This window comes from Enterobacter sp. DNB-S2 (assembly GCF_019443845.1).
Taxonomy (GTDB): domain Bacteria; phylum Pseudomonadota; class Gammaproteobacteria; order Enterobacterales; family Enterobacteriaceae; genus Enterobacter; species Enterobacter asburiae_B.
This window is the reverse complement of sequence record NZ_CP050520.1, coordinates 3025355-3140697: the sequence shown is the minus strand read 5'-3', so window position 1 is coordinate 3140697 and position 115343 is coordinate 3025355. Positions and strand designations below refer to the sequence as shown.

Here is a 115343-nt window from a genome sequence, read left to right as displayed (position 1 = left end):
CCTGCACCAGCATGGGCGCGGTGGCCAGCTCATCCAGAAACAGCGTCCCGCCGTCGGCGCGCTCAAAGCGTCCGGGATGGCGTTTCTGGGCACCGGTAAACGCCCCCGCTTCATGGCCGAAGAGCTCGGTGTCGAGCAGGTTTTCATTCAGCGCCGCGCAGTTAAGGGAAATGAAGGGGCCATCCCAGCGCCCGGAGAGGTAATGCAGACGGTTGGCTATCAGCTCTTTCCCCGTTCCGCGTTCACCGACGATCAGCACCGGTTTATTGAGCGGCGCCAGGCGAGAGACCTGTTCCAGCACTTCGAGAAAGCTGTTTGCTTCGCCGAGTAAATTGTCTTTGTATCCGGGCATGATGAAATTAACCACTCCTTAGCGATATTCACCAGGGAAGAATAGTCTGTTGCTGCGCAAAAATCAATCAGACTCTGTAAAATCAACAAGATAAAAACCTGGCATGATGTTTGTATTATCCGTACAGCAGGGCATAGCCCGATAACAGAACTATGAGGATTTGATTATGGGTATTTTTTCTCGTTTTGCCGACATCGTGAACGCCAACATCAACTCACTGCTTGAGAAAGCGGAAGATCCGCAGAAGCTGGTACGTCTGATGATTCAGGAGATGGAAGACACGCTGGTTGAAGTGCGTTCAACCTCCGCCCGCGCGCTGGCGGAGAAAAAACAGCTTACGCGTCGTATTGAACAGGCAACCGCTCAGCTGAACGAATGGCAGGAAAAAGCGGAGCTGGCGCTGCGTAAAGACAAAGAGGATCTGGCCCGTGCGGCGCTGATCGAAAAACAGAAGCTGGCTGATATGGTCGCGACGCTCGAGCATGAAGTGACGCTGGTGGACGACACGCTCACCCGTATGAAGAAAGAGATTGGTGAGCTTGAAAACAAACTGAGCGAAACCCGCGCGCGTCAGCAGGCGCTGACCCTGCGTCACCAGGCGGCAAGCTCCTCCCGCGACGTGCGTCGTCAGCTGGACAGCGGTAAGCTCGATGAAGCGATGGCGCGTTTTGAATCGTTTGAACGTCGTATCGACCACATGGAAGCGGAAGCCGAAAGCCACGGCATCGGCAAGCAGAAGTCGCTGGATCAACAGTTCGCCGATCTGAAGGCTGATGATGAAATCAGCGAGCAGCTGGCGGCACTGAAAGCCAAAATGAAGCAAGACAACCAATAATAATTCCTGCGGCACCTGAGCGTGCCGCATCATAAGACAAGGAGTACACATGAGCGCGCTTTTTCTGGCCATTCCCCTGACAATTTTCGTGCTGTTCGTTTTGCCGATTTGGCTATGGCTGCACTACAGCAACCGTTCTTCTCGGGGCGAACTCTCCCAGAGTGAACAACAGCGTCTGGTACAGCTCTCCGACGAGGCGAACAAAATGCGCGAACGCATTCAGGCGCTGGAAGCCATCCTGGATGCTGAGCATCCAAACTGGAGGGACCGTTAATGTCTGGACTGAATCTGAACAAAAAGCTGTGGCGTATTCCACAGCAGGGCATGGTGCGCGGCGTTTGTGCCGGGCTGGCTCACTATCTTGATGTCCCGGTCAAGCTGGTCCGCGTGGTCGCGGTGCTATCGATCTTCTTTGGCCTGGCGTTTATTACCCTGGTGGCATATATCGTCCTGTCGTTTGTTCTTGACCCGATGCCCGAAGGAGAACTGGCTGCGGAGGGAGCCCCGACCAGCAGCGATCTTCTCAATGCCGTTGATGAGCAACTCGCCGCCGGTGAGAAGCGGCTACGGGAAATGGAACGCTATGTCACGTCGGATACCTTTACGCTGAGAAGTCGCTTTCGTCAGCTTTAAGAGAGAGATGAGATGAAACAACACTGGCAACAGGCCGGTCAGAAGGTAAAACCCGGCCTGAAAATCGCAGGTAAACTGGTCCTGCTGACCGCGTTACGGTTCGGCCCGGCAGGTGTGGCGGGTTGGGCGATCAAATCCGTTGCCCGCAAACCGGTCAGAATGGTGCTGGCCGTGGCGCTCGAACCACTGCTGCAAAAGGTGGCAAAACGGCTTTCTCGCCGTTACTTATCCCAATAATTCCTGCTGGCGTTAGCCCTTTCCCTGACGGGGGAGGGACTGGCGACGGTTAACCGCATTTCCTCTTTTCCCGGTTCTTTCTTTGCGGCAGCTCACAATATTGCGCTGAGCTGCTTTGCAATCACCTTTTTCTCCTTTCTGGTCCGTTGACAGATATTTTTCATGGGAGTAGATTGCCACTCCGTGGGACCGCTACCATGGAAAATGAAATGAATACAAAAATTAAAGAACTCATTAATCTTGTTTACGGGGAAACGTTTTCTGACGCCCATCTTAATGTGCTGCTGGAAAATATTGGAAATGCCGCTTCTGTTATTACGGAAAAACGTAAAACGGGTTGGGATGAAAAAGACGTTGTCCTGATTACCTATGCCGATCAGTTTTCAGCGAAAGGGGAGAAGGCGCTACCGGTGTTTACACGTTTTTATAACAGGTGGCTTTCTCGTTCTTTTTCTCATGTTCATCTCTTGCCTTTTTATCCATGGTCTTCGGACGACGGGTTTTCGGTTATCGATTATCACGAAGTTGCACCGGAAACCGGAACGTGGCGAGACGTTGCCGAATTAAAACAGTCAGCCAGTTTAATGTTCGATTTCGTATGCAACCATATGTCAGCCAAAAGCAAATGGTTCGCTAATTACCTGAAGCAAATGCCAGGATATGAAGATTTCTTTATTTCTGTCGATCCTGAAACAGACTTATCCGCGGTGACGCGTCCGCGTGCCTTACCGCTTCTTACGCCTTTCACGCTGCATGACGGCAGCGTGCGACACCTGTGGACCACCTTCAGCGAGGACCAGGTCGATCTCAATTTCGCCTCTCCGCAGGTGCTGATCGCGATGGTTGACGTGCTGCTGCATTACCTGATTGAAGGGGCGCGATACATTCGTCTGGATGCGGTGGGATTCATGTGGAAAATACCCGGAACAAACTGCATCCACCTTGAGCAAACTCACCAGCTCATCCAGCTTTTCCGCGCGATTACCGAGGCTGTCGCCCCTGGAACGGTGATTATTACCGAGACGAACGTTCCGCATAAAGATAACGTTGCTTACTTCGGTGACGGCGAAAATGAAGCGCAGATGGTTTATCAGTTCTCTTTGCCCCCGCTGGTGCTGCATGCGGTGCATTCTCAGGACGTCCGGACGCTGAGCCAGTGGGCAGCGTCGCTGACGTTGCCTTCCACGAAAACCACCTGGTTTAACTTCCTGGCCTCGCATGACGGGATTGGTCTGAATCCGTTACGCGGAATTTTACCCGAGTCGGAAATCCTCTCGCTTGTGGAAAAACTTCAGGCTGAAGGGGCGTTGGTTAACTGGAAAAATAACCCGGATGGTACACGCAGTCCTTATGAAATTAATGTGACCTATCTGGATGCTTTAAGTACGCGTGACGGTCTTGATAGCGATCGGATTGCCCGGTTTATTCTGGCGCATGCCGTCCTTTTAAGCTTCCCCGGCGTGCCTGCGGTTTATATCCAGAGCATTCTCGGTTCCCGTAATGATTATGCAGGTGTTGAACGCCTGGGATATAACCGTGCGATTAATCGTGAGAAATACACGGCAGGGCAAATTGATAGCCTGCTTGAAGATAAAAATAGCCTGCGTTCTCAGATCTATTGCTCGTTAAGCCAGTTAATCGCGCTGCGTCGGGCGGAGAAAGCATTCCATCCTGACAGTGAAGCTTATTTCAGTACGTTAGGTAGACATGTTTTAAAAATCGTTCGCGTGGCGGATTGTGGTGAGAAAGTAACGGCGCTGTTTAATTTCAGTGATGGCATTCAAACGGTGGAATCCGATATTCATTCCGGAACGGAGTTGATTTCCGGGAAAGATATTACAGATAAAACGCTGACCCTATATCCATGGCAGGTGTTGTGGATTAAAGAAAACTAAAAAGGACCTTAAAAATGAAAATGCCCAGAATTGTGCTGATTTCAGCACTGGTTTCGTGCGCCTTGTTATCAGGGTGCAAGGACGACAAAAAGTCTGCTGTCACCATTGAGTTTATGCACTCGTCAGTCGAGCAGGAGCGCCAGGCGGTTATCACGAAGCTTATCGAAAAGTTCGAGAAAGAGAACCCCGGCATCACGGTGAAACAGGTGCCGGTAGAAGAGGATGCCTACAACACCAAGGTCATTACGCTCGCCAGAACTGGCGCGCTGCCAGAGGTGATTGAGGTCAGCCATGACTACGCGAAAGTTATGGACAAGGAACAGCTCCTGGATCGCAAAGCTATCGGCGAAGCCATTAAAGCGGTAGGCGAGGACACCTTCTATGACGGCATTTTGCGTGTTGTTCGTACGGAAGACGGTTCTGCCTGGACGGGAGTGCCAGTCAGCGCCTGGCTATCCGGCGTCTGGTATCACAAAGATGCGCTTGCTGCGGCAGGTATCCAGGAGCCGCATAACTGGGAACAGCTGCTGAAAGCCAGCCAGAGGCTCAATGACCCGACCAAAAAACATTACGGCATTGCGCTGCCCACCGCCGAAAGCGTGATGACGGAGCAGGCATTCTCCCAGTTTGCGCTTTCCGGCGGCGCGAACGTTTTTGATGCCAAAGGGAACGTTGACATCGATACCCCTGAAATGGCAAAAGCCCTGGCGTTTTATAAAGATCTGGCCGCGACCACCATGCCGGGTTCAAACGACGTCATGGAGATCAAAGATGCCTTCATGAACGGTTCTGCGCCGATAGCGGTTTACTCCACCTACATCCTTCCGGCGGTATTCCAGGACGGAAACCCTGCCAACCTGGGCTTCGTCGTCCCAACAGAAACCTCTTCTGCCGTTTACGGCATGGTCACGTCGCTGACGATCACCACCGGTCAAACCGAAGATGAGACTCAGGCGGCTGAAAAGTTTGTGACCTGGATGGAGCAGGCTCAAAACGCAACCGACTGGGTCATGATGTCGCCCGGCGCGGCACTGCCGGTGAACAAGCTGGTGGTGGGTACCGATACCTGGAAAAACAACGATGTGATCAAAGCGTTTGGACAACTGCCTTACGAACTGATTGCGCAGTTCCCGAATGTGCAGGTGTTTGGCGCGGTGGGGGACAAAAACTTCACACGCATGGGCGATGTTACCGGGTCCGGCATCATCAGTTCCATGGTGCATAACGTCACGGTGGGGAAAAAAGATCTCAGCAACACGCTTAGTAACAGCCAGAAGCGTCTGACCGATCTGATTTCACAACGATAGGAGCGCTCTGCGGAAGGAAATTATGAAGACGTTGTTTTCTGGTCGTTCAGATATGCCTTTCGCCATGCTGCTGTTGGCCCCCAGCCTGATTTTGCTGGGGGGCCTGGTGGCCTGGCCAATGATTTCCAATATTGAAATCAGTTTCTTACGTCTGCCGCTTAACCCGCGCATTAGCGCTGTGTTTGTCGGGCTGGATAATTACATTCGCATTCTCAGTGATGCAGCATTCTGGCACTCGCTGTGGATGACGTTCTGGTACACCGCGCTGGTGGTGATCGGCAGCACGGGGTTGGGGCTGGCGGTGGCGATCTTCTTTAACCGTGAATTCCGTCTGCGGAAAACGGCACGTTCACTGGTGATTTTGTCCTACGTCACCCCGTCCATTTCGCTGGTTTTTGCATGGAAATACATGTTCAACAACGGCTACGGCATTGTGAACTATCTGGGCGTTGACCTGCTGCATCTGTATGACCAGGCGCCGCTGTGGTTCGACAATCCAGGCAGCAGCTTTGTACTGGTGGTGCTGTTCGCCATCTGGCGCTACTTCCCGTACGCGTTCATTTCGTTCCTCGCGATTTTGCAGACCATTGATAAGTCGCTGTATGAAGCGGCGGAAATGGACGGCGCGAATGCCTGGCAACGTTTTCGAATCGTTACGCTGCCCGCGATTATGCCGGTGCTGGCAACGGTGGTGACGCTCCGCACTATCTGGATGTTCTACATGTTTGCGGATGTCTACCTGTTGACGACCAAGGTCGATATTTTGGGCGTCTACCTCTACAAAACCGCATTCGCTTTCAACGATTTGGGTAAGGCTGCGGCGATCTCTGTCGTGCTGTTCGTGATCATCTTCGCGGTGATTCTGCTGACCAGAAAAAGGGTAAACCTCAATGGCAACAAATAAACGCGTACTGAGCCGTATTGGTTTTTATCTCGGGCTGGCGGTGTTTCTGGTCATCACGCTGTTCCCGTTCTTCGTGATGCTGATGACGTCGTTTAAGAGTGCGAAAGAGGCGATATCGCTTAACCCGACCATTTTGCCTCAGGCGTGGACGCTGCAGCATTACGTCGACATCTTTAACCCGCTGATTTTCCCGTTCGTGGACTATTTCAAAAACAGCATGATGGTGTCGCTGACCTCCTCGGTGATTGCCGTATTTCTCGGCACGCTGGGGGCTTACGCCTTGTCCAAACTGCGTTTTAAGGGCCGCACGACGATCAATGCGAGTTTCTACACCGTCTACATGTTCTCCGGGATATTGCTGGTGGTGCCGCTGTTCAAAATCATCACTGCCCTTGGGATCTACGACACCGAGCTGGCGCTGATTATCACCATGGTGACCCAAACGTTACCGACAGCGGTGTTCATGCTGCGCAGCTATTTCGACACCATCCCGGACGAAATCGAAGAAGCCGCGATGATGGACGGCCTTAACCGCCTGCAAATCATCTTTCGCATCACCGTGCCGCTGGCGATTTCCGGGCTCGTGTCGGTGTTTGTCTACTGCTTCATGGTGGCGTGGAACGACTATCTGTTTGCGTCCATTTTCCTGTCCAGCGCCAGCCATTTCACCTTGCCGGTTGGGCTGAACACGCTCTTTAGCACGCCAGATTATATCTGGGGTCGCATGATGGCGGCATCGCTGGTGACGGCGCTTCCGGTTGTCATCATGTACGCCCTGTCTGAACGTTTTATTAAAAGTGGTTTGACCGCCGGTGGCGTGAAGGGCTGAGGCGGCCAATTTTAACAAGGAGTCAGTCATGAAAAAATTAGTTGCGACAGCGCCTCGTGTAGCGGCGCTGGTGGAATATGAAGATCGTCCGGTTGCCGTCCATGAAGTGAAAATTCGCGCCCGCTTTGGCGCGCCGAAACACGGTACCGAAGTGGTGGATTTCCGCGCCGCCAGTCCGTTTATTGACGAAGAGTTCAACGCGGAGTGGCAGATGTTTACCCCGCGTGAAGAGGGGGCGGCCCGCGGGATCGAATTCGGTAAGTTCCAGCTGGGCAATATGATTGTTGGCGAGATTATCGAATGCGGTGCTGACGTCACGGAATACCAGATCGGCGACAGCGTCTGCTGCTACGCACCGCTGCAGGAAACGGTGATCGTTAACGCGGTAAATAACTATAAGCTGCGCAAAATGCCGCAGGGCGCCTCCTGGAAAAACGCCGTTTGCTACGATCCGGCGCAGTTCGCCATGAGCGGCGTGCGTGATGCCAACGTCCGCGTGGGCGACTTTGTTGTCGTGGTCGGTCTGGGAGCCATTGGGCAAATTGCGATCCAGCTGGCGAAAAAAGCCGGTGCGTCAATCGTCATCGGCGTCGACCCTATCGAACACCGCTGTGAGATTGCCCGCCGTCATGGGGCAGACCACTGTCTGAACCCAATCGGCACCGATGTCGGTCTGGAAATCAAAAAGCTGACCGGGAAGCAGGGCGCGGACGCGATCATCGAAACCAGCGGCTTTGCAGATGCGCTGCAGTCCGCGCTGCGCGGGCTCGCCTATGGCGGCACTATCTCCTACGTAGCCTTCGCGAAACCGTTCGCGGAAGGCTTTAACCTCGGCCGCGAAGCGCATTTCAATAACGCGAAGATTGTCTTCTCCCGCGCCTGTAGCGAACCCAACCCGGATTACCCGCGCTGGAACCGTAAACGTATTGAAGAGACCTGCTGGGAACTGCTGATGAACGGCTATCTAAATTGTGAAGATCTCATCGACCCGGTCGTCACCTTCACCACCAGCCCGGAAAGCTACATGAAGTATGTCGATCAGCACCCGGAACTGAGCATCAAAATGGGCGTCACTTTTTAAGCTAAGGAAAGCAAAACATGAAAATCGCAACACAAAATCAGGCCTTTTTCCCGGTCAATATCATGGAGAAATTCCAGTACATCAAAGCGATGGGTTTTGATGGCTACGAAATTGACGGCAAGCTGCTGGTGGAAAACCTCGCCGAGGTAAAAGCGGCGATTAAGGCCACCGGTCTGCCGGTGACGACGGCCTGTGGCGGATACGATGGCTGGATTGGCGACTTCATCGAAGAACGTCGTCTGAACGGGTTACAGGAGATTGAACGTATCCTGGAAGCGCTGGCTGAAGTGGGCGGCAAGGGCATTATCGTGCCTGCTGCCTGGGGAATGTTTACCTTCCGTCTGCCGCCAATGACCTCTCCACGCAGCCTGGACGGTGACCGCAAAGCCGTAAGCGCCTCCCTGCGCTGGCTGGATGAGGTAGCGGCGCGCACCGGAACGACCGTCTACCTGGAACCGCTGAACCGCTATCAGGATCATATGATCAACACCCTGGCTGATGCGCGTCGCTATATCGAAGAGAACGGCCTGAAGCACGTGCAGATCATCGGCGATTTCTATCATATGAACATCGAAGAAGACTCGCTGACGGATGCGCTGTATCAGCACCGCGATCTGCTGGGCCATGTGCACATCGCAGATAACCACCGCTACCAGCCGGGCAGCGGCAGCCTCGATTTTGCCAGCCTATTCGATCGGCTGCGTGCGGATAACTACCGGGGTTACGTGGTGTATGAGTGCCGTGTTCGCGCCGAGGATCCGGCTCAGGCATACCGGGATTCGCTCACTTACTTGCGTAAATGCTAAGGATGACGAGCGTGATGAGTGCTTCTACACCTTCGCCTCTGCGCGTCGCCATCATTGGCGCCGGGCAGGTCGCGGATAAAGTGCATGCCTCGTATTACGCCACGCGCAGGGATGTTCAGATGGTGGCTGTCATGGACAGCCACCCTGAACAGGCTCGGGCGTTTGCGGAACGTCATGGTATTCCCTCGGCATGGCAGGATGCGCGAGAGATGCTCGAGGCGGTTAAGCCGGATGTGGTGAGCGTCTGTTCGCCTAACCGGTTCCATTTCGGGCACGTCATGGCAGCGCTGGAAGCAGGCTGCCACGTGATGTGTGAAAAACCGCCTGCTATGACGCCGCAGGAGGCAGATCGGATGCGCATGGCCGCGCGCAAGGCAGGAAAAGTGCTGGCGTATGATTTTCACCATCGTTTTGCTCTTGATACGCAACTGCTGCGTGAAGCTGTGATAAAGGGGGAACTGGGCGAAATTTATTACACTACGGCGCAGGCGCTACGCCGCTGCGGGGTTCCCGGCTGGGGCGTCTTTACCAACAAAACGCTTCAGGGCGGTGGGCCGCTGATTGATATCGGCATCCATATGCTCGATGCCGCGATGTACGTGCTGGGGTTCCCGGCGGTAAAAAAGGTGACGGCACACAGCTTCCAGAGGCTGGGAAATCGTAAAAGCAGCGGCCAGTTTGGCGAGTGGGATCCCACGCAGTTTACCGTTGAAGATGCCCTGTTTGGCACCATTGAATTTTGCAACGGCGGCATTCTGCGTCTGGACACGTCGTTTGCGCTCAATATCCGTGAACAATCCATCATGAACGTCGCATTCTGCGGCGAAAAGGCTGGCGCCATGCTGTTCCCGGCGCACATCTACAACGACGAAGCCGGTACTTTAGTCACCCTCACGCAGCGTGAAGAGGCTGACGATCGGCGTCATATGCGCAGTATGGATGCCTTCGTACGGCATGTGCAGGGAGAACCCGTCATGATCGCTGATGCGGAGCAGGGGCTGGTTATCCAGCAGCTCGTCGCCGCGCTGTATGAATCAGCAGAAACAGGGGAAAGCGTGACGTTATGCTAAACGTGTCTGTATTAACCGACCCGGGCTTTTGTCCACACAGCCTGAATAAATACGCCTCCATCATGGCCTGCGGTAATGGCTACATGGGGATCCGCGCTGCGCACGAAGAAGATTACACCCAGCAAACCAGAGGCATGTATCTTGCGGGCCTCTATCATCGTGCTGGTCGCAACGAGACCACTGAGCTGATCAATCTGCCGGATATCATCGGTATCGATGTTGAGCTGGATGGCTTCAATTTCACGCTCCTGTCAGGCGAAATCCTCGAGTGGCAGCGCGAGCTGGCGTTTGCTAATGGCGAGCTTCGTCGCAGCGTCGTCTGGCGCTCGCCTGACGGGAAACGCTATCGTCTGGAGAGCCGTCGTTTTGTGTCGCTGGACCAGTTGCCCTTAGTGGCCATGCAGCTTTCGATTACACCGCTCGATACCGCCACGCAGGCCGTGGTGCAAACCGGCATTGACGCAACGCAAACGAACAGCGGCAGACAGCATCTGGATGAAATGTCGGTCAGAGTGTTCGACCAGCAATATATGCAGGGCGTGTATGAAACGCAGGACCGCGCGTCTGAGATTGTTGTTTCAGCATATTGTCAGCTCTCCGCGAAGAGCGATAGCTGTTTCACCGCCAAAAATCGTCGTCTCAGCGTTCATCATTCGCTGACGATTGCTAAGGGTGACACTGTCACGCTTGAAAAAATCGTCTGGGTGGCACATCGCAGTGATAAAGCACTGTCGCAGGCCTCGTTCGCCCGAAACGCGCTGGCCGATCTTAAGGTCTGTGCGGCAAGAGGCTACGACGCCTTGCTTGAGAGTTCGGCGTGTGCCTGGCAAGAGGTCTGGTGCGATGCTCGGGTGGAGGTGGAGTCTACGGAACATCAGGATCAGATGGCGCTGGATTACGCCGTCTGGCATTTGACGACCATGACGCCAGCCCATGATGAGCGAAGCAGTATCGCCGCCAAAGGGCTGACGGGCGAGGGGTATAAAGGCCACGTCTTCTGGGATACCGAAATTTTCCTGCTGCCTTTCCATCTCTTCACGCGACCTCAAATCGCCCGTAGCCTGCTGCGCTATCGTTGGCTCAACCTGGCCGGGGCGCGGGAAAAAGCCCGTCGCAACGGCTGGCCCGGCGCGTTGTTCCCATGGGAAAGCGCCGCCAGCGGGCTGGAAGAGACGCCGGAGTTCGCGGCTATCAACATCCGAACCGGCACGCGCCAGAAGGTGGCCTCCGCGCTGGCGGAACACCACATCGTGGCGGACATTGCCTGGGCCGTCGTCGCTTACTGGCAGGCGACGCAGGATGAGACCTTTATGCGAAACGAAGGCCTGACGCTGCTGATGGAAACCGCCGCGTTCTGGATGGGCCGCGCGACGGAAATTAATGGTCGTCTCGAAATCCATGATGTTATCGGACCGGACGAATACACCGAGCATGTGAACAACAACGCGTATACCAACTATCTGGCCTGGCACAACGTTGCCTGCGCTCGCCAGTTTATGGCGATATTTGGGCGCGAGGATGAAGGTTTTACGCACAAAGCGACACGGTTCCTGACGTGCTTATGGCTGCCGGAGGCCAATCCAGACGGTGTGATCCCGCAGGATGATACCTTCATGGCCAAACCGGCCATTGATCTCAGCCGCTACAAAGCCAAAGCGGGTAAGCAGACCATTCTGCTCGATTATTCCCGCGCGGAAGTCAACGACATGCAGATCCTTAAGCAGGCTGATGTGGTGATGCTTACCTACCTGTTGCCGGAGCGGTTTACCCCTCAGGAGTGTGCCGCCAATCTGGCGTTCTACGAGCCCCGCACGATCCATGACTCTTCGCTGAGCAAGGCCATTCACGGCATTGTGACTGCCCGCTGTGGTGACGTCGAAGGTGCCTACGCCTTCTGGCGCGATGGCGTCGCCATCGATCTTGGGGACGACCCGCACAGCTGCGATGACGGAATTCACGCCGCTGCGACCGGCGCTATCTGGTCCGGCGTCATTCAGGGCTTTGCCGGTATGCAGATAGTGGATGGGGAGCTGCATCTTTCGCCCAGGTTGCCGGCCCACTGGCGAAGACTGGCATTCCCGCTGCGCTGGCGAAATGCAACGCTGCACTTCACCTGTGAAAACGAGGTGTTAACCATTGAAGCTTCGGCACCTTCCATGCTGACGCTGTGGGGCAAGACGCTACACGTATCGGGGCGGACAGTTTGCGCTTATAAGGATTTTCTTGCACCTGTTAATGGGACCGCTACCACGGAGGGGCGCCATGACGCTTAAGGCGGTTGTATTCGATCTGGACGGTGTGATCACCGATACCGCACACCTCCATTTTCTGGCCTGGCGTGCAGTGGCGGATGAAATCGGCATCACCTTCGACGAAGTATTTAACGAACAGCTGAAGGGCATTAGCCGCATGGATTCCCTGCAGCGCATCCTGAAGCATGGCGGGAAAGAGGGAATGTTCAGCCATGAGCAGTGCCTCGCGCTGGCGACGAAAAAGAACGCGCTCTATGTCCAGTCTCTGGCGTCGCTGACGGAGGATTCACTGCTTCCCGGTATTCGCGACGTGCTGGCGGATATCCGTGCGGCGAAGGTCAAAATTGGGCTAGCCTCCGTTTCCCTGAATGCCCCGGGGATCCTGCACGCGCTGGGCATTCATCAGGCCTTCGATTTTTGTGCCGATGCTTCCCGTATTCGCCGTTCAAAGCCAGACCCGAAGATCTTCCTTGCTGCCTGTGCAGGCCTGAATGTGCGTCCTGACGCGGCTATAGGTATCGAAGATGCACCTGCAGGCGTTGAGGCGATCAACGCGGCGGGAATGCTATCGGTTGGGATTGGATCTGGCCTGAACCATGCGGGTTTACAACTTCATTCAACGCGGGAACTGACCTGGAAATGCCTGATGGAGTTTTGGGCATCCCGGACGTATTGATAAGGAATTAACAATGGCTCAACTGTCCCTGAAACACATTCAGAAAATCTATGATAACCAGGTCCACGTGGTTAAGGATTTCAGTCTCGAAATCGAAGACAAGGAGTTCATCGTCTTCGTCGGGCCTTCGGGCTGCGGTAAATCCACGACGCTGCGCATGATTGCCGGTCTGGAGGAGATCAGCGCGGGTGAACTGATTATTGACGGGGTGTGCATGAATGACGTGCCCGCCAAGTCACGCGATATCGCGATGGTGTTCCAGAACTATGCGCTTTATCCGCATATGACGGTCTACGACAACATGGCGTTCGGCCTGAAGATGCAAAAAATTGCGCCTGTGGTTATCGACGAGCGCGTTAACTGGGCGGCACAGATCCTCGGATTACGCGAGTACCTCAAGCGTAAACCGGGCGCGCTGTCCGGCGGCCAGCGACAGCGCGTGGCGTTGGGCAGGGCGATCGTGCGCGAAGCGGGTGTGTTCCTGATGGATGAACCGCTCTCCAACCTTGATGCCAAGCTTCGCGTGCAGATGCGGGCTGAAATCAGCAAGCTGCACCAGAAGCTCAACACCACGATGATTTACGTGACCCACGACCAGACGGAAGCCATGACGATGGCGACCCGCATCGTGATCTTAAAAGACGGAATTATTCAGCAGGTCGGCGCTCCGAAGCAGGTGTACAACGAACCGGCAAATATGTTTGTTGCAGGGTTTATTGGATCGCCAGCCATGAATTTCATTCGCGGCGCTATCGACGATCGCTATTTCGTCACGGAAACGCTGCGTCTGGCGATCCCGGAAGACAAGCTCGCTTCACTGAATGCCGCAGGGTATCAGCGCAAAGCGGTGGTGTTTGGGATCCGCCCGGAAGATATTCTCACTCTGCAGAGCAGTGGTAAAAATATCGCGGCGAAAGTCAGCGTAGCCGAACTGACCGGCGCAGAATTTATGCTTTACGCCACCGTTGGCGGTCATGAGCTGGTGGTTCGCGCTGGCGCGGCGAATGATTATGCCGCAGGGGATAATATCAATATCCAGTTCGATATGAATAAGTGCCATTTCTTCGACGCTGAAACCGAAGCGGCTATTAGATAAGAAAGGTGTTCGCCGGAAATGCAAATTTCCGGTTTTTTTGTTTGTTACTTATAAAGGGAAAATTAAATGAGTACTCTACTAAGAAGTGCTGCGCTCGTTCTGTGCGCAGGAGTTAGCTGTGCACAAGCATCAGAAGCAGCTAAACAGTGGGAATTTAATATTGGCGCAATGTATGAAATCGAAAACGTTGAGGGGCAGGGCGACGATAAAGATGGATTATATGAACCTTCCGTATGGTTTAATGCAACCTGGGATGCGTGGACTATTTCGCTGGCGATGTATCAGGAGGGGCCGGTTGATTACAGCAGTATGACCCGTGGAACCTATTTCGATCGTCCTGAATTTCAATTACGCTATCGCTTTATCGGAACCGATAATTTCACCTTCGGTCTGACCGGCGGTTTCCGTAATTATGGTTATCACTTTAAAGATGAGCACGGTGCCAAAGACGGCAGCGCTAATATGCAGCGCTACAAAGTTCAGCCTGACTGGGATATTAAATTAACCGACGACTGGCGTTTTGGCGGCTGGTTTGCCATGTATCAGTTTGCTAACGATCTGCAAAAAACCGGCTATGCTGACAGCCGCGTTGAAACCGAAACGGGTTTTACCTGGACCATTAACGAAACCTTTGCGGCTAAAGTGAATTATTATTTAGAGCGCGGCTTCAATATGGACAGTTCCCGTAATAACGGCGAATTTTCTACTCAGGAAATTCGTGCCTATCTGCCCATTTCGTTAGGCCAGACCACCTTAACGCCTTATACCCGCCTGGGGCTCGATCGCTGGTCTAACTGGGACTGGCAGGACGATCCTGAGCGTGAAGGACACGATTTCAACCGACTCGGTCTCCTCTACGCTTACGATTTCAACAATGGTTTATCCATGACGCTGGAATACGCCTATGAGTGGGAAAACCACGATGAAGGCGAAAGCGACCGCTTCCACTATGCGGGGGTTGGCGTAAACTACGCTTTCTGACCGACTGCAGGCCAGGGGCTCTACGCCCCTGGTTTTAGCGAAGGGAAGCAGCCAACAAAAAGTGAGTATCAACCAGCACTTTTTGCGGAGCGGGATGACCCGCAATACGCCTGAAAAGAAGATCGCAGCTCTCTTCCCCCAGCTTTCGGGTGGGGATATCAAAGCCGCCAGGCGAGGGCGTTAAAATGAGAGACAGCATCGGGTCACTGTATCCGGCTATCACCACCTGCTCCGGGATCATCAGGTTCAACTCATCCGCCGCGCGATAGAGGCTAAGTAACTTCATGCTGTCGGTAGCGAATACTGCATCAGGCGGCGTGGGTGAAGACAACAATTCCAGCGCTGCCGTAAGCGCACTCTCATGGGTATAACCGCCATCCCTGATCCAGTCCGGGTTAAGGGCAATATGGTGCTTTTCCAGACTGGCTTTATAGCCCGCAAGGCGATCGATCGAAACATGATAATCAAGCGGGGCATGCAGACAGGCAATTTTACGGCGTCCGTTTTTAATAAAGGTTTCGGTCAGCGTGGCGCTGTCATGGAAATTATCCGTGTCGACGGAATAGATATTTTGATACTCACCTTCCACTTTACCGATAACCACTACCGGTACGCCATACGCATCCAGAGTGGTGAAAAAGGATTCATTTGCCGGTGAGCTCAGCATAATGATCCCTTTGATCATCTTCTGTTTTATTTTACTCACGCATTTCAGCAGATCGTCTTCGCTGCTTTTTGACGTTTGTAAAATAACGTCAAATCCTTCTTCTTCCGCTTTTGCCGTAATGGCATGCAGGACATCGGAGAAAAAAGGATTACCGGCAGTGGTTTTGGTTGAACGGGTCGAAATAACCATAATGGCATCGAAGCCTGAAGAGGTCAGGGCGCGGGCCAGTTTGTTGGGCTGATAATTTAATTCGTCAATCGCCTTCAGCACTTTTTCACGCGCTTCGGGAGAAATATTCGTTTGTTTATTCAGAACGCGGGAAACGGTTGATTTCGATACGCCCGCAACCCGTGCGATATCATAGATGGTGGGTGACATACACCTTACTCACTCCGGACTGACAGCAATACCGTTCATCTTACTGGAGAGAAAACGGCAATAGCAATAAATAAGAATTGATAATCAACGATCTGCCCCCATTTATTGTATTCTGAAGCCATGCATTCAAGGCTTCCAGGCAAAGAAGGACGGCGATGAAGCGACTTAAAAACGAAATCAATTCACTGGTGAACCGCGGCGTTGACCGTCATCTGCGTCTGGCCGTGACGGGGCTGAGCCGCAGCGGTAAGACGGCGTTTATCACCGCGATGGTGAACCAGCTCCTGAACCTGCACGCCGGGGCGCGTCTGCCGCTGCTCAGCGCGGTGCGGGAAGAACGCCTGCTGGGCGTGAAGCGCGTTCCTCAGCGTGATTTTGGGATTCCACGTTTTACCTATGACGAAGGGCTGGCGCAGCTCTATGGCGATCCGCCCATGTGGCCGACGCCGACGCGAGGGGTGAGTGAAATTCGCCTCGCGCTCCGCTTTCGCTCCAATGAATCCCTGATGCGCCACTTCAAGGATACTTCTACGCTGTACCTTGAAATCGTCGATTACCCCGGTGAATGGTTGCTCGACCTGCCGATGCTGGCGCAGGATTACCTCAGCTGGTCCCGCCAGATGACGGGCTTGTTACAGGGGCAGCGCGCCGGGTGGTCGGCCAAATGGCGACAGCTGTGCGAAGGCCTGGACCCGCTTGCGCCGGCCGATGAAAACCGTCTGGCGGCCATTGCCGAATCCTGGACGGCGTATCTGCACCAGTGCAAACAGGAAGGGTTGCACTTCATTCAGCCGGGTCGCTTTGTCCTGCCGGGTGATTTAGCGGGCGCGCCTGCGCTTCAGTTCTTCCCCTGGCCGGACGTGGACGGGGTGGGCGAGTCGAAGCTGGCGCAGGCCGACAGGCACACTAACGCCGGGATGCTGCGCGAGCGTTACAATTACTACTGTGAAAAAGTGGTCAAGGGATTCTATAAAAACCATTTCTTGCGATTTGACCGCCAGATTGTGCTGGTGGATTGTCTGCAGCCGCTCAACAGCGGGCCGCAGGCCTTCAACGATATGCGCCTGGCGCTGACGCAGCTGATGCAAAGTTTTCACTACGGGCAGCGGACGCTGTTTCGCCGTCTATTCTCACCGGTGATCGATAAACTGCTCTTTGCGGCCACCAAGGCCGATCACGTCACGGTCGACCAGCATGCCAATATGGTATCGCTTCTGCAGCAGCTGGTGCAGGACGCCTGGCAAAACGCCGCCTTCGAAGGGATCGGCATGGATTGCCTTGGGCTTGCGTCCGTACAGGCAACGCAAAGCGGGCTGATTGATCTTAACGGCGAGAAAATACCGGCATTACGCGGGAACCGGCTCAGCGACGGTGAACCGCTTACCGTGTATCCGGGCGAAGTGCCTGCGCGGCTGCCGGGCCAGGCCTTCTGGCAGAATCAGGGCTTCCAGTTTGAAGCCTTCCGCCCGCAGGCAATGAGAGTCGATCGGCCATTGCCACACATCCGTCTGGATGCGGCGCTGGAGTTTTTGATTGGAGATAAATTGCGATGACGGAACCGTTAAAACCGCGCATAGACTTTACCGGAACGCTTGAGCAGGATCCTCAGGAGGCGTTCAAAACCGCGCAGACGTTCAGCGGCACGCAGGCTGATAACTTTGCTCCGGCCCTGACAGAGGAGCCCGGCGTCGAGGAAGGTCCGGCAGAGGCGGTTGTCGAAGCCGCCCTGCGTCCAAAACGCAGCCTGTGGCGCAGGATGGTCACCGCCGGTCTGGCGCTGTTTGGCGTAAGCGTGGTTGGGCAGGGCGTGCAGTGGACGATGAATGCCTGGCAAACTCAGGACTGGGTCGCGCTGGGCGGATGTGCCGCGGGCGCGCTGATTGTGGGAGCGGGTATCGGGTCGGTTGCCACCGAGTGGCGGCGGCTCTGGCGTTTACGCCAGCGCGCGCACGAGCGTGATGAGGCGCGGGATCTGCTCCACAGTCACGGCACCGGTAAAGGCCGCGCGTTCTGTGAAAAGCTGGCCAGCCAGGCGGGAATCGATCAGTCGCATCCGGCGCTTCAGCGCTGGTATGCCGCCATCCATGAAACACAGAATGACCGGGAAGTGGTGACGCTCTACTCCCATATGGTTCAGCCGGTACTGGATGCCCAGGCGCGACGCGAGATCAGCCGTTCTGCGGCGGAATCCACCCTGATGATTGCCGTCAGCCCGCTGGCGCTGGTCGATATGGCTTTTATCGCCTGGCGTAACCTGCGCCTGATCAACCGTATCGCGAACCTTTACGGCATAGAGCTGGGTTACTACAGTCGACTCCGGCTGTTCAAGCTGGTCCTGCTCAATATCGCGTTTGCCGGGGCGAGTGAACTGGTGCGCGAAGTCGGAATGGACTGGATGTCGCAGGATCTGGCGGCGCGTCTTTCCGCTCGTGCCGCGCAGGGTATCGGCGCGGGATTATTGACCGCGCGTTTGGGGATTAAAGCGATGGAAGTCTGCCGTCCGCTGCCGTGGATTGATGGCGATAAGCCCCGGCTGGGGGATTTCAGGCGCGAGCTGATCGGCCAGCTTAAAGAGACGCTCAATAAAAAACCGGCTCCGTGAGGTTTTGTTCACTTATCGTGCTGGCTGTCAATATTTGTTGACAGCCATCTTCCCGATCACCGTGTTCTGACATATCATTTTACTGTTATTGGCTTAAAACGGTGAATTTCCCATGCGTCTTGAAGTCTTCTGTGAAGACCGTCTCGGTCTGACCCGCGAATTACTCGATCTTCTTGTTTTACGTAGCATTGATTTACGTGGCATTGAGATCGATCCTGTCGGGCGAATTTACCTCAATTTTGCCGAAATTGAATTTAATACCTTCAGCAGCCTGATGGCGGAAATCCGCCGTATCGCTGGCGTTACGGATGTACGCACCATTCCCTGGATGCCCTCTGAGCGTGAGCACCTGGCGCTGAGCGCGCTGCTGGAAGCGATGCCTGAGCCGTTCCTCTCCCTGGATTTGAAAAGCAAAGTTGAGCGCGTTAACCACGCGAGCTGCCAGCTTTTCGCGCAGAGCCAGGAGAAGCTCAGCAATCATAACGCCGCGCAGCTGATCCCCGGCTTTAACTTCCAGCGCTGGCTGGACAGCAATCCGCAGAACACGCTTAGCGAGCATGTGGTGATTAACGGGCAGAATTTCCTGATGGAGATCACGCCGGTCTATCTGAAAGGGGAAGGGAATACCCGCGTGTTGACCGGGGCGGTGATCATGCTGCGCTCGACGTTACGCATGGGGCGCCAGCTGCAAAACCTCTCCAGTCAGGACGTTGGCGCGTTCAGCCAGATTATTGCCGTCAGCCCGAAAATGCGCCATGTGGTTGACCAGGCGCGCAAGCTTGCAAGCCTGACCGCGCCGCTGCTGATTACCGGGGATACCGGCACCGGGAAAGACCTGCTGGCTCATGCGGTGCATCTGGCGAGCCCGCGTGCGGCTAAGCCTTATCTGGCACTTAACTGCGCCTCTATTCCGGAAGATGCCGTTGAAAGCGAGCTGTTTGGTCACGCGCCGGAAGGCAAGAAGGGGTTCTTCGAGCAGGCTAACGGTGGCTCCGTGCTGCTGGACGAAATCGGCGAAATGTCGCCGCGCATGCAGGCTAAGCTTCTGCGTTTCCTGAACGACGGAACCTTCCGCCGCGTCGGTGAGGATCACGAAGTGCATGTGGACGTGCGCGTCATTTGCGCCACCCAGAAAAACCTGGTGGAACTGGTGCAAAAGGGGATCTTCCGCGAAGATCTCTATTACCGCCTCAACGTCCTGACGCTGAATATTCCCCCGCTGCGCGATTGCCCGCAGGACATCATGCCGCTAACGGAGCTGTTCGTCGCCCGCTTTGCCGACGAGCAGGGGGTGCCGCGTCCGAAGCTGTCTGCCGATCTCGGCACGGTGCTCATGCGCTACGGCTGGCCGGGCAACATTCGCCAGCTTAAAAACGCCGTTTATCGTGCGCTGACCCAGCTGGAAGGCTATGAACTGCGTCCGCAGGATATTCTGTTGCCTGATTACGACGCGGGGACGGTATCGGTTGGCGAAGAGGCGATGGAAGGTTCGCTGGACGATATCACCAGCCGTTTTGAGCGTTCAGTGCTGACGCAGCTGTACCGCAGCTATCCCAGCACCCGCAAGCTGGCAAAACGCCTTGGCGTCTCGCATACCGCGATCGCGAACAAGCTGCGTGAGTACGGTTTGAATCATAAGAAAGGCGACGAATAACAAAAAGCCTCTGTAAAGAGGCTTTTTACTTTGCGTTTATTCCTTCGCCATCGGCGTGTTAACGATTTCTGTTTTTGTCTCTCCCTGAATCGATGCAATCCTGTTTTCGACCTCTTTCACCTGCTGCGGGCTGTGCAGCAGGGTATAGGTCAGGTCAAACTGCGCGCTGGCACCGGGCTGCAGCTGCTTAACCCGCTTCTGCTCGCGTTCAATCGTAACGGGGTAGGCGTAGCTGGTGCCCGGCTCAATGCCCGTGACGTAGCCCTGCTTCAGCGTATCGGTGTTCTTCCATAAGGTCAGCACGGGCAGCTGGCGGGTATCAAACTGGATTGACGCGCCTTTATCTCCGGCTTTATTGACCACCGCCGCAAGCGTTTCGTGGTTATTGTCCGAGAGCGGTTTAATGTTAAAGACCATCTCATCAAAGCCTTTTGTCGGCCCGGCATAGGTTTGCCAGTCGTTAACCCCCGCTTTGGCGTAGTCATTGAACGGGCTCACGCTTGCCGCCGGCGCAAGGAAACGGGCGCCTTCTTCAAGGATCGGCGTGCCGAAGTTGCTGTGATAGATGATTTGGTAATCATGAGGGTAATCCGCATGGTTGGTCAGAACATCGTGCAGGCTGAACTGGTTGGTTCCGGGAACGTAGCGCAGTTCGGTCATGGTTTGCAGATCCGATTTTTTAAACGTGCTCTCTTTGATCAAACCCCGAACGCGGATCTCATGCGGGGCGGCATCGGCGATGTCAACCTCGACCTGCGAAACGGGGGTATTACCGGCCCTGCCGTGCAGGGTGTAAATTTGCCCGTCAGCGGTGACCGGATGTCCTGTCCACTCATAGCCACAGCGCACCATCATCTCGTTGAAACCATCCAGCCAGCCGAGACCGTTGCGGCTCTCAAGATTGATATATGCCGGATTAACGACCTCTTTAACGGGCGAATTCCACCCCAGTCGGGTGCCAAAGCCATCTACATGCAGAAGGTTCATCCCGCGGGTCGGGCTCAGGGTAATCGTCAGGCCGTCTTTACTGCTGATTATGATGACTTTGCTGCCTTCCTGTTTACCACCGTGCAAGACTTTTTGCTCAATGCTGAACGTTTGATCTTTAACTTTCAGCTCATCACTGGAAATCTTCCAGTTTCCTTTCTCTACGCTGCTTTCAGCGCTTGTCAGCACCCAGGTTTTGGCCGCTGCATGGCCAGAAATCAGTACCGCAAGGAGCGTAAAAGCGAATTTAATTTTCATATTTTATCCTTTTTGCTGAAACGATTATTTTCTTTCGTAAGCAAATCTAATGTTTAGGCAAAAAGGGAAATGTGATGTGCTTCACTGCGGTCGAAAATAGAGAATTTTAACGATTATTATGCGTTATTGATCACGTTAATGTTACGCGTCGACGTTTTTATTGCATGACTAATGTGATTTGTGAGCATTTATGCTTTAACGATTCAGCTTTATTATAATAAAAAACCCCGCCGCGGCGAGGTTGAGAATAAGTTGTATAGAATGCTAAGTACTTATTATGCTTTCAGCACGTCCAGCGCGGCAGTGTAATCCGGCTCGGTGGTGATTTCGTTAACCAGTTCGCTGAAGACAACGGTGTCGTTTTCATCCAGAACCAGTACGGCACGTGCCGCCAGACCTTTCAGTGGGCCTTCCGCGATGCTGACGCCGTATTTCTCGAGGAAATCTGCGCTGCGCAGGGTGGAGAGGGTGATAACGTTGCTCAGGCCTTCGGCACCGCAGAAACGGGACTGGGCAAACGGCAGGTCAGCGGAAATGCACAGCACAACGGTGTTGTCCATTTCAGTCGCCAGTTGGTTGAATTTACGCACGGACGCGGCACAAACGCCGGTATCAATGCTTGGGAAAATGTTCAGTACTTTGCGTTTGCCCGCAAACTGAGCCAGTGTGACGTCAGACAGATCTTTAGCCACCAGAGTAAAAGCCTGCGCTTTGCTGCCAGCCTGCGGAATGGAACCTGCAACAGCAACCGGGTTGCCCTGGAAATGAACGAGTTGTGACATAGATATCTTCCTGTTTACATATAGTTAACGTCGGGGCTAGTGTATGCCATCAGCGGATAACACGGCAAACCAAATTTTTCGCCTTTCCGGGCCGCAAGGAGTCAGTGATGAGAAGCGTTAAGGTCTATGAAGAAGCCTGGCCATTGCATACCCCGTTTGTGATCTCCCGCGGCAGTCGAAGTGAAGCCAGCGTGGTCGTGGTTGAAATTGAAGAAGAGGGGGTTAAAGGCGTTGGGGAATGTACGCCTTACCCGCGCTATGGAGAAAGTCCTGCGTCGGTGATGGCGCATATCATGACCCTGGTGCCTGACCTGCAAAAAGGGCTCACGCGCGAGGCGTTACAGCAGCGTTTACCCGCCGGGGCTGCGCGCAACGCCATCGACTGTGCGCTCTGGAGCCTTGAGGCCGCCAGGCAGCAACAATCGCTGACGTCCTTGCTGGGGGTATCGCTGCCGGAGTCCGTCGTGACGGCGCAAACGGTCGTGATTGGTGAGCCGGAGCAGATGGCTGCCAGCGCAAAAGCGCTCTATGACGCAGGGGCCACGCTGTTAAAAGTGAAGCTCGACGATCGCCTGATCAGCGAGCGGATGGTCGCCATTCGCTCGGCGGTTCCCTCGGCCACGCTGATTGTTGATGCCAACGAGTCGTGGCATCCCGAGGGGCTTGCCGCGCGATGCCAGCTGCTGGCTGACCTGGGCGTGGCGATGCTGGAACAGCCTCTGCCAGCGAAGGATGATGCGGCGCTGAAGAATTTTATCCATCCGCTGCCCGTCTGTGCGGATGAAAGCTGCCATACCCGCGAGAATTTGAGCGCGCTTAAGGGCAGCTATGAGATGGTCAATATCAAGCTCGACAAGACCGGCGGGCTGACAGAAGCGCTGGCCCTGGCGGCGGAAGCGCAGGCGCAGGGCTTTTCCCTGATGCTGGGATGCATGCTCTGCACATCCCGGGCGATCGGCGCGGCGCTGCCGCTGGTCAATCAGGTCCGTTTCGCCGATCTGGACGGCCCGACGTGGCTGGCGGTTGACGTTTCGCCGGCGCTTAATTTTACCAGCGGCGTGCTTCATCTTTGAGGCTGCCAGCGCAGTAGCTCCATCATCGCGTTTAAGTATTTTTCGCTGGCTTCGTCGGAGGAAATTGGCGGAAATTCAGCGGTGATGCAGGGCAGGCTCAAATCGGCGCACCAGCTACCGAACGATCCGGGTGTTTCATAGCCGACGCTGGTGACGAGCGGCAGGGCGAAAGCCTGCGCCAGCCACGCGCCCAGTTCGGAGTGACGCGGATCTTCAATGCAGGCCAGCGGATCGTGGAAGGAGACAACCCAGGCGGGGTGGATCTTATGGATAAGCTGGCACAGCGCCTGCGTTTCCGGCTCCGAGCCAGGCTTGTCTCCCGTCAGCAGCACCACGTCTCGCTCCTCGGCGGAGCTGTTCCAGCGATAAACCGTTTCTCCTGCGCGCCAGTTTGCCGCCGGGAAATTACGGTTCAGGTCAACGCCCCTCGCATTCGCCCGTAATCCAAGCTGACAGCCGTCCGGATTGACGGCAAGAATCACGTGGTGACGGCGCAATGAAGGCGTCAGCGTCCGCAGCGCGCAGGAAAGCGTGACGATGGACGAGTTCTCGTCTCCGTGCGTGCCGGCAATGATCAAACCGCTGCTGCGATCGGCATCGGGCGCCGGGAACCAGATCAGCGATGCGCCTAAAAATGAGCGGCCATATTGCTCAGCGCCCGGCGGAAAGGCCCCGCGCTCCGCTCGTGGTCGGGTGATTGCCATACGAAATCCTGATAAAGAAGTCTCTACTGGCAGTGTTGTGCAAAACCCGCTGTTAATCAAATAGTTTCCGTAACGCTTGAGAATTGCCTTAAATCACTATTCAGGCGTAAGGTATTTGCATTTCTCTGTTTCGAAACAAATAATTACGCATCTGCTTGTTACCTGAATTCATCAAAGGGGATCTTATGAAGCATCCTGTTTCGCGTCTTTGCGCTGCACTGTACCTGTGCGGACTCTCTACACTCTCGTACGCTGCTGATGTGCCCCAGGGCACGGTACTGGCGCAAAAACAGGAGCTGGTCAGGCATATTAAAGACGAGCCGGCTTCACTCGATCCGGCAAAAGCGGTGGGATTACCCGAGATTCAGGTAATTCGCGATCTTTTCGAAGGGCTGGTGAATCAGAACGAGAAAGGGGAGCTGACCCCCGGCGTGGCGACGCGCTGGCAGAGCAACGATAACCGTATCTGGACGTTCACCCTGCGCGATAACGCCAAATGGTCTGACGGTACGCCCGTCACCGCGCAGGATTTTGTCTACAGCTGGCAGCGTCTGGTTGACCCGAAAACCACGTCTCCGTTTGCCTGGTTTGCGGCGCTGGCGGGCATCAATAACGCGCAGGCCATTATCGATGGCAAAGCGGCGCCAGATACCCTGGGCGTGACGGCGGTGGATGCCAGAACCTTACGCGTCCAGCTGGACAAACCGCTCCCGTGGTTTAGCAACCTGACGGCAAACTTCGCCTTCTATCCGGTGCAAAAAGCGAACGTTGAAAGCGGGAAAGAGTGGACGCGTCCGGGCGCTCTGGTGGGTAACGGCGCGTACGTCCTGAACGACCGCGTGGTGAATGAAAAACTGGTTGTCGTGCCAAATACGCACTACTGGGACAACGCGAAAACTGTCCTGCAAAAAGTGACCTTCATTCCGATTAATCAGGAATCGTCCGCCACTAAGCGCTATCTGGCGGGGGATATTGATATCACCGAATCGTTCCCGAAAAACATGTATCAGAAGCTCCTGAAGGACATTCCGGGACAGGTGTATACACCGCCTCAGCTCGGGACCTATTACTATGCGTTTAACACGCAAAAGGGCCCGACGGCCGATGCCCGGGTTCGTCTTGCGCTGAGCATGACTATCGATCGCCGCATTATGGCGGAAAAGGTATTAGGTACAGGCGAGAAGCCGGCCTGGCATTTCACCCCAGACGTGACGGCGGGCTTCACCCCTGAGCCTTCACCGTTCGAGCAGATGTCCCAGCAGGAGCTGAACGCTCAGGCGAAAACTTTGCTCCAGGCCGCAGGTTACGGCCCGCAGCGTCCGCTGAAGTTGACCCTGCTGTACAACACCTCGGAAAACCATCAGAAAATCGCCATTGCGGTGGCGTCCATGTGGAAGAAAAATCTCGGTGTGGACGTCAAACTGCAAAACCAGGAGTGGAAAACCTATATCGACAGCCGTAATACCGGCAATTTTGATGTGATCCGCGCGTCATGGGTAGGCGATTACAATGAGCCGTCGACCTTCCTGTCCCTGCTGACCTCCACCCACAGCGGCAATATCTCGCGTTTCAACGACCCGGCCTACGATAAAATTATCCACCAGGCGACGCTGGAAACCACGGCGAAAGCGCGTAATACGGACTACAACATGGCGGAGAAAATCCTCCTGGAGAAAGCGCCTATCGCGCCCATTTACCAGTACACCAATGGTCGCCTGATTAAGCCCTGGGTGAAAGGCTACCCCATCAATAACCCGGAAGACGTGGCGTATAGCCGGACCATGTATATCGAGAAGCACTGATGTTTTATGAGGCCTGGCGCATTCTCGCGCCAGACCTGCAATTCGCGGTACCGCTTCATTCGCTATGCGTGGCCCGATACCTGGTCTCTGTTATTCTAACAGCGCATTAAACTTCGCCAGCCACTGCGGATGCGCGGGCCAGGCGGGAGCCGTCACCAGGTTACCGTCTACATGGGCCTGATCGATGCCGATAGCGGCGTAGTGTCCGCCGCTGAGACGGACTTCAGGCGCGCAGGCCGGGTAGGCGCTACAGGTTCGTCCTTTCAGAATGCCCGCGGCAGCAAGCAGCTGTGGGCCGTGGCACACCGCGGCAATCGGCTTACGCGCGGCGTCAAATGCCTGTACCAGCTTTAAGACGTCCTCATTTAACCGCAGATACTCGGGGGCTCTCCCGCCGGGGATGAGCAGCGCGTCGTAGTCCTGCTCCTTTACGGCTGAAAAATCGGCGTTGAGGGTAAAGCGGTGACCGGGCTTTTCGCTGTAGGTCTGGGCGCCGTCAAAGTCATGAATTGCCGTCATGATGTAGTCGCCCTTCGGTTTGTCGGGGCAGACCGCATCCACCTGATGACCAATCATCTGCAACGCCTGAAAAGGCACCATGGTTTCGTAATCTTCGGCGTAATCGCCAACCAGCATCAGGATCTTCTTGCTCATCTTTCCTCACCTCTATCAATAAAGATGATTAAGATATAGCCTGGCGTGGCTGAATTGCCGGAAATAAAAAAGCCCGTCAGAGCACGGGCAACATAAGCAAATGAATAAGTGATTCGTTATCAACGTTGTTGGAGGATAACGCCGCGTATTTTACGCGGCTGTAACGGAAGCAGATACCTGACATATTCGGTAGGTGAAACAAGCGATTAAACGTGCGTTACGGTGCGTCGAAGGTCGGGTAAAGGCTATTTTCCAGGAACTCGACGAGATACCAGATCTCACCGCTAAAAATAAACCAGAAGCCAAATATAATAAGGAGTAAAATAATTAAGGTGAGTATTATTTCTGTTTTTCCCATTGCGGCTTTTACCCACCTGACGCTAATTGATTCGAGGTGGGCATTGTAGCGGGGCTTTTCCGGATACTCCAGTTTCATGCCGCAAGGACTTTATTGCGTCCGTCATTTTTAGCGCGATACAGCGCATCGTCCACACGCTTAAACAGCTCGTCAATACTCTCTCCCTGATTGTGCCGCGCTACGCCGATGCTGACGGTAAACCGCGGCAAGCCTGGAATCGTAATGCGGGCAACGGCTGCACGGACTGACTCGGCAATCTGCATCGCGGTGTCGAGAGAGGTGCGCGGCAGCAGGATAACGAACTCTTCGCCACCCCAGCGGAACACCATATCGCCCTCCCGACTACAGTCTTCCAGCGTCCGGGAAAGGGCGATAAGCACCTCATCGCCTTTCAGATGGCCGAACAGGTCATTAATGTTTTTGAAATGGTCGGTATCCACCAGCAGCAGGCTAAATTGCTGCTGCGAGGGAAGTTTATTCAGATTGCTTTGATCGGTAATCGCGTAGAACTGGCGCCGGTTGAGTAACCCCGTCATTGAGTCACGTAACGCCGCATGTTCCAGCTCCTGCTCCAGCCTTTTTTGCTCGGTGATATCGTGGATGATGCACAGCATCAGCTTGTCACCGTAAATCTCAATGGGCCCGGCATACGTCTGAACGTGGCGGGTGGATCCATCGGCAAGGCGGTGAACAAAATTGAGCGGCTTGTGACCACCGGGCAGAGCGGCAATCGCAGTCATAATGGGCATCACATCTCGCCCCAGCGTATTGATTTCCCAGGTATGCTTACTGCACATGTCATCATGTGAATAACCATAAAAATTGAGCGCGGCCAGATTCGCATCGACGATTTGACCGTCGCGGGCCGGATCGATTAACAGCATTGGGGCGCTGTTGGTCAGAAAAAAGCGCGCATAAAAACCCTGTTTTTTCCGCCGGTAGGTAGCGGAACGGCTGGCCTTCAATCCTGAGAGTATTTGTTGGGAGATGCCCTCGAAAACAATCACATCGCCCCAGGGCGCGTAGTGGGCAAGCGAGAGGCGACAGCTTAACGGCGTATCCTGTCCATCCCGTCTTGTTGTCCAGATTTCGACGATCTCCTGCTCTGTTTTCAGTTCAGATACATACATCGACAGGACGGTTTGCGCACTGGCTGAATAGATCCCTTTGCGCAGGTCATCGAGCGTTTTATCCCCCATGATCTGCGTTGCGGCCACATTCGCAAAAATGATCTTTTCCGACACGGGTGAAACGAGCCACACGGGTGTTTTAATTACATTCAACGCATCAAAACAAGGTTGCGACATAGGCGTTTCCTGTTCATCGACAACATGTGCCTGACAATTATGACAGAATTGACTCGCGTGTACTCCCTTGAAACATACTCCACTTAACCCCGTCAGGCATGATTTTTTTGAGAAATAAATGCGGGGTCCGTTTGAATTTTATTAATGGGTATAATCTGTTTGTCTGAGTTTATCTGCAGCAGTAGCCACGGTACCTGTTCGGCAGGTAAGGGGCGGGAGAAAAGATATCCCTGCAGGTAATCGCAGCCGAGACGGGTGAGAACCGCCTGCTGTTCTTCCGTCTCGATCCCTTCTGCCACCACATTCATCTCCATGGTCCGGGCGATACTGATAATGGTTTCAACCAGCTTGTAGCTTTTTTCATTTTCCAGCATCGACGTGACAAAGCTTCTGTCGATCTTGAGTTCTTTGGCCGGAAGCACGCTCAGCATCAAAAGGTTGGAATAGCCCGTCCCAAAATCATCAATCGAGACAACGATCCCCGCGTGATTAAACGCATTGAGCAACTCAATGCTGCGGTCCAGATTTTTAAGCGCGGTGCTTTCCGTTACCTCCAGAATCAGCCGGGACGGAGACAAGTTATATTTTTCCAGCTTCGACGAGACGATCTGGAAAATATCAGGCTGTTCAAACTGGATGGGGGATAGGTTGAGAGACAGCGTCCACTGGCTGAAACCTTGCTCAGTCCAGAAATGAAGCTGTCGGCACGCCGCTTCAATGGCCCAGTTACCTACCGGAATAATTAAGCCCGTTTGTTCCAGGGAGGGGATAAACAGATTAGGCAGCACAACCCCTTGCTCAGGATGTCGCCAGCGCAGAAGGGCTTCAAAACCGTGAATGGTTTTCTCTCCCGCATGCCAGGTTGGCTGGTACCACAGCTCAAACTGATCGCGCTCAAGCGCCTGCGAAAGCTCCTGCAGGAAACCGGGTTTCGCCGGGATCGCCGTTGACATCTCGGCCCGATAAATCCCCCAGCCGTTGCGGCCATCTTCCTTGACGCGATGTAATGCTGCATCCGCCTTGAGCTTCAGCTCGTGCAGCGTTTCGCCGTCCTGAGGATAGAGGCTGACGCCCGCGCTGATAGTCGTGCTTAACGTATGCCCGCAGACAGAAAGAGGGCGTCGCACGTCTTCGAGCAGCGCGGTGACCAGGGCGTTGAGCCTGTCATCGTCACATTCCGGCACCAGCAGGATAAAGGCGTCGCCTCCCAGCCTTGCCAGGGTCATCTCGCGCGTGAGCCGGGCCGTGATGCGCTGCGCGACCGCGATCAATAGCTCATCACCGACGCTGTGACCCCACGTATCGTTAACGCGTTTGAAGTGATCGACGTTCAGGAAAATAACCGCAAATGGCTTCTTGCTCAGCAGCGCGCTGCGCAGACAATCCTGCATGCGGAGATCCATCTGGTGGCGGTTTGCGAGCCCGGTGAGCGCGTCAAAACGCGCCTGTAGCTCAAGCTGGCGGTTGAGCTGATGCAGATTATCCGTCAGCCGGTTGGTGCGCCGGTGGGAATCGATCAGTGAAATGATTAACATCACGCCGAGCAGGCAGAGCGTGGTGACCGAAACCCAGATGGATAACCCCAGCTCGCCGATCCCGCCCGGGAGGGTATGCGCCATTTCCTGAAACTGCGCGGCACTCATGCCGGTATAGTGCATCGCACAAATGGCGGCACCCATGATGAAGGCCGCGAGAATGCGATTGATAAAGACGCCTTTGTGTTTATCCCGCAGTCGGAAAGCCAGCCACAGCGCCGTGCCGGAGGCAACAACCGCAATAACCACGGACAACCCCACGAGGCGGCGATCCCAGATGATGCTGCCATCCAGCATCAGGGCCGCCATACCGATGTAGTGCATCGACACCACGCCAGCGCTCAGGATCGCCGTGGCAAAGATCAGTCGAAAGGGAGAAAGTTTTTTGCCCGCGACGGCAATATTAAGTGCCGTGGCCGATGCAACCACCGCGACGCCCAGTGACGCAAGGGTTAACCAGAGGTCGTAGCTCATCATCATGGGCATTTGCATCGACAGCATGCCGATAAAGTGCATCGACCAAATGCCAATGCCCAGCGTGACCCCACCGGCAATGCGCCAGAACAGGGCAGCCTTTCGGCTGGAGAGGGGGATCTTTCCGGCGCTGTCCAGCGCCACAAAGGAGGCGATAAACGCCACCAGATAAGAGATAGCGATTAACACAGGGTCCCACGATATATTGAGCATTATGCAATCCCACGCCTGAGAGGGTTACCGATTTCGCCTGCCGGATACATCTTTATCGGGCAACGAACATGCGCATTCAAACCATATTAGTTATTTATCGTGAAAAATGACCAGTCATATTAATACTCTAAAACTTATTAAGAATATAAAATATATTCTCTCGTTAATATATTAAGCATTGCTAAACAAGAACGAATAACAGTAGCAAAGCTCCTTAAATATGAGGGCGATCGTGTCGTCTCACCGCGGGCGATACTATCGCTTAACATGGCTGGAGACCAGTATCACAGCATGCTGAGCAAAACATTTTCACTAATACGCTCTTTTTATCTGACTTAACGTAAATCTCAGGATGCTAACGGCGAAACAAAAAACAAGCGTTGTTTGCGATGAAAAACTTCTGGGCCAATGCTATAAGTCTAAGTGCCGACCAAAATATAAAACGTGGGTATTATCATGCTAAAAAATATTAGTGTAAGGACCTTTATTATCGGGTTCCTTTTCTCTCTTTTTTTGGTAAGTGCAGGTGTCGTTGTTCTAATTTCCAGCAATACGTCTCTCTTTATTTCGCTTAATGTCATCAATTTCGTTGCGCTATTTTTGCTCTGGGTCTATATGACGAAGTATCTTGTGACGCCGATCAATACGGTGAAGAGAAGTATTGAGGAGGTGACCGCAGGTAACCTTGGCGTATCTATCCCTGAATTTGGCAATAACTGCGCGGGCCGACTCATCCCCGGCATAAACAGCCTTTCCGGCAATATTGCGACGCTGGTGCGTGAGATCAGGGCATCATCGCAAACCGCCATGACCTTATCGGATCAACTCTCGGCACGTAGCGCTCAGCTTTCGGTGAAAACCGAACAGCAGTCCGCGTCTTTGGTGCAAACCGCAGCCAGCATGGAGCAAATGGCCGCGAGCACCAAAAACAATGCCGATAACACCCGCCTGGCGAGCGAGCAGGCAAATGTGGCGACGTTACAGGCGCGCAAGGGCGGCGAGCTGATGGGGCAGGTCGCCAGCAATATGCAGTCCATTACCGAATGCGCGCAACAGATGACGGAGATTATTTCGCTCATTGACGGCATTGCGTTCCAGACAAATATCCTGGCGCTCAACGCGGCCGTGGAGGCGGCAAGGGCGGGCGATCATGGCAAGGGTTTTTCTGTCGTCGCGGAAGAGGTAAGAAACCTGGCACACCGCAGCGCGGAGGCCGCGAAGAATATCAAAACGCTGATTGAAGTCACCAGCAGTAACGTCACGCAGGGAGCCAGCGTTGTGTCACAGGCAGAGAAAAACATGCATGAAATCGTGACGGGCTCGGGGAATGTCAGCCGCTTAATGGACGACATTTCCGCGTCAACCTCAGAGCAGGAGAAAGGCATTTCTCAGATTACCCTGGCGCTATCGGAGCTGGAGCGGGTTACGCAAAGTAACGTGGCAATGGCAGAGGAACTCAACGGTTCGTCTGATGTACTGCGTAATCAGGTGATTGAGCTGCAAACCCGGACGCGTAATTTCAGGCTCGATCAGTCATCCTTGTCCTCATCACCTGGCGGTTCGCCATCCTTCCTCCAGCGGCCAGAGCACTCTCTCTGACAGCACCTCAAAGCCTGGCATGCCAGGCTTTTTTCATGCCTCCGCCTGGTATGTACAATTCCTGAGCGATTTCAGCGCGATGGGATACATAGTTGTTGCTTAACACCTGATGAAAGCTAGACTGACACCGAAGAGCTAAAAAGGTGGAGGCGCTGTGGAAAGCATTAAAGGATCTGAACTAAACGTTCCAGACGCAGTTTTTGCGTGGGTGCTGGATGGTCGCGGCGGTGCGCGACCGCTGGAAGATAATGATGTGATCGATAGTGCGCATCCCTGCTGGCTACATCTGAACTACACCCACCCGGACAGCGCTGACTGGCTGGCCTCGACGCCGCTCTTGCCCAATAACGTGCGCGATGCGCTGGCGGGTGAAAGCCTGCGGCCCCGCGTGAGCCGAATGGGTGACGGGACGCTGATCACCCTGCGCTGCATTAACGGCAGCACGGATGAACGCCCGGATCAGCTGGTTGCGATGCGTGTCTACATGGACGATGGGCTCATTGTGTCGACCCGCCAGCGAAAAGTTCTGGCGCTGGATGACATTGTCAACGATCTGAAAGAGGGCACCGGGCCGGTCGACTGCGGCAGCTGGCTGGTGGACGTCTGCGACGCCCTTACCGATCATGCGAGTGAATTTATTGAAGAGCTGCACGACAAAATCATCGACCTGGAAGATAACCTGCTCGATCAGCAGATCCCGCCGCGCGGTTTTCTGGCCTTATTGCGTAAGCAGTTGATTGTGATGCGCCGCTACATGACGCCGCAGCGCGACGTGTATGCGCGTCTTGCCAGCGAAAGGCTCGCCTGGATGAATGACGATCAGCGACGCAGAATGCAGGATATTGCCGACAGGCTGGGGCGCGGGCTGGACGAGATTGATTCCTGTATTGCCAGAACGGCGGTGATGGCGGACGAAATCGCGCAGGTGATGCAGGAGTCTCTGGCGAGAAGAACCTATACGATGTCCCTGATGGCGATGGTGTTTTTACCCAGCACGTTTCTTACCGGGCTGTTTGGCGTGAACCTTGGGGGAATTCCGGGTGGCGCTTATCGCTACGGCTTTACCGCGTTTTGCGTGATGTTAGTTGTTTTGATTGGTGGTGTTGCATGGTGGTTGCATCGTAGTAAATGGCTGTAAATTTACGCTTTTTTCAGCTTTTAACGGGATCAAAACGCTCTTTTAATTGAGCGAAGTCAATAAACATCTACCCCGTAAGGTGCAATATTACTCCCGCAGGTGAATGCAACGTCAAGCGATGGGCGTTGCGCTCCATATTGTCTTACTTCCTTTTTTGAATTACTGCATAGCACAATTGATTCGTACGACGCCGACTTCATAGTCGGCTTTTTTTTGCCTCCTGATTCTCAGCGTCTACCCTAAAAGGGACGACAGCAAATTCTGGAGGGAATGATGAGCATCCTGAACGCTCTGCTACTGCAACAATCGCGTCAATCCGATCCCGTCCCCACCGATCCGGTGCCAATGCCCGATCCCATCCCGCGTCCGCAGCCGATGCCCGACCCGCCGCCAGATCAAGAACCGATTAAATTGTCGCATCGAACCGCGAGATCTGCGAGGATACGCGCCATCTGACCGCAAAGATGACCACGAGAGACTACTGTGACCGCTTTTTCTACCCTGAATGTTCTGCCCGCCGCCCAACTCGATAACCTCAACGAGTTGGGTTACCTCACGATGACGCCTGTTCAGGCGGCCGCGTTGCCCGCCATCCTCGAGGGCCGTGACGTGCGCGTGCAGGCGAAAACGGGCAGCGGGAAAACGGCGGCATTTGGCCTTGGCCTGTTGCAGCACATCGATGCGGCACTTTTTCAGACCCAGTCTCTGGTGCTGTGCCCGACCCGCGAACTGGCAGACCAGGTTGCGGGTGAACTGCGTCGTCTGGCGCGTTTCCTGCCCAACACCAAGATTTTAACCCTCTGCGGCGGACAGCCGTTCGGCGCGCAGCGTGATTCACTTCAGCATGCGCCGCACATTATTGTCGCAACGCCCGGCCGCCTGCTGGATCACCTGCAAAAAGGCACCGTCTCGCTGGATGCGTTACAAACGCTGGTGATGGATGAGGCAGACAGGATGCTGGATATGGGCTTCAGCGATGCAATTGACGAGGTGATCCGTTTCGCCCCGGCCGATCGTCAGACGCTGCTGTTCTCCGCGACCTGGCCGGAGGCCATCGCCGCCATCAGCGGGCGCGTGCAGAAAAATCCGCTTACCATTGAAATCGACAGCGTAGATGCGCTGCCCGCTATCGAGCAGCAGTTCTTTGAAACTTCGCAGCAGGGGAAAATTTCGCTCCTGCAGAAATTGCTGAGCCAGCATCAGCCTGCGTCCTGCGTGGTGTTCTGTAATACCAAAAAAGACTGTCAGTCGGTCTGTGATGCCCTGAATGCCGCCGGCCAGAGCGCATTGTCGCTGCATGGCGATCTGGAACAGCGCGATCGCGATCAGACGCTGGTCCGCTTCGCTAACGGCAGCGCCCGCGTTCTTGTTGCAACCGACGTCGCTGCGCGCGGTCTGGATATTAAATCCCTGGAGCTGGTGGTGAACTTTGAGCTGGCGTGGGATCCTGAAGTGCACGTGCACCGTATTGGCCGTACCGCGCGCGCGGGAAACAGCGGTCTGGCGATCAGCTTTTGCGCGCCGGAAGAGGCGCAGCGCGCCAACATTCTCTCTGAGATGCTGCAGATTAAGCTGAACTGGATGAATGCACCGGCCAGCGCCGGCATTGTGCCGCTGGAGGCTGAAATGGCGACGCTGTGCATTGATGGCGGTAAAAAAGCCAAGATGCGTCCAGGTGACGTATTAGGGGCGCTGACCGGGGATGTGGGTCTGGACGGGGCGGATATCGGCAAGATTGCGGTCCATCCGGCGCATGTCTACGTAGCGGTTCGCCAGGCGGTTGCCCATAAGGCATGGAAGCAGCTGCAAAACGGGAAAATTAAGGGTAAAACCTGTCGCGTACGTCTGCTGAAATAAAGAATGAAGCGTCTCAGAAGGTGTTTCTGAGACGCTAATCGCTTACTTCACTTCAAGCACGTTGAGACGCAGCTCTTCAAACTGATTGTCATCTTCTTCCGGCTGCCAGCCCGCTGGCTGCATGGGAATATCTTCCCGATCAAACGCCAGGTCTCCGCCGTTCACAACTTCTGACTCGTGGTTTATGCCTTTAAAGTCGAACAGCTCCACATCCGCGAGATGGGAAGGGACGACGTTCTGCATCGCGCTGAACATGGTTTCGATACGCCCTGGATAACGCTTATCCCAGTCGCGCAGCATGTCGCCAATCACCTGACGCTGCAGGTTCGGCTGAGAGCCGCACAGGTTACATGGAATGATCGGGAAACCTTTAGCCTGAGAAAAACGCTCAATGTCTTTTTCGCGGCAGTAGGCGAGAGGGCGGATCACAATGTGCTTGCCGTCATCGCTCATCAGCTTAGGCGGCATGCCTTTCATCTTGCCGCCGTAGAACATATTGAGGAACAGCGTTTGCAGGATATCGTCGCGGTGATGGCCCAGCGCAATTTTGGTCGCGCCCAGCTCCGTCGCGGTACGATACAAAATGCCGCGGCGCAGACGAGAGCAGAGTGAGCAGGTGGTTTTCCCTTCCGGGATTTTCTCTTTCACAATGCCGTAGGTATTTTCTTCGACGATTTTGTACTCAACGCCCAGCTTCTCGAGGTATTCCGGCAGAATGTGCTCCGGGAAGCCCGGCTGTTTCTGGTCAAGGTTGACCGCCACCAGGGAAAATTTCACCGGTGCGCTTTGCTGAAGATTACGCAGGATCTCCAGCATGGTATAGCTGTCTTTACCCCCTGACAGGCAGACCATGATGCGGTCACCTTCTTCAATCATTTTGAAGTCTGCAATGGCTTCGCCCACGTTACGGCGCAGTCGCTTTTGCAGTTTATTCAGGTTGTATTGCTCTTTTTTGTTAATCTCTTGATTCTGTTGCATTTAGTACTACCTTCGGAGCCAGCAGGGGCAAATATTGTATGCCGCGTATGGTACGGATTCCGGCGGCGAATACCAGCACGTTTTACAGCTGCGTTAAATCTGGAGCCCTATAATGATTCACATCATGCAGGCTCGCTGGGATAAGTATCACTTTTATCTCAGCTTACAGCACCTCAACCAAATCAAATTCTTCCGCGATCAGTTCCATATCTTCAGAAAAATGGCCTTCGCGGAAGAAAAATCGCTGATGCTCTTTCTGCCAGTATTCAAGGCTTAAATCGCCTTCACCCTCTTTGCGAGCGAATTCTTCATTTACATCGCAAAAACGCACCAGCCGCATTGAAACCAGCCGGATCACACAGACCGGGACATTCTGGCCATCAAGAATTATGTTGTAGCTCCCCATCCGCGGAGCAGACACATCCTGCGCGTACGAGGCAAAAGATCCGCAGGTGGCCGTTTTGATTCCTTTTTTAATAAGGTCCGCAAGCACGCTCGCCATTTCCGGGCCGTCACCCATTTGCCAGGCCACTGCGCCTGGGTACTTCATTTTTAATTCTTCAACCTGAACCATTCAAATCCCTTCTTAACTCTTAACCAAAAGAATCGGAATAGCGGTTTTAGCATAAACCCCCTCGACTGTAGAAGCATAGTCGCCTTTCCTTGCATTTTTAGTTCAGGTGGGAAGGAAAACAAAGCGTTGCGCGTATTGCCCTGGTAAATATATCCTTACGAGGTTATCTGTGTGGTGAATCTGCTGTCTGCAGCCAGGCGCGTGGCTTTGAATATCAGTAACGAGTCACCTGGATGCAACCAGCACCACGCTTTTTCTTAAAATTTTATCCCATTGGAAGGGTTTAATGTGTTCAAGCTTATTTCATCTCTACTGGCCATTTTCCTGCTGTCAGGCTGTAGCTCCGATCTGGTTCTCAGTCCACCTAAACAACCCGAATACAAGTCAATGCCTGAAATAACTCAGTCTGTGACGCCAACGCAACAGCGTGCAATCATGGCCGGCGAGCGGCCAGACTGGTCAGAAAGAACCCCGATCAATACAATAAAGCGATATTAATAGACACTTATCCACCAGGGCTGCCGTTCGGCGGCCTTTTGTTTCCCCTGAATCTGGTTTACGAGAACTTTTCTGACGCCTGGCATTTATTACGTTATCGACCATGCTTAAGACAATGACAATTCAATCACTTCAGCATCGTTGAAGCGGCTACTTCACTTAAATCGAGAACCCTAAATGCGCCATGCATCTATCCCCGTAGCTGCAGCCACGACAATGTTTTTGCTTGGCGTTTTTATCATTAATTTACAGGTTTGGTATTCTGCACGGGCTGATAGCCTGGCAGAGGCGCACTACGTCGTGCGGAACATGAATGTTATTCTTAAAGAAGCTCGTCATGCGACTGAGATGGCAATGCAACTTGCCGAGAATGAGTGTGATGCTGAAGGGCAATATCGGCTGGGCACCGAGGCGGCATTACAGCCTCACCTGCGAACGATCGTTATTCTGAAAAATGATGCGGTCTGGTGCTCCTCGTTACCGGGAAACCGCGTATTGTTGGTCAACAGCTCAATCCTGCCTGAGTCATCACTGCTCCTCGTCCCTTCGGCCAGTACCGTCAACGGTCTTCCGGTTCTCTTATATCAGACAATTCATGCCGGAAGCCGAATCATCGTTAGCATCAGCGATAGCCATATCCGTGATGCACTGGATATGCCATTAAATGGCGTTGAATATTCCCTGAGAGTAGGCAATACGCTTTTAGGTCTGACAGGCGATGTGACGACGGCAGACCCTACGAATAAAGAGGTATTAACGGTAAAAGCCTCTACTTATCCTTTCTCGGTACAATTCACCTCTCCACCTCTTTTTAGCCTTAAGAGATTATTCAATCGAGCCGGAGGCGTGGTGTTATTCCTGCTGATAATATCGTCTCTCTCTGCTTATATTCTTCAACGCTATATTTCTAAGGATGTTTCACCCGAAGAGTCGCTGCGCATCGCCATTTACAAAAATGAAATTATTCCGTATTACCAACCCGTTGTGAGCGGCAAAGAGGGAACCTTACGGGGTGTGGAGGTGCTGGCCAGATGGAAGCATCCTCAATCAGGATTTATTTCCCCCGCGTCCTTCATTCCTCTTGCGGAGAAATCCGGTTTAATTATTCCTTTGACTCAGAGCTTAATGAGGCAGGTTGCAATACACATGAATGCTATTGCGACATTGCTGCCAGAAGGCTTTCACGTAGGGATTAACTTCAGCGCTTCTCATATCGTTGCGTCCACCTTTGTTGAAGAGTGTCTCCACTACAAGCGCAGCTTCAATCAACAGGATCTTAACCTCGTCGTTGAGGTGACGGAGCGTGAACCACTCGACATTGATGAACATCTCGTTAATACATTGAATGAGCTACATAACAACGGATTTGCCATTGCGCTGGATGACTTTGGTACGGGTTATTCCGGTCTGTCCTATCTGCAGGATCTGCACATTGACTACATTAAAATCGACCAGAGCTTTGTTGCCAGGGTTAATGCGAATGAGGACTCAACGCTAATCCTTGATTCGGTACTGGAGTTGGCCAAAAAACTCTCAATTAGCATCGTGGCGGAAGGCGTTGAAACTGAAGAGCAGCTCGATTACCTCACACGCAATCATATCCGGTTTTTACAGGGTTTTTTCTTTTACAAACCTCTTCCTTTCAAGGAACTGGTCAAAGTTGTCTTGTCGAAGCCAAAAGTTAAGGTCAGGGTGGAATAATGTTTATTCGGTTGTTTCTGAGGAAATAAAAAGGGGGGACATCATCCCCCAAAAATGCAGACCATTATTGTTTTAACCACGGTAATATTTTGTTATGTATTGACCGGATGGTCAAATTAATTGTTTTCAACATTCTCTTTGGGATTCTTAAGCAAATGGGGGCTTTGGAATATTAGCTGTCTAACGTTTAGTTTGACTTTAATCAACATTGTCGCACCCTCTTAAGATTGATGGATGCAATGATTATTGTTTTGTTAAAACAATGCACTTACGCTGTGTTTTCGACGTAAGTTGCTTCAGGTTAATTTTTTAAGAAAAAAATGCTAGCGGCCATAGCATAATGAAATAATGCTTACTTATTACCGCAGTTTAAATATTAACCAGTAAAGGCCGGGGCGCAGTTTGCATTTAGAATAGCTGTCTCATTCTGAGATTTTCGTCAGTTAGCGTATAATGCGTCATCCAAAACCGCTAAACACTCCGTGACTCGTGCTATGACCCTTAATCGCTTTTGTTATTTACTCCTGATTATCGCTGCGATCGGCAGCCTTCTTGCTACCCATCCTCTGCTCATGTGGTTTCTGGCGATCAACGTGATGACGTTGGTCATGTATGGCGCCGATAAAATGGCGGCGCGGAAGGGGATGCGCAGGGTTCCGGAAGCGACATTGCTGGTATTTGGCGTGACAGGTGGCTGGCCTGGCGCCATTGTGGGCCAACAACTCTTTCGCCATAAAACCCAAAAGCAGCCCTTCAAAAGCTACTTTTTCATCAGCGTCGTCGTCAGCATCGCCATGATGGCTGCGGTTTACCATTTTTCTTCTTATTCTCTTTTATGAGCGTTGGCTGGGACTGCTGACGGTAAGGCATATCTTTAGTTCATTCCTCCGTCACTGCCAATAGTAGTAGGACTATTCTTAAGTGGTTGCTGTTTTTTGCACAATCTGAATAATACGTGCAACAACACGGACGACAACATCCCATGAAAATAGAATCTCTTATCCTGGCAGTGCTGGTGCTCTTTTCTGTGCCTTCCTGGTCTGCTTTTCAGGAGCGGGAATATAATACCTGGTATATAAAAAATGCGGTTCTTTATGATATGACACAGACCTCGGAAGGTTTCCCGGTCATGGTGAGTGTCTCCCAGCCAGGAAGAAAATCCGCTAATTTACTGGTGTCCTATATTACTGAAGGCCGTTGCGGTGAGAAAAACCTGCCGCTAAATGTGAATGGTAAAGTACTGCCCGCCAAATATTATTGTGTTCAGGTAGGACAAAACAGAATTGAACATTTTTCAGTGGTTGATGCGGACAGCGTCAATAGCATGGTGACGCATTTAAAATCCGATTTCACGATCCTCCTACAAAACGATATCAAGATTTGGGCTGCAAACATCAAAACGCCAAAGTTTGGACTGACGCCGAGATTTTAAATATGAAATGTCATTTCTCATGGCAGGCATTTTTCTCATCAAAGCAATTATTTACACAATAATAGTGTCACTATGTTACTAATCAAAATAAAGAGTAAGTGGCCCTGTTTTTTTACATATTTAAAGAGATTGTATGCTAAACGGTACGAAACCGCATAAATAATCCTTTCTGAAATTATGGATAAAGCTCACTACCAGACTTACGCTTGCTAGCGAATTTAAGTTGTTCAGCGCATCTTTACTGGTAAGGAGCAGAAAATGTCACAACGTAATAGTCTGGATTTGCTAAGCCGTAAAGAAGGAATGTGTTTGTTAGAGCAAAGCATGGGTTTTGTCTGGCAGGCAGCACTTCGGGCTGTCGCGGTATTAGGCGTTGCAGATCTTCTGGTTGAAGGAAAGAAATCCGTTAAGCAGCTGGCGAAGGAGCTTAATGTCGATGGCGACTATCTTCATCGAATCATGCGCTTATTGTCTTCGCGTGGGGTGTTCAACGAATTATCCGAAACGGAATACGGTCTTAGCCATTCAGCTCAATTCCTGCGTTCCGATCATGAATTTTCCTTACGGGCGGCAGTTCTTATGTTGACAGACCAAACATTCTGGCAGCCAGCGGCTAGAATGGATGAAATATTGCAAGGCAAACCTGTTTTTAATTCATTGTTTGGCAAGCCTTTTTACGATTACTGGCAGCATGATGACACGGTGACGGGAAGCAACATTTTTCATGCTGGTATGGCCTCTATGTCATCCGTAGAAAATGAAACTATTACTGGTAGCTATTCATTCCCTGAAAACGCTGTCGTTGCCGATATCGCCGGTGGGCTGGGTAATTTATTGCTGGCAATTTTACGTCGAAATCCGACCTTGACAGGGATCTTGTTTGATCAAAAAGACGTGCTTGAGCGGAACAGACTTTCACTATTGAATGATAATCGCCGATGGAAGACCGTAGAGGGCAGCTTTTTTGAAGCCTGTCCTGCAGCGGACATTTTTTTACTTAAATATATTTTGATGGACTGGCCTGATGAGAAGGCGATTCAGATACTTCAGTGCTGCAGAAATGCAATGAAAGATAACTCCCGATTATTAATTTTTGAACCGCTTATTAAAAAAGAAAATAATCAGCAGGGACGATTTGAAATTGACCTTCTTCTGTTAACAAGCTTTGATGGCGGGCGGGCAAGAACAGAGCCTGAGTATCAGGTCTTGTTTGAACAGACCAATTTGAAGCTGAACAAAATAATAGATACCGGTTCCTATCTGTCGATTTTAGAAGTCATACCTGTCTGAACTTGTCCGTCATTCCGTTTTACCGTATTCCTGCTAAGCTTGTTGGTTGGACCAGGAGCGTAAGCATGATGAACAAAGATGAACAAACCGGATTAGTGGGGCTGGCGATCGGGGCCGCCGTTATTGGGCTGGTTTCAGCGCAGAAACCGATCCACCGCAACAGTATTGTCGATGAACTGGTCAGGCTCGGCAGGCAAAAAGGCGATGGCGTAGAAGATGAGGTTTTCGTTAAGGCCGCCGAGCTGGTGAGAAAAGGGGTATAGCCCATGGCTGAAAGACGTAATGCGAAGTGCCATTGCGGCGCGGTAGCGTTCACCGTTGAGCTCACTGATGGTCTGAATACCGCGCGGCGCTGCAGCTGTTCCTTTTGTCGCATGCGGGGCGCGGTCGTCGTCTCTGCGCCGCTGTCAGGCATTAAGGTAACCAAAGGTGAAGATAAGCTCACCGAGTATCGCTTTAACACGGGAACGGCACGGCATTTCTTCTGCTCGGTATGCGGGATCTACACGTTCCATCAGCGGCGTTCTAACCCAAACGAATATGGCGTTAATGTCGCCTGTTTTGAAAACGTTTCACCTTTTGATTTTCCAGAGGTGAAGGTGATGGACGGCGTTAACCATCCCATGGATGGGGATAGTGGGGTATTAGGTTATCTCTCTTTTCGCGAGAAAGGGGAAGATCAGGCATGATTGCCGCCTGGCCACTCTTTTACTCCTCCGGCTATAGTAGGCAGTGGGTAACTGAAACAGGAGAAACTATGCTCTGTGTTGAAAAAGACGATCCGCGTGAGGCCCCTGAATCAGGTGATAAAAAGCCTCAACCTGTGAAAAAATAACGCGACATACGCGTTTACCCGCCACCGGCACTGCTGGTGGCTTTTTATTTCCAGGGACAATAGTTAACTGCCATCCAGATGGTTTAATAGCGCCCCGAGATGCCCGACGATATCACCAAAATCAAAAATTAACGCCATCCACAGCAATGCTAAAAGGGTAAGTAAGGCAAGGGATACACGACCAAACAACGCTGTTATCCTTAGTGAAGAAAGGGCTATCACCGCAGTTTAACCAGCTTACTTTCAACTTTCCCTCAACCAACCCCTTTCTTAAACTGTCTTATGTGACGAACTTCAAAAAACAAGCGAGCCCGCATGATTATGCGGGCTCTGACAATCAGAACTGGTAAACCAGGCCTAACGCTACAACATCATCGGTGCTGATGCCGTTGTCTTTGTAGAAGTTGTCATCTTCATCCAGCAGGTTGATTTTGTAATCAACGTAGGTGGACATGTTTTTGTTGAAGTAATAGGTGACCCCTACGTCAGCGTATTTAACCAGATCCTGGTCGCCCTGGCCGTTGCCCAGATCCTTACCTTTCGACTGCAGGTAGGAAAGGGACGGACGCAGGCCGAAGTCGAACTGGTACTGCGCGGTCACTTCGAAGTTCTGGGTTTTGTTCGCCACGGCGTCGGTATTATCACCATATGGGGTCATATTGCGGGTTTCAGAATACATTGCCGCCAGATAGATGTTATTGGCGTCATACTTCAGGCCCGCCGTCCAGGCATCCGCTTTGTCTCCACCCGCAGTGGTATTCATGACCTGCTCGTTGGTGCGGTCAGAAGAGGTATACGCGGCCCCCGCAGTAATCCCCATGCCGAAGTCATAGGTAGTAGAAATACCGAAGCCGTCACCGTTCTCGTGACGCGTGTCGCGACCGTTGTTGGTGCCTTCCTGGTTGTTGCTGGCGTCTTCATTTTTGCCCTGATACTGCAGCGCAAAGTTCAGGCCCTGCACCAGACCGTAGAAGTCGGTGTTACGGTAGGTTGCCACGCCGTTTGCGCGGCCGGTCATGAAGTTGTCGGCTTTGGTGTAGGAGTCGCCACCGAACTCAGGCAGCATATCGGTCCAGCCTTCCACGTCGTACAGGACACCGTAGTTACGACCGTAATCGAAGGAGCCGTAGTCACCCACTTTTACACCGGCGAAGGCCAGACGCGTCCAGGACTGATTATCAGACCCTTCCGTGTTATTGGCCTGAATGTTGTATTCCCACTGCGCATAGCCGGTCATCGTGTTGTTAATCTGGGTTTCACCTTTGAAACCCAGACGCATATAGGTTTGATCGCCGTCGGCACCTTTGTTATCGGAAAAATAGTGCAGACCATCTACTTTTCCGTACAGATCTAATTTGTTACCGTCTTTATTATAAATTTCTGCTGCATGTGCAGAACCAGCTATTAACAGAGCCGGAATCATCAGAGCCAGTACTTTTCTTTGCATTGTGATATTCCTTTGCAGTTGTTTTTATTTAATTACCTGTTGAACTTTCAGAATGAGAAAGTTGTCTCATGCTAAATCACTCCTGTGTAAGAGTAATAAAATATAATTGTTACGAACTAAGTAAAATCTAAACCGAATAAATCGGCGGAAATGATCATTGGTTTGATGAATGATTTAAAAGTAACTATATTAAATTGAAATTATTAATCAGGCGTTAATTAAGGTAATCTGCCCGGCGTTATATGCCTGTAAGATGATTCATCCATAATTAACGTGAATGCTATTAAGGAAACTAAATAGATATTCAATGATTATCTGGATTCGCCCGGTGTGAATACGCCGGGCTTTTTTTATGGCAAAAAAATGCCCGGACAAGCCGGGCAGGGGAACTAGTCGCTGGTCGGTTTTTCGGCTTTACCCGCCATCTGCGCCAGGAAGTCATAGCGTTTTTGCAGGTCAGCAGCGGCATCTTTCCAGAGCTGCTCGGCCACTTCCGGCTGCTGGGCGTTAAGGCGACGGAAGCGCTGTTCCTGCATTAACGTCTCGGCCAGGGCATCCGACGGCGGACGCGAATCCAGCGCCAGCGGTAATTTACCCTCGTCTGCACGACGCGGGTCGAACCGGTACAGCGGCCAGAAGCCGGTCGCGGTCAGCTGACGCATCTGGTCGTGGCTGAGGGCCAGATCGTAGCCATGCTCTTCGCAAGGGCTGTAGGCAATGATCAGCGACGGGCCAGGATACGCTTCCGCTTCCTGAATCGCTTTCACCGTCTGGTTAAGCTGGGCACCCAGCGAGATTTGCGCGACGTAAACGTGACCGTACATCATCATGCTCACGCCGAGATCTTTGCGCGCCTTGCGTTTACCGTGTTCGCCGAATTTCGTTACCGCGCCTAACGGCGTCGCTTTCGACGCCTGGCCGCCGGTATTGGAATAACACTGCGTATCCAGAACCAGGATGTTGACGTTTTCGGTCAGGCTCAACACGTGATCCAGTCCGCCAAAGCCGATATCGTAAGCCCAGCCGTCACCGCCAATCAGCCAGATTGATTTTTCGACCAGGGCGTCAGCGTCGGTCAGCAGCTGTTCAGCCCCCGCAACGCCCTGCAGCGCGCGGCGCAGCTCAGCAACCTGCTCACGACGTTCTTCTGGCGTCGCGTCCGCATGAAGCGCGTCATTGAGCTCAGCGGGGATCTGCCCGGCAAACTGCTCCAGCAGGCGCATCACGCGCGCGCGGTGCTGGTCGACGGTCAGGCGGAAGCCCAGGCCGAATTCGGCGTTGTCCTCGAATAGCGAGTTTGCCCACGCCGGACCGCGCCCATTCGCGTCGGTGGTGTACGGCGTAGAAGGCAAATTGCCCCCGTAGATGGATGAACAGCCGGTTGCGTTGGCAATCAACATCCGGTCACCGTACAGCTGGGTAAGCAGCTTGATATACGGCGTCTCACCGCAGCCGGAGCAGGCGCCAGAGTACTCAAACAGCGGCGTAATCAGCTGTGAGGTACGAATATCAATACGTTCCAGTTTGCTGCGATCGATTTCCGGCAGATTCAGGAAGAAGTCATAGTTGACCTTCTCCTCTTCAACGTGCTCCAGACGCGACATCATATTGATGGCTTTGATCTCCGGATCCTGCCTGTCTTTCGCCGGACAGACCTCGACGCACAGGTTACAGCCGGTGCAATCTTCCGGCGCGACCTGCAGAACGTATTTCTGTCCGCGCATATCGCGAGATTTCACATCCAGCGAATGCAGGCTGGCAGGCGCGGCTTCCATCTCTTCCGGTGAAACCACTTTGGCACGAATGGCAGAGTGCGGGCAGGCCGCAACGCAGTGGTTGCACTGGGTACACAGCTCTTCTTTCCAGATGGGGATCGCTTCGGCAATGTTACGTTTTTCCCAGCGCGTGGTGCCCATCGGCCAGGTGCCATCCGGCGGTAGCGCGGAGACGGGCAGGGCATCGCCCATGCCGGCCAGCATCGCCGCCGTCACGGTCTTAACGAAATCGGGCGCCGCATCGGACACCACCGGAGGGCGGTTCGGGCTTGCGGCATTCACCGGCTGCAGCGGTACCTCAAACAGCGATTCGCGTGCCAGCGCCAGCGCCTGCCAGTTTCGTTCGACCAGCTCCTGGCCCTTACTGCTGTAGCTTTTGGCAATTGCACCCTGCAGTTCCACCAGCGCGCTGTCGCCCGGCAGAATATTGGTCAGGTGGAAGAAGGCCATTTGCATTACGGTATTAATACGCGCAGCAAGGCCACATTCGCGGGCAATTTTCGCGGCGTTGACCACGTAGAAACGGGCTTTTTTCTGGTTCAGCACCGCCTGAACTTCCTGCGGCAGCCGCGTCCAGACTTCGTCCGCGCTGTACGGCGTATTGAGGAGGAAAATGCCGCCGGGCTTCAGGCGCTCGACCATCTGGTATTTATCGATAAACTGCAGCTGGTGGCAGCCAACAAAATCGGCCTGAGAAATAAGATACGCAGAGCGGATGGGCTGTTCGCTCACGCGCAGGTGGGATACGGTCAGGCCGCCTGCTTTTTTGGAGTCGTAGACGAAGTACCCCTGGGCGTACCACGGCGTGGAGTTGCCGATAATTTTGATGTTGTTTTTGGTCGCGGAGACGCTGCCGTCGCTGCCCAGACCGTAGAACAGCGCCTCAAGTTTGGCGGTCGAGAGCAGGGTGTTTTCCGGCAGAGACAGGGACAGATTCGTCACATCATCATAAATGCCGACGGTAAAGCGCGGTTTGGGTTTCGCTTCGCTTAACTCGTTGAATACCGCCAGCACGCAGTCCGGCCCAAACTCCTTGGAGGACAAACCATAGCGACCCCCGATTACGCGCGGCAGCGTTTCACGTTCGCCCTGATTAAAGGCTTCTGCCAGGGCGGTCATCACATCCAGATAGAGGGGTTCCGCCTGCGCGCCCGGCTCTTTGGTACGGTCGAGCACCGCCACAGCGCGGGCGCTTTCAGGCAGAGCCGAAAGCAGATGTTTGGCCGAGAACGGACGATAGAGACGCACCTTAAGCACGCCAACTTTTTCACCACGCGTCAGCAGCTCGTCTACTACCTCTTCACAGGTCCCAATGGCTGACCCCATCAGCACAATTACCCGTTCCGCCTGCGGATGGCCGTAGTACTCAAACGGTTTGTACTGCCGGCCGGTTGCGGCGGCAAAGTCATCCATTGCCTGTTCAACATGGTCGTAAACCGCGTTGTACCAGGGATTAGTGGCCTCGCGGGACTGGAAATAGGTATCCGGGTTCGCCGATGTCCCGCGAATAACCGGGTGTTCAGGATTCAGAGCCCGGGCGCGATGCGCGTCGATTTCCGCCTGCGGCAGCAGATTCAGGATAGTATCGTCGGCCAGCGGGACGATTTTGTTGATTTCGTGAGAGGTGCGGAAACCATCAAAGAAGTGAATAAACGGCACGCGGCTTTTAAGCGTGGCGATATGCGAAATTAAGGCAAAGTCCTGCGCTTCCTGAACGCTGCTGGCACATAGCATCGCACAGCCGGTCTGGCGCACGGCCATCACGTCGGAGTGGTCACCAAAGATAGAGAGCGCGTGGGTAGCAACGGTGCGCGCGGCAACGTGCAGAACGAAGGGCGTCAGCTGACCGGCGAGTTTGTAAAGCGTAGGGATCATTAACAGCAATCCCTGTGAGGAGGTAAACGACGTGGAAAGCGCGCCGGTCTGAAGCGCACCGTGTACCGTGGCAATCGCACCGGCTTCAGACTGCATCTCAACCACTCTCGGGACATCGCCCCAGACGTTTTTTAACCCGTTACCCGCCCATGCGTCCGCCTGCTCGGCCATGGTAGAACTTGGCGTAATCGGGTAGATGGCGATAACTTCACTGGTGCGAAACGCGACTGAGGCAACTGCACCATTACCGTCAATAGTTTGCATAGGACAACACCCTTACATTGCGCAAAAAATAGGGGTCTGTATTACGGCAACAAACCCTGAATATTATCTGTGTATTCTAGCAAACGGGGGATTTTACGATTTTCGCTTTTGTGTCCTTGGTATTCCTGCCATCAATGAGTAGATCAAACTTTTGGCGAAAAAATTGCGAGAAATTGTTTCTGAAGCGCATAAATACGCACTTCCGCTCTCGACGACACGGGATGTGATGCCTATTATGCATAGGTTTCGCATTATTCATGGGGGAGAGAGCATGCGTTCAGCATTTTGGGTAGGGTGTGCCGCGTTATTGTTGTCGGCATGTAGCAGTGAGCCAGTCCAGCAGGCAACGGCAGCCCACGTGGCGCCGGGAATTAAAGCGGCGATGTCAAGTTCAGGTCAGGCCAACTGCGCGATGATTGGCGGTTCGCTGTCTGTCGCCCGCCAGCTTGATGGTTCTGCTATTGGGATGTGCGCCTTGCCAAACGGCAAACGCTGTAGCGAACAGTCGCTTGCCGTTGGAAGCTGCGGTAACTACTGATTATTCTACACGCTTAAACATCAGCGTTTTATCGGCTGTCGCCAGCGTTAACTGGTCCTCAGTCAGGTCGACCTGCGCCCCTTTGCGCAGCATGTCGCCGATGGTCTGATCCAGCTCATTCAGCTGCGGCTCAGTACAGAGCTTACGGGTCATGGCCAGCGTTTTAACCTTCAGCTCGCCTTCGGACAATTTCCCCTGTCCGTTGAAGCGGTTACACATCTGACCAGAAACGCTGATGTTATTCACCAGGCTGATATCTGGCAGCGCGCCAAAGCTGAGCTCAGGTTGCGTTGTCGCGGTCTTCACGGCCTTACCGTTGACGTTTTCCAGCACAAAGCGGTGGTTTTTAAGTTGCTCCGGCTGTACGGAGGCTTTGCCCGGATTAACGCAGCCGGAAAGGACAAGACTAATAACGCTTAACGCAATGAGCTTTTTCATTTTTCTTCTCAAACTATAAATACCGTGAATCTTTTTCCAGTGTAACGATACTCTGCCGTGCGTTAATGGGGTTTATCTGAAAGTGCTGGGAGGAGCCGGGCAACGCAGCGGTTGCCCGGAATAACGTTAATGAGATTTAAATCCTGCCGCCGTCATCAGCATGCGGAAGAGCATACTGACAGCAGCCAGCGCCAGTACGCTGCCGCCCCAGATAATGGCCAGCCACAGCAATCTTTTCCAGACCGGTTGTTGCATCAGTGATAACCCTCCCCATGCTGAACTTTGCCGCGAAACACGTAGTAGCTCCAGAAGGTGTAGACCAGAATAACGGGAATGATCAACAGCGCGCCAACCAGCATAAAGCCCTGGCTTTGCGTCGGGGCGGCGGCCTGCCACAGGGTGATCGACGGTGGAATAATATGCGGCCAGATGCTGATCCCAAGCCCGCTAAAGCCGAGGAATATCAGCCCCAGCGTCAGAATAAACGGACGGCTATGGCTGGCGGGATTATTCAGGCAGCGCCACTGGTACAGGCTAAAAATCACCACCAGAGCAGGGACAGGCAGCAGATAAAACAGATTCGGCAGCGTAAACCAGCGCGCAGCGATGGCCGGTTGCGCCAGCGGCGTCCAGAGGCTGATCGCCGCAATAAACGCCAGCAGCACGATTAACAGCGTTTTCGACACCTCACGCATCCGCTCCTGCAGCGCGTTTTCGCTTTTCATCACCAGCCAGGTAGAGCCTAACAGCGCATAAGCCACCACCAGCCCCGCGCCGCAAAACAGGTTAAACGCGGTAAACCAGTCAAAGGGGCCGCCGGTATAGGCCCGGCCGGTGACGGTAAAGCCGTTAATGACGGCGCCTACCGTCACGCCCTGGGTGAACGTTGCCAGAATTGAACCGCCAATAAACGCCTTATCCCAGAAGGGGCGGTGGGCCGGCGTGGCTTTAAAGCGAAACTCAAATGCCACTCCGCGGAAAATAAGTCCGATTAGCATTAACGTCAGCGGAATGGTCAGGGCATCAACGATCACCGCATAGGCCAGCGGGAATGCGCCGAACAGGGCGGCACCGCCAAGCACCAGCCAGGTTTCATTTCCGTCCCAGACCGGCGCGACGCTGTTGACCATCACGTCGCGATCGTCGGCGTTCTGCGTGGCCGGGAACAGAATGCCAATCCCCAGATCAAAACCGTCCATCACGATATACATCAGCGTGGCGAAGACGATGATCACAAACCAGATAATGGAAAGGTCGATACCCATTATGGCTGCTCCTTATGTTCAGTTGTGACGGCAGAAAGCGGGCGCGCCGGACGTCCGTCGGACTCGGTGGCGAAAGTTTCATGCGGCTGCGGGCCTTTTCGGATGAGGCGTACCATATAGCTGTAACCCACGCCGAATACCGAGGTATAGACGACGAAGAAGGCCAGCAGGCTCACGCTCATATGCAGGTCACCGTGGGCAGAAACCGCATCCTTCGTTCGCTGGAGTCCGTAGACCACCCACGGCTGGCGGCCCACTTCGGTGGTGATCCACCCGGCCAGGATGGCAATCAGCCCGGTTGGCCCCATCAGCAGCGCAAACCACAGGAAGGGGCGAGACGAATACACGCGTTTTTTGTAGCGCAGCCAGAGAGCCATCACCCCGAGCAGCAGCATCAGCATGCCCAGGCCCGCCATGATGCGGAATGACCAGAACACGATGGTGGAATTCGGACGGTCTTCCTTCGGGAACTCTTTGAGAGCCGGAACCTGTTTATCAAGACTGTGCGTCAGGATAAGACTCCCCAGCGCTGGGATCTCCAGCCCAAAGCGGGTGCGCTCCTGCTCCATATCCGGCCAGCCAAACAGCAGCAGCGGGGTAGGCTCACCCGGCGGATTTTCCCAGTGGCCTTCAATGGCGGCAATCTTGGCGGGCTGGTGCTTTAAGGTGTTCAGACCGTGCATATCGCCAACCATGGCCTGGATGGGGGCGACAATCAGCGTCATCCACAGCGCCATCGAAAACATTGCCCGTATGGCAGGGGTATTATTGCCGCGCAGCAGATGCCATGCCGCGGATGCGGCCACAAACAGGGCGCTGCTCAGGAATGCGGCTATCGACATATGCAGCAGGCGGTAAGGGAAGGAGGGGTTAAACACCACGGCGAACCAGTCCACCGGCACGACCTGACCGTTGACGATCTCATAGCCCTGCGGGGTCTGCATCCAGCTGTTCGACGAGAGGATCCAGAAGGTAGAAATAATAGTGCCCAACGCCACCATGCAGGTGGAGAAGAAGTGCAGACCCGGCCCGACTTTGTTCCAGCCGAACAGCATCACGCCGAGGAACCCGGCTTCGAGGAAGAAGGCGGTCAGCACTTCATAGGTCAGCAGCGGGCCGGTAATGCTGCCCGCAAACTGTGAAAATCCGCTCCAGTTGGTGCCGAACTGGTAGGCCATCACCAGCCCGGAGACCACGCCCATGCCAAAGTTGACGGCAAAAATCTTCGACCAGAAATGGTACAGCGAGCGCCAGACCGGATTTTTGGTTTTCAGCCACAGCCCTTCGAGTACGGCAAGATAGCTTGCCAGGCCGATGGTGATCGCCGGGAAAATAATGTGAAAGGATACGGTAAAGGCAAACTGTATCCGTGCAAGGTGAAAAGCATCTAAACCAAACATGCACAGCCTCAATGTCAAACGGTGTGCTGTTATGGTATAGGGGCAACGTTCGGACTATCAGACGCAGAAAAGTGATTTTTAACCATAACAGTTGACTTAAAACTCATGCTTTAGTCATCTGATATACCTCGCATGAGGAATAAAAACCGTCTTTTTATGAATTTTACGCATAAAACTGCTTGCCTTGTCGTCTGCGCCGTGCGTTAATGACCCTCTGGTTTTGAGTCCAAATAAATATCTGACGTAGTTTTATAAAGCAGTTCTCATCACGTTGTGCCTCTCCGCAGCCTCTCTTGGGTCTTTATCTACTTTCCGATTCGTTTTGTTTAAAACCATTACTGCCCAATCGGCCCATTAGTAATTTACGTTTTTACGTTCACAGGAGAATCCTATGACTTCTTATATTCATTTCCGCTGCCCATGCTGTCATGGCTCGCAGTACCGTACCTCAGTCTTTGATATGTCTGAGAAAAACCCACTCGGCGCGAAATGCATCTTTTGCAAATCGTCGATGATCACGCTCGATCACCTGGCCGCCGCGCGTCAGGCGCAAAGCCACGTTACCGAGTACCGTAAGTAATTCGTTTCACGAACTATAACAGTTAGCTAAATCTTCTCTTTTTCTCCTGCTGATATACACTGTCGGTCACAAGGAGAATTTGATGAAAAAATACCAGCGTCTGGCGCAACAAATTATCTCGCAGATTGAGCTTGGCGTATGGCTGCCGGGCGATAAGCTGCCTTCGCTGCGAGAGCAGGTGGCGAGCAGCGGCATGAGTTTTATGACCGTTGGCCACGCGTATCAGATGCTGGAAAGTCAGGGGCGCATTGTCGCCAGACCGCAGTCGGGCTATTACGTTGCCTCGCGCCCGACCGCCCATCAGCCTGCTCCACCTGCCCAGGTGATGCGTGACGAAGTGGTGGATATTAATACCTACATATTCGACGTCTTACAGGCCAGCCGCGACCCGTCCGTTGTTCCTTTTGCCTCCGCGTTTCCCGATCCCCGACTTTTCCCGCTGCAGCAGCTCAACCGCTCGCTGGCGAACGTCAGCAAAACCGCGACGGCGATGAGCGTGATTGAGAACCTGCCGCCGGGTAACGTCGATCTCCGCCACGCCATTGCCCGTCGCTACGCGCAGCAGGGGATGAACATCTCCCCGGAAGAGATTGTGATCACCGCAGGCGCGCTTGAAGCGCTCAATCTCAGCCTGCAGGCGGTAACCGAGCCGGGCGACTGGGTGATAGTCGAAAACCCGTGTTTCTACGGCGCGCTGCAGGCGCTGGAACGCCTGAAGCTCAAAGCGTTGTCGATTGCGACGGATGTCCGCGAGGGGATTGATCTGAATGCCCTTAAACAGGCGCTGAAGGAGTACCCGGTTAAAGCCTGCTGGATCATGACCAACAGTCAGAACCCGCTTGGATTCACGCTGAGCGCGGAGAAAAAAGCGCAGCTTGTCGCGCTGTTAACGCAGCACAACGTCACCCTGATTGAAGACGATGTCTACAGCGAGCTCTATTTTGGCCGCGAAAAGCCGCTCCCGGCGAAAGCATGGGATCGTCAGGACATGACGCTGCACTGCTCGTCTTTTTCAAAATGTCTGGTGGCCGGTTTTCGCATCGGCTGGGTTGCGGCAGGAAAACACGCGAGACGCATTCAGCAGCTGCAGCTGATGAGCACGCTCTCAACCAGCTCACCCGTGCAGCTGGCGCTGGTGGATTACCTGGCGACGAAACGCTACGACGCCCATCTGCGCCGCCTGCGGCGTACCCTCGCCGAGCGAAAACAGCAGGCCTGGCAGTCTCTTTTGCGCCATATGCCTGCCGGCGTCAAAATTCACCATAACGACAGCGGCTACTTTTTATGGCTGGAGCTTCCGGCGCAGCTGGATGCGGGTCTGCTCAGCGAAAAAGCCTTAACGCACCACATCAGCATTGCGCCCGGAAAGATGTTTTCCACCTCCGACGCGTGGACACCGTTCTTCCGGTTTAATACCTCCTGGGCCTGGGGAGAGCGAGAAGAGCAGGCGGTCATTCAGTTAGGAAAATTAATTAGCACGATGCTGGAATAAACTTTTCTCCGTTATTTAAATAATCAATTCTTATCCTGATGACGGCGCTGCGAATATTTCGCGGTGCCCTGTCATAGGAAATCTGCATACCGTCTCTCGCGGCTAACTCCTTGTCTATAATCCAGTTAACGGGGAATGCGCCCTCGGTCACACCTTGATGAAATTTCCTGAAGCCGTACGGTGCGGCGCATTTGCGCGGTCTACGTTTAATAAGGGAGATATTTTTACGGCACGGCTGCCGCTAAATTTCATTGCGACAGGAGTAACTCTTATGAGCAAACATTTTGCCCGCAGCAGCCTGTGCGCGCTCGGCATGACAATCATGACAGCGCAAGCCGCAGAACCACCAAAGGCCATCGGCGACGGGGAAGGTCGGCTGGATATTATCGCCTGGCCGGGATACATCGAACGCGGACAGACGGATAAAAATTATGACTGGGTCACCCAGTTTGAAAAAGAGACCGGGTGTGCGGTCAACGTCAAAACGGCGGCCACGTCGGATGAAATGGTCAGCCTGATGGCGAAAGGGGGCTATGACCTGGTCACCGCCTCGGGTGACGCCTCCCTGCGCCTGATCATGGGTAAACGCGTTCAGCCCATTAACCCGGACCTCATCCCCAACTGGAAAACGCTCGACGCGCGGATTGTAAAAGGGGAATGGTTTAACGTCGGCGGGAAAGTCTACGGCACGCCATATCAGTGGGGGCCAAACCTGCTGATGTACAACACCAAAACCTTCCCGACGCCGCCGGACAGCTGGAGCGTGGTCTTTACCAAACAGGATCTGCCGGACGGTAAAACCAATCAGGGACGCGTGCAGGCGTATGACGGCCCGATTTATATCGCCGATGCCGCGCTGTTCGTCAAAGCCACTCAGCCGCAGCTGGGTATCCAGGACCCGTACCAGCTCACCGAAAAACAGTATGCCGCCGTGCTCAAGGTGCTTCGCGACCAGCACGCGCTGATCCACCGTTACTGGCATGACACCACCGTTCAGATGAGCGACTTTAAAAATGAAGGCGTCGTGGCATCCAGCGCCTGGCCGTATCAGGCGAATGCCCTGAAGGCTGAGAACCAGCCCGTTGCCACCGTCTTCCCGAAAGAGGGGGTGACCGGCTGGGCGGATACCACCATGCTGCATGCGCAGGCAAAACACCCGATGTGTGCCTATAAGTGGATGAACTGGTCGCTGACGCCTAAAGTGCAGGGCGATCTGGCGGCCTGGTTTGGCTCCCTGCCCGTGGTTGCAGAAGGGTGTAAGGCCAGCACGCTGCTGGGTGATAAAGGCTGCGAAACAAACGGTTATAACGAGTTCGACAAAATCATGTTCTGGAAAACCCCCATCGCCGAAGGCGGCAAATTTGTCCCTTACAGCCGCTGGACGCAGGATTACATCGCCATCATGGGCGGTCGTTAATTGCCCGGGAGCAGAACATGACGTACGCGGTAGAGTTTAACAACGTTTCCCGTCTGTACGGCGACGTACGGGCGGTGGATGGGGTCACCATTGCTATTCGTGACGGAGAGTTTTTCTCCATGCTGGGGCCTTCGGGCTCCGGCAAAACCACCTGCCTGCGTCTGATCGCGGGTTTTGAGCAGCTGTCAGGCGGCACGATTTCTATCTTCGGCAAAGAGGCGAGCGAACTGCCTCCCTGGGAGCGGGATGTGAACACCGTCTTTCAGGACTACGCGCTGTTCCCGCATATGTCGATTCTCGACAATGTTGCCTACGGGCTGATGGTCAAAGGCATCGACAAGAAAAAACGCCATGCGCAGGCCCGTGATGCCCTGGAAAAAGTGGGCCTGAGCTTTGCCGTTGCCCGCAAACCCTCGCAACTTTCCGGCGGCCAGCGACAGCGTGTCGCCATCGCCCGGGCGCTGGTCAATGAGCCGCGCGTCCTGCTGCTGGATGAGCCCTTAGGTGCGCTCGATCTCAAACTGCGTGAACAGATGCAGTTCGAGCTGAAGAAGCTTCAGCAGGAACTCGGCATCACCTTTATTTTTGTCACCCACGATCAGGGCGAGGCCCTTTCCATGTCAGACCGGGTGGCGGTGTTCAATAACGGGCGCATCGAGCAGGTGGATACCCCGCGCGATCTCTACATGCGTCCGCGCACGCCGTTTGTCGCCGGTTTTGTCGGCACGTCCAACGTCTTTGATGCGGGCCTTGCGCAGAAAATTTGCGGTATGGAAGGCAGCTATTCCCTGCGCCCGGAACATATTCGCCTTAATGAGGGCGGAGACGTTCAGGTTCAGGGCATCGTGCAGGCCGTTCAGTATCAGGGAGCGGCCACGCGGCTGGAGCTGAAGCTCGCCGATGGCGCCAAACTGCTGGTGAGCCAGGCCAATCTCAGTGAAACCTCGTCGCTGAGCGGCATTGCGCCGGGGCAGGCGGTGATGGCGTCGTGGTCACGCGAGGCGATGATTCGCCTGCACGAGGAGAGGTGAAATGTCTATGAGTGTCGCGCATCCTCCCGCCTCGCATGGGCGCTTAAGCCGCATGACGGCGCTGTTCTGGCGTAAACCGTCGCTCGGCCTGTTCCTGCTTCTGCTCGCGCCGCTCATGTGGTTTGGCATCGTCTATTTAGGATCGCTTCTGACCCTGCTGTGGCAAGGTTTTTACACCTTTGACGATTTCACTATGGCCGTCACGCCGGATCTGACCCTGGCGAACATTCGGGCGCTTTTCAACCCGGCAAACTACGACATCATCCTGCGCACGTTAACCATGGCGATTGCGGTGACGATAGCCAGCGCCATCCTGGCCTTCCCGATGGCCTGGTACATGGCGCGATACACCCGAGGCAAGTGGAAAGCATTTTTCTATATTGCTGTGATGCTGCCAATGTGGGCGAGCTACATCGTCAAAGCCTACGCCTGGACGCTGCTGCTGGCGAAGGACGGGGTGGCGCAGTGGTTTCTCAACCACATGGGGCTGGAGCCGATCCTGACCTCACTCCTTACGCTCCCGGCGATTGGCGGCAACACCTTGTCCACCTCCGGGCTGGGACGGTTTCTGGTCTTCGTCTACATCTGGCTGCCGTTTATGATCCTGCCCGTCCAGGCGGCGCTGGAACGCCTGCCTGCCTCGCTACTGCAGGCCTCAGCCGACCTCGGCGCGCGCCCTCGTCAGACCTTTCGCTACGTCGTTCTGCCGCTGGCGATCCCGGGTATTGCGGCGGGTTCAATATTCACCTTTTCCCTGACGCTGGGGGATTTCATCGTTCCGCAGCTGGTGGGGCCGCCGGGTTACTTCATCGGTAACATGGTCTACTCGCAGCAGGGTGCCATTGGCAATATGCCTATGGCCGCCGCGTTCACGCTGGTGCCCATCGTGCTGATTTCACTCTATCTGGCGTTCGTGAAACGTCTGGGAGCATTCGATGCACTCTGAACGCGCACCGCTGTTCCTGAAAGTGGCAGCCTGGGGAGGCGTCATCTTCCTGCACTTCCCGCTGCTGATTATCGCGACCTATGCCTTTAATACCGAAGACGCGGCCTTCAGCTTTCCGCCGCAGGGGCTGACGCTGAAGTGGTTCAGCGTGGCGGCGGGGCGCGGCGATATTATTGAATCCGTGACGTTGTCACTTCAGATTGCCGCGCTCTCCACCGCGATTGCCCTTGTGCTTGGCACGCTTGCTGCAGCGGCGCTGTGGCGAAGCGAGTTTTTTGGCAAGAATGCGATCTCGCTGTTGCTGCTGTTGCCGATTGCGTTACCGGGGATCATCACCGGTCTGGCGCTGCTGACGGCATTCAAAACGATTGACCTTGAGCCGGGTTTTTTCACCATCGTGGTGGGACACGCCACCTTTTGCGTGGTGGTGGTGTTTAACAACGTGATTGCCCGGTTCAGACGTACCTCCTGGAGCCTGGTGGAAGCGTCGATGGATCTCGGGGCCGACGGATGGCAAACCTTCCGCTATGTGGTGCTGCCCAATCTGGGTTCCGCGCTGCTGGCCGGGGGAATGCTGGCGTTTGCCCTGTCGTTTGACGAGATAATCGTCACAACGTTTACGGCGGGACACGAGCGCACGTTACCGCTGTGGTTGCTCAATCAGCTCGGTCGTCCGCGCGACGTGCCGGTCACCAACGTCGTAGCACTGCTGGTGATGCTGGTGACAACTATCCCCATTCTGGGAGCCTGGTGGCTAACCCGCGACGGCGAGAATATCGCCGGCAGCGGGAAATAACAGTGAATTCAACAGGAAAATGCTATGCAAACACAACTGCTGATAGAGGGAAAACTGGTAACCGGAGAGGGAGAAAAACAGCCGGTCTATAACCCGGCCACTGGAGAACTCCTGCTGGAGATTGCCGAGGCGTCAGCGGCTCAGGTCGACGCGGCGGTTCAGGCAGCCGACCGTGCTTTTGCGGAGTGGGGGCAAACCACGCCGAAGACGCGCGCCGAGTGCCTGCTGAAGCTGGCGGATGCGATTGAAGCGCATGGGGAGGACTTTGCCCGGCTCGAATCCCTCAACTGCGGGAAGCCGCTGCACTGTGCTCTGGGAGATGAAATTCCGGCGGTGGTCGACGTTTTCCGTTTCTTTGCCGGGGCCGCCCGCTGTCTGAACGGGCTGGCCGCCGGGGAGTACCTTGACGGTCACACGTCGATGATCCGCCGCGATCCGGTGGGCGTGGTTGCCTCTATTGCCCCCTGGAACTATCCGCTGATGATGGCGGCCTGGAAGCTGGCACCCGCGCTGGCGGCTGGGAACTGCGTGGTGATTAAGCCCTCAGAGATCACGCCCCTGACCGCGCTGAAGCTGGGGGAGCTGGCAAAAGATATCTTCCCGGCAGGCGTACTGAACGTCCTGTTTGGCCGGGGTAAAACGGTCGGTGACCCGCTTACCGGGCATGAAAAGGTCCGTATGGTCTCGCTGACCGGTTCGATTGCTACCGGGGAACATATCATCGGCCATACCGCGTCATCCATTAAACGCACCCACATGGAGCTGGGCGGTAAAGCGCCGGTTATCGTCTTTGATGATGCCGACCTGGATGCGGTTGTCGAAGGGGTGCGGACGTTTGGTTTCTACAATGCCGGACAGGACTGTACGGCGGCCTGCCGGATTTATGCCCAGAAGGGCATTTATGCCGCGCTGGTGGAAAAGCTGGGCGCAGCGGTCGCCAGCCTTAATATGGGTGCGCCGGAGGATGCCTCGACCGAACTGGGGCCGCTCAGCTCGGCCGCCCATCTTTCACGCGTCTGTCAGGCCGTCGATGAGGCGAAAGCGCTCGGTCATATCCGCGTTGTCACCGGCGGGAGCAAAAAAGAGGGGGCAGGCTACTACTTCCAGCCAACCCTGCTGGCGGGGGCAAAACAGGACGACGCCATCGTTCAGCGCGAGGTGTTTGGCCCGGTGGTGAGCGTCACCGAGTTTGATGACGAGGCGCAGGTGCTGGCTTGGGCGAACGATTCGCAGTATGGCCTGGCGTCATCGGTCTGGACCAAAGACGTGGGCCGCGCCCATCGCCTGAGCGCGCGCCTGCAGTACGGCTGCACCTGGGTGAATACCCATTTTATGCTGGTGAGCGAAATGCCGCACGGCGGCATGAAATTATCCGGCTACGGCAAAGATATGTCGGTCTACGGGCTTGAAGATTATACGGTCGTGCGGCATGTCATGATCAAACACTAAGCCCGCCATGCCTGGCCGCATGCGCGGCCAGGCGTTCCCCCCGCCCGCCATGAGTGTTACGCAAGATACTCAGTTGTTATTGTCCATAATCTTTAAGTGGTTATTCTGTAACGAAAAAACTTGATCTGTATCAACATATGACGCATATTGCGTGCGGTTATTTTTTCGGCTCTGGTATACAGAATGACGTTGTATCAAAAGATGTTGGTTTTTTACGCAATCATGGCTTCCATCTGCGCATTAATTACCTGGTTCCTCTCTAAAGACCGCAAACGTATCCGCCTGCTCAGCGCTTTTCTGGTGGGGTCAACCTGGCCAATGAGCTTTCCCGTTGCGCTGCTGGTCTCGCTTTTCTGAAGCACGCTTCCATTTTTAAAAGATGAATATGGCATTCCAGATACGGTAACTGTATAAATACACAGTTCATCGTAAAAGGAGTGCTTATGAACAGTTTTTACTCGCAGCAGGCCGGTTGTACCGTGCGCTGGCATGACCTGCCCGGCACCGGCGATCCCGTGGTGTTCATTCACGGGCTGGGCTGCGCCTCTTCCTATGAATATCCCCGTGTCGTTCATGACCCGCTGTTTGGCGCGCGCAGAGCGATTCTCATCGACTTGCCCGGCAGCGGCTACAGCGACAAGCCTGAGCACTACAGCTATAAAACCACCGACCAGGCGCACGTTGTGGCGGAACTGATTGACCACCTTAAGCTGGATGCCTTCTGGTTATACGGCCACAGCATGGGCGGCAGCATTGCAATCGAAACGGCCGGGCTGCTTGCAACGCGCGTGAAGGGGCTGATGGTGTCAGAGCCCAATTTTCATGCGGGTGGAGGGATGTTCAGCCGGTCTATTGCAGCGCAAACCGAGCAGCAGTTCCTGAGCCAGGGCTATGACGCCATGCTCAGCGCGGAAAAAACGGCGTGGGCAGGGTGTCTGCAGAGCAATGCGCCGTACGCCGTCTGGCGCGGCGCATCGAGCCTGGTGGCGGGCGTAGAGCCCGAATGGGAAGCGCAGTTCCTGTCACTTCCTTGTCCGGTAACGTTGATTTTTGGCGAGCTGTCTCTGCCGGATGACGATGTGGAAAGTCTGAAGCAAAAGGGCGTCGAGGTAAAAATTATCCCAGCGGCGGGGCATTCGATGTCGTGGGAAAATCCGTCTGCGCTGGCACAGACGTTAGCCGGGTGTATGACGGAGTGATGTGCGCAAAAGTTTCGCCCGGCGGCGCTACGCTTGCACGGGCCTACAACGATGAAGAATGTAGGCCGGGTATGCGGCAGCGATACCCGGCAAGAAATGCGGCTACATTGTTAATCAGCGTTCAGCGCAATAACGCGTGCAAGGCCTGACGTGCGTCAGGCTGAACATCATGCGGATGCTGGTAATCAATGTTCTCTATCGCGCGGCTATAGAGTGCGACCAGCCAGTCGTAAACGTACGCGGTGGCCGCATGCACAGGCTGTTCCCCCAGGCGCGTCAATCGAGGCTCCGCGCTGCTGACCACCGGCGTAACGAAGATTGCCTGCCCCTTGCGGATGCGGCTTGCCGGACGTGTTGCCACGGGCGTCTGGTCGTAACCCAGCCAGCCAATGAAATTGCCCATCACGGCATGCAGTTGCGCAGCGCTGCTTTTATCCGCTTCGACAATGCGCTGAAGCTGTTGAGGCAGATTAAGCCGGTAGCTGGTGACCACCAGCACATCCGCGATTTGCTGTAATACCGCAGGATCCAGCCCGAGGCGCGCGGCCGTGGCCTCATTGCGGCTCCACTGACGCAGGTGATTTATCCAGACTCTGTGCGCCAGGCGCGCTTTGTCTTTTGTCTGGAACAGACCGGTGCTTTCCTGCGCGTTCTCGGCAAACAGGTCAATAGTGTCCGTAAACAGCCCGTTCACCTGCTCCTCGCGCGGCTGCTGAACGGCGAGCAGCGTTTCATAGGCTTTCAGCGGCGGCAGGAGGCCTTCAAGCAGTTCGCCGTGGCGGGCGGCGCTGCTTTGCAGCGTGCGCACCATGCTTTCGGCCTGAGCGCGTCTTTTCCCCGGCTCTTCAACCAGCGGCGCCAGATAGCTTTGCATCAGCGATGAGAGCTCCTGTCGCAGCAAGCCTTTCAGCGTGCCGAGACGCTTCTGTCGCTGGGCGGGTAACGTGGCCTGAGACAGCCATTCGATGACGCGCTGCATGCTGTGGCTGTCCAGCGCCTGCAGCGTGCCCCAGCGTAAACCCGGCTTTCCGAGCAGATGCTGTACGGCTTCATCGAGATTCTGCCGGGTGGTAAAGCGGGCGTCGTGTGGCGTAATCGCCCATACCAGCCCCGGCAGGGCAGATTCTTCAGCAGGCTGAGTCTCCTTGACCCAGTTCATCAGCACTTTTGCTTTTTTGGCCGTCTGTTCGTGCTGCGCCGTCGCATTACAAATCACCAGCACATCCGGCTGAAGCTGTTGACGGTAATGCTCGAGCAGCCACTGGGACTTCGCCTGGCGTAGCGGGTCGGCACGGTTATCTTCAAAAACAGGAATATCAATAATATCGACGTTATCCAGCGCGCCGTTCTCAACCGGCAGCACCAGCTCGCGGGTCAGGAAGGCCAGCACGTCGACGGGGATGCTGATGGCGTTAAGCATTTCACCGCTATTTAGCGGATGAAGCAGCGTCTCCTGCGCGTCCTGAAGATCTAACGTGCCGTCGTGCGTCAGGAACCCTTCACCCGGCAGGCCAAAGCTGTCCACCAGCAGGCTAAGCGGGGCAGCAAGCTCGCCGGCATGGCTGGTCTGGTGCAGCACATGGGCCAGTTTTAACCACTGCTGGGTCAACTCCTGCTGCTCGCCCCACAGCAGCGACCAGACGCTGGCCCGCGTGCTGAGATCGAGAGAAGGCACCAGCCGGGCGAACTCATGCCACAGGGCATCATCGATTTGCTGCTTAGCGGCGGGTACGGTGCTTTGCCAGAAGCGGGCAATCGCACCCACTTCCTGAGCCGTTATGCCGGGCACGCCCTGCGGCTGGCGCAGCCCGCGCCATTTCTCCAGACGTGTCTCAATGACCGCCTTATCCACCGCGCGCATCTGCGGATGCAGCGTCGTGCGGGCAATAAACAGCTGTACCAGCTCGGCCTCGGTGACCAGGCTCAGACGCAGCGGGAACGCCTCATCCGCCACCTCCGGGCTTTCCGGCGTGAAGCGGACGGCCATGTTGGTCAGGGCATGTCCCGGATTGATATGCGAAAAATAGTCAAAGGTGCGCTGGCCCGGCGTCACGTTCAGGCGTCCATTACCGCTGCCGCACAGGGATAACAGCAGATGGGCTTTCGCGCTCTGTGAATGACCGTAAAGCCCAATGCTGCTCTGGCGGGTCATGGCGCGTTCAATGGCCTGCTCCCGCACCTGCGCCGCGTTGATGCGAGCAAGCAGGGCGTCAGCATCGTTATCCAGCACAGGGGCGTTCAGGCGCGTCTCATTAATCCACCCGATTAAGGCCTGAGTGGTGGTCGTCGTCGCTGTCATTTCAGGTATACGCTCCCGCTGTCGATCCAGTAGTGGCTACCGCTGTGTCGGCGATCGGCCAAAGTATTCAGTTTGAAGGTTAATGCGTCAGGCGCAACTGGCGTGCCGTCCTGCAGCCAGGCATCGCTCAGCTCGAAGGCCTCAGGGCCTTCCTGCTTGCTGCCGCCGCAGAGCTTTAGCCGCACGTTCAGCACGCCGTCACCGGCAATGGCTTTCGCCAGTTCAGCCGAGTTGATGCTGAGCGTGTAGAGCGGCGTGGCGGGCCAGCGCGCGTTCGCCAGCTGGCGGAAGCCGAGTGTGACGTTACCGCGCAGCGGGAAGTGCAGACGCGCGTCGAGCTTCGCGCCCGGCTTATCGAGGTCGATATCCTGATACCAGACGTTTTCCTCGCGCAGGGTATTAACGGTGTTATCCAGCACGCCGAGATACCGCACGGTTGAATACGCGCCAATGTCCGCGGCTTTAAAGTTGAAGCGCGGCAGACGGAGGTCGAGCGCCAGGCTGCAGAGCATGGCCCCCACGGCGGCCGTCGATTTCGGGTTGCCAATGCGCCCCTGCTGGCTGAACGGATACCACTCGTGCACCTGGTATTTATCCAGCCAGACGATGCGGTTGACCGGCACCGGCTGCAGATGACGAATAAGCGCCTGAACGCCAGGCAGGCAGCCGGGGCGTCCGGTGATCAGCAGAATATCGCAGCTGTAATGGGATATCGCCTCGCACACCGCGTGGAGCGGCGAGGCCAGCGTAAACTGCCCGGCCAGCATCGCATCCTGCATTTCGCGGAAGTTCACGTGCAGCGGCACGGCGAACAGGTCAAACGCGTCTGAACCCGCAGGCAGGGCATGATCGATCGCCTGCTGCAGGTAATTCATTACGTTGCGGGTCGGTTTCTGCGGCAGGAGATCGCCAAAGGTGGCATGCAGACCGGCCAGCGGATCGTCAACGTCGCTCGATTCCCACGCGGCAAGAATAGCGTGGCCAATCGGCATAAAAAGCTGAAGCGCCGTTTGCTGGCGGAGTACGGCCTGGGTGTCTATGCGCCCGGAGTCACCGAACAGCGACGCCATCAGCAGCGAAGCGTCCGAGATACCGGATTTCTGCAGCTGCGTTTGCAGGGCAGGCAACACGTAGCGCTGAATCACGTCCAGAAGCGTATCGTCGCCCGCGACCTTAAAGCCTTCACGGAACAGCAGCTGCGGGGTGATTTTGACGTTATTGCCGGAACCGTCATCCAGCTGATAATGGGTAATCGCCATATCCGTTGTGCCGCCGCCGATGTCGATGGACGCGACGCGCAGCGCGCGGCCCGGCTGGCTACCCGGCTCAGGCTCACGGTCCGGGCGGGCCAGGGAGGCGAAGAAGGCTTCGGTCTGACCGCCAAAGCGGGAGATCGCTTCGTTATACAGCCAGACCAGCTGACCGCAGCTGGCTTCATCCCACTCCATCTGGATTTCAGGAACCGGCACCACGCTTTTATCCTGCTGTTTACGGGTGACAAAATCCTCATCCTGCGGGTGCCAGCCCATCGCTTTCCAGACGATGGCGATGGCTTCAAACATGCGGCGACGGAAAATCTCGCGCTCCTGCTTTGGCATGGCCGAGGGCAGGGTCAGGATCAGGGTGCGCAGCTGGCGCGGCGATGCCGGGAAGCCCAGACGCAGGCGCGTGGCGACGCTGTTGATCTGCCCCAGCGCCTGCGCCAGCAGCTCGCACAGCATGTGCGTCATCAGCGTACTGCGGCTGTACTGCGGCGAGAAGACCGGCAGCCGCTCGTCCTGCGGCAGCGTGAAGAGCGGTTCGCCGTCATCGTTCATCAGGTTCATCAGCGGAAACGCGGTGGCAAGCGGCTCACGCTGGGTTTTGCTGTTCATCTGGCTAAAGCGCCAGTCCTGCACGACCGGCGTTTCATCCCACAGGTAGCGACGCGGGCTGGAGATGCCGCTGTTGCCTTCGGTCCCCAGACGCTGCATCGCCAGCTTGCGGGCTTCATCGCCCACGCGAACAATCGACGGCCAGACAAAGGCATCTTCGCGACCGCTCTCTACCGAGAAGTGCTGTTTGCCAAAGCGCGCTTCCGAAAACTCGAGACGGCTGGTAAACAGCGGCGCATTCAGGAACTGCGGCTCGCTTAATGAGCGTACCTGCAGCTCGGCGGTCTGGCGCAGGCCATCGTTGGCGTCGCCGTGGTCTTCGATAATGACGCCGCAGGTGTGGGTATTGCCCACGTCGAGGATCAGGTCGACCGGAATGGCAGGCGTGCTGAGCGTATGGGTAACAAATTTCACTTCCGGCACGGTGAGCTGTTCACCGAGCATGGTCAGCAGGTTAAGCCAGTGGGCCTGATATTCAAACCCGCGCATCGCCTGCTGGAGATCGCGTTCTGAGCGGTTTTCAACGCCGTCGGCATACTGGGTAAAGGCCTCGCGCAGCCAGCCGTCAATCCAGGTCTGGTCGAGGAAACTTTCAACTTCGTTGTCTCGCCAGGCCAGCGCGAATCGGGTCCCGTTCAGAATATCGTTTTCAACCGGGGACAGGGCGGACGTGGCGTGTTCTGCAATCTGGCTGTCAAGGGCGAGCGTGACGCGGTGCGTATTGCCTGCCGTATCGGGTGTATCCAGCCTGCGCACCTGAACGCGGGCCCAGTTATCCGGCCCCTCAACGAAGGTTCGCGGCGGGTTGAAGCGCAGGAACGGAACCGGAAGCCATACGCCGTCCAGCACCGCCAGGGACTGATGCAGCGGGATGGTGGTTTCCGGTTTAACCACTTCAGGCTGCCCGCCGTTCGTTCCCGGCACGGTATAGCGCCCGTTAACCAGGTCGAAATCGAGCCGCAGCAGCGGGCCGTTCGCGGTTTTACGTACGAAGCGCCCGTTGCTGGCGGTGTCCTGCGGCGTCAGACCGAAATCAAGGAACTGCACGCCGCTGTTGGCAATAAGCGTGACGCTTTGTTTATAGTCGCAAAGATTAACCAGCATAGGATCAGGCACCTGCTTTCTTGAACGTCAGGGGAACGACGGTATTGGCATCATAACGGGCGCGACATTCTGCGATATCGCTGGCGCCTGCTTTACAGGCAACCTCCGGCATCGGGTAGCGGGAGCCGTCGGTGCAGCGGGCAGTACCGCGACTTTTAATCATCAGCTCGCCGTTGCTGTGCAGGCCGGAGAACACTTCCGCGCGGCAGACAACGTTGTCGCCATGGACAACCCGGGCGAAGCCCTTATTGTTCTGGATCTGATAGCGCATTGACGGCGGCTTGCCGGTAACCGGATCTTTCACGTCCAGAACCGCACGCCAGGTGCCGTTCAGGAAACGCGTCGATCCCGCTTTCACCTGATTCGCTTCCATCACCATGGCATCTTTCGGGATGGCGACAATCACCACCGGGGCAGGCTGTGGCGCAGGCGCCAGAGCAGGCTCTTTTTCTTTGCTTGCCAGGACCTCTGCCTGATGCAGCGGTAATTTCATGGCCAGCGGCTCAACCGCTTTGATCGGCTTTGGTGCTATCTCTACGGGCTGGGGTGCGGGCACCGGGGCGGGCTCAGCGGAAGGCGACTGTTTTGGCCACAGCAGCGGTGCGGCAATGGCGGCAACGATCGCGACGGCAACCGGCAGCGTCCACAGGGGAACGCGGCGCTTTTTCGCGACGATCGGCACAGCCGGTTCCTGAACGGGTTGCGCAACGGCCGGGGCCGGCTCTGGCTCATACAGATCTTCCGGCGTGATACGCACCACCGTGGAAGGGGCGATCAGCGGCTCGTCGGCATGTTCAAAGGCCACCACCGGTTCTGGCTCAGGCTCGGGTTCAGGATCTTCAATCACAACGGGGGCGGGCTCAGGGACCAGCGATTCACGCAGGCAGTCGAGGACATCGTCGCGCGCATTTTCGTTCAGGTTTACAAACCCCCAGAAGCTGATGACCGGCTTTCCGTCCACCAGGAAGAGGAAGTTTTCACCCGGGAACTGAAACGCCTTTGACAGCAGAGACCCAAAAAGCTGCTGCGCGGTTTTGGGCGACTGGAGGCATTTTTTGCTTAACGACTCAACGCTGGCTAGCGTGTTTTCCAGATAGCGCAGGGCGCGATAACGGTCATCTTCATCGGCCGCTTTCCAGCTGATTACGCTCCCTTCAACGGGGGAATACCAGTCCACGCGGTCACCGCTGTCGTTGACCTGAGGAATAGCCAGACAGTCGACGATGGCCTGTTGTTTGCGCAACCGGAGCGCTTCCCGGATTTGTAACGCTGATTCAAAAACGGCTTGTCCGCCGCCGCCAACGGCCTGAAAGTCATCCAGGTTACCGCTGCGTAAAAGAGTTTTTGCCACGATTTGATCCCATATACTTCTTCACACCGTTACTTTAACGAAACGAGGAAGCAACCAAACGGGGGAAGAGACGCTAAAAGGACCGATTTCTTGCGGCATAGAAAGTGACGGTTGTGCTTGACGAATAATGGCCCTTAAGGCAAATCACCTTTTCGGGCGCTGGCTGTTAAAACAGCAAAAAACGCGGCTTTAGAATAACCTGATAGTGTTTCGTTATTTGCCAGGTCATATCGCCTGTGCTGTTATTACTGTCTTATATAATAAAACTGTCAGGGTTATAACCATGTCTACAGGGAAAACACTGCTCGCCCTTGCGCTGAGCGCGCTGTTACCAGCCGGTGCCGCATGGGCGGCAAACAACGACACCCTTATTTACTGTTCTGAAGCGTCCCCCGAGTCCTTCAACCCGCAAATCGCCAGCTCTGGCCCGTCTTTTGTGGCCAGCTCTCAGGTACTGTACAATCGCCTGATCAACTTTGACCCGGTGAAAAACACCCCGGTCCCGTCGCTGGCGGAGTCCTGGACGATTTCGCCGGACGGCAAGACCTATACCTTTGCCCTGCGCAAAGGGGTGAAGTTCAACAGCAATAAATACTTCAAACCGACGCGCGACTTTAACGCCGATGACGTTATTTTCTCGGTTCTGCGTCAGAAAGACCCTAAACACCCGTATCACAACGTGTCGCAGGGCAACTACGAATACTTTAACGACGTCGGGCTCGATAAGCTGATTCAGGACGTGAAAAAGGTCGACGACTATCACGTTCAGTTCACCCTCAGCGAGCCTAACGCCGCGTTTCTGGCCGACTGGGGGATGGATTTCGCCTCGATTCTTTCCGCCGAATACGCCGACGCGATGCTGAAAAAAGGCACGCCTGAAAACGTGGACACCTGGCCGATTGGCACCGGGCCTTATGTCCTGCAGCAGTACAAGGTAGATTCGCTGATTCGCTACGTCGCTAACCCGAACTACTGGGAAGGCGAGGTGCCGACGAAGCATCTCATCTTCTCCATCACGCCGAATGTGGAAACCCGTCTGGCGAAGCTGCAGACCAACGAGTGCCAGATTATTCCTGCACCGTCCCCGGTTCAGTTTGACGCCATCAAGAACAGCAAAGACCTGACGCTGCACTCGGTCGATGCGCTAAACGTCGGCTATCTGGCGTTTAACACCGAGAAAAAACCGTTTGATAACGTGCTGGTGCGCCAGGCGCTTAACTACGCGACCGACAAGAAGGCTATCGTCAATGCGGTCTTTATGGGTTCCGGTACGGTGGCAAAATCGCCGATCCCGCCAAATATGCTGGGCTTTAATAAAGACCTGAAGGACTACAGCTACGATCCTGAAAAAGCGAAAGCGCTGCTGAAGCAGGCGGGGCTGGAGAAGGGGGCGGAAGTCACGCTGTGGTCAATGCCGGTTCAGCGTCCGTATAACCCGAACTCGCGCCGTATCGCGGAGATGATCCAGAGCGACTGGGCGAAAGTCGGCGTGAAGGCCAAAATTGTCTCTTACGAGTGGGGCGAATATCTCTCCGGGATGCGTAAAGGCGAACATGACTCCGCGCTGTTTGGCTGGATGTCCGATAACGGCGACCCGGACAACTTTGCCGACGTGCTGCTGGGCTGCAACAGCATTAAAACCGGATCCAACGCCGCGCGCTGGTGCGATAAGGGTTATGATGATCTGGTGCAAAAAGCGAAGCTGACCAGCAGCCCGGCGGAGCGCGCGAAACTCTACGGCCAGGCGCAGGAGATCTTCTACCAGCAGGCGCCGTGGATCGCACTGGCAAACGGGAAAACGTTCTATGCGACCCGCAGCAACGTGACCGGATACAGCGTGAGCCTGATGGGCAGCGATTTCTCCAAAGCGAAACTGAACTAGTTTGTTGCCCGGTGGCGCTGCGCTTACCGGGCCTACGGTTCCCCTGTAGGCCGGGTAAGGCGCAGCCGCCATCCGGCGATTTACAAGGAGTGACAATGTCACATTTAAATGAAGTTACCGCCCGTGTCGATGCCGCCATTGAAGAGAGCGTCATCACCCATATGAATGAACTGCTGATCGAATTAAGTGATGATGCAGAGCTCAGCCGTGAAGAACGCTACACCCAGCAGCAGCGTCTGCGTACCGCGATTTCGCACCACGGTAAGCAGCATAAAGAGGAGTTGGACGCGCGTGAGGAACAGCTGACCAAAGGCGGCACCATACTGTAACGTTCAAAACTGGCGTCGCGCCACCAGCCAGGCCCCGACGACCAGCATCACCGCGCCGCACACCGGGCCAATCAGGGCGCGCAGCGGAATGCCGTTGCTCCTCAGCACGTCCATCACCAGTCCGCCAATCAGCTGGCTTGCTACCAGCACGGCGATAGTCGTCGCCGCGCCAACGTTCTGATACCCGCTGATGCTGGCAAACACGAAAAACGACCCCAGCAGCCCCGGGATAAGCGTCCACCAGCGTACCGTTGCGGCCAGCTCGCTAAATCCGGCGACGCCCTGTTTCAGCAGCAGAATGCTGACAAACAGCACAATGCCGACCAGGGAGTTCAGCAGCATCGCTATAAGGATCGTGGAGGAGGACTGGGTGATACGCACCATTAAGGTATTTTGCACCACCAGACCTATTCCCGCCGCCACCAGAAACGCCAGGGTCAGGGATTGATTCATGGGATGGCGTCCGGATCGCTGCGCTCGTCCAGCTGCAGCTGCATAAAGGTCAAGTCCAGCCAGCGGCCAAACTTGGTTCCCACCTGCGGCATCTGCCCCGTGGTGACAAAACCAAGCGTTTCGTGGAGATGAATCGAGGCATGGTTTTGCGCTTCAATACCGGCCACCATCACGTGTTTGCCGATGGCGCGGGCCTCGTTTATCAGCGCGATCATTAGCGTGCGGCCAATACCTTTTCCCTGATGGTCCGGGTGGACGTAGACCGAATGTTCGACCGTATGACGGAAACCGTCGAAGGCGCGCCAGTCTCCAAAAGAGGCGTAACCGGTGATCGCTCCGTCTTCCTCGCTCACCAGAACCGGGTAACCCGCGAGCGTGCGCGCCTCAAACCAGGCGATTCGGTTATCGGTATCGACGGTTTTATCGTTCCAGATCGCGGCAGTATGCAGCACCGCGTGGTTGTAGATTTTTCCTATCGCAGCGCAGTCTTCCTTGCAGGCATGACGAACGATCATGATTAACCCTCTGTGTGTTGTTTACTATAGTATTACGTTATTCCTACGATATTACACAATCGTATCGCCCGATCGCTACGGCATAAGCCATATTTTTTTGTTATCAAAAGCCCATTGAAATGCCGTTCATACACTATAGTATGACGTCATGAACACCATAACAGACACAATGAATCAACGGATTAGCGCAAGAATTCGCCTTGAACGCGAGTCTCGCGGATGGTCCCTGAGCGAGCTTGCTGACCGGGCAGGGGTCTCGCGCGCGATGATCCATAAGATAGAGCGCGGAGACAGCAGCCCGACAGCCACCTTGCTGGCCCGTCTGTCCGGCGCGTTTGGTATCAGCATGTCCACGCTCATTGCCCGGGCCGAAATGCAGGAGGGCAAGCTGCTGCGCCTTGCAAACCAGCCCGTCTGGCGCGACCCTCAGACGCACTACCTCCGCCGCCACGTTTCTCCCCGCACCGATCTGCCCATCGACCTTGTTCAGGTTGAACTGCCCGCGGGCAGCGATGTTCCGATGCCTGCATCTTCTTACGCGCTGGCACGTCAGCTTATCTGGCTACAGTCCGGCGAGCTGGTGTTTCAGGAGGGCGATACGCGCCACGAGATGTACGCCGGAGACTGCCTCGAGCTGGGGCCGCCAAATGACTGCCGGTTCATCAACGAAACGAATGAAACCTGCATCTATCTGGTTGTACGGCTTAACCAGTCTGCCTCGTAATGCTAATGCGATAACGCGGATCCTGAGCCAGGCTGTAATGACATTTGTACCAGAAGGAGATCCCGATGAATCAACCTGTTTCGCAAAATCGCCGCTGGGTACTGGCCTCCCGTCCTCAGGGTGCGCCGGTGGCGGAAAATTTTCGTCTCGAAACGCAGCCTGTTCCCGCCCCGGCTGAGGGACAGCTTTTGCTGCGTACCGTCTGGCTGTCGCTGGACCCGTACATGCGGGGGCGCATGAGCGATGCGCCATCCTATTCACCACCGGTTGAGCTGGGCGCTGTGATGGTGGGGGGAACGGTCAGCCGCGTTGAGCAGTCGAATCATCCCGATTTCAAACCGGGGGAGTGGGTGCTGGGCTACAGCGGCTGGCAGGAATATGAACTCTCGGACGGCAGCGGCCTGGTGAAGCTGGGCGAAAATCCGTCACATCCTTCCTGGGCGCTGGGTATTCTGGGTATGCCGGGCTTTACCGCCTATATGGGATTGCTGGATATCGGGCAGCCAAAAGCGGGCGAAACGCTGGTGGTCGCCGCGGCGACAGGGCCGGTTGGCGCGACCGTCGGGCAGATCGGTAAAATCAAAGGTTGCCGGGTGGTCGGCGTCGCCGGTGGGGCTGAAAAATGCCGCCATGCCGTTGAGGTCCTCGGGTTTGACCTGTGTCTGGATCATCACGCGGCCGACTTTGCCGAACAGCTGAAACGCGCCTGTCCGCAAGGAATTGACGTCTATTATGAAAACGTCGGCGGGAAAGTATTTGACGCCGTGCTGCCGTTACTGAATACCTCCGCGCGCGTGCCGGTGTGCGGCCTGGTGAGCGGCTACAATGCGACGGGCCTGCCCGAGGGGCCGGATCGCCTGCCGCTCCTGATGGCGACCATCCTGAAGAAACGCATTCGTATGCAGGGCTTTATCATCGGCCAGGATTACGGTCACCGCATTAAAGAGTTCCAGGAAGCAATAGGACGCTGGGTGCAGGAGGGCAAAATCCACTATCGTGAACAGATAACGGACGGGCTGGAGAACGCGCCCGAGGCGCTGATTGGCCTGCTCGAAGGGCGTAACTTCGGCAAAGTCGTGATTCGCGTCGCGGGTGACAATAAATAAACAGCATTATGGCGGGGTTTCCCGCCATATTTATTTGTGAAGATACGATATATTGTCTTTAATTAATGGACATGGCATTTCGCGCCCGCATCCCGGACGGGCCCGAAACCAATAAAAAAAACAAACTTTACTTTTTTGATGTTTTTACGTACTTCCCACCACCAGGCATGACGATACAGGATATATCGGACCAGCGTCGTTTTATTAAAACTGGCGTTTAAAAATAGCATTAAGTTTTAGCTACAGGAATTGAACATGCTTGATTTGGACCACTTAGAAAAAGCCCAAAGGGTCAGTCTTACCATGCAAGTTGAACACAGTTTGAAAGGAGCGTTAATTACAGGCTCACTCAAACCTGGGGCACGACTGATTACGAAAGAGATTGCCGATAAATTAGGAACCAGTATTACCCCTGTTCGCGAGGCGCTGTTGCGCCTGGTGTCATCAGGGGCGCTACACGCCACGCCGGCGCAGGCATTTCTGGTTCCGGAGGTCACGCTGGAGCGCTATAACGAGATTAACGCTATCCGCAAGCAGCTTGAGCCGATGGCGGTCGCCGCGGCCTGTCAGAATATGTCTGATAGCAAACTGGAGGCGTTGCGCAAATTGTCGGATGCCTTTCATGAGGCCATGCGCAACGGGAACGTCCAGCAGGCATTGCATGCGAATCGCGTCTTCCGGTTTACGCTTTATCAGTATGCGGAAATGCCTACGCTTAATGCCTTAATAGAGCAGCTGTGGGTGCGCATCGGGCCCTGTATGAACTATCTGCATCAGGAGCTTAACGACATCAAAGCCTCGACATATCACTATGACGAACTGCTTTCCGCCCTTGAGCGAAGAGATGTTGTTGCCTGCCAGAAGGCGATTGATAAGGTGATTGATGAAGCGAATTTGCTTTTACAGCGACAATATTTTAACTAAGAGATTATTTAGCAGAGCGACTATATTCCGCCCCTAATTATTTATCTGGTGAATAACTCCTGATGGTTTATTGCCATCAGGAGCGTTATTTCATTAATAAAATAAACTTTTCTTATTGCTTACTCGAAGCGATAAGAGACCGACAGCCCGACCCCGTAGTTACGGCCTGGTGCAGGCTCGTAATAACGACCGTTAGACTCGTTGACAATAACCGAGCCCGCGTACTCTTTATCGAACAGGTTATCGACGCGGCCAAAGACGTCCATGCCCCAGCTGCCGTAGTTGAATTTGTACCCGGTGTTCAGCCCGACCACCGTATACGATGGCGCTTTCGCCGTATTCTCGTCATCGGCCATGATGTCGCTCATGTAGCGCACGTCTGAACCCGCGTACCAGCCTTCATCCGGCTGCCAGCCAAACGAGGCGTAACCCATGTTGCGGGCAATGCCCGGCATCCGGTTACCGTTACAGTCTGCGTCGCTGCAGACGTTAGTCCGGTAGGTGGCATCCAGGTAAGTCCATGCCATCTTCAGCTTCCAGTTCTCGGCAAACTGCTGGTCGAGGGAGACTTCCACCCCCTGACGACGGGTTTTACCGGCATTTTTATAGCTGGTACGCCCGCCAGAGCTGGCATCCACCACGATCTCATCATCCGTATCGGTGCGGAACAGCGCCGCGGTCAGCAGGCCATTGCCGATGCGGGTTTTGCTGCCCACTTCATACGTGTTGTTGGTGGACGGCTGCAGGCCGATGTTCAGGCCGCCCTGGTTATCGGCGCGATAGGAGAGCTCGTTGATGGTTGGCGTTTCGAATCCACGCCCTGCGGCAGCGTAGAGGTTCCATGCGTCCGTCACCGCATACTTCACGGAACCGGCCGGGAGCCACTTGTGATAGCTCGCGTCACCGCTGTCATCGCCGTTGCCCGGCGTAACGTAATGGTCGTTGGAATCAAACCAGACCGAGCTGTAGCGCACTCCCGCATCTACCGACAGTTTCTGCGTCAGCTGCCAGCTGGTTTGCAGGTAAGGGTCAACGTTCCACATCAGGTTACGTTCGTTTCGACGCTTGTCACCCTTCACGCCGTAGTCCGGCACGCCGTTGTTCATCACGAAGTTCTCGTATCCGCGACGATCTTCGCTCAGGTTTTCGTAGTTCAGGCCGGTAGTAAACGTCACCGGCACCAGCAGCTCGCCGCGGTGCGTCCAGCGGGTATCGATACCCTGATAATGACGCTGCATATCGATCACGCCGCCGGAGTGGGAGGCTTTCAGCTGCGGCTGATACGGAATCGACTGGTACTGCGTCATTTCACGTTCGCCGGCGTACATCATCACGCTGAGGTCGTCCTGAGTGCTGAGCTGACGATCGTAGCGCAGACCGGCCTGGGTCTGCTTGATGGTCTTGCGGGTGTTGTACTGATCGCCGCGCGGAGACTGACGCGGATTGTTCTGCCACTCCTGATAGCTCAGCCCGCCCGGATCGTTGGCCTTCATGTCCACGCTGTTAAAAATCAGCGTCAGCTTGCTGACGTCGTCAATGCGCACGCCCAGTTTGGCGTTAGCGAGGTTTTTGCGCGCGCCGCTGTGGTCGCGGTAGCCTTTGGTGGTGAAGCGGGTGGTGGAAACGGTGTAATCCACATCGCCCGCGTGGGTGCCGTCACCCATCGCGCCGGTGGCTTTCATGCCGTAGCGCCAGGTACCGTAGCTGCCGTAATAGCTGCTGGCTTCAATGGTCGGCGGCTGCTGCCCGGTCTGGGTGTTGATGTTAATCACGCCGCCGGAGGCGTTGCCGTACAGGGCAGAGAAGGGGCCGCGCAGCACTTCAACGCTCTCCACGCTGGAGAGATCGATGTTAGAGGTCTGGCCCTGTCCGTCCGGCATAGTGGCAGGGATACCGTCGACATACATACGGATACCGCGCACGCCAAACGTTGAGCGGGCACCAAACCCACGCATTGAAAGCTGGAGATCCTGGGCATAGTTCTGGCGGTTCTGAATTTGCAGTCCCGGGACGCTGCCAAGAGATTCAGACAGGTTGATGCGCGGCGCGGCGTGGCGCATGTCATCGCCATTGACGACGCTGACCGCGGCCGGGGTATCCAGTTCCGATACGGTTTGCGGCGTGGCGCTGACGATCATGGTCTGTTCCTCCGCGCTCATTGCGGTTAGCGGCGCGAAAATAACGGGAACCAGCAGCAGCGGGAGAGAAGCCTTACGGGCAGAAATGATTTTCATGAATAAAACCGGTTGTGGTGTATAAACGAACCAAATGGAACATGTCCATACATGTTAAAGGTTTTGTAAATGTTTTGAAAACTATAACCGCACATTGCGTTAATGAAAGGCGAAGCGCAAAAGAAAAACTCCACATTCAGTTCATTAATGATTACTATTCTCATTATTAAAAGGCAATGCCATGACGTTGCCTGCCGGAAGTGATGTCAGCCCAAACCCCTCTTTTCAGAAAAGGAATTGTTATGTCTTTACGTCATCTGTGCTCGCCGCGTCTGAGCCTGTCACTGCTGTCTGCCACTTTACTGCTTGCCGGGACGTTCCAGGTGCATGCCGCCGAAGAGGTGCTGCGTAAAGCGGTGGGCAAAGGGGCGTATGAAATGGCGGTCAGCCAGCAGGAGAATGCGCTGTGGGTGGCGACCTCGCAAAGCCGAAAAACCGATAAGGGCGGAGTTATCTATCGACTTGACCCGGTCACGCTGGACGTGACGCAGGCGATTCACAGCGATCTCAAACCCTTTGGCGCCACGCTCGACGGCGCGACGCAAACCCTGTGGTTTGGCAACACCATCAACGGCGCGGTGACGGCCATCGATGCGAAAACGGGCGACGTGAAAGGGCGACTGGTGCTCGATAATCGCCAGCGCAGTGAAACCATCAAACCGCTGCAGCCGCGCCAGCTGGTGGCGGATGACGCGACCAACACGATTTACATCACCGGCGTCGGCAAAGAGAGCGTGATTTGGGTGGTGGATGGCGCCACGCTGAAGCTGAAAGAGACCATTGCCAATACCGGTACGTACAGCACCGGCCTGGCGCTGGATGCGCAGGCAAAACGTCTGTACACCACGAATGCGGACGGCGAGCTGGTAACCATTGATACGGCCACCAATAAAATCCTGAGCCGCAAAAAGGTGCAGGATGACGGTAAAGAGCACTTCTACCTGAACCTCAGCCTCGATACCGCCGGCCAGCGCGCGTTCCTGACCGATTCAAAACAGCCGGAAGTGCTGGTGGTGAGCCTGAAAGACGGCAGCGTGATCGAGAAAATCGCCGCGCCGGAGTCACTGGCGGTCCTGTTTAACCCGGCCCGCAATGAAGCCTATGTGACGCACCGTGAGGCCGGTAAGGTGAGCGTGATTGATGCGAAAACCTACAAGGTGACCAAAACGTTCGATATGCCGGTTTACCCGAACAGCCTGGCGCTCTCTGCCGATGGTAAAACGCTGTATGTGACGGTGAAACAGAAATCTACCCGTCAGCAGGAAGCCACCCAGCCTGACGACGTCATTCGTATCGCGCTGTAAATAAAAAAAGGGAAGGCATTTGCCTTCCCTTTTTGATGCTTACGGACGCTTAACGCGAGGTTTCTTCTACCAGCGGTGCGTCGTGTTTTTCATCGTCGTGATGAACCGGCGCGGTGCTGTGAATTTCGTGTACGCGCTTACGCACGCCAAACCAGCCGGCAATCAGCAGTACCGCCAGCAGCGGAATGGTCGCAATGGTGTAAGTACCGTTCGGGTAGTCAAACGCCATCAGCACCAGCACGCTGAACAGGAACAGCAGGGTGAGCCAGGAGGTCACCGGTGCGCCCGGCATCTTGAAGCTCACATCAGCCGCTTTGCCTTCTTTGATCGCTTTGCGCAGACGCATCTGGCAGACCACAATAAAGGCCCAGGAGGCGATAATCCCCAGTGCAGCAACGTTCAGAACGATCTCAAATACGCGGGACGGCACAAGATAGTTCAGGAACACGCCAAAAACGTAAACCACCAGCGTTGCCAGAATCCCCGCATAGGGAACCTGCTGCTTGCTCATCTTCGACATGAACTTCGGCGCAGAACCGCCCATCGACATGGAGCGCAGGATACGACCGGTAGAGTAAAGACCGGAGTTCAGGCTGGAGAGCGCCGCCGTCAGGACCACGATGTTCATGATGCTGCCAACGTAAGGCACGCCGAGCTTAGAGAAGAAGGTCACAAACGGACTCTGACCTGCCTGATAGGCAGTCCACGGGAGCAGCAGAACCAGCAGCACCACGGAACCGACGTAGAACAGACCGATACGCCAGATCACGCTGTTAATGGCTTTTGGCACCATGGTCTGCGGATCTTTACATTCACCTGCTGCGGTACCCACCAGTTCGATGGAGGCGAAGGCGAACACCACGCCCTGAACCAGGACCAGCGCAGGCAGCAGACCGTGCGGGAAGAATCCGCCGTTATCGGTTATCAGATGGAAGCCGGTGGCATTGCCGTCCAGCGGCTTGCCGCTGCCGAGGAAGACGGTACCCACGACCAGGAACACCACGATGGCCAGCACTTTTACCAGCGCAAACCAGAACTCCATCTCCGCGAACCACTTCACGCCGATCATGTTCATGGTGCCGACAATCGCCAGCGCGCCAAGCGCAAAGACCCACTGCGGCACATCGCCAAACGCGCCCCAGTAGTGCATATACAGCGCAACGGCGGTGATATCGACAATACCGGTCATCGCCCAGTTGACGAAGTACATCCAGCCCGCAACGTAGGCCGCTTTTTCACCGAGGAATTCACGGGCGTAAGAGACGAAGCTTCCGCTGGAAGGGCGATGCAGTACCAGTTCGCCCAGCGCACGTAGAATGAAGAAAGAGAAGATCCCGCACACCAGATAGACCAGGGCGAGAGCCGGGCCAGCCATTTGCAGACGCGCACCCGCACCTAAAAACAGACCCGTTCCGATAGCGCCGCCGATGGCGATCATTTGAACCTGACGGTTGCCCATCGCTTTGTGGTAGCCCTCTTCGTGGGAGTTCAACCAGCGACGTTTAGCAGCATGATGATCGGCTGCGCTTTTATTGCTTGTTTTCATTGAGTTACCTGTTTGCCTGTCTGAACCATTATCGTGATAGTCCTGCCTGGCAGAGCGCAATACAAACGATTGCTTCTGCGCAAACACATGTCGCCTTCCCAGTCATTCTGCGTATGGATAAGGCGAAACATGGCGAGGCATCCTACCTGCAATTCATAAGCGACGCAAAATATAACCGTGCCGAAAGTGATGCGCGTCGAAGGAAATCGTGTGGTCAGAGCAGACGGCGATCACAACACGCTGAATCGTGATGAGTTTTTAGACAAAACATTTGGCGGGTTGATTATTTAATCATCAGAATCTCTTAATTATTACCAGGTGGTAAAGATTTTAACTGTTGCAGAGCATCCGCCTGTAACCTGAAAGCGGTAACAGGCTGACGACGGCTCTGCGATAACGCACAAAAATGGCCTCAGACTTCAAAACCCCAGCGGCTAACCGCCAAAAACGGCAATCGCCTGCTGCAGGCGCGTGGTGCGCTGCGTCAGGTGATTCGCCGCGTGAGTGACGTTATCCACCATCCCCGTATTGTTGTGGGTCATTGCGCCGATACGGGAGATGGAGGCGTTGATGAGCGTCAGCGCCTGGGTTTGCTCCTGCGTGGCGTGGCCGATCTCCTTAATCAGGGAGGAGACCCGCAGCACGTTGTCGATCATAACCGTCAGCTGCGTTTCGGTTTGTTCTACCTTCTCCACGCCAGCGTTGACGCTGGCGACGTTTTTCTCAATCAGCGCTTTGATCTCTTTCGCCGCCGTCGCGGAGTGCTGCGCAAGGTTGCGCACCTCAGCCGCCACCACGGCAAATCCGCGCCCGGCTTCACCTGCGCGCGCCGCTTCCACGGCAGCATTCAGCGCAAGAATATTGGTCTGGAAGGCGATACGATCGATAACGCTGATAATATCGACGATCTGGCTGTTATCCTGCGACACGGATTGCATCATACCGATGGTCTCTTTCATCATCGCTTCACCGCGGTGGGCGCTGTCGCGAGTGAGATCCGCCATCTCCGTGGCTTCTTTCGCGGTTTCTGCCGTCTGCTCCACCGCGCTGGCGATCTCTTCTACCGCCGACGCGGTTTGCTGCAGAAAGTCTGCGGTCTCTTCTGAACGCGTCTGCAGCGCCGCGCCTTCTTTCGCGACCTGCTGGCTGATGGTGCCAATCCCGCTGATTTGCGCCCCGACGTCGTCAACCAGCGAATTCAGGTTCAAGCCTGATTGATTGACCAGACGCATCATCAGCCCGATGTCGTCGATCCTGTCAAAATGGTAATAGTCCGTTTTACGTCCTGAAACCACGCGCTGCATCTGTTGCACAATAGATTTTACCGGACGGGCGATCTGCGCATGAAGATAATAGGTCAGGGCAATAAACAGCAGCGCCAGACTTCCCGATTGCACAAGTTTATCAGGGAATAAATACACCGCCAGGCAGGAGAGTAACGCCGTCGTCGCAATACCCAGATGGATGCGTTTACTGGTGCTAAGACATTTAAAGATCGACATAAACGAAAATAAACCGCGCCGAACCAGTAACCCTTTATAAAAGCGGTAATGTTTTAATTCATTATTACGCACTTTTGCATACAGTTTTTCACTGGCCGCAATCTCTTCCCGTGCGGGTATATTTCGCACGGAAATATAGCCCGTTAGGGATCCACCCTGCCAGACCGGCGTCACGTTAGCCCGCACCCAGTAGTGGTCGCCATTATGACGACGGTTCTTTACCAGTCCCGTCCAGGTCTCACCTTGCTGCAGGGTGAACCACATGTCGCCAAAGGCTTCGGCAGGCATGTCGGGATGGCGGATGAGGTTATGCGGCTCACCCATAAGATGTTCTTCTTTATATCCGCTGGCTTCAATAAAAGCGGAATTAGCATAGGTAATATGGCTTTTGGTATCGGTGGTCGACATTAACGTCGAACCATCGTTAAGTAAATACTCGTTTTGTGTAACGGGACTGTTACGCCTCATGAGTAACTCCATGATGATGTGCAAGAATAAAAAATGCCCGGAAAATGCTCCGGCAAGATTAATGTGATTATTTTTATATAACGCTCTGCTGCATATTCTCTCTGAAATTGTGACTGCCTGAAATACCCGTCGTTCATTATTTTTAATCTGTTAATGCTAGCGAATGTAATAAAAATGAAAATATTTTCAGGGGTGTTTTTGGACGGCGCTGCAAATAAACAACATAACCCAAACTGAAAGAGGGAGATCGTCTCTCAGGAAAAATTGCCATGCTGAAATAGCGTTTCGTTAACAGGATGAAAACGCTATCATTTGGTCAGTTTTCGTTATTACAGTGAGGCTGAGGTGAAAATTAACGTCATCGGGACCAGCGGGAGCGGAAAAAGCACGCTGGCGAAGCAGATTGCGACCGAACTGGCTATTCCCTATATCGAGATGGACAGACTCTACTGGCGACCTGACTGGCAGGGAACGCCGGACGATGTGTTTCAGGAAAAGCTGGAGCAGGCGCTACAGGCTTCGCCAGACTGGGTGCTTGACGGCAACTATAACCGCACGCGGCCGGTGAAATGGCGTAATGTCGACGTTGTGGTGTGGGTGGATTATGGCTTTGCCCGCACCCTCTGGCAGGCGGTCACCAGGGCAGTCAAACGCGCCTGGCATAAGCGCGAGCTCTGGCCCGGCACCGGGAACAAAGAGAGTTTCCGGCGCGCGTTCTTCAGCAGAGAGTCCATTCTCATCTGGACGATGAAAACCTGGCGTAACAACCGCACGCGTTATGAAGCCGATCTGCAAAACCCGCAGTATGGGCATATTCGCTTCGTCCGCATTACCCGGCGCGAGCAGGGAAAAACGCTGATTGCCGACTTAAAGTCTTATTCTTAGCATGGTTTTATATATCTGATTTCCGGCAAACTAAATGTAAATTAATTGTTTCTCAGTGGTGAAATGCGCCTTTAATAATGTCGACATGTTAAGTCAAACGAGAACGCAACATGTCATGGCGAATCAGCATTCTGGATAAAAGCCCCATCGCTGAAAACGAAACGGCTGCCGATGCACTGGCGCGTACGCTGGCGCTGGCGCAGCAGGCAGAAAATCTGGGCTATCACCGCTTCTGGATTGCCGAACACCACAACACTCCCCACCTTGCCAGCCCCTCGCCGGAGCTGCTGATTGCCTGGATCCTCGGGCAAACCACGCGCATCCGCGTCGGATCCGGCGGCGTGATGCTTCAGCACTACAGCCCTTATAAAGTCGCCGAGAATTTCAACGTGCTGGCCGCGCTGGCGCCCGGCCGCGTGGATCTCGGCGTCGGAAAAGCCCCCGGCGGGCTGCCGCTCTCAACCCGCGCGCTGCAGCAGGGTCTGAATCAAGAGGAAAAGGGCAGCTTCGCCGAACAACTGGCCCAGCTCGATCGCTGGATCCGTCCTGAGCATCAGTCTCATGAAGAGGCCGTTCGCGCCACGCCGCTGCCGCCGCTGCCTGCCGAGGGTTTCCTGCTGGGCGCGAGTACCGATAGCGCGCTGCTGGCCGCCGGGCTCGGCTGGCACTTTGTCTTTGCCGCGCATCTGAACGGTGACCCGGACCTGCTGCGCGAGGTGGTTTCGACCTGGCGTAAGAACAGCGCGCGGGACGTGATTGTGGCGGTACAGGCGATCGTTGCGCCGACGCAGGCCGAGGCGGATGCCCTGGCGCAGAAGGTCGAAGTGTGGGGCGTTGAGCTGGCAAACGGCCAGCGTGTCACCATGGCCAGCGAAGAGCAGGCCTACGCCTTTGCGCGCCAGGCGGGCAGCGAGCCGGTGCGCATTGCACGTCGGGCGCAGTCGCTGCTGGCGGGTACGGCTGAGTCGGTGCTCGAACAGCTTAACGCCCTGCATGAAAAGTGGGGCATTGACGAATTTATCATCGACACGCCGGTAGCGGAGGGGGCAACGCGCGTCGCGTCGCTGCGCCTGCTTGCCGAGGCGCGTCTTAACAAGGAGGTCACCGTATGAGCTTTGGCGAACAGCTGATTGCCTGGCGTCGCGAGCTGCACCAGAACCCGGAACTCTCCGGCCAGGAAGTGGAGACCACAACGCGCCTGCGCCAGTGGCTGACGAATGCCGGGATTACCCCGCAGCCTTACGACCTGTCGACCGGGCTGGTGGCGGAAATCGGCTCGGGCAACAAACTGATTGCGCTGCGCGCGGATATCGACGCTCTGCCGATTGAAGAGCGCAGCGGCGTGCCGTTTAGCTCCCAGCGTGCAGGCGTAATGCATGCCTGCGGACACGATATCCACACCAGCGTGATCCTCGGCGCCGCGTTAAAGCTGAAAGAGCGGGAAGCGTCGCTTAACGGCCGGGTGCGGATCCTGTTTCAGCCTGCCGAAGAGAACTTTGGCGGTGCGAAGAGCATGGTGCGGGCCGGTGCCCTGCGCGACGTCAGCGCCATCTTCGGCATGCATAACGAGCCCGGCCTGCCGGTCGGTGAGTTCGCTACCCGCGGCGGGCCGTTTTATGCCAACGTCGATCGCTTCGTGATCCGCATTACCGGTAAGGGCGCGCACGCCGCACGTCCGCACGAAGGTAATGACGCCATCGTGCTGGCGAGCCAGCTGGTGACGGCGCTGCAAAGCGTCGCCAGCCGCAACGTCAATACGCTGGATTCGGTGGTGCTGAGCGTGACGCGCATTGCAGGCGGTAACACCTGGAACGTGCTGCCGGAAAGCGTCGAGCTGGAAGGCACGCTGCGCACCCATCGCACGGAAGTACAGCAGAACGTGAAAGCCCGCGTGGGCGAAATCGCCGCCGGGTTTGCCAGCGCCTTTAGCGCGCAGATTGATATCACCTGGTATGCCGGGCCCACCGCGCTGGTGAACGACGAGCGCTGGGCCGATTTCGCCACCTCGGTCGCCAGAGAAGCAGGCTACGAAACCCGGCACGCCGAGCTGCATATGGGCGGGGAAGATTTCGCGGTCTATCTGCAGCAGATCCCGGGGGCGTTTGTCAGCATCGGCAGCAACAGCCCGTACGGTTTACACCACCCGGCATTCAATCCGGATGAGGCATTAATTGAGCCCGCTGCCCGCTATTTTGCACAGCTTGCGGAAAAAGCCCTGCAACACGTTTAATTCTGAAGAGGTGAATATGTCTGCACATCGTCAACTGCGGCTCGGGACCATTTTGCATGGTGCATCGGGAAATATGTCCGCCTGGCGTCACCCTGAGGCCGTCGCCGATGCCAGCATCAATTTTGATTTCGTCAAAGCGACGGCGTTAAAGGCGGAGGAGGGCAAACTCGATTTTTTATTCGTTGCCGACGGTCTCTATATCAACGAGAAATCGATCCCGCATTTTTTAAACCGCTTTGAACCGCTGACGGTGTTATCCGCTCTCGCCAGCATCACCTCGCGCCTGGGGCTGGTGGGAACCTTATCCACCTCCTACAGCGAGCCTTTCACTACGGCGCGCCAGTTCGCCAGCCTCGACCACCTGAGCAACGGTCGCGCGGGCTGGAACGTGGTGACTTCGCCGCTGGAAGGGTCAGCGAAGAACTTTTCCCGTGAAAAACATCCCGAGCACGCGCTGCGCTATCGCATTGCGGATGAATATCTCGACGTGGTGAAAGGGCTATGGGATTCCTGGGAAGGCGATGCCTTTGTGCGCAACAAAAAGAGCGGTCAGTTTTTTGACCCGGCAAAATTGCATACCCTGGACCACCACGGTGATTTCTTCCAGGTCGCCGGGCCGCTGAATATTGGTCGAACGCCGCAGGGGCGGCCGATCGTTTTTCAGGCAGGCGCGTCGGACGACGGGAAAAAGCTGGCGGCGAAACATGCCGACGCCATTTTTACCCATCACGAGACCCTCGATGAGGCAAAAGCCTTTTATCGCGACGTGAAGCAGCAGCTGGAAAGTAACGGACGCCGCGCGTCAGATTTACATATTTTCCAGGGCGTCAGCGTGATTGTGGGTAAAGACGCCGATGACGTGGAAAACCAGTATCAAACCACGGCGGCGCTGGTGTCGATTAACGATGCCCTCAACTACCTCGGACGCTATTTCGAACATCACGATTTCAGCCAGTACCCGCTCGACGAGCCGTTCCCGGATATCGGCGACTTAGGCAAAAACAGCTTCCGCAGCACCACTGATGAAATTAAGCGTAACGCGCGCGAGCGCAGCTTAACCCTGCGTCAGGTGGCGCTGGAAGCCGCCTCGCCGCGACCGCGCTTTTCCGGTACGCCGGAAGAGGTGGCCGACGGCCTGCAGGCCTGGTTTGAAGGCTATGCCGCAGACGGCTTCATCATTCAGGGCGGCACGCCGGACACCTTCCCGCGCTTTGTTGACCAGGTGGTGCCTGTTTTACAGGCGCGCGGCCTGTTCCGTACCGACTACCCGGGCACCACGCTGCGCGAAAGCCTCGGCTTAGACGAACCTAAAAACCAATACACACAACAATAAAAGAGAACCCCGCTATGCAGAAAACAACGCTTATTCTGGCGCTCGCGCTGGCCTTTACCCCTGCCGTCTGGGCAGAGAATGTGAATATTAACGGCACCGGCGTGAGCATCGAGGCCAATAAAACGCCGGTTAATACCGTCAAAAACAGCGAGGCGGTGGCACAGCTCCCGAAAGATTATCGCTTCGCCGTGCCGGGGAAATTTACCGTGGCGGTGGCGGGCCTCAATCAACCGCCGCTGACGGTGTTTTCCGACGACAACAAAACGCTGCTGGGAAGCGAGGTTGACGTCGCCCGTCTGGTCGCAGACAGCCTCGGGCTGGAGCTGAACGTGGTGCCAACCTCCTGGGAAGACTGGCCGCTGGGCGTGGCTTCCGGAAAATATGACGCGGCCATCAGCAACATCACCGTCACCAAAGAGCGTAAAGAGAAGTTTGATTTCGCCACCTACCGCAAAGATTCCCTCGGGTTCTACGTGAAATCCACCAGCCCGATCAAGTCGCTGCAGAAGGCGGAAGACATCGCCGGGCTGCGGATTATCGTCGGCTCCGGCACCAACCAGGAGGCCATTCTGCTGGCCTGGAATGCCGAAAACCTGAAGAAGGGGCTGAAGCCCTTTACCCCGATCTACACCAAAGACGATGCGGCACAAACGCTGGCCCTGCAGTCCGGGCGCGCGGATGCCTACTTTGGCCCGAACGTGATTGGCGCCTGGAAAGCGGCGCTGAACGGGAAAACCAAACTGGTGGGTAGCGTCGACGGCGGCTGGCCGAAGGCGGCGCACATCGCGGTCACGCTGAAGAAAGGCAGCGGGCTGGTTGAGCCGGTGCAAACCGCGCTGAACGGCGTGATCAAAAACGGCGACTACGACAAAGTGCTGAACCGCTGGGGGGAAGGCGTTGAGCGTATTCCTCAGTCAGAAGTGAACCCGGCTGGCCTGGGCGATTAAGGAGGCGTGATGAGCGAACGATTTCGTGATGTTTCACCGGAAGACGCCGAGCTTCAGCCCATCATCGAAGGGCTGTTCGGTGAATATGCCGCCCGCTACGGGGACTACTTCTCCAAAGACGCGGAAGTTGAGCTTACAGAGTGGTATTTAGCACCGCAGGGGCTGTTTATCGTACTGGAGCGCGACGGGAAGATTATCGCCACCGGCGCGTACAAACCTTTCGACGAACGCACCGCGGAAATCAAACGCATCTGGACGGACAAAACCCTGCGTCAGCAGGGGCTTGCCGGGCGCGTGGTGCAGGAGCTTGAGCGCAGGGCGGTGCTGGCAGGATACAGCCAAATTTACCTGACAACCGGTTTTCGCCAGCCGGAAGCGGTACGGCTCTATCTCAGCCAGGGCTATCAGGCGCAGTTCGATCTGAACCGCGATCCGGAAGAGTACAGCCAGCCGCCGTTTGACGGCCGGCTGCGCTTCACCAAAACGCTGGTACGCGAAGCGTTCAGTAAAACCGCATGAGGAACGACGATGAGCAACGTTGAAACCATTAAGGTGGTCCCGGCGCGTTATCCGCTGCGGGCCGTCGGCGCCGCGGTGGCGCTGTTTGTCCTGGCGGTCGTGATTCAGTCCGTGGCCTTTAACCCGCGCTGGGAGTGGGCGGTGTTTGCCCGCTGGTTCTTTGACCCGGTGATCCTCGAAGGTGTCGGGCAGACCCTGCTGCTGACGCTGATCGGCACCGCGCTGAGCGTGGTGCTTGGCGGCATGCTGGCGCTGGCGAGACTCTCTTCATCCTGGCTGCTGAGCAGCCTGGCGTGGGCCTATATCTGGCTGTTTCGGTCGCTGCCGCTGATCGTGGTGCTGATCATTCTCTACAACTTCTCCTATCTCTACGACACGCTCTCGCTCGGCGTGCCGTTCACCGGCATCACCTGGGGCAGCTTTGAAACCATCAACGTGCTGGGTCAGTTTTCTACCGCCGTGGTGGGGCTCACCCTGGTGCAGAGCGCCTATACCGCCGAGATCGTTCGCGGCGGATTCCTCGGGGTCGATCACGGCCAGTATGAGGCCGCCGCCGCGCTCGGTCTGCCGGCCTGGCGACGCACGGTGCGCATCATTTTGCCTCAGGCGCTGCGCACCATTCTGCCGTCGGGGTTCAATGAAATCATCAGCCTCGCCAAGGGCACGGCGATGGTGTACGTCCTGGCGATGCCGGAGCTGTTCTATACCATCCAGATGATCTACAACCGCACGCAGGAGGTGATCCCGCTGCTGATGGTCGGTGCCGCATGGTATCTGGCGATCACCACCGTCCTGTCCGCTATCCAGTATGGCGTCGAGCGCGCGCTTGCCCGCAGCGAACGCCGCTCTGCCGTTAACCAGAACCGTGCCGCTCGTCGCACCCGTTCTGTCACCACCACGCCAGCACAGGAGCCCGTCCATGCAAGCCTCTCCTGAAGGACATATTTCGATTACCGGCGTCAGCAAGTATTTCGGTCGCCATAAGGCGCTCGACAACGTTTCGCTTGAGATCCCGCCCGGGTCCGTGACGGTGATCCTCGGGCCTTCCGGCTCCGGTAAATCGACGCTGCTGCGCACCATTAACCACCTGGAGCGCGTCGACGAAGGCTTTATCCAGATCGACGGAGACTACATCGGCTATCGCCGTCAGGGCGACAGGCTGTATGAGCTGAAGGAGAAGGAGATCCTCAAGCAGCGCGTCAACGTGGGCTACGTGTTTCAGAACTTCAATCTCTTTCCGCACCTCACGGTGCTGGAAAACCTGATTGAGGCGCCCATCGCGCATAAAAAGCTCAGCAAAAAAGAGGCGGTGGAAAGGGCGTACAGCCTGCTGGACGTGGTCGGGCTGCGGGATAAAGCCGATGCCTGGTCTCGTCATCTCTCCGGCGGGCAGCAGCAGCGTATTGCCATTGCCCGCGCGCTGGCGCTGCGCCCCCGCGTGATGCTGTTTGATGAGCCCACCTCGGCGCTCGATCCGGAGCTGGTGGGGGAAGTGTTAGACGTGATCAAAAAGCTGGCCCGGTCCGGCACCACGCTGGTGGTAGTGACCCACGAGATCGGCTTTGCCCGTGAAGTGGCGGATCAGGTGGTGTTTATGGTCGACGGAAAAATCGTCGAGCAGGGAAGCAGTGACGAGGTATTAAACCGTCCGTCACATGCGCGAACGCGCCAGTTTCTCTCCAAAGTCTTGTAAGGAGTGCCAATGAAATATGGACTTCTGGCGGGGCTGGTCTTCACGACGGCGAGCCACGCCAGCATTGATTTGAAAGCCAACGAGCAGCCGCTGCCGGTGACGGTGGATAGGCAGGCCGTGGCGAAGATCCCCGCCAATTACAAATTCGTTGAGCCGGGTACGCTGACGGTCGCCGTTTCGGCGCTGAATTCTCCGCCGCTGGCGCTGCTGGCCAGCGATAACCGCACGCGCATTGGCAGCGACCCGGATATCGCCCGCCTGCTGGCGGGCAGCCTGGGGCTAAAGCTGAAGCTGGTGCCGACGGCGTGGGAAGACTGGCCACTCGGGATCGCCTCCGGGCGCTACGACGTGGCGCTGGTGAACATTGCGGTGACCGAACAGCGTAAAGAGAAGTTTGATTTTGCGACCTACCGCGTCGATTCGCTGGCGTTTTCGGTGAAATCCACCAGCGAGATCCAGTCAATCAAAAGCGCGGAAGATCTGGCCGGGAAAAAGATGATCGTCGGCTCCGGTACGAATCAGGAGCGCATTCTGCTGGGCTGGAACGAAGAGAACAAAAAGGCGGGAAGGGCGCCTGCGCTGCCGGTCTATCTCCACGACGATGCCTCGGGCAATCTCTATATTCAGTCCGGCAGGGCTGACGTGTTCTTCGGCCCGCAGTCGGTATCGGCCTATAAGGCTGCGCTCACGGGCAAAACCCGCGTGGTCGGTTTAGGGCCGAAAAAAGCCTATGTCGCGACCACCACCAAAAAGGGCAATGAGCTGGTGTACGCGCTGCAGGCCGCGCTGGACGGCGCGATTAAGCGTGGAGATTACCAGAAGGTGCTGGCGCGCTGGGGCGAGCAGGGCGAAGCGGTGGCGCAGTCGGAGGTCAACCCGCCTGGGATAACCTACTAATGGTGCTCTATACCCAAAATAATTCGAGTTGCAGGAAGGCGGCAAGGGAACGAATCCCCGGGAGCGTACACAAGTACGTGACTGGGGTGAGTGAGTGCAGCCAACGCACCTGCAACTTGAAGTATGACGGGTATACACTTAGGGTTTTCATCCCTGCGGAGGCAACATGATTAAACTCTATGGCGTACCCGGCTGGGGCTCGGCGATCGGTGAAGTGATGCTAACCCTGGCTGATATCCCTTATCAATTTATCAACGTGGACGGGTTTGACCAGCCCGGCCCGCAGCGTGAGCTGCTGCAAAAGCTCAACCCGCTGTGTCAGGTACCCACGCTGGAGCTGGAAAATGGCGCCATCATGACCGAAACGGCGGCGATCGCCCTGATGGTGCTCGACAGATGTCCCGATCTCGCGCCGCCCGTGGGACAGGCCGAACGCCAGCAGTTTCAGCGTCTTCTGATCTGGTTTGTGGCCAACGTCTATCCCACGTTTACGTATGCAGACTATCCCGAGCGCTGGGTGCCGGACGCGCCGGAACAGCTGCAGAAAAACTGCATCGAATACCGGAAGTCCCTCTATTTGTGGTTCGAAACTCAGCTCAAGGCCGCCCCGTTTGCGCTGGGTGAACGGCTGACGCTGCTGGACGTGTATATCGCGGTGGCGCGAACCTGGGGGCCACGCCATGACTGGTTTGCGGCCAATACGCCGAAACTGACGGCCATCGCAGATACCGTATGTCAGCTGCCGGAACTGCACAAGGTGTTAAAGGCCAACGGTATTATCTGATAACGTGGAGCCCTGACTCACAACTGGAAGCCTGCATATGCCACACGTAGATATCAAATGTTTTCCCCGCGATTTGAACGACGAACAAAAAACCGCACTGGCCGAGGATATTGCTGAGGTCATTATTCGCCATTTCAACAGCAAAGACAGCTCGGTGTCCGTTGCGTTGAATCAGGTGAACCAGGAGGACTGGAAAGAGCAGGTCTGGGATACCGAAATAGGACCGAAGCTGGACGAATTAATCAAAAAGCCAGGCTATTCAATGTAAGCGCAATTGCCGGGGGGAACTCTCCTCCCCGGTTTTTCCCGTCTCGTCTTCCCGCTTTTTCGCAAAAATCGATAAAAATGCGTTTTATCTTATCCGTTACACTTTACGTTTCTGACTGACATTTCATACATCCTTAGGAAAGATCTCAAACAGAATCAGTTAAGGACAGACACGCTAAAGGATAATTTTCTCATGACAAAATTACCCCGTTTTTCACTCGCCTTTCTTCACCCTCGTTACTGGCTAAGCTGGGCTGGCATCGCCGCGCTGTGGCTCATCATGCTGCTCCCTTATCCGCTGCTGTTCCGAATCGGCCACAGTCTTGGACGGCTGGCGATGCGCCTGCTTCCGCGCCGCGTTGAGATTGCCCGCCGCAACCTGGAACTCTGTTTTCCGGAGATGAAAAAGGCGGAGCGAGAGTCACTGCTGCAGCGTAATTTTGAATCGGTAGGAATGGGGGTAATCGAAACCGGGATGGCATGGTTCTGGCCTGCGTGGCGGGTGAAGAAATGCTTTACCGTGACGGGTTATGAGCACATGGAAAAGGCGCGGGCAAAGGGAAATGGCGTGGTGCTCGTTGGCATGCATTTTCTCACCCTTGAGCTGGGCGCGCGGATCTTTGGCATGCTCAACCCCGGCATTGGGGTGTATCGTCCGAATAATAACGCGCTGCTGGACTGGCTTCAGACGCGCGGGCGCCTGCGCTCCAATAAAACCATGCTCGATCGTCATGATTTAAAGGGCATGATCCGCTCGCTGAAGCAGAATGAAATTTTGTGGTACGCCCCGGACCATGACTATGGCAAAACCAATAGCGTCTTTGTGCCGTTCTTTGCGGTTGCGGATGCCGCCACGACCGCTGGAAGCTATATGCTGGTCAAAAGCGCTAAGCCAGCCGTCATTCCCTTTGTGCCGCGCCGCAGGGCGGACGGTACCGGCTACGAACTGATTATTCTGGAGGATATCAGCGAGGCGCTGCAGGGGGGCGATAAAGAATCTGTTGCGACGCAGATGAACAGGGCGATTGAGCAGGCGGTACGGATGGCGCCAGAACAGTATATGTGGCTGCACCGGCGCTTCAAAACGCGTCCTGAAGGTCAGCCTGACCGGTATGCCCGCCGCAAGAGCGTGGCACCACGGGCTGATATCCTGTCCGCCGCCGATCTTTCCGACCGATCGGGCGTCCAGCACTGAGGCAGCAATCCAGCCCTCACCGTGCAGTGAGGGCTGGATCGAGGCTTACAGCGCAGACCTGCGGTACGGCGCATAGTCCGCCTGCCACCAGGTCTTCTCAATACGCGCCATCAGCGTCTCATCATCTATCGCCGGAGCCACGCCCTGTTCAATCGCGGCCCGGGCGACGGCAACGGCAATCTGGCGTGAAACCGTTTCAATCTGATCTACCGGCGGCAGCAATCCGCCTTTTTCCGTGGTGACCAGCGGAGACTGCGCGGCCAGGCTGCGGCTTGCTGCCATCAGCATCTCTTCCGTTACCCGGCGCGCGTTACAGGCCAGCACGCCCAGCCCCAGGCCCGGGAAAATATAGGCGTTGTTACACTGGGCGATCTCGTAGTGTTCATTCTCCCAGAATACCGGGGCGAACGGGCTGCCGGTGGCCACCAGCGCGGCACCCTGGGTCCAGGCGATAAGATCCTGCGGCTGGGCTTCCGCCCGCGAGGTCGGGTTCGAGAGCGGCATGATGATTGGGCGCGGACAGTGGCGATGCATCTCTTTGACTATCTCTTCGCTGAACAGCCCCGGCTGGCCTGAAACGCCGATCATCACCGTTGGATGCGCGTTCTTCACCACGTCCAGCAGGGAAATGTTCTTCGCGTCAACCTGCCAGCTGCAAACGGCGTCGCGCGCGGTAAGCAGGTTTTTCTGGAAATCGAGCAGGTTGGTCATGTCGTCGGTCAGCAGGCCGAAGCGATCGACCATAAAGATCCGGCTGCGCGCTTCCGGCTCGGTCAGGCCGTCATCCACCATCAGCGCCACAATTTTTTCAGCTATTCCACATCCGGCAGAGCCGCTGCCCAGGAAGACCACGCGCTGGTCGCGAATGCGCGTGCCCGCCGTATGGGCCGCCGCCATCAGCGTACCGGCGGTGACGGCGGCCGTGCCCTGGATATCATCATTGAAGCAGCACAGCTGGCCGCGGTAGCGCTGAAGCAGCCTGGTGGCGTTTTTCTGCGCAAAGTCTTCAAATTGCAGGAGCACATTGGGCCAGCGCGCTTTAACGGTGCTGACAAACATATCCATAAACTCAGCGTACTGGTCGTCGCTGATGCGCGGGTGGCGCCAGCCCATGTACATCGGGTCGTCGAGGTGTTGCTGATTATTGGTGCCGACATCCAGCATTATCGGCAGGGTAGAGGCCGGATGGATCCCTCCGCAGGCGGTATACAGCGACAGCTTACCAATTGGGATACCCATTCCGCCGATACCCTGATCGCCAAGCCCTAAAATACGTTCCCCGTCCGTCACCACAATCACGCGAACGTCGTTGCGCGAAAAGCTTTGCAGCATCTCATCAATACGATGGCGATTCGGCCATGAAATAAACAGGCCGCGCGCGCGTCGATAAATCGTGGAGAAATGCTCGCAGGCTTCACCGACCGTCGGGGTATAGATAATAGGTAACGTCTCTTTGAGATGCGAACGCAGGAGGTTATAAAAGAGCGTTTCATTGGTGTCCTGAATATTTCGCAGGTAAACATGACGCGAAATATCGCTTTTAAAATGGCAGAACTGCACCCAGGCGCGCTCGGTTTGTTCTTCAATGGTTTCAACGTTGTGCGGCAATAACCCATGCAGATTAAAATTGTCACGCTCTTCTTTAATAAATGCGAGCCCTTTATTTAACAGCGGGTTTTCCAGCAATACGGCCCCGTTATAGGGGGTGTACAGAACTTCTTTCCGGGACATGGTTAACTCCTGAATTTTTTATATAAAGCAGATTAAGAAATAAAATAGATCATAATGCCTTCGGTCACGACCCCGACGGCAGTGCCAATTAATATGGAAGAGGATGCGGTATCAATATAGGTATCGCTGCGTAAGGCAAACATCCCCGCGGCAATCGCGGAAGGCGTTGCGCCAATAATGACGACCTGCTGCAGTAAGGTATGGCTCAGGCCAAAGGCGATCCCCGCGGCGGCCATCATTGCCGGCTGAATAAGGTTTTTAATACTGATGTTGGTAAACGTCTGCACGTTCAGTTTTGGACGTTCACCGTAAAACAACAGGCCGAGGGCAAACAGGGACAGCCCGCCTGAAACCTTTCCAACCATCTCAATAGGCATGCTGAGAATAGAAGGAATTTGCACGCCTGCCAGACTGAGCAATACGCCGGAGACCGGGATCCAGACGATAGGATTGCGCGCCGCCTTGATGAGGTTTTGTACGATCATCGCGCCCGGGTGCAGCGCCTCCAGGCCATCTTGACCGTTTTTATCACCCATACGAATCAGGACGATAGTCAGAGGGATCATGATAACGCTGGTAATAATATTGCCAATCAGCACGCCGATAAATCCTTCCGGCCCAATCAAGACCGCCAGGACCGGTGCGCCAAAGTAGGCCATATCGGGAAAGGCGCAAACCAGAGACTGAATGGCGCTGGTTTTGATATCGTGGCGAAAAACGTAGCGTGAAATAAATAGCGTCAGTAAATACGACCCCATTAAACCGACAACTAAAACGGCCATAAAGGTCAGGTTCTTAATTTTATTCGGGTCGGTATGCAATGCGCCTATAAAAAGATGGAAAGGAAGGGCGAAACGAATCACCACGGTTGCCATAACGTTTGCATCTTCACGCCGGGAATATCCCAGCTTTCCACTTAGCCATCCAAGTAACATTATAAAGACGAGCGGAAACAGTGACTGTAATAGTAATGAAGGCATAGTATTTCCTGTAGGGTATTTTATGTGTTTTATTGCAGCGCTAATCTAGCGCTTAGAAAGCAGGGCAGGAGTGACAAGGGTCACACTCTCTCTGGTTTTATTAATTTCAAAAAGATTGCATTAGTTGGATAACTAATACTTTCGTCAAATATTGATAAGACGCAAGAAAGCGACAATGGTCGCCATAAATAACTTTAGTTACTTAATGCTGAATTAAGTTATTTAAAAGCAAAGAGCCGAACTGTTCACATTTCTCCCGGCAGGCCCGTGCTAATTTCATGTTGAGCCTGTTTTTAGAAAAGGCCATCTAAGTCTTTATTTATATTTAAGAACATTTATTCGTATCAGGAATAGTTTCAGTTATTCCTTTCTCTGTTTATCCGAACACAAATTCAGGTGATTATATGAAAGATAATCCTGTACCGACTTCTGAACTGTCGACCTCGCGTTTTGCCTTTGGGCTCAACAATACCGAGGTGGGCACTGTCCCGTTGATGCTGTTCGTCGGGATTGCCGCGATTGTGGCGACGTCCGCCTGGGCAGGGCTGCTGCCAAAAAATATGATTGGTGGACTCGCGGTCATCATGACCCTCGGCTTCGCGTTTGCCAAAGTAGGGCGTCAAATCCCGGTGCTGAAAGATATCGGCGGCCCGGCGATCCTGTGCCTGATGGTCCCCTCCGTGCTGGTCTATTTTGGCGTATTCGGGAAACATACCCTTGATACCGTGCATCTGCTGATGAAAGAGGCGAATCTGCTCTATTTCGTCATCGCCTGCCTGGTGGTCGGCAGCATTCTGGGGATGAACCGGGTGCTGCTGATCCAGGGGATGATGCGCATGTTTGTTCCACTGGTGGCCGGAACATGCATGGCCGTGCTGAGCGGCCTCATTGTGGGCTCACTGTTTGGTTATACGCCTTACCACACCTTCTTCTTCATCATTGTGCCCATCATCGGCGGCGGGATTGGCGAGGGGATTTTGCCGCTGTCCCTGGCCTATTCGGCAATACTGGGGCAGACGCCGGACGTCTACGTTGCGCAGCTGGCACCCGCTGCAGTCGTCGGGAATATCTTCGCCATTATTTGTGCGGGATCGCTGGCGCGTCTCGGCGCGAAACGTCCTGCGCTTTCGGGAAATGGCATGCTCACGCGGAGTAAAGACGACACCAGCCTGTTTGCCGGGGCGCAAAGCACGCAGCAGACGGATTTTCATCTGATGGGGGGCGGATTGCTGATGGTGTGCGCGTTTTTCATCGTCGGCGGATTGTTTGAAAAACTGGTACACATTCCCGGCCCGGTGCTGATGATCCTGATTGCCGTTCTGTGTAAATACTTCAGGGTGATCCCGGCCTCAATGGAGCAGGGCGCGCACAGCTGCTATAAATTCGTCTCTGCTGCGCTGGTCTGGCCGCTGATGATCGGCCTCGGGATGTTATACGTGCCGCTTGAAAGCGTGGTGTCGGTCTTCTCGGTGGGATACGTGGTGGTATGCGGTTCGGTCGTGATTGCGATGGCGCTGAGCGGCTACTTTATCGCGTCGCGTCTGAATATGTATCCTGTGGAAGCGGCCATTGTGACCTGCTGCCACAGCGGGCTGGGCGGAACGGGGGACGTGGCCATTTTGTCCGCGTCTAACCGGATGTCGCTGATGCCGTTCGCGCAGATCGCCACCCGCATCGGCGGCGCGTCGACGGTGATTTTCGCCACGCTGCTGATGGGCTGGATAATGGCGCACTGATCCGAAACGTCAGGATGCTGAATCGCAACGACATTTTCAGGGTGCCGCTGCGGTTCAGTCCTTTATAAAACTCACCGCGCTGTATAGAATTACCGCACCCACAGCGACGGGATACCACACGATGACCGGAAGAGTTGATTATCAGATTGAAAAATATCTCCTTACCGAAGCCGCCGAGCCGGAGCGCCTGACGCGCCAGTGGGCAGAGGTGATGGAGGAGTGTCGTGAGCAACAGTCCGGTGCAGAGGAGCGGCTGCGCCTCGCGTTGCTTAATGTGGATTACGTCACCAGCTTCGAGCTGCCCTTCAGGCTGCTCCTTACCCGTGCGCCCCAGCTGATAGACGTTGTCAGAAAAGAGCTTCAGCTCAGTCAGAAAAATGTTCTGTTCAACGGCAAGCGCTTTGGCTGCGTCTATAGCCTGAAAAGAGATCTCGACGGAATACCTGACGAATTTACCTATCAGCTGAAAACGCGTATCCAGCGCAGTGACGCGACAGGATGCAATGAACTGCCTTACCGGCAAATTGCCCAGCAGGTTAAAGCCCCGAAGGAACGCCTCAGGCTGGCGCTGGAAAACGGGCTGTCGGTGACGGCACTCGACGGGCTTTTCTGGTTTGGCATTCAGCGCATCGCGGCCGATGTGCAGAGATTACGCAAAACGGGGATGAGGATCGCGACGTCCGACGCCGAGGTGTTTGATACGCTGACCAAAACAACCCGGCGGATCCCTGTTTATAGCCTTGCTCGCCCGGAATGAGTATTCGCCGCTGACCGGTCGACGGCATCAAACATGACGGAAAATTGCGGCCAGTTTTTTTACAGCGTCTTCTATTTCCCTTTCCGTGTAAGCAGCAAATCCCATCAAAAAACCGGTGGACGCGGGGGGACCTGCATATAAATTGGTAAGACCAAGTATATCAACACCCGCGCGGCGGGCGGCGGTGGCTATTTCTTTCTCGGATATGCCGTGCTTCAGGTGACAAGGCATTTGCATTCCCCCCGCAGGCGTTTCACAGGTAACATATTCGGAGAGATATTCGTCCATCATGCTTGCCAGCGTGTCGCGACGAGCAACATAAATACTCCGCATCTTACGAACATAGGCGCCAAAATGGCCTCCCTCCAGAAATTTAGCCAGCGTCAGCTGGGTTATTGAGGCGGTGTGACCATCCATTAATGTCCTCGCCATGGTAAAGGGCTCTGTCAATTCTGAGGGAACGATCATGTAGGCAATTCGCAGCCCAGGGAACAGAGACTTGGTGAACGTGCCGATATAAATTGTCCGGTTATACGTATCAAGCCCCTGAAGACTGGCCATAGGCTTACCTTCGTAGTGAAACTCGCTGTCATAGTCATCCTCAATAATCCAGGCTCCGTAACGGTTTGCCCATTTAACAACTGCCAGTCGTCGGTCAAGAGAGAGCGTCACCCCGGTGGGGTACTGATGAGAAGGCGTAAGGTAGATCGCCCTGGCAGGCTCGGTCAGAGAATTAAGCCCGTCAACCGAGATGCCTTTTTCATCAAGAGGAACCGGAATACAGCGAAGCCCTGCAGCGTTGAACGCTTTGTGTGCCCCTTGATAAGAGGGATCTTCAATGACAATGCCATCCCCGGCGTCCATCAGCACGTGGGAACAGAGCGCAAGCGCCTGTTGAGAACTTGTCAGAACGATGACCTGTTCTGCCCTCGCACGCGTTCCGCGCTCAAGGTTGACATATTCCGCAATTGCCCGTCGCAGGCGCTCTATACCCTGGGGTGGACTTTGCTCTAACGCCTGGTGCTGAAACTCCTTCAGTACCTGTCGCTGAAGACGCTCCCAGATCGGAAGGGGAAACATGCGGGTTTCAGGAATGCCGGGCGCAAGGGGGCGAGGTGAAGAAAACTCGCGGATCCCGCCGCTTTCATAAACGATCTTTCCCCGGACGCTGAGTTTTGCTTTTCGTATCTTAGCGGTTGGCTGATGCTGTCGAGGACGGGGTTTTAAAAAACGCGCGCTGGAAGAGACGAAGCTCCCTCTGCCTGTTTGTCTCTCAATAAAACCTTCGGCATGCAGGCTGGAGTAGGCCGCTTCAATGGTGTCCCGTGAAACGCCGAGAGAAGCCGCCAGCGCGCGTGAAGCAGGAAGGGTCTTTCCGTGGGATAATACCCCTTCCAGTATCAGCGTCCGTATTGCTCTCTGGATCCTTTCATGAAGCGGTAGCGATCCGTTAGCGGGGTCGATAATCCATGCCTTAACCGTTTCTAGCTGCGCGTGCTTAAACATTACGTTGTCCACTTTCACTCTGTATCTCTTGATTCTAAAGCAATAGTGCATGCAGCAGGATGAAAAATTGGTCTGCCTTGATGCCGAGAATTGGCGGGGCAAAACGTGCCATTCAGCGAATACACTCTTCCTGAAACGAATAAACGGGTGAGCAAAGAGGCAATATGAATAATACGAGCGTGATAATTGAGGCAGTTAAAGAACGTGATTTTGAAAGCTGGATGCCGCTATGGGGAAAATATCAGGCGTTTTACAACGTCGATCTGTCCGGGCCCATTACTGAACGAACCTGGCAACGATTTTTCAGCTCCGTTGAGCCGCTATTCTGCGTGGTGGCACGATGTAATGGAGACGTAGTGGGTTTTGCGCATTATCTTTTTCACCGTTCGACATGGGCTGAGAGCGATTACTGCTACCTCGAAGATTTATACGTCTGCGAAGCCGTAAGGGGCAAACACATTGGCAAACAGTTAATAGAATATGTTCAGAGAGAAGCGAGAAAACATCATGCCAGTCACCTTTACTGGCATACGCATGAAGCCAACTATCGCGGGCAACGATTGTACGACTGGATTGCGAAGAAAAGTGGAATGATTGAATATCGTATGCACGTAAGATAAACCCCTCTGCTGAAATTATGCCCCTTACATCTTTACGGGGCATTTTTCAGGGGATAACAGGTATATCCTTATGATTTAGCCTGTAAAAGTATCTCCATCAGCCCTGGAAAACGGGCATCCAGATCCTCTCTTCGCAACGAAATCATGTTCTCCCGCCCCTGCGGGCGCTGCCAGATAACGCCGCTGTCGCGCAGTACGCGCCAGTGGTGGGTCATTGTCGATTTCACCACATCCTCCGGGCGCAGCGCGTTACAGCTGAGTTCGCTGCCATCGGCCAGACGGCGAATTATCGCAAGCCGGAGCGGGTTGCCGAGGGCAAACAGCACATTTTCCAGCAGTATTTGTTCAGTTTCAGGGTGGTTTGGGATCATCGTTTTCCTGCGTTTGGCGTCAGATTGAGCTATATCAACAATAGGTCAACCGTTAAAAAATAGTTCGATAATACTCGTACAATAGGACTATTATAGCAAACGAACGAATGCACGACCATCCTGGTCGTCACAGACAAGTCATAGTGACTAAGGAAATATCATGCCCCGACCCATCCCTCTCGAACGTTATCGCAACATCGGTATCTCCGCGCATATCGATGCCGGTAAAACCACCACCACTGAGCGCATCCTGTTTTACACCGGGATGAGCCACAAGCTGGGTGAAGTACACGATGGCGCGGCAACCACTGACTGGATGGCGCAGGAGCAAGAGCGCGGGATCACGATTACCTCCGCGGCCGTCAGCTGCTTCTGGCCGGGTATGGACAGAGGCTATGAGCCGCACCGGATCAACATCATCGACACCCCGGGGCACGTGGATTTCACCATTGAGGTGGAACGTTCTATGCGCGTGCTCGACGGCGCCGTGATGGTGTATGACTCCGTGGGCGGCGTGCAGCCGCAGTCGGAAACCGTCTGGCGTCAGGCCAATAAATATCACGTTCCGCGTCTGGCCTTCGTCAACAAAATGGACCGTCCGGGTGCCGATTTCTTCCGCGTCGTGCGGATGATGCAGGAGCGCCTGAAGGCCAATCCGGTGCCGATTGTCATCCCGGTGGGTGCAGAAGATCATTTCACCGGCGTGGTGGATCTCATCAAGATGCGCACCATTCTGTGGGACGACGCGTCGCAGGGCATGGTGTTCACCTATGCGCCCGTGCCGGACGATTTGGTCAGTACCGCCCAGGAATGGCGGGAAAAAATGGTCTCTGCGGCGGCGGAAGCCAGCGACGAGCTGATGGACAAATACCTGGAAACCGGCGACCTGACGGAAGCGGAAATTATCAAAGGGCTGCGTATTCGCACCATCTCGGGTGAAATTCAGCCGATGCTGTGCGGCAGCGCGTTCAAAAATAAAGGCGTGCAGCGCATGCTCGATGCGGTCATTGAGCTCATGCCATCGCCGCTGGACGTGCCTGCCATTGATGGCGTGGATGAAAAAGGGCAGCACGCGGAGCGTCATCCAAGCGATGATGAGCCGTTCTCGGCCCTGGCGTTCAAGCTGATGAGCGACCCGTACGTCGGTCAACTGACCTTTATCCGCGTGTACTCTGGCGTGCTGCGCAAAGGCGACGCGGTGTACAACCCGGTGAAAGGGAAGAAAGAGCGCATCGGGCGTATCGTGCTGATGCATGCCAACGATCGCCACGAGGTGGACGAACTGCGCGCCGGAGACATCGCGGCCTGCGTGGGTCTGAAGGATGTGACCACCGGCGACACGCTCACCGATCCGAACGCCGTGATCACGCTTGAACGCATGGAGTTCCCGGATCCGGTTATCTCGCTGGCGATCGAGCCGAAAACCAAAGGCGATCAGGAGAAAATGGGGATCGCGCTGCAGCGTCTCGCGGCGGAAGATCCGTCTTTCCGCCTGCATACTGACGAAGAGTCCGGCCAGACCATTATCTCCGGGATGGGTGAACTACACCTTGAGATCATCGTCGACCGCATGAAGCGCGAGTTTGGCGTCGAGGCGAACATTGGCCGCCCACAGGTAACCTACCGTGAAACCCTGCGTAAAACGGTGAAGGATATCGAAGGTAAATTTGTTCGTCAGTCCGGCGGTAAAGGGCAGTACGGCCATGTGGTGCTGAGCCTGGAGCCGCTGGAGCCCGGGAGTGGCTTTAAATTTGAAGATGCCACCAAGGGCGGCGTGGTGCCGCGCGAGTATATCCCGTCCGTTGAGAAAGGGCTGCGGGAAGCGATGAACAGCGGCGTGCTGGCGGGCTATCCGGTCGTTGATGTCAAAGCGACGCTGACGTTTGGCTCGTATCACGACGTCGACTCGTCTGAGATGGCGTTCCGCATGGCGGCGATCCTCGGCTTCAAAGAGGGCGCCCGCAGGGCGGATCCGGTGATTCTCGAGCCGATCATGCACGTGGAGGTGGAAACGCCGGAGGAGTACGCCGGTAACATTATGGGCGATCTCTCCTCCCGCCGCGGCATGGTGCAGGGGATGGCAGAGCAGTACGGAAGCCAGATTATTCGCGCTGACGTGCCGCTGGCAGAGATGTTTGGTTATGCCACGACATTGCGCTCGATGTCCCAGGGACGCGCGACGTATACGATGGAGTTCCATCATTTTGCGGAAGCCCCGCGGAATGTTGCGGATGAGATTATTTCACGACGTGCGAAGTAGTAAGGTCACCCTCTCCCAATAGGGGGAGGGTTTTCTCAATCCAGCGCCTTCACCATCTTCCCGCTCGCGACAAACGTCCCGGCACCAAGATGATGCAGCGTATTCAGCTTATCCCCGTCAAACTGCCAGCGCCCGGCGATAAACGCGCGTTCATCGGCTGCCGCTGAAACCACTTCACCAAACAGGGTATCGTATTTTTCTGCCGCGGAGGTGACGGGTAATAACCGACACTCCATCCACGCCAGACATTTCTCTTCAATTACCGGCAGGCCAAGTTCAGGACCGTTCACGACCGGGATCCCGTAGCAGTTGAATTTGTCCTCATCGCGCCCGCTGACGCTACCGACCGCGTATGTCCAGTTGGCCGCCGCCACGCCGGGAATGACGATGCCAAACTTCCCGCTGCGCTCAATCAGCTCGCGTGACCAGGTACTTTTATCCACGACTATCGCGATGCGCGGCGGTTCAAACTCAACGGGCATTGACCATGCGGCGGCCATCACGTTGCGTCTGTCGAGGCTTTCATCCCGACTGGTGATAAGCACAGTTGGGCCGTGGTTCAGCAGACGGCTGGCATGACGTAATTCAACGGGGCGAAAGTGGCTCATAGGATCTCCTCATCTACACCGATGAGTATGACGAAAAAGCACGGAAATCAAAGTGGGTGCGTAAAATTAGTTTATAAACAGAACATCTCAATCAAAGGAAACTGATGTATGTCCCCATTTCTGACCGCCTATTTTGCCCGCATCGGCTGGGCGCAACCGACGCGGGTGGATATCGATACCCTGCGCGCGCTGCATTTACATCACAACTGTGCGATCCCTTTTGAGAATATTGATGTCGTTCTGCCGCGTGAAATCCAGCTTGACGATCGGTGCCTGGTCGACAAGCTGGTCACCGCACGTCGAGGGGGGTACTGCTTTGAGCAAAACGGCCTGTTTGAGCGCGTCCTGCGTGAAGTCGGGTTTACGGTGCGTAGCGTGCTGGGACGTGTGGTATTAGCGAATCCGCCGCAAATGCCGCCGCGCACGCACCGTCTGCTGCTGGTTGAGCTTAACGGTGAGCGCTGGATTGCCGATGTGGGGTTTGGCGGCCAGACGCTGACGGCGCCGATTCGACTGCTCGCTAATGAAGAACAGGAGACGCCGCACGGGCTGTATCGTCTGCTGAGCGAGGGGAACGACTGGGTGCTGCAGTTCCGTCACCACGAGCACTGGCAGTCGATGTACCAGTTTGACCTGACGACGCAGTATTTCAGCGATTACGTGATGGGGAATTTCTGGTCGGCGCACTGGCCGCAGTCGCATTTCCTTCATCATCTGTTGATGTGTCGCCATCTGCCGGACGGCGGCAAGCTGACGCTAACCAACTTCAACTTTACCCACTGGCAGAACGGTCACGTAGAAGAACAGATCCATTTGCCGGATGCTGAGGCGCTTTACCAGCTGATGCAGGAACGCTTTGGGCTGGGCGTTGACGATGCAAAACACGGATTTTCACTGGCGGAGCTGACGGCGGTAATGGCGGGCTTTGATACACATCCTCAGGCCGGGAAATAATGCGCAAAGGGGTCGGCCCCTTTGCCGTACCGTAAGCCGGGCAGGGCGTAGCCGCACCCGGCAACATCACTGCTGAGACGGGCTAGAAAACAACTCGAGCGTGATTAATTTATCAAGATGGTTGTTAAAGGCGGCTTCGTCCATTTCGGGCATGTTTAAGATATACATTCCGTCAAGACCGCACACCAGACCAATCAAGCGCCAGGCAATATTTTCCGCTCGATCGCCCGGTTTTAATGCCCCGGCCTCCGTTCCCGCTTTGATAAGCGCCACCGTTTCCTGGTGCCACATCTCCATGGTCATCACATAGGCACCTTTGATGTCGGCATCGCGGCTGGCCAGGATCTGCGCTTCACGCCACAGGCGAATATAGGGCTCAAACCTGCCGTCATCGCTGCCGAGCATGGCATGAAGCTGCTCCCGCCAGCCGGCCTGTTTACCCGCGACATCCGCATCCAGCAGCTCGCGAATTAGCCGTACGAAGGCCAGCGATTTTAGCTCGCCGCCGGACGTAAAATGATGATGCACCTGGCCGGTGGCGACTCCGGCCTCGGCGGCAATACGGCGTACCGTCATTGCAGCCAGTCCTTCAGCCAGCGCCACGCGCATGGCGGCCTGTAAGATGGCTTCCCGCCGTTCATCCTTGCTTAGATATCGCATGTTTACTCTCTCTCAATGGGAATGAAACGAGTGTAACAAAAAGCTGGACATGCGTTCAACTTTACGTAGGATCGCATCCTGGACATGTGTCCATGTTTTAAAACAAAAGGAAATTTATGTTTCGTCAGTGGTTAGCGTTAGTGATTATCGTGCTGGTGTATATCCCGGTGGCGATCGACGCGACGGTGCTGCACGTGGCGGCGCCGACATTGAGCATGACGCTGGGCGCCAGCGGCAATGAATTGCTGTGGATCATCGATATTTACTCGCTGGTGATGGCGGGAATGGTGCTGCCGATGGGCGCCCTGGGTGACCGCATTGGCTTCAAACGACTGCTCATGATCGGCAGCACGCTGTTTGGCCTGTCGTCGCTGGCGGCAGCGTTTGCCCCGTCAGCAGACTGGCTGATTGCGGCGCGCGCCTCGCTGGCAATCGGCGCGGCGATGATCATTCCGGCTACGCTGGCAGGGATCCGCACGCTGTTTATCGACGCGCGGGATCGTAATATTGCGCTCGGCATCTGGGCCGCGGTGGGGTCCGGTGGCGCGGCGTTTGGCCCGCTGATTGGCGGTATGCTGCTCGAGCATTTCTACTGGGGCTCGGTGTTTTTAATCAACGTGCCGATCGTGCTGGTGGTGGTTTCGCTGGCCGCGCGTTTTGTGCCTCCTCAGCAGGGCCGCCCGGAGCAGCCGCTGAATATCAGCCATGCCATTATGCTGATAGTGGCGATTTTGCTGCTGGTCTACAGCGCAAAAACAGCCCTCAAAGGCGCACTGTCGCCGTGGGTGGTCGCGTCCGCGCTGGTTACCGGCTCGGTGCTGCTGTTTATCTTCGTGCGTATTCAGCTCCGCGCCCGCGTGCCGATGATCGACATGCGTCTGTTCTGCCATCGCATCATTTTGAGCGGCGTGGTGATGGCGATGACCGCCATGATTGCCCTGGTCGGGTTTGAGCTGCTGATGGCCCAGGAGCTGCAGTTTGTTCATGGCTTTACGCCGTTTGAAGCGGGAATTTTCATGCTGCCGCTGATGGTGGCGAGCGGGTTTAGCGGTCCGATCGCGGGCGTGCTGGTCGGGCGATTAGGGCTACGCATCGTCGCGGCTGGCGGAATGGGGCTCAGCGCCGTTAGCTTTATCGGCCTGTCGATGCTTGATTTCAGCACGCAGCAGCTGCTGGCTTCTGCCCTGATGGTTCTGCTCGGCTTCAGCGCCGCCAGCGCGCTGCTGGCCTCGACCTCGGCGATTATGGCGGCCGCGCCGAAAGAGAAAGCCGCCGCCGCGGGGGCCATTGAAACCATGTCCTATGAACTGGGCGCCGGGCTGGGGATCGCCATCTTTGGTCTGCTGTTGACCCGCAGCTTCTCGGCGTCGATTGACCTGCCGCAGGGGCTGAACGCCTCGCTCGTCGATAAAGCCTCGTCATCCATTGGCGAGGCGATGAAGGTGGCGCAGGATCTGACCCCGACGCTGGCGGAGTCGGTGATTGAGGCGGCGAAAAGCGCGTTTATCACCTCGCACAGCGTGGCGCTGGGCAGCGCGGGCGGCATGCTGCTGCTGTTGGCAGTGGGGATCTGGTTCAGCCTGGCGAAGGCCAGGCCGCAGTAATACAGGGCGCGCGGTTGGCGCGGGTGGGGCAGATGGGCTATGTTTTTTAAAGGATTATCTGACTCTTGCTGGAAAATATGAGCCCTCGCCACAGCAGTGAACCGTCCCAACCGTTCTCCCGGTTAACCCTGCTTGCAGGGGGTGCGCTGGGCGTCGTTTTTGGTGATATCGGCACCAGCCCGCTCTATACCTTCCGCACGGTGCTGTCGCTCTCTGAGCATGACCCTACGCCCGGCGTCATACTGGGCCTGCTCTCCCTGATTACCTGGACACTCATCCTGGTAACGTCCATAAAATATGCCGCCTTTGCCATGCGAATTGATAATCATGGCGAGGGGGGCATCATGGCCTTAATGTCGCTTCTGGTGGAGAAAGGCAAAGGCGGGCGCTGGGTTATTTTTTCCGCCCTGATCGGTGCCGCTTTAATTTACGGTGACGGCGCGATAACCCCGGCAATCTCCGTGCTTTCTGCCCTTGAAGGGCTGGAGATGGTCATTCCTGAATCTCAGCCGTACATATTGCCCCTGACGGTGGCGGTTCTGCTGGCGCTGTTTCTTCTTCAGCCTTTTGGGACTGCGCGAATAGGGAAAATATTTGGCCCGGTTATGGCGGTTTGGTTTTTGGCGATTGCTGCCCTGGGCGTGCGGGGGATCGTTCAACACCCCTCGGTATTGCTGGCCCTCAACCCTGCGTACGGCATCGCGTTTTTGTTTTCGAACGGGTACACCAGTTTCCTGGTCCTGGGCGGCGTTTTTCTCTGCGTGACGGGGGCCGAGGCCCTGTATGCAGACATGGGGCATTTTGGCAAAAAGCCCATCTGGCTTGCCTGGTACGGCATCGTCTTTCCTTCGCTGCTGCTCAACTATGCCGGCCAGTCAGCGCTGATTCTGGCCGGTGCCGACAGCAAACAAAACCTTTTCTATACGCTCTGTCCGCCGGTGCTGCAGGTTCCGCTCATCATTCTTGCCGCGCTGGCGACGATCATCGCCAGTCAGGCGATTATTACCGGCGCTTTTTCCATGACGCGCCAGGCCATACAGCTTGGCTGGTTACCCCGATTACGCATCAAGCAGACGGCGGCGGAAAGCTACGGCCAGATTTATATCGGAATAATCAACTGGCTGCTGATGGGGGTGACCATCGGGCTGGTGGTGTTCTTTAAATCCTCCGATAAGCTCGCCGCCGCGTACGGCATTGCCGTGTCGTTAACCATGCTGATGACCACGGGGCTGCTGTTTGTGGCGATGCGCGAAGTGTGGCGCTGGAGCCTGGCCAGCAGCGCGGTGATTGCCCTCTGTTTCCTGGTGATTGATGCCACCTTCTTGTTTGCCAATCTGATTAAGGTCCTGGAGGGCGGCTATATTCCGCTGCTGATGGCCGCCGCTATTTGTACGGTGATGCTGATCTGGCACCGCGGCGTTAAGGCGGTATCCGCATCGGTGGGCGAGAAGGGCGTCAGCGTGGATGCGTTCTTTGCCCAGCTTCAGCAAAAGACGGTGCCCAGAGTGGCGGGCTCCGCCGTCTTTTTGACCCGGACACAAAACAATATCCCGCCGGTCATGCGCTGGCACGTCGCGCGAAACCGGGCGCTACAGCAGGATGTGTTGTCGCTTACCATTGATATTCTGAATGTGCCCTACGTGGGGGAAGAACAACGCATCAGGGTAGAGCAGCGCGCGCCGGGCTACTGGCACGGCGTGGCGCAGTATGGCTTTATGGAACATCCGGACATCCCGCGTTTGCTGCAGGGTGTCAGCGAGATTAACGCGCTTTTCGCCACGGATGACGCCACCTGGTATGTCGGGCATGAAACCATTGTGGCAGGCGAGGGTGAGGCAGGGATGGCGGCCTGGCAACGGCACATCTTTGCGTTCATGAAGCGCAACTGCACGCACGTCATCAACCACTATCACCTTCCCAGCGATCGGGTTGTCGAAATCAGCCGACGCGTTGCCGTGTAGATTCTGGCGAAAGCAGAGGTCCTCTGCTTTCGCACCGTTCTATCTCTCAAGGGACGCGGACAGGACGCTATGCAATAACACGTTCGCCCCTTTCTCCGCCCACTCTGGCAGGATCCTTTCCGCTTCGTTATGGCTGATGCCTTTCACGCAGGGGATAAAGATCATGCTGGCGGGCGCCATTTTGCTGACATAGCAGGCGTCATGTCCCGCACCGGAGACCATCGGTTTCGACGAATAGCCCAGTTCCGCCACGGCCTTCTCCGAACGCGCCAGACATTCGGCGTCAAACGCGATGGGCGCGTAGTCGAAAATGCGCTCAACGGCAGCCGCGACGCCGCGCAGGCTGAGGCTTTCAGCCACCTTATGCAGCGCCGCTTCCATGGTTTCCAGCGCCTGCTGCATAGGATGGCGAAACTCAACGCTGCATTCCACGCGAGACGGCACGACGTTGCGCGAGTTTGGCGTAACCTTCGCCATACCGATCGTTGCGCGTCCGTCCGGCGCATGCCGGTAGCCAATCTCTTCCACCTTCAGCGCCAGCTCTGCGAAGGCGGTCAGCGCGTCGCGGCGGCTGTGCATCGGCGTCGTGCCCGCGTGGGCGGCGAATCCGTCCAGCGTCAGGGTAAACCAGCGCTGGCCCATTGCCGCGCGGACTAACCCGATATCAATGGCTTCATCTTCCAGGATCGGGCCCTGTTCGATGTGCAGTTCGTAGCAGGCGTGAACCGGAAACGCGCGGGCAGGGGTTTCACCCCGGTAGCCAATGCTCTCCAGCGCTTCGCCCACGGTGATACCATCGTTATCCGCGCGGGCATGGGCGTACGCTTCGCTAAACTGTCCCGTCCAGACCCCCGAAGAGAGCATGGCTGGCGCAAAGCGCGCGCCCTCTTCGTTAGTCCAGTTCACCAGCACAACGTCACGTTCAGTCTCAACGTTATGGTCGTTAAGGGTTCGCAGCAGCTCCAGCCCGGCCAGCACGCCGTAAACCCCGTCGTAGTTACCGCCCAGCGGCTGGGTATCCACATGTGAACCCGTCATGACCGGGGCAAGCTGCGGGTTTTTCCCCGCGCGACGGATAAACATATTGCCCATGCTGTCGACGTCGCAGCTGAAACCCGCTTCCAGCGCCCAGTCGCGCAGCAGGTTACGCGCAATACGATCCTCCTCGCTCAGCGCCAGGCGGGTCACGCCTCCGGCGGGCGTGCCGCCGATCTGCGCCATCATCTCAAGCGTTGACCACAGCCGTGCGGCGTTGACGCGGATCATGTTTTGTCCTTACTGCTGCGGTAGCGGAAATCACAGCACGAACCGCCCTGCATGATGGTGGTCGTGCGGGTCAGCTTCACGTCAGGCGCATAGCCAACGATGAATTTTTCATCGCGCGCGCAGGAGAGCAGATGACCAATCTCGCCCAGCCCCATTTCGTGATACATCTCCGCGTAACGACAGCGGGTCACGTTGTAGTTGTACTGCTGGTCGTCGGCGTCAATCACCTTCACGTCCAGGGCGTTATCTTTCTCCCACAGATACTGCAGGGCGATGAAGCTCCTGACGTCCGCGCCGTTGGGTTCTTTGCTGGCAAACGCTTTGCCAGCGTCAATTGCGGCCTGCTCAATGGCCTCGCCAATGACCGCCTGGGCGCGGGTTTTCCCTATCTCGCGCACCAGGATTTCATAAATTGGCTTTATAATTTCTGCTTCAATTTTGCGGCGGGCGAGAATGCCCAGCTCGTTATTATCACTCATCACATTGCCCTCGCTGCGTTACTTCGCTTTTGCGCCACCCAGCACGGTCTGCGGCTGCCATTTGCCGTCGACAACTTTGTAAACGGTGAAGGACGGCGATTTCAGGTTACCTTCTTTATCAAACGCGATCTGGCCGGTGACGCCGGAGTAGCTGATGGCGCGCAGGGCTGGCAGATAGTCGGATGGCTCAACGGAGTCTGCTTTTTCCATCGCCGCAACCAGCACGCGGGTGGCGTCATAGGCGAACGGGGCGTGCAGTTCGATATGGGTGTGGTAGCGGGACTGATAGGCCTGTTCGAATGCCTTTCCACCCGGCATCTGGTCAACGGGCAGACCCGGCTCCAGCGCCACCACGCCTTCGCCTTCTTTCTGCGCCAGCTGCAGGAACGTCTGGCTGACAAATCCGCCTGCGCCCATCAGGGTGGCGTTCATGCCCAGCTGTTTGATACGACGCGCCAGCGGTGCAGCCTGGCTATCGACGCCGCCGAAGAAGATCAGATCGGCGTTTTTACTCCGGATGGCGGTCAGCACGGCGCTGAAATCCACCGTTTTGTCATCAACGTACTGACGATCGACAACCTTCACGCCCTGCGCTTCAAGGGATTTAATAAACTGGTCCGCCAGTCCCTGACCAAAGGCGGTACGGTCGTCGATCACCGCAATGCGTTTGGCTTTCAGCGTATTGACCGCGTACTGACCGGCTAGCTGACCGCCGTCGTCGTCGTGGCCCATCACGCGGAAGCTGGTATCAAAACCCTGCCTGGTATAGGCGTGACCGGTCGCGACCGGTGCCACCTGTGCGATGCCCGCATCGTGATAGATACGTGCGGCAGGAATGCTAGTACCGGTGTTCCAGTGACCGACAACGCCCGCCACGCCGCTATCCACCAGACGCTGCGCCACGGCCACGGCGGTGCGCGGGTCGGACTGATCGTCTTCGGACTGCAGTTTGAAGGTCACCGCTTTGCCACCGATGGTCGGGTGCTGCTTGTTAATGTCGTCAATGGCCAGCTGCGCGCCGTTCTCCAGATCCTTACCGATACGGGCAGACGGGCCGGTGAGCGGGCCTGCCAGGCCGATAACCACGGTTTCACCGTCGGCTGCCCACGCGGCCGTCGAGGCAAAACTGCCGAGGAGGATAGCGGCGCTGAGCGCACTGATTTTTACTGTTTTCATTGTATTTCCCTGATGTTGGCTGGTGTTGTTAAACGGGCATTTCGCCCAAATAAATCTGTGCAATCTGGTCGTCATTGAGCAGCGCTTTCGATTCGCCATGATGAACAATGCTGCCGCTGTCCATCACCCACGCGCTGTCGGTCACCTCCAGCGCGAGACGGGCGTTTTGTTCGATGAGCAGCAGGGCAACGCCGCGCTCGCGCAGGCCGGCAATGACGGCAAAAATGTTTTCTACCATCTTCGGGGCGAGGCCCATCGAGGGTTCGTCGAGGATCAGCAGGCGCGGGTGGCTGAGCAGGGCGCGGTTAAGGGCCAGCAGCTGTTGCTCACCGCCGGACAGCAGGCCGGCGAGCTGATGCTGGCGTTCGCCCAGGCGCGGGAAGCGCTCGAAGATCTCGTTCATCTCGCGCTTAACGGTGACAGTGTCACGCCTGAGCCAGGCGCCCATCTGCAGGTTTTCCAGCACCGTCATTCGGGAGAAGATCCCTCGGCCTTCCGGGACCATCACCAGACCGTCACGGAGCAGGGTTTCGGGCCTGTTCTCACGCACCGCTTTACCGTTGAATTCAATACGGCCGCTAAAGCTTTCCAGCCCGGTAATAGCGCGCACCGTGGAGCTTTTCCCCGCGCCGTTAGCGCCGATCAGCGTAGCCTGTTCGCCCTCGCGCAGGGTAAAAGAGACATCGCGTACGGCCTGAATGCCGCCGTAATGCACGTCCAGACGTTCCACCTTCAGTAATTCAGACATGGGCGTTGCCTCCAAGCCAGGCGGCGATCACCGCCGGGTCGCGACGCACGCTCTCCGGCGTGCCGCTGGCGAGCGTTTTGCCGTAATCAAGCACCGTCAGGCGATCGCAGATGCCCATCACCAGCTTGACGTCATGTTCGATCATCAGCAGGGTTTTGCCGTCATCGCGAAGGCGGATAAGCAGCTCGCCGAGCGCCACTTTTTCCGCTGCGTTCATCCCGGCGGCGGGTTCATCCAGCGCCAGCAGCAGCGGATCCGTTGCCAGCGCGCGGGCAATCTCCAGACGTCGCTGATGGCCATACGCCAGATCGCAGGCGCGGTAGTGGGCGAACTTCGCAATGCCGGTGTACTCCAGCCAGTGCCAGGCCAGCTCCCGGGTCTGTTTCTCTTCTTCGCGAGCGCGTTTGTGGCGGCTCAGCGCGGCCCACAGGCCGTTGCGGGTGCGCACGTGGCGGCCCACCATCACGTTTTCCAGCACCGACATGTCGTTAAAGAGGCGCACGTTCTGGAAGGTACGCGCGATCCCGGCGGCGGTGACTTTCTCAATGTGCTTTGGGAAATAGGGCTTATCGGCAATGGAAAATTCACCGCTGTCCGCCGGATAAAGCCCGGTGATCAGGTTAAAACAGGTGGTTTTTCCCGCCCCGTTAGGACCAATCAGGCCGTAGATCTCGCCCTTGTTCACGGCGATCGAAACGTCATCCACGGCGGTAAGCCCGCCGAAGCGTTTGGACATGTTGCGTACGGTTAACAGACTCATGTATTCACCTCCTTGTGGCGTACCGGCCAGATCCCGGCAGGACGCACCAGCATGACCAGCACCAGCGCCAGGCCGTAGAACAGCTGACGCAGCACTTCCGGGTCAATCAGTACCGTACCGAACAGCGCCTGCTGAACCGGAGCTGCCTGACTGCGCAGCAGTTCCGGCAGGGCGGTAAGCAGTATCGCGCCGAGGATCACGCCCGGAATGTGTCCCATCCCGCCCAGCACCACCATCGCCAGCACGGCAATGGATTCCTGTAACGTGAAGGATTCCGGGGAGACAAAGCCCTGGAACGCGCCGAACAGGGCACCCGCCACGCCGCCAAAAGAGGCACCCATCGCAAAGGCCAGCAGCTTATAGTTACGCACGTTGATGCCCATCGCGCGGGCCACATCCTCATCTTCACGGATGGCGTGCCAGGCGCGACCAATACGGGAATGCTGCAGGCGCAGGCAGACAAAAATAATCGCCACAATCACCAGCATCAGCAGGTAGTACCACAGCCACAGGGCGGGCACTTTGAAACCAAACCAGTGGTATACGCCGCTAAACTTCAGGCCGAACAGATTCAGCGTATCCACCCCGGTAATGCCCTTTGCACCGTTGGTGATGTTCACCGGACGGTCGAGGTTGCGCATCAGGATGCGGATGATTTCGCCAAAACCGAGGGTCACTATCGCCAGGTAGTCCCCGCGCAGCTTCAGCGTGGGAGCGCCCAGTAAAATGCCGCAGACCGCAGCGACGAGCGCCGCCAGCGGAATAATCAGCAGATATGAGGTGTGCAGCCCGTCCGGGAACCAGACGCCGAGGAGAGGAAACACCTCCAGCAGGTGTGGCGAGGCCATCAGCGCGGCGAGATAGGCGCCGACCGCGTAAAAGGCGATAAACCCCATATCCAGCAGGCCGGTATAGCCCACCACAATGTTAAGCCCCAGCGCCAGCATGATGTAGAGCAGGGCGAAGTCGATAACGCGCACCCAGTAGTTGCCGCCAAGCTGCGTGGCCACCACGGGCGCAACCAGCAGCGCGAGGCAGAACAGGACCATGCCTGACCAGAATTTGCGCGTCGCCGCCGGGGTTTGTAGTTGAAGCGTTGTCATTGTTTCCCTCACGCCCTGTGCGCTACGCGCTCGCCCAGCAGGCCTGCCGGACGGAAGACCAGCACCAGAATCAGGACCATGAAGGCAAAAACGTCCTGATAGTTGCTGCCAAAGACGCCGTGGGTCAGTTCACCCAGGTAACCTGCGCCCAGCGCTTCGATAATGCCGAGCAGGATCCCGCCAATCATGGCGCCACGAATGTTGCCAATGCCTCCCAGCACGGCGGCGGTAAAGGCTTTGATCCCGGGTAAAAAGCCCATCGAGAAGCTGGCGTTGCCGTAGTTGCTGGCCATCATGACGCCTGCCAGCGCGGCAAATACGCCGCCGATGGCGAACGTCAGGGTAATAATGGCATTGGGGTTAACCCCCATCAGCGTGGCCACGCGCGGGTTTTCCGCCACGGCGCGCATGCCGCGCCCCAGGCGGGTGTATTCCACCAGCAGCCATAGCCCCGTCATCACCGCAAGCGCCAGCGCCACGGTAACAATGCCGGTGACGGTCACAATGGCGGGGGGATGCATTTCACTTCCCGACGTTACGGCGATCGGTTCCATGGGCAGGATCTGCGGGAACATCAGCGGATTGCGCGTCCAGATAATCATCGCCACGGTTTGCAGCAGGACCGAGACACCGATACCCGAAATAAGCGGTGCCAGGCGCGGGGCGTTGCGCAGTCGACGGTAGGCAAAGCGCTCCACGGCCATTGCCAGCAGGGCGCAAACGGCCATGGCAATCGCCAGGGCAACGCCAAGCTGCAACAGCAGCGGCATGTGAGGAAAGGTGGCGTTCAGGGCGTTAATGGCGGAAAGGGTGGTGAGCGCACCGACCATCAGAATATCGCCGTGAGCAAAGTTAATAATGCGCAAGATGCCATACACCATGGTATAGCCCAGCGCGATCAGCGCGTAAATGCTGCCCAGCATCACACCGTTGATCAGTTGTTGTATGAGTGTATCCAACGTCTGTTCCCGCAAAGTCTTCTTTCTGCGGCTACCATCCGATAAATGAATTTAATTGTAAAATACACATATATTATTTCTTATGATAAACCGATATTGTTTTATCTTAATGATTTATATGAAGATAATGTAATCGCGTTCTCTGGTGAAAAGCCTAAAGAAATCAACATATGAATAAAACAGAACAATCGGCGAGTTTGCCTGCGTATGCAGACAGCCGCCTGGCAAACGATCCGCCGCTTCGGGCCGTCCGTGCCTTTGAGGCCATCGCCCGGCTGGGCAGCGTCACGCTTGCCGCGCAGGAGCTGGATATCTCACCGTCGGCGGTCAGCCATCAGCTCAAGGTGCTCGAAGGGTATCTGCAAATGCCGCTGACGGAGCGTCAGGGGCGCAGGCTGGTGCTGAGCCAGCATGGACGGGAATATTACCGCTCGATCCGTGCGGCGTTTAACGTGCTGCGCCAGGCAACGGAGCATCTGGCCGGGCAGGCGCAAACGCGTCAGGTCACCATCAGCCTGATCCCGCTTTTTGGCATGGGGTGGTTTATCCCGCGTCTGCCTGATTTTATGCGTGCCAATCCGCAGACCGAGATCAACGTAGTGTATGCCAACCACCGTAACTATCTGAGCGATGCGTCGGATATGTCGATTCGTTTTGGTAACGGCCAGTGGGCGGGCTATCAGAGCGAAAAGCTGATTTCCGGACAGATGGTGCCGGTGTGCAGCCGCGCGTTTTTGCGCATTCATGGCCATATCGACACGCCTGAGCAACTGCTGCAAATGCCGCTGCTGCATGATGAAGAGCGCACCACATGGCCGCAGTGGTTTCTGCTGCAGGGGGTAAAACGAGCTCTGCGGCGCAGCGGCCCCCTGTTTGAAGACGGGCTGTTAACGCTGGCGGGCGTGCAGGCCGGGCTGGGCTGCGCGCTGATGCGCGAGCCGCTGATCGCGCCTTATCTTGAGAGCGGCGAGCTGGTGAAGATATTTGACTTACCCATTGATGACGGGCGCGACTATCACCTCTGCGTGCGTTCGGATTCGGAGATGACCGAGGACGGTAAGCTGCTGCAAAACTGGCTGCGTCGGGCGGCGAGCGGGGAGCCGTCAGCCGGGTAAAAGTGACGGATAAAAAAAAGCCAGCTTATTCAGCTGGCTTTTGTACAGACAAGATTTAGAACTGGTAGGTCAGACCCAGCGCAACGATGTTGTCGGTACCGATGCCTGCCTGGCGAGTGAACTGGTTGTCGTCGAGCAGGTTGATTTTGTAATCCACGTAGGTGGACATGTTTTTGTTAAAATAGTAGGTCGTGCCAACATCGATGTATTTAACCAGATCCTGGTCGCCGAAGTTTTCGATGTCTTTACCTTTGGACTGCAGGTAAGCAATGGATGGGCGCAGGCCAAAGTCGAACTGATACTGAGCCACAACTTCGAAGTTTTGCGCCTTGTTTGCAAAACCGTAGATGTCGCTGCGATTACCGTTAGAGGTACCGAAGCGGGTTGCGTTATAGGTCTGAGAATACTGTGCAGCAAGGTAAATGTTGTTCGCGTCGTATTTCACACCACCGCTGTACACTTCAGCGCGGTCGCCTTCACCGTATACGCCAGCCGCATTCTGGTCAGCGGTACGACGTGAAGAGGACATTGCGCCACCCACGCTGAAGCCTTCACCCAGATCGTAAGTCAGGGACGCGCCGTAGCCGTCGCCGTTCTGGTTCAGCAGGCTGCGACCGCTGGTGTTTTCACCGCTTACGCTGCCGTTTTTGCCCTGATACTGCAGAGCAAAGTTCAGGCCGTCAACCAGACCAAAGAAGTCCTGGTTACGGTAGGTCGCAACGCCGTTTGCACGAGACTGCAGGAAGTTGTCGGCACCGTAGGTGTCGCCGCCGAATTCTGGCAGGACGTCGGTCCAGGAGGTCACGTCGTAAATTACGCCGTAGTTACGACCGTAATCAAAGGAGCCTGCTTCAGCAAACTTCAGACCTGCAAACGCCACACGGGTCCAGGACTGGTTGTCGCCTTCGTCTTTGTTACCCTGAATCTGGTATTCCCACTGGCCGTAGCCGGACAGCTGGTCGTTAACCTGGGTTTCGCCCTTGAAGCCGATACGCATGTAGGTTTTATCGCCATCTGCGCCAGCGTCATCAGAGAAATAGTGCAGACCTGTTACTTTACCGTACAGATCCAGCTTGTTACCGTCTTTGTTGTAAATTTCGGCAGCGTTAACAACGCCTGCTGCCAGCATGGAAGTGACTGCCACTGCAACTAATTTAAGTTTCATCTTAAATGTTCCTTATAATTTTTTTTGAGTATTTCCTGAACCACTGTAAACGATTTCTAAACGAGGCTGTTCGTCAATGGCATGCTATTTTTAAAAATCTCGTAGTCTTATTTCAATAATAAGTTTCAAAATATTAGAGATAATTTCAATTAGTGTGATCTCGATCGTGCAAAAAGGCGATTATTCAAACAATGCGACCGAATTTCATACGATTGATAATTGTGTATTCTGCGGGACTATTGC

104 protein-coding genes and 2 pseudogenes (1 of these 106 cut by a window edge) are annotated in these 115343 nt (G+C 55.5%); 66 read left to right on the top strand and 40 right to left on the bottom strand.

From position 1 onward, the window contains the following. Positions 1-352 carry the beginning of a phage shock protein operon transcriptional activator gene (gene pspF / locus HB664_RS14940; protein WP_033145730.1) on the bottom strand. The gene continues 626 nt to the left of window position 1, outside the view, so the window shows 352 of its 978 coding nt (coding positions 1-352); the start codon lies at positions 350-352; its stop codon lies beyond the left edge, outside the window. 166 nt (positions 353-518) lie between these two features. Here pspF and pspA point away from each other — a divergent pair, with 166 nt between their 5' ends. The 15 genes from pspA (at position 519) to HB664_RS14865 (ending at position 14954) form a co-directional block, all read left to right on the top strand. Next, entirely contained in the window at positions 519-1187 is a 669-nt protein-coding gene (gene pspA, locus HB664_RS14935; RefSeq protein ID WP_029740507.1) for a phage shock protein PspA, read from the top strand. 49 nt (positions 1188-1236) lie between these two features. Further along, on the top strand, positions 1237-1461 hold the full coding sequence (pspB, locus tag HB664_RS14930; RefSeq protein ID WP_023312045.1) for an envelope stress response membrane protein PspB: 225 nt from the start codon (positions 1237-1239) through the stop codon (positions 1459-1461). After that, the gene (pspC, locus tag HB664_RS14925) at positions 1461-1820 is read left to right on the top strand and encodes an envelope stress response membrane protein PspC (RefSeq protein WP_023312044.1); all 360 of its coding nucleotides are present in this window, start codon (positions 1461-1463) and stop codon (positions 1818-1820) included. The genes pspB and pspC overlap by 1 nt, the downstream gene beginning before the upstream one ends. 12 nt (positions 1821-1832) lie before the next feature. Further along, positions 1833-2057: a phage shock protein PspD gene (gene pspD / locus HB664_RS14920; RefSeq protein WP_023312043.1), complete on the top strand. Its 225-nt coding sequence runs from the start codon at positions 1833-1835 to the stop codon at positions 2055-2057. A 197-nt stretch (positions 2058-2254) separates the two neighbouring features. Beyond that, a complete protein-coding gene (locus HB664_RS14915; protein WP_309137257.1) occupies positions 2255-3952 on the top strand; it encodes a sugar phosphorylase in 1698 nt (565 codons plus the stop codon). 14 nt (positions 3953-3966) lie between these two features. Next, entirely contained in the window at positions 3967-5259 is a 1293-nt protein-coding gene (locus HB664_RS14910) for an ABC transporter substrate-binding protein (protein WP_219939719.1), read from the top strand. Positions 5260-5281: 22 nt separating this feature from the next. Then, positions 5282-6163, top strand: a complete 882-nt coding sequence (locus tag HB664_RS14905; protein WP_023312040.1) for a carbohydrate ABC transporter permease — start codon at positions 5282-5284, stop codon at positions 6161-6163. Continuing rightward, a complete protein-coding gene (locus tag HB664_RS14900; RefSeq protein WP_058841283.1) occupies positions 6150-6992 on the top strand; it encodes a carbohydrate ABC transporter permease in 843 nt (280 codons plus the stop codon). Before HB664_RS14905 ends, HB664_RS14900 begins: the two co-directional genes overlap by 14 nt. 28 nt (positions 6993-7020) lie before the next feature. Further along, entirely contained in the window at positions 7021-8073 is a 1053-nt protein-coding gene (locus tag HB664_RS14895) for a zinc-binding alcohol dehydrogenase (protein ID WP_094935714.1), read from the top strand. 17 nt (positions 8074-8090) lie between these two features. Beyond that, a complete protein-coding gene (locus tag HB664_RS14890) occupies positions 8091-8879 on the top strand; it encodes a sugar phosphate isomerase/epimerase (protein ID WP_143346903.1) in 789 nt (262 codons plus the stop codon). A gap of 11 nt (positions 8880-8890) precedes the next feature. Beyond that, positions 8891-9949, top strand: coding sequence for a Gfo/Idh/MocA family protein (locus HB664_RS14885; protein WP_120785300.1), 1059 nt, complete (start codon positions 8891-8893; stop codon positions 9947-9949). Next, positions 9943-12222: a glycoside hydrolase family 65 protein gene (locus HB664_RS14880; RefSeq protein ID WP_219939718.1), complete on the top strand. Its 2280-nt coding sequence runs from the start codon at positions 9943-9945 to the stop codon at positions 12220-12222. Before HB664_RS14885 ends, HB664_RS14880 begins: the two co-directional genes overlap by 7 nt. Next, complete coding sequence (pgmB, locus tag HB664_RS14875; RefSeq protein ID WP_219939717.1) at positions 12212-12877, top strand: beta-phosphoglucomutase; 666 nt, start codon at positions 12212-12214, stop codon at positions 12875-12877. Before HB664_RS14880 ends, pgmB begins: the two co-directional genes overlap by 11 nt. 13 nt (positions 12878-12890) lie before the next feature. Next, positions 12891-13973: an ABC transporter ATP-binding protein gene (locus HB664_RS14870; protein ID WP_039262901.1), complete on the top strand. Its 1083-nt coding sequence runs from the start codon at positions 12891-12893 to the stop codon at positions 13971-13973. Between the two features lie 66 nt (positions 13974-14039). Continuing rightward, positions 14040-14954, top strand: a complete 915-nt coding sequence (locus HB664_RS14865) for an OmpG family monomeric porin (protein ID WP_047060998.1) — start codon at positions 14040-14042, stop codon at positions 14952-14954. A 34-nt stretch (positions 14955-14988) separates the two neighbouring features. Here the strand turns inward: HB664_RS14865 and HB664_RS14860 are convergent, their stop codons facing one another. Beyond that, a complete protein-coding gene (locus HB664_RS14860) occupies positions 14989-15999 on the bottom strand; it encodes a LacI family DNA-binding transcriptional regulator (RefSeq protein WP_033145717.1) in 1011 nt (336 codons plus the stop codon). Between the two features lie 155 nt (positions 16000-16154). Between HB664_RS14860 and HB664_RS14855 the strand changes: the two genes are divergently transcribed. The 3 genes from HB664_RS14855 to tyrR all read left to right on the top strand — a co-directional run bounded on the left by HB664_RS14855 (position 16155) and on the right by tyrR (position 20255). After that, positions 16155-17552, top strand: a complete 1398-nt coding sequence (locus tag HB664_RS14855) for a YcjX family protein (protein ID WP_219939716.1) — start codon at positions 16155-16157, stop codon at positions 17550-17552. After that, positions 17549-18601, top strand: coding sequence for a YcjF family protein (locus HB664_RS14850; RefSeq protein WP_045400123.1), 1053 nt, complete (start codon positions 17549-17551; stop codon positions 18599-18601). The genes HB664_RS14855 and HB664_RS14850 overlap by 4 nt, the downstream gene beginning before the upstream one ends. A 112-nt stretch (positions 18602-18713) precedes the next feature. Beyond that, positions 18714-20255 (top strand): transcriptional regulator TyrR, encoded by a 1542-nt coding sequence (tyrR, locus tag HB664_RS14845; RefSeq protein ID WP_023312028.1) that lies wholly within the window; start codon positions 18714-18716, stop codon positions 20253-20255. A 36-nt stretch (positions 20256-20291) separates the two neighbouring features. Here the strand turns inward: tyrR and HB664_RS14840 are convergent, their stop codons facing one another. Further along, a complete protein-coding gene (locus tag HB664_RS14840) occupies positions 20292-21500 on the bottom strand; it encodes an aldose 1-epimerase family protein (protein ID WP_219939715.1) in 1209 nt (402 codons plus the stop codon). 275 nt (positions 21501-21775) lie between these two features. Beyond that, entirely contained in the window at positions 21776-22282 is a 507-nt protein-coding gene (gene tpx, locus HB664_RS14835) for a thiol peroxidase (RefSeq protein ID WP_023335907.1), read from the bottom strand. A 107-nt stretch (positions 22283-22389) separates the two neighbouring features. On the opposite strand from tpx, the gene ycjG reads away from it, so the two are divergent. Continuing rightward, positions 22390-23355 carry an L-Ala-D/L-Glu epimerase gene (ycjG, locus tag HB664_RS14830; RefSeq protein WP_219939714.1) on the top strand — a complete coding sequence of 322 codons (966 nt, stop codon included), beginning with the start codon at positions 22390-22392 and terminating at the stop codon, positions 23353-23355. On the opposite strand, the gene mpaA is transcribed toward ycjG, so the two are convergent. Then, the gene (gene mpaA / locus HB664_RS14825) at positions 23346-24059 is read right to left on the bottom strand and encodes a murein tripeptide amidase MpaA (protein ID WP_045889286.1); all 714 of its coding nucleotides are present in this window, start codon (positions 24057-24059) and stop codon (positions 23346-23348) included. The two genes, ycjG and mpaA, sit on opposite strands and share 10 nt — an antisense overlap. Before the next feature lie 185 nt (positions 24060-24244). Here mpaA and HB664_RS14820 point away from each other — a divergent pair, with 185 nt between their 5' ends. Continuing rightward, positions 24245-25861 (top strand): ABC transporter substrate-binding protein, encoded by a 1617-nt coding sequence (locus tag HB664_RS14820; protein ID WP_167818633.1) that lies wholly within the window; start codon positions 24245-24247, stop codon positions 25859-25861. A gap of 90 nt (positions 25862-25951) precedes the next feature. Here the strand turns inward: HB664_RS14820 and HB664_RS14815 are convergent, their stop codons facing one another. The 4 genes from HB664_RS14815 to HB664_RS14800 form a co-directional block, all read right to left on the bottom strand. After that, on the bottom strand, positions 25952-26515 hold the full coding sequence (locus tag HB664_RS14815; RefSeq protein WP_033145709.1) for a DJ-1/PfpI family protein: 564 nt from the start codon (positions 26513-26515) through the stop codon (positions 25952-25954). 217 nt (positions 26516-26732) lie between these two features. Beyond that, positions 26733-26873 carry an Ecr family regulatory small membrane protein gene (locus tag HB664_RS14810; protein ID WP_021240268.1) on the bottom strand — a complete coding sequence of 47 codons (141 nt, stop codon included), beginning with the start codon at positions 26871-26873 and terminating at the stop codon, positions 26733-26735. A 74-nt stretch (positions 26874-26947) separates the two neighbouring features. Further along, positions 26948-28180 (bottom strand): sensor domain-containing diguanylate cyclase, encoded by a 1233-nt coding sequence (locus tag HB664_RS14805; protein ID WP_219939713.1) that lies wholly within the window; start codon positions 28178-28180, stop codon positions 26948-26950. A 92-nt stretch (positions 28181-28272) separates the two neighbouring features. Further along, a complete protein-coding gene (locus tag HB664_RS14800; protein ID WP_219939712.1) occupies positions 28273-30402 on the bottom strand; it encodes a bifunctional diguanylate cyclase/phosphodiesterase in 2130 nt (709 codons plus the stop codon). A 456-nt stretch (positions 30403-30858) separates the two neighbouring features. Between HB664_RS14800 and HB664_RS14795 the strand changes: the two genes are divergently transcribed. The 4 genes from HB664_RS14795 to dbpA all read left to right on the top strand — a co-directional run bounded on the left by HB664_RS14795 (position 30859) and on the right by dbpA (position 34996). Continuing rightward, entirely contained in the window at positions 30859-32001 is a 1143-nt protein-coding gene (locus HB664_RS14795; RefSeq protein WP_182930760.1) for a methyl-accepting chemotaxis protein, read from the top strand. A gap of 154 nt (positions 32002-32155) precedes the next feature. Further along, a complete protein-coding gene (zntB, locus tag HB664_RS14790) occupies positions 32156-33139 on the top strand; it encodes a zinc transporter ZntB (protein ID WP_023335899.1) in 984 nt (327 codons plus the stop codon). A 282-nt stretch (positions 33140-33421) separates the two neighbouring features. Next, positions 33422-33595 (top strand): hypothetical protein, encoded by a 174-nt coding sequence (locus HB664_RS22960; RefSeq protein ID WP_305089335.1) that lies wholly within the window; start codon positions 33422-33424, stop codon positions 33593-33595. 27 nt (positions 33596-33622) lie between these two features. After that, entirely contained in the window at positions 33623-34996 is a 1374-nt protein-coding gene (dbpA, locus tag HB664_RS14785) for an ATP-dependent RNA helicase DbpA (RefSeq protein WP_219939711.1), read from the top strand. A gap of 42 nt (positions 34997-35038) precedes the next feature. Here dbpA and ttcA read toward each other — a convergent pair whose 3' ends face one another. The 3 genes and pseudogenes from ttcA to HB664_RS14775 all read right to left on the bottom strand — a co-directional run bounded on the left by ttcA (position 35039) and on the right by HB664_RS14775 (position 36548). Beyond that, positions 35039-35974, bottom strand: a complete 936-nt coding sequence (ttcA, locus tag HB664_RS14780) for a tRNA 2-thiocytidine(32) synthetase TtcA (protein WP_219939710.1) — start codon at positions 35972-35974, stop codon at positions 35039-35041. A gap of 35 nt (positions 35975-36009) precedes the next feature. Then, positions 36010-36081 (bottom strand): annotated as a pseudogene (locus HB664_RS22820) (hypothetical protein); the annotation flags it as partial. Positions 36082-36137: 56 nt separating this feature from the next. Beyond that, on the bottom strand, positions 36138-36548 hold the full coding sequence (locus HB664_RS14775) for an ASCH domain-containing protein (RefSeq protein WP_033145702.1): 411 nt from the start codon (positions 36546-36548) through the stop codon (positions 36138-36140). Between the two features lie 675 nt (positions 36549-37223). On the opposite strand from HB664_RS14775, the gene HB664_RS14770 reads away from it, so the two are divergent. From HB664_RS14770 to HB664_RS22815, 7 genes are all read left to right on the top strand, one after another. Further along, complete coding sequence (locus HB664_RS14770; protein WP_219939709.1) at positions 37224-38747, top strand: cyclic diguanylate phosphodiesterase; 1524 nt, start codon at positions 37224-37226, stop codon at positions 38745-38747. Between the two features lie 494 nt (positions 38748-39241). Next, positions 39242-39586: a DUF1294 domain-containing protein gene (locus HB664_RS14765; RefSeq protein ID WP_214579784.1), complete on the top strand. Its 345-nt coding sequence runs from the start codon at positions 39242-39244 to the stop codon at positions 39584-39586. Positions 39587-39729: 143 nt separating this feature from the next. Beyond that, complete coding sequence (locus tag HB664_RS14760; protein WP_219939708.1) at positions 39730-40179, top strand: hypothetical protein; 450 nt, start codon at positions 39730-39732, stop codon at positions 40177-40179. A 258-nt stretch (positions 40180-40437) separates the two neighbouring features. After that, positions 40438-41469 (top strand): methyltransferase, encoded by a 1032-nt coding sequence (locus tag HB664_RS14755; protein WP_045143078.1) that lies wholly within the window; start codon positions 40438-40440, stop codon positions 41467-41469. Positions 41470-41534: 65 nt separating this feature from the next. Next, positions 41535-41732 (top strand): hypothetical protein, encoded by a 198-nt coding sequence (locus HB664_RS14750; RefSeq protein WP_023616678.1) that lies wholly within the window; start codon positions 41535-41537, stop codon positions 41730-41732. A gap of 3 nt (positions 41733-41735) precedes the next feature. After that, positions 41736-42158: a GFA family protein gene (locus HB664_RS14745; protein WP_045888983.1), complete on the top strand. Its 423-nt coding sequence runs from the start codon at positions 41736-41738 to the stop codon at positions 42156-42158. 68 nt (positions 42159-42226) lie between these two features. Beyond that, complete coding sequence (locus HB664_RS22815; protein WP_223239581.1) at positions 42227-42304, top strand: hypothetical protein; 78 nt, start codon at positions 42227-42229, stop codon at positions 42302-42304. A 337-nt stretch (positions 42305-42641) separates the two neighbouring features. Here HB664_RS22815 and ompC read toward each other — a convergent pair whose 3' ends face one another. Then, complete coding sequence (gene ompC / locus HB664_RS14735) at positions 42642-43751, bottom strand: porin OmpC (protein WP_059346843.1); 1110 nt, start codon at positions 43749-43751, stop codon at positions 42642-42644. A 389-nt stretch (positions 43752-44140) separates the two neighbouring features. After that, positions 44141-47665 (bottom strand): pyruvate:ferredoxin (flavodoxin) oxidoreductase, encoded by a 3525-nt coding sequence (nifJ, locus tag HB664_RS14730; RefSeq protein ID WP_219939707.1) that lies wholly within the window; start codon positions 47663-47665, stop codon positions 44141-44143. A 271-nt stretch (positions 47666-47936) separates the two neighbouring features. Here nifJ and HB664_RS14725 point away from each other — a divergent pair, with 271 nt between their 5' ends. Next, positions 47937-48203, top strand: coding sequence for a DUF333 domain-containing protein (locus tag HB664_RS14725; RefSeq protein ID WP_219939706.1), 267 nt, complete (start codon positions 47937-47939; stop codon positions 48201-48203). Here HB664_RS14725 and hslJ read toward each other — a convergent pair whose 3' ends face one another. The 4 genes from hslJ to HB664_RS14705 form a co-directional block, all read right to left on the bottom strand. Further along, positions 48204-48641 carry a heat shock protein HslJ gene (hslJ, locus tag HB664_RS14720; RefSeq protein WP_058841012.1) on the bottom strand — a complete coding sequence of 146 codons (438 nt, stop codon included), beginning with the start codon at positions 48639-48641 and terminating at the stop codon, positions 48204-48206. It lies immediately after the preceding gene. Between the two features lie 126 nt (positions 48642-48767). Continuing rightward, positions 48768-48896 carry a DUF2474 domain-containing protein gene (locus HB664_RS14715; RefSeq protein WP_008501283.1) on the bottom strand — a complete coding sequence of 43 codons (129 nt, stop codon included), beginning with the start codon at positions 48894-48896 and terminating at the stop codon, positions 48768-48770. Continuing rightward, entirely contained in the window at positions 48896-49906 is a 1011-nt protein-coding gene (gene cydB, locus HB664_RS14710; protein WP_033145694.1) for a cytochrome d ubiquinol oxidase subunit II, read from the bottom strand. The genes HB664_RS14715 and cydB overlap by 1 nt, the downstream gene beginning before the upstream one ends. Continuing rightward, positions 49906-51306, bottom strand: coding sequence for a cytochrome ubiquinol oxidase subunit I (locus tag HB664_RS14705; protein ID WP_087822669.1), 1401 nt, complete (start codon positions 51304-51306; stop codon positions 49906-49908). The genes cydB and HB664_RS14705 overlap by 1 nt, the downstream gene beginning before the upstream one ends. A 391-nt stretch (positions 51307-51697) precedes the next feature. On the opposite strand from HB664_RS14705, the gene HB664_RS14700 reads away from it, so the two are divergent. The 9 genes from HB664_RS14700 (at position 51698) to HB664_RS14660 (ending at position 60216) form a co-directional block, all read left to right on the top strand. After that, positions 51698-51886: a hypothetical protein gene (locus tag HB664_RS14700; protein ID WP_023335881.1), complete on the top strand. Its 189-nt coding sequence runs from the start codon at positions 51698-51700 to the stop codon at positions 51884-51886. Between the two features lie 82 nt (positions 51887-51968). Continuing rightward, positions 51969-53378: a PLP-dependent aminotransferase family protein gene (locus tag HB664_RS14695; RefSeq protein WP_219939705.1), complete on the top strand. Its 1410-nt coding sequence runs from the start codon at positions 51969-51971 to the stop codon at positions 53376-53378. A 271-nt stretch (positions 53379-53649) separates the two neighbouring features. Beyond that, positions 53650-54795, top strand: a complete 1146-nt coding sequence (gene ydcS / locus HB664_RS14690; RefSeq protein WP_048977287.1) for a putative ABC transporter substrate-binding protein YdcS — start codon at positions 53650-53652, stop codon at positions 54793-54795. Between the two features lie 17 nt (positions 54796-54812). Then, on the top strand, positions 54813-55826 hold the full coding sequence (locus HB664_RS14685) for an ABC transporter ATP-binding protein (protein WP_064672621.1): 1014 nt from the start codon (positions 54813-54815) through the stop codon (positions 55824-55826). A gap of 1 nt (position 55827) precedes the next feature. After that, positions 55828-56772, top strand: coding sequence for an ABC transporter permease (locus HB664_RS14680; protein ID WP_058841008.1), 945 nt, complete (start codon positions 55828-55830; stop codon positions 56770-56772). Beyond that, positions 56762-57568 carry an ABC transporter permease gene (locus tag HB664_RS14675; protein WP_029741505.1) on the top strand — a complete coding sequence of 269 codons (807 nt, stop codon included), beginning with the start codon at positions 56762-56764 and terminating at the stop codon, positions 57566-57568. The genes HB664_RS14680 and HB664_RS14675 overlap by 11 nt, the downstream gene beginning before the upstream one ends. A 24-nt stretch (positions 57569-57592) precedes the next feature. Further along, positions 57593-59017, top strand: coding sequence for an aminobutyraldehyde dehydrogenase (patD, locus tag HB664_RS14670; protein WP_094934976.1), 1425 nt, complete (start codon positions 57593-57595; stop codon positions 59015-59017). Between the two features lie 183 nt (positions 59018-59200). After that, the gene (locus HB664_RS14665) at positions 59201-59374 is read left to right on the top strand and encodes a GhoT/OrtT family toxin (protein WP_013096478.1); all 174 of its coding nucleotides are present in this window, start codon (positions 59201-59203) and stop codon (positions 59372-59374) included. An 86-nt stretch (positions 59375-59460) separates the two neighbouring features. Further along, complete coding sequence (locus HB664_RS14660) at positions 59461-60216, top strand: alpha/beta fold hydrolase (RefSeq protein ID WP_063441966.1); 756 nt, start codon at positions 59461-59463, stop codon at positions 60214-60216. A 121-nt stretch (positions 60217-60337) separates the two neighbouring features. On the opposite strand, the gene HB664_RS14655 is transcribed toward HB664_RS14660, so the two are convergent. Genes HB664_RS14655 through HB664_RS14645 form a run of 3 tightly spaced genes read right to left on the bottom strand, consistent with a single transcriptional unit; the run spans position 60338 to position 66844 of the window. Then, the gene (locus HB664_RS14655; protein ID WP_219939704.1) at positions 60338-62515 is read right to left on the bottom strand and encodes a virulence factor SrfC family protein; all 2178 of its coding nucleotides are present in this window, start codon (positions 62513-62515) and stop codon (positions 60338-60340) included. Continuing rightward, positions 62512-65493 (bottom strand): virulence factor SrfB, encoded by a 2982-nt coding sequence (locus HB664_RS14650; protein ID WP_039262875.1) that lies wholly within the window; start codon positions 65491-65493, stop codon positions 62512-62514. Before HB664_RS14650 ends, HB664_RS14655 begins: the two co-directional genes overlap by 4 nt. Positions 65494-65497: 4 nt before the next feature. Beyond that, positions 65498-66844, bottom strand: coding sequence for an SrfA family protein (locus tag HB664_RS14645; RefSeq protein ID WP_219939703.1), 1347 nt, complete (start codon positions 66842-66844; stop codon positions 65498-65500). A 283-nt stretch (positions 66845-67127) separates the two neighbouring features. Here HB664_RS14645 and HB664_RS14640 point away from each other — a divergent pair, with 283 nt between their 5' ends. Both HB664_RS14640 and HB664_RS14635 read left to right on the top strand, forming a co-directional pair. Then, the gene (locus tag HB664_RS14640) at positions 67128-68726 is read left to right on the top strand and encodes an ABC transporter substrate-binding protein (RefSeq protein ID WP_219939702.1); all 1599 of its coding nucleotides are present in this window, start codon (positions 67128-67130) and stop codon (positions 68724-68726) included. A gap of 95 nt (positions 68727-68821) precedes the next feature. Then, complete coding sequence (locus HB664_RS14635) at positions 68822-69055, top strand: YdcY family protein (protein ID WP_047647612.1); 234 nt, start codon at positions 68822-68824, stop codon at positions 69053-69055. Between the two features lie 3 nt (positions 69056-69058). Here HB664_RS14635 and HB664_RS14630 read toward each other — a convergent pair whose 3' ends face one another. Together HB664_RS14630 and HB664_RS14625 are read right to left on the bottom strand one after the other, a co-directional pair. After that, the gene (locus HB664_RS14630; protein ID WP_032656841.1) at positions 69059-69508 is read right to left on the bottom strand and encodes a DMT family transporter; all 450 of its coding nucleotides are present in this window, start codon (positions 69506-69508) and stop codon (positions 69059-69061) included. After that, positions 69505-70023: a GNAT family N-acetyltransferase gene (locus tag HB664_RS14625; RefSeq protein WP_219939701.1), complete on the bottom strand. Its 519-nt coding sequence runs from the start codon at positions 70021-70023 to the stop codon at positions 69505-69507. The genes HB664_RS14630 and HB664_RS14625 overlap by 4 nt, the downstream gene beginning before the upstream one ends. Positions 70024-70171: 148 nt before the next feature. On the opposite strand from HB664_RS14625, the gene HB664_RS14620 reads away from it, so the two are divergent. From HB664_RS14620 to HB664_RS14610, 3 genes are all read left to right on the top strand, one after another. After that, positions 70172-70747 carry an XRE family transcriptional regulator gene (locus tag HB664_RS14620; protein WP_219939700.1) on the top strand — a complete coding sequence of 192 codons (576 nt, stop codon included), beginning with the start codon at positions 70172-70174 and terminating at the stop codon, positions 70745-70747. A 65-nt stretch (positions 70748-70812) separates the two neighbouring features. Beyond that, complete coding sequence (locus HB664_RS14615; protein WP_219939699.1) at positions 70813-71853, top strand: NADP-dependent oxidoreductase; 1041 nt, start codon at positions 70813-70815, stop codon at positions 71851-71853. A gap of 255 nt (positions 71854-72108) precedes the next feature. Then, complete coding sequence (locus tag HB664_RS14610; RefSeq protein ID WP_023311981.1) at positions 72109-72777, top strand: GntR family transcriptional regulator; 669 nt, start codon at positions 72109-72111, stop codon at positions 72775-72777. A gap of 119 nt (positions 72778-72896) precedes the next feature. On the opposite strand, the gene pqqU is transcribed toward HB664_RS14610, so the two are convergent. Beyond that, on the bottom strand, positions 72897-75011 hold the full coding sequence (gene pqqU, locus HB664_RS14605) for a TonB-dependent receptor PqqU (protein WP_219939698.1): 2115 nt from the start codon (positions 75009-75011) through the stop codon (positions 72897-72899). A gap of 242 nt (positions 75012-75253) precedes the next feature. Between pqqU and HB664_RS14600 the strand changes: the two genes are divergently transcribed. Continuing rightward, the gene (locus HB664_RS14600) at positions 75254-76315 is read left to right on the top strand and encodes a YncE family protein (protein ID WP_219939697.1); all 1062 of its coding nucleotides are present in this window, start codon (positions 75254-75256) and stop codon (positions 76313-76315) included. A gap of 49 nt (positions 76316-76364) precedes the next feature. Here the strand turns inward: HB664_RS14600 and ansP are convergent, their stop codons facing one another. Beyond that, positions 76365-77861 (bottom strand): L-asparagine permease, encoded by a 1497-nt coding sequence (gene ansP, locus HB664_RS14595; RefSeq protein WP_023311978.1) that lies wholly within the window; start codon positions 77859-77861, stop codon positions 76365-76367. A gap of 434 nt (positions 77862-78295) precedes the next feature. Continuing rightward, positions 78296-79831, bottom strand: a complete 1536-nt coding sequence (locus HB664_RS14590) for a methyl-accepting chemotaxis protein (protein ID WP_219939696.1) — start codon at positions 79829-79831, stop codon at positions 78296-78298. Between the two features lie 345 nt (positions 79832-80176). Here HB664_RS14590 and HB664_RS14585 point away from each other — a divergent pair, with 345 nt between their 5' ends. From HB664_RS14585 to HB664_RS14530, 11 genes and pseudogenes are all read left to right on the top strand, one after another. Beyond that, entirely contained in the window at positions 80177-80716 is a 540-nt protein-coding gene (locus HB664_RS14585) for an AAA family ATPase (protein WP_048979190.1), read from the top strand. A 110-nt stretch (positions 80717-80826) separates the two neighbouring features. Next, complete coding sequence (locus HB664_RS14580) at positions 80827-81828, top strand: LLM class flavin-dependent oxidoreductase (protein WP_219939695.1); 1002 nt, start codon at positions 80827-80829, stop codon at positions 81826-81828. Next, positions 81825-82946: a M20 peptidase aminoacylase family protein gene (locus tag HB664_RS14575; RefSeq protein ID WP_039262859.1), complete on the top strand. Its 1122-nt coding sequence runs from the start codon at positions 81825-81827 to the stop codon at positions 82944-82946. The genes HB664_RS14580 and HB664_RS14575 overlap by 4 nt, the downstream gene beginning before the upstream one ends. Positions 82947-82962: 16 nt before the next feature. Then, positions 82963-85226: pseudogene (locus HB664_RS22810) on the top strand (NtaA/DmoA family FMN-dependent monooxygenase). A gap of 9 nt (positions 85227-85235) precedes the next feature. Continuing rightward, the gene (locus HB664_RS14560; protein WP_032656866.1) at positions 85236-85745 is read left to right on the top strand and encodes a GNAT family N-acetyltransferase; all 510 of its coding nucleotides are present in this window, start codon (positions 85236-85238) and stop codon (positions 85743-85745) included. Positions 85746-85754: 9 nt separating this feature from the next. Continuing rightward, positions 85755-86681 carry an amino acid ABC transporter permease gene (locus HB664_RS14555; protein ID WP_029740269.1) on the top strand — a complete coding sequence of 309 codons (927 nt, stop codon included), beginning with the start codon at positions 85755-85757 and terminating at the stop codon, positions 86679-86681. Beyond that, positions 86665-87438: an amino acid ABC transporter ATP-binding protein gene (locus tag HB664_RS14550; RefSeq protein ID WP_047060962.1), complete on the top strand. Its 774-nt coding sequence runs from the start codon at positions 86665-86667 to the stop codon at positions 87436-87438. The genes HB664_RS14555 and HB664_RS14550 overlap by 17 nt, the downstream gene beginning before the upstream one ends. A 9-nt stretch (positions 87439-87447) precedes the next feature. After that, complete coding sequence (locus tag HB664_RS14545; RefSeq protein WP_219939693.1) at positions 87448-88335, top strand: ABC transporter substrate-binding protein; 888 nt, start codon at positions 87448-87450, stop codon at positions 88333-88335. Between the two features lie 166 nt (positions 88336-88501). Then, entirely contained in the window at positions 88502-89119 is a 618-nt protein-coding gene (locus tag HB664_RS14540; protein WP_032656869.1) for a glutathione S-transferase family protein, read from the top strand. Positions 89120-89156: 37 nt separating this feature from the next. After that, entirely contained in the window at positions 89157-89387 is a 231-nt protein-coding gene (gene pptA / locus HB664_RS14535) for a tautomerase PptA (RefSeq protein ID WP_143346942.1), read from the top strand. A gap of 192 nt (positions 89388-89579) precedes the next feature. Beyond that, the gene (locus tag HB664_RS14530; RefSeq protein WP_039262853.1) at positions 89580-90581 is read left to right on the top strand and encodes a Kdo(2)-lipid IV(A) acyltransferase; all 1002 of its coding nucleotides are present in this window, start codon (positions 89580-89582) and stop codon (positions 90579-90581) included. Positions 90582-90626: 45 nt separating this feature from the next. Here HB664_RS14530 and HB664_RS14525 read toward each other — a convergent pair whose 3' ends face one another. Continuing rightward, positions 90627-92312, bottom strand: coding sequence for an NAD-dependent malic enzyme (locus HB664_RS14525; protein WP_219939692.1), 1686 nt, complete (start codon positions 92310-92312; stop codon positions 90627-90629). 32 nt (positions 92313-92344) lie between these two features. After that, complete coding sequence (locus HB664_RS14520; protein WP_023311961.1) at positions 92345-93292, bottom strand: AEC family transporter; 948 nt, start codon at positions 93290-93292, stop codon at positions 92345-92347. Positions 93293-93696: 404 nt separating this feature from the next. On the opposite strand from HB664_RS14520, the gene HB664_RS14515 reads away from it, so the two are divergent. Further along, positions 93697-95028, top strand: a complete 1332-nt coding sequence (locus HB664_RS14515) for a 2-hydroxycarboxylate transporter family protein (RefSeq protein WP_143346943.1) — start codon at positions 93697-93699, stop codon at positions 95026-95028. A gap of 121 nt (positions 95029-95149) precedes the next feature. Further along, positions 95150-95785 (top strand): helix-turn-helix domain-containing protein, encoded by a 636-nt coding sequence (locus HB664_RS14510; protein ID WP_047060957.1) that lies wholly within the window; start codon positions 95150-95152, stop codon positions 95783-95785. A gap of 27 nt (positions 95786-95812) precedes the next feature. Here HB664_RS14510 and HB664_RS14505 read toward each other — a convergent pair whose 3' ends face one another. Beyond that, on the bottom strand, positions 95813-97291 hold the full coding sequence (locus HB664_RS14505; RefSeq protein ID WP_143346945.1) for a PLP-dependent aminotransferase family protein: 1479 nt from the start codon (positions 97289-97291) through the stop codon (positions 95813-95815). Positions 97292-97455: 164 nt separating this feature from the next. On the opposite strand from HB664_RS14505, the gene HB664_RS14500 reads away from it, so the two are divergent. Then, positions 97456-97911, top strand: a complete 456-nt coding sequence (locus tag HB664_RS14500; protein WP_143346946.1) for a GNAT family N-acetyltransferase — start codon at positions 97456-97458, stop codon at positions 97909-97911. 68 nt (positions 97912-97979) lie between these two features. Here the strand turns inward: HB664_RS14500 and HB664_RS14495 are convergent, their stop codons facing one another. After that, positions 97980-98282 (bottom strand): helix-turn-helix transcriptional regulator, encoded by a 303-nt coding sequence (locus HB664_RS14495; protein WP_033145659.1) that lies wholly within the window; start codon positions 98280-98282, stop codon positions 97980-97982. Between the two features lie 160 nt (positions 98283-98442). Between HB664_RS14495 and fusA the strand changes: the two genes are divergently transcribed. Next, positions 98443-100542, top strand: a complete 2100-nt coding sequence (gene fusA / locus HB664_RS14490) for an elongation factor G (protein WP_219939691.1) — start codon at positions 98443-98445, stop codon at positions 100540-100542. 35 nt (positions 100543-100577) lie between these two features. Here fusA and HB664_RS14485 read toward each other — a convergent pair whose 3' ends face one another. After that, entirely contained in the window at positions 100578-101150 is a 573-nt protein-coding gene (locus tag HB664_RS14485; protein WP_033145657.1) for a flavin reductase family protein, read from the bottom strand. Between the two features lie 108 nt (positions 101151-101258). Here HB664_RS14485 and nhoA point away from each other — a divergent pair, with 108 nt between their 5' ends. After that, on the top strand, positions 101259-102104 hold the full coding sequence (gene nhoA, locus HB664_RS14480) for an N-hydroxyarylamine O-acetyltransferase (RefSeq protein WP_219939690.1): 846 nt from the start codon (positions 101259-101261) through the stop codon (positions 102102-102104). Between the two features lie 66 nt (positions 102105-102170). Here the strand turns inward: nhoA and HB664_RS14475 are convergent, their stop codons facing one another. After that, entirely contained in the window at positions 102171-102764 is a 594-nt protein-coding gene (locus HB664_RS14475) for a TetR family transcriptional regulator (protein ID WP_196354322.1), read from the bottom strand. A gap of 116 nt (positions 102765-102880) precedes the next feature. Here HB664_RS14475 and HB664_RS14470 point away from each other — a divergent pair, with 116 nt between their 5' ends. After that, a complete protein-coding gene (locus HB664_RS14470) occupies positions 102881-104368 on the top strand; it encodes an MFS transporter (RefSeq protein ID WP_219939689.1) in 1488 nt (495 codons plus the stop codon). A gap of 77 nt (positions 104369-104445) precedes the next feature. Beyond that, entirely contained in the window at positions 104446-106329 is a 1884-nt protein-coding gene (locus HB664_RS14465; protein WP_219939688.1) for a potassium transporter Kup, read from the top strand. Between the two features lie 39 nt (positions 106330-106368). On the opposite strand, the gene HB664_RS14460 is transcribed toward HB664_RS14465, so the two are convergent. From HB664_RS14460 to HB664_RS14430, 7 genes are read right to left on the bottom strand one after another with little or no spacing between them, the layout of a single operon-like run. After that, positions 106369-107595: a Zn-dependent hydrolase gene (locus HB664_RS14460; RefSeq protein ID WP_219939687.1), complete on the bottom strand. Its 1227-nt coding sequence runs from the start codon at positions 107593-107595 to the stop codon at positions 106369-106371. Then, entirely contained in the window at positions 107592-108074 is a 483-nt protein-coding gene (locus HB664_RS14455; protein ID WP_029741099.1) for an L-2-amino-thiazoline-4-carboxylic acid hydrolase, read from the bottom strand. Before HB664_RS14455 ends, HB664_RS14460 begins: the two co-directional genes overlap by 4 nt. Positions 108075-108092: 18 nt before the next feature. Further along, positions 108093-109250 (bottom strand): branched-chain amino acid ABC transporter substrate-binding protein, encoded by a 1158-nt coding sequence (locus HB664_RS14450; protein WP_045889252.1) that lies wholly within the window; start codon positions 109248-109250, stop codon positions 108093-108095. Positions 109251-109278: 28 nt separating this feature from the next. After that, on the bottom strand, positions 109279-109998 hold the full coding sequence (locus HB664_RS14445) for an ABC transporter ATP-binding protein (protein WP_219939686.1): 720 nt from the start codon (positions 109996-109998) through the stop codon (positions 109279-109281). Further along, positions 109991-110758: an ABC transporter ATP-binding protein gene (locus HB664_RS14440; RefSeq protein ID WP_039262838.1), complete on the bottom strand. Its 768-nt coding sequence runs from the start codon at positions 110756-110758 to the stop codon at positions 109991-109993. The genes HB664_RS14445 and HB664_RS14440 overlap by 8 nt, the downstream gene beginning before the upstream one ends. Next, the gene (locus HB664_RS14435) at positions 110755-111861 is read right to left on the bottom strand and encodes a branched-chain amino acid ABC transporter permease (RefSeq protein ID WP_023335815.1); all 1107 of its coding nucleotides are present in this window, start codon (positions 111859-111861) and stop codon (positions 110755-110757) included. Before HB664_RS14435 ends, HB664_RS14440 begins: the two co-directional genes overlap by 4 nt. A gap of 8 nt (positions 111862-111869) precedes the next feature. Next, the gene (locus HB664_RS14430; RefSeq protein ID WP_094934999.1) at positions 111870-112820 is read right to left on the bottom strand and encodes a branched-chain amino acid ABC transporter permease; all 951 of its coding nucleotides are present in this window, start codon (positions 112818-112820) and stop codon (positions 111870-111872) included. 170 nt (positions 112821-112990) lie between these two features. Here HB664_RS14430 and HB664_RS14425 point away from each other — a divergent pair, with 170 nt between their 5' ends. After that, positions 112991-113935, top strand: a complete 945-nt coding sequence (locus tag HB664_RS14425; RefSeq protein ID WP_219939685.1) for a LysR substrate-binding domain-containing protein — start codon at positions 112991-112993, stop codon at positions 113933-113935. A gap of 55 nt (positions 113936-113990) precedes the next feature. Here the strand turns inward: HB664_RS14425 and HB664_RS14420 are convergent, their stop codons facing one another. Then, positions 113991-115100 (bottom strand): porin OmpC, encoded by a 1110-nt coding sequence (locus tag HB664_RS14420; protein WP_033145646.1) that lies wholly within the window; start codon positions 115098-115100, stop codon positions 113991-113993. Positions 115101-115343 lie beyond the last annotated feature (243 nt).

Coding starts and splice junctions, on each gene's coding strand:
- pspA (WP_029740507.1), top strand. CDS start 519: ATGGGTATTTTTTCTCGTTTTGCCGACATCGTGAACGCCAACATCAAC.
- pspB (WP_023312045.1), top strand. CDS start 1,237: ATGAGCGCGCTTTTTCTGGCCATTCCCCTGACAATTTTCGTGCTGTTC.
- pspC (WP_023312044.1), top strand. CDS start 1,461: ATGTCTGGACTGAATCTGAACAAAAAGCTGTGGCGTATTCCACAGCAG.
- pspD (WP_023312043.1), top strand. CDS start 1,833: ATGAAACAACACTGGCAACAGGCCGGTCAGAAGGTAAAACCCGGCCTG.
- HB664_RS14915 (WP_309137257.1), top strand. CDS start 2,255: ATGGAAAATGAAATGAATACAAAAATTAAAGAACTCATTAATCTTGTT.
- HB664_RS14910 (WP_219939719.1), top strand. CDS start 3,967: ATGAAAATGCCCAGAATTGTGCTGATTTCAGCACTGGTTTCGTGCGCC.
- HB664_RS14905 (WP_023312040.1), top strand. CDS start 5,282: ATGAAGACGTTGTTTTCTGGTCGTTCAGATATGCCTTTCGCCATGCTG.
- HB664_RS14900 (WP_058841283.1), top strand. CDS start 6,150: ATGGCAACAAATAAACGCGTACTGAGCCGTATTGGTTTTTATCTCGGG.
- HB664_RS14895 (WP_094935714.1), top strand. CDS start 7,021: ATGAAAAAATTAGTTGCGACAGCGCCTCGTGTAGCGGCGCTGGTGGAA.
- HB664_RS14890 (WP_143346903.1), top strand. CDS start 8,091: ATGAAAATCGCAACACAAAATCAGGCCTTTTTCCCGGTCAATATCATG.
- HB664_RS14880 (WP_219939718.1), top strand. CDS start 9,943: ATGCTAAACGTGTCTGTATTAACCGACCCGGGCTTTTGTCCACACAGC.
- pgmB (WP_219939717.1), top strand. CDS start 12,212: ATGACGCTTAAGGCGGTTGTATTCGATCTGGACGGTGTGATCACCGAT.
- HB664_RS14870 (WP_039262901.1), top strand. CDS start 12,891: ATGGCTCAACTGTCCCTGAAACACATTCAGAAAATCTATGATAACCAG.
- HB664_RS14865 (WP_047060998.1), top strand. CDS start 14,040: ATGAGTACTCTACTAAGAAGTGCTGCGCTCGTTCTGTGCGCAGGAGTT.
- HB664_RS14860 (WP_033145717.1), bottom strand. CDS start 15,999: ATGTCACCCACCATCTATGATATCGCACGGGTTGCGGGCGTATCGAAA.
- HB664_RS14855 (WP_219939716.1), top strand. CDS start 16,155: ATGAAGCGACTTAAAAACGAAATCAATTCACTGGTGAACCGCGGCGTT.
- HB664_RS14850 (WP_045400123.1), top strand. CDS start 17,549: ATGACGGAACCGTTAAAACCGCGCATAGACTTTACCGGAACGCTTGAG.
- tyrR (WP_023312028.1), top strand. CDS start 18,714: ATGCGTCTTGAAGTCTTCTGTGAAGACCGTCTCGGTCTGACCCGCGAA.
- HB664_RS14840 (WP_219939715.1), bottom strand. CDS start 21,500: ATGAAAATTAAATTCGCTTTTACGCTCCTTGCGGTACTGATTTCTGGC.
- tpx (WP_023335907.1), bottom strand. CDS start 22,282: ATGTCACAACTCGTTCATTTCCAGGGCAACCCGGTTGCTGTTGCAGGT.
- ycjG (WP_219939714.1), top strand. CDS start 22,390: ATGAGAAGCGTTAAGGTCTATGAAGAAGCCTGGCCATTGCATACCCCG.
- mpaA (WP_045889286.1), bottom strand. CDS start 24,059: ATGGCAATCACCCGACCACGAGCGGAGCGCGGGGCCTTTCCGCCGGGC.
- HB664_RS14820 (WP_167818633.1), top strand. CDS start 24,245: ATGAAGCATCCTGTTTCGCGTCTTTGCGCTGCACTGTACCTGTGCGGA.
- HB664_RS14815 (WP_033145709.1), bottom strand. CDS start 26,515: ATGAGCAAGAAGATCCTGATGCTGGTTGGCGATTACGCCGAAGATTAC.
- HB664_RS14810 (WP_021240268.1), bottom strand. CDS start 26,873: ATGGGAAAAACAGAAATAATACTCACCTTAATTATTTTACTCCTTATT.
- HB664_RS14805 (WP_219939713.1), bottom strand. CDS start 28,180: ATGTCGCAACCTTGTTTTGATGCGTTGAATGTAATTAAAACACCCGTG.
- HB664_RS14800 (WP_219939712.1), bottom strand. CDS start 30,402: ATGCTCAATATATCGTGGGACCCTGTGTTAATCGCTATCTCTTATCTG.
- HB664_RS14795 (WP_182930760.1), top strand. CDS start 30,859: ATGCTAAAAAATATTAGTGTAAGGACCTTTATTATCGGGTTCCTTTTC.
- ttcA (WP_219939710.1), bottom strand. CDS start 35,974: ATGCAACAGAATCAAGAGATTAACAAAAAAGAGCAATACAACCTGAAT.
- HB664_RS14775 (WP_033145702.1), bottom strand. CDS start 36,548: ATGGTTCAGGTTGAAGAATTAAAAATGAAGTACCCAGGCGCAGTGGCC.
- HB664_RS14770 (WP_219939709.1), top strand. CDS start 37,224: ATGCGCCATGCATCTATCCCCGTAGCTGCAGCCACGACAATGTTTTTG.
- HB664_RS14765 (WP_214579784.1), top strand. CDS start 39,242: ATGACCCTTAATCGCTTTTGTTATTTACTCCTGATTATCGCTGCGATC.
- HB664_RS14760 (WP_219939708.1), top strand. CDS start 39,730: ATGAAAATAGAATCTCTTATCCTGGCAGTGCTGGTGCTCTTTTCTGTG.
- HB664_RS14755 (WP_045143078.1), top strand. CDS start 40,438: ATGTCACAACGTAATAGTCTGGATTTGCTAAGCCGTAAAGAAGGAATG.
- HB664_RS14750 (WP_023616678.1), top strand. CDS start 41,535: ATGATGAACAAAGATGAACAAACCGGATTAGTGGGGCTGGCGATCGGG.
- HB664_RS14745 (WP_045888983.1), top strand. CDS start 41,736: ATGGCTGAAAGACGTAATGCGAAGTGCCATTGCGGCGCGGTAGCGTTC.
- HB664_RS22815 (WP_223239581.1), top strand. CDS start 42,227: ATGCTCTGTGTTGAAAAAGACGATCCGCGTGAGGCCCCTGAATCAGGT.
- ompC (WP_059346843.1), bottom strand. CDS start 43,751: ATGCAAAGAAAAGTACTGGCTCTGATGATTCCGGCTCTGTTAATAGCT.
- nifJ (WP_219939707.1), bottom strand. CDS start 47,665: ATGCAAACTATTGACGGTAATGGTGCAGTTGCCTCAGTCGCGTTTCGC.
- HB664_RS14725 (WP_219939706.1), top strand. CDS start 47,937: ATGCGTTCAGCATTTTGGGTAGGGTGTGCCGCGTTATTGTTGTCGGCA.
- hslJ (WP_058841012.1), bottom strand. CDS start 48,641: ATGAAAAAGCTCATTGCGTTAAGCGTTATTAGTCTTGTCCTTTCCGGC.
- HB664_RS14715 (WP_008501283.1), bottom strand. CDS start 48,896: ATGCAACAACCGGTCTGGAAAAGATTGCTGTGGCTGGCCATTATCTGG.
- cydB (WP_033145694.1), bottom strand. CDS start 49,906: ATGGGTATCGACCTTTCCATTATCTGGTTTGTGATCATCGTCTTCGCC.
- HB664_RS14705 (WP_087822669.1), bottom strand. CDS start 51,306: ATGTTTGGTTTAGATGCTTTTCACCTTGCACGGATACAGTTTGCCTTT.
- HB664_RS14700 (WP_023335881.1), top strand. CDS start 51,698: ATGACTTCTTATATTCATTTCCGCTGCCCATGCTGTCATGGCTCGCAG.
- HB664_RS14695 (WP_219939705.1), top strand. CDS start 51,969: ATGAAAAAATACCAGCGTCTGGCGCAACAAATTATCTCGCAGATTGAG.
- ydcS (WP_048977287.1), top strand. CDS start 53,650: ATGAGCAAACATTTTGCCCGCAGCAGCCTGTGCGCGCTCGGCATGACA.
- HB664_RS14685 (WP_064672621.1), top strand. CDS start 54,813: ATGACGTACGCGGTAGAGTTTAACAACGTTTCCCGTCTGTACGGCGAC.
- HB664_RS14680 (WP_058841008.1), top strand. CDS start 55,828: ATGTCTATGAGTGTCGCGCATCCTCCCGCCTCGCATGGGCGCTTAAGC.
- HB664_RS14675 (WP_029741505.1), top strand. CDS start 56,762: ATGCACTCTGAACGCGCACCGCTGTTCCTGAAAGTGGCAGCCTGGGGA.
- patD (WP_094934976.1), top strand. CDS start 57,593: ATGCAAACACAACTGCTGATAGAGGGAAAACTGGTAACCGGAGAGGGA.
- HB664_RS14665 (WP_013096478.1), top strand. CDS start 59,201: ATGACGTTGTATCAAAAGATGTTGGTTTTTTACGCAATCATGGCTTCC.
- HB664_RS14660 (WP_063441966.1), top strand. CDS start 59,461: ATGAACAGTTTTTACTCGCAGCAGGCCGGTTGTACCGTGCGCTGGCAT.
- HB664_RS14655 (WP_219939704.1), bottom strand. CDS start 62,515: ATGACAGCGACGACGACCACCACTCAGGCCTTAATCGGGTGGATTAAT.
- HB664_RS14650 (WP_039262875.1), bottom strand. CDS start 65,493: ATGCTGGTTAATCTTTGCGACTATAAACAAAGCGTCACGCTTATTGCC.
- HB664_RS14640 (WP_219939702.1), top strand. CDS start 67,128: ATGTCTACAGGGAAAACACTGCTCGCCCTTGCGCTGAGCGCGCTGTTA.
- HB664_RS14635 (WP_047647612.1), top strand. CDS start 68,822: ATGTCACATTTAAATGAAGTTACCGCCCGTGTCGATGCCGCCATTGAA.
- HB664_RS14630 (WP_032656841.1), bottom strand. CDS start 69,508: ATGAATCAATCCCTGACCCTGGCGTTTCTGGTGGCGGCGGGAATAGGT.
- HB664_RS14625 (WP_219939701.1), bottom strand. CDS start 70,023: ATGATCGTTCGTCATGCCTGCAAGGAAGACTGCGCTGCGATAGGAAAA.
- HB664_RS14620 (WP_219939700.1), top strand. CDS start 70,172: ATGAACACCATAACAGACACAATGAATCAACGGATTAGCGCAAGAATT.
- HB664_RS14615 (WP_219939699.1), top strand. CDS start 70,813: ATGAATCAACCTGTTTCGCAAAATCGCCGCTGGGTACTGGCCTCCCGT.
- HB664_RS14610 (WP_023311981.1), top strand. CDS start 72,109: ATGCTTGATTTGGACCACTTAGAAAAAGCCCAAAGGGTCAGTCTTACC.
- pqqU (WP_219939698.1), bottom strand. CDS start 75,011: ATGAAAATCATTTCTGCCCGTAAGGCTTCTCTCCCGCTGCTGCTGGTT.
- HB664_RS14600 (WP_219939697.1), top strand. CDS start 75,254: ATGTCTTTACGTCATCTGTGCTCGCCGCGTCTGAGCCTGTCACTGCTG.
- ansP (WP_023311978.1), bottom strand. CDS start 77,861: ATGAAAACAAGCAATAAAAGCGCAGCCGATCATCATGCTGCTAAACGT.
- HB664_RS14590 (WP_219939696.1), bottom strand. CDS start 79,831: ATGAGGCGTAACAGTCCCGTTACACAAAACGAGTATTTACTTAACGAT.
- HB664_RS14580 (WP_219939695.1), top strand. CDS start 80,827: ATGTCATGGCGAATCAGCATTCTGGATAAAAGCCCCATCGCTGAAAAC.
- HB664_RS14575 (WP_039262859.1), top strand. CDS start 81,825: ATGAGCTTTGGCGAACAGCTGATTGCCTGGCGTCGCGAGCTGCACCAG.
- HB664_RS14560 (WP_032656866.1), top strand. CDS start 85,236: ATGAGCGAACGATTTCGTGATGTTTCACCGGAAGACGCCGAGCTTCAG.
- HB664_RS14555 (WP_029740269.1), top strand. CDS start 85,755: ATGAGCAACGTTGAAACCATTAAGGTGGTCCCGGCGCGTTATCCGCTG.
- HB664_RS14550 (WP_047060962.1), top strand. CDS start 86,665: ATGCAAGCCTCTCCTGAAGGACATATTTCGATTACCGGCGTCAGCAAG.
- HB664_RS14545 (WP_219939693.1), top strand. CDS start 87,448: ATGAAATATGGACTTCTGGCGGGGCTGGTCTTCACGACGGCGAGCCAC.
- HB664_RS14540 (WP_032656869.1), top strand. CDS start 88,502: ATGATTAAACTCTATGGCGTACCCGGCTGGGGCTCGGCGATCGGTGAA.
- pptA (WP_143346942.1), top strand. CDS start 89,157: ATGCCACACGTAGATATCAAATGTTTTCCCCGCGATTTGAACGACGAA.
- HB664_RS14530 (WP_039262853.1), top strand. CDS start 89,580: ATGACAAAATTACCCCGTTTTTCACTCGCCTTTCTTCACCCTCGTTAC.
- HB664_RS14525 (WP_219939692.1), bottom strand. CDS start 92,312: ATGTCCCGGAAAGAAGTTCTGTACACCCCCTATAACGGGGCCGTATTG.
- HB664_RS14520 (WP_023311961.1), bottom strand. CDS start 93,292: ATGCCTTCATTACTATTACAGTCACTGTTTCCGCTCGTCTTTATAATG.
- HB664_RS14515 (WP_143346943.1), top strand. CDS start 93,697: ATGAAAGATAATCCTGTACCGACTTCTGAACTGTCGACCTCGCGTTTT.
- HB664_RS14510 (WP_047060957.1), top strand. CDS start 95,150: ATGACCGGAAGAGTTGATTATCAGATTGAAAAATATCTCCTTACCGAA.
- HB664_RS14505 (WP_143346945.1), bottom strand. CDS start 97,291: ATGTTTAAGCACGCGCAGCTAGAAACGGTTAAGGCATGGATTATCGAC.
- HB664_RS14500 (WP_143346946.1), top strand. CDS start 97,456: ATGAATAATACGAGCGTGATAATTGAGGCAGTTAAAGAACGTGATTTT.
- HB664_RS14495 (WP_033145659.1), bottom strand. CDS start 98,282: ATGATCCCAAACCACCCTGAAACTGAACAAATACTGCTGGAAAATGTG.
- fusA (WP_219939691.1), top strand. CDS start 98,443: ATGCCCCGACCCATCCCTCTCGAACGTTATCGCAACATCGGTATCTCC.
- HB664_RS14485 (WP_033145657.1), bottom strand. CDS start 101,150: ATGAGCCACTTTCGCCCCGTTGAATTACGTCATGCCAGCCGTCTGCTG.
- nhoA (WP_219939690.1), top strand. CDS start 101,259: ATGTCCCCATTTCTGACCGCCTATTTTGCCCGCATCGGCTGGGCGCAA.
- HB664_RS14475 (WP_196354322.1), bottom strand. CDS start 102,764: ATGCGATATCTAAGCAAGGATGAACGGCGGGAAGCCATCTTACAGGCC.
- HB664_RS14470 (WP_219939689.1), top strand. CDS start 102,881: ATGTTTCGTCAGTGGTTAGCGTTAGTGATTATCGTGCTGGTGTATATC.
- HB664_RS14465 (WP_219939688.1), top strand. CDS start 104,446: ATGAGCCCTCGCCACAGCAGTGAACCGTCCCAACCGTTCTCCCGGTTA.
- HB664_RS14460 (WP_219939687.1), bottom strand. CDS start 107,595: ATGATCCGCGTCAACGCCGCACGGCTGTGGTCAACGCTTGAGATGATG.
- HB664_RS14455 (WP_029741099.1), bottom strand. CDS start 108,074: ATGAGTGATAATAACGAGCTGGGCATTCTCGCCCGCCGCAAAATTGAA.
- HB664_RS14450 (WP_045889252.1), bottom strand. CDS start 109,250: ATGAAAACAGTAAAAATCAGTGCGCTCAGCGCCGCTATCCTCCTCGGC.
- HB664_RS14445 (WP_219939686.1), bottom strand. CDS start 109,998: ATGTCTGAATTACTGAAGGTGGAACGTCTGGACGTGCATTACGGCGGC.
- HB664_RS14440 (WP_039262838.1), bottom strand. CDS start 110,758: ATGAGTCTGTTAACCGTACGCAACATGTCCAAACGCTTCGGCGGGCTT.
- HB664_RS14435 (WP_023335815.1), bottom strand. CDS start 111,861: ATGACAACGCTTCAACTACAAACCCCGGCGGCGACGCGCAAATTCTGG.
- HB664_RS14425 (WP_219939685.1), top strand. CDS start 112,991: ATGAATAAAACAGAACAATCGGCGAGTTTGCCTGCGTATGCAGACAGC.
- HB664_RS14420 (WP_033145646.1), bottom strand. CDS start 115,100: ATGAAACTTAAATTAGTTGCAGTGGCAGTCACTTCCATGCTGGCAGCA.